108 protein-coding genes and 1 riboswitch (2 of these 109 cut by a window edge) are annotated in these 115,343 nt (G+C 46.0%); of the genes, 27 read left to right on the top strand and 81 right to left on the bottom strand.

The window, feature by feature from the left end:
* From kduI to BLS69_RS28145, 18 genes are all read right to left on the bottom strand, one after another.
* Nucleotides 1-669, bottom strand: the 5' portion of a protein-coding gene (gene kduI / locus BLS69_RS28230; RefSeq protein WP_091038526.1) for a 5-dehydro-4-deoxy-D-glucuronate isomerase. 171 nt of this gene lie to the left of the window's left edge; the window shows 669 of its 840 coding nt (coding positions 1-669); its start codon is at nt 667-669; the stop codon falls past the left edge of the window.
* A 397-nt stretch (nt 670-1,066) separates the two neighbouring features.
* Entirely contained in the window at nt 1,067-2,050 is a 984-nt protein-coding gene (locus BLS69_RS28225; protein ID WP_091038525.1) for a zinc-dependent alcohol dehydrogenase family protein, read from the bottom strand.
* 222 nt (nt 2,051-2,272) lie between these two features.
* Nucleotides 2,273-2,602 (bottom strand): cytochrome o ubiquinol oxidase subunit IV, encoded by a 330-nt coding sequence (cyoD, locus tag BLS69_RS28220; protein WP_091019256.1) that lies wholly within the window; start codon nt 2,600-2,602, stop codon nt 2,273-2,275.
* Nucleotides 2,603-3,223 carry a cytochrome o ubiquinol oxidase subunit III gene (cyoC, locus tag BLS69_RS28215; protein WP_091038523.1) on the bottom strand — a complete coding sequence of 207 codons (621 nt, stop codon included), beginning with the start codon at nt 3,221-3,223 and terminating at the stop codon, nt 2,603-2,605.
* Nucleotides 3,224-5,194 carry a cbb3-type cytochrome c oxidase subunit I gene (locus BLS69_RS28210; RefSeq protein WP_091038522.1) on the bottom strand — a complete coding sequence of 657 codons (1,971 nt, stop codon included), beginning with the start codon at nt 5,192-5,194 and terminating at the stop codon, nt 3,224-3,226. It abuts the gene before it with no gap.
* Between the two features lie 21 nt (nt 5,195-5,215).
* Nucleotides 5,216-6,190 carry a ubiquinol oxidase subunit II gene (cyoA, locus tag BLS69_RS28205; RefSeq protein WP_091038520.1) on the bottom strand — a complete coding sequence of 325 codons (975 nt, stop codon included), beginning with the start codon at nt 6,188-6,190 and terminating at the stop codon, nt 5,216-5,218.
* A 318-nt stretch (nt 6,191-6,508) separates the two neighbouring features.
* Entirely contained in the window at nt 6,509-6,772 is a 264-nt protein-coding gene (locus BLS69_RS28200; protein WP_091038518.1) for a hypothetical protein, read from the bottom strand.
* Nucleotides 6,773-7,131: 359 nt separating this feature from the next.
* Nucleotides 7,132-8,493 (bottom strand): GH1 family beta-glucosidase, encoded by a 1,362-nt coding sequence (locus BLS69_RS28195; protein ID WP_091038517.1) that lies wholly within the window; start codon nt 8,491-8,493, stop codon nt 7,132-7,134.
* Between the two features lie 16 nt (nt 8,494-8,509).
* Nucleotides 8,510-10,891: a glycoside hydrolase family 95 protein gene (locus BLS69_RS28190; protein ID WP_091038515.1), complete on the bottom strand. Its 2,382-nt coding sequence runs from the start codon at nt 10,889-10,891 to the stop codon at nt 8,510-8,512.
* Between the two features lie 190 nt (nt 10,892-11,081).
* A complete protein-coding gene (locus BLS69_RS28185; protein WP_017692217.1) occupies nt 11,082-12,779 on the bottom strand; it encodes an ABC transporter substrate-binding protein in 1,698 nt (565 codons plus the stop codon).
* A gap of 321 nt (nt 12,780-13,100) precedes the next feature.
* Entirely contained in the window at nt 13,101-14,804 is a 1,704-nt protein-coding gene (locus BLS69_RS28180; protein WP_091038514.1) for an ABC transporter substrate-binding protein, read from the bottom strand.
* A 376-nt stretch (nt 14,805-15,180) separates the two neighbouring features.
* Nucleotides 15,181-16,869, bottom strand: coding sequence for an ABC transporter substrate-binding protein (locus BLS69_RS28175; RefSeq protein ID WP_091038512.1), 1,689 nt, complete (start codon nt 16,867-16,869; stop codon nt 15,181-15,183).
* A 188-nt stretch (nt 16,870-17,057) separates the two neighbouring features.
* A complete protein-coding gene (locus BLS69_RS28170; protein ID WP_036606894.1) occupies nt 17,058-17,960 on the bottom strand; it encodes a carbohydrate ABC transporter permease in 903 nt (300 codons plus the stop codon).
* 15 nt (nt 17,961-17,975) lie between these two features.
* The gene (locus BLS69_RS28165) at nt 17,976-18,959 is read right to left on the bottom strand and encodes an ABC transporter permease (RefSeq protein WP_036606891.1); all 984 of its coding nucleotides are present in this window, start codon (nt 18,957-18,959) and stop codon (nt 17,976-17,978) included.
* Nucleotides 18,960-19,237: 278 nt separating this feature from the next.
* Nucleotides 19,238-22,147, bottom strand: coding sequence for a glycoside hydrolase family 2 protein (locus BLS69_RS28160; RefSeq protein WP_176873106.1), 2,910 nt, complete (start codon nt 22,145-22,147; stop codon nt 19,238-19,240).
* A 174-nt stretch (nt 22,148-22,321) separates the two neighbouring features.
* The gene (locus BLS69_RS28155) at nt 22,322-23,920 is read right to left on the bottom strand and encodes a response regulator transcription factor (protein WP_165980417.1); all 1,599 of its coding nucleotides are present in this window, start codon (nt 23,918-23,920) and stop codon (nt 22,322-22,324) included.
* Nucleotides 23,913-25,703 carry a sensor histidine kinase gene (locus tag BLS69_RS28150; RefSeq protein ID WP_091038507.1) on the bottom strand — a complete coding sequence of 597 codons (1,791 nt, stop codon included), beginning with the start codon at nt 25,701-25,703 and terminating at the stop codon, nt 23,913-23,915. Before BLS69_RS28150 ends, BLS69_RS28155 begins: the two co-directional genes overlap by 8 nt.
* Nucleotides 25,704-25,921: 218 nt before the next feature.
* Complete coding sequence (locus BLS69_RS28145; protein WP_091038505.1) at nt 25,922-27,100, bottom strand: MFS transporter; 1,179 nt, start codon at nt 27,098-27,100, stop codon at nt 25,922-25,924.
* A 142-nt stretch (nt 27,101-27,242) separates the two neighbouring features.
* On the opposite strand from BLS69_RS28145, the gene BLS69_RS28140 reads away from it, so the two are divergent.
* On the top strand, nt 27,243-27,854 hold the full coding sequence (locus BLS69_RS28140) for a TetR/AcrR family transcriptional regulator (protein WP_091038503.1): 612 nt from the start codon (nt 27,243-27,245) through the stop codon (nt 27,852-27,854).
* A gap of 97 nt (nt 27,855-27,951) precedes the next feature.
* Here BLS69_RS28140 and BLS69_RS28135 read toward each other — a convergent pair whose 3' ends face one another.
* From BLS69_RS28135 to BLS69_RS28115, 5 genes are all read right to left on the bottom strand, one after another.
* A complete protein-coding gene (locus tag BLS69_RS28135) occupies nt 27,952-28,374 on the bottom strand; it encodes an OsmC family protein (RefSeq protein WP_036606882.1) in 423 nt (140 codons plus the stop codon).
* A 232-nt stretch (nt 28,375-28,606) separates the two neighbouring features.
* Nucleotides 28,607-29,353 carry an amino acid ABC transporter ATP-binding protein gene (locus BLS69_RS28130; RefSeq protein ID WP_091038501.1) on the bottom strand — a complete coding sequence of 249 codons (747 nt, stop codon included), beginning with the start codon at nt 29,351-29,353 and terminating at the stop codon, nt 28,607-28,609.
* A 16-nt stretch (nt 29,354-29,369) separates the two neighbouring features.
* The gene (locus tag BLS69_RS28125; RefSeq protein ID WP_017692207.1) at nt 29,370-30,014 is read right to left on the bottom strand and encodes an amino acid ABC transporter permease; all 645 of its coding nucleotides are present in this window, start codon (nt 30,012-30,014) and stop codon (nt 29,370-29,372) included.
* Nucleotides 30,015-30,046: 32 nt separating this feature from the next.
* On the bottom strand, nt 30,047-30,898 hold the full coding sequence (locus BLS69_RS28120; protein WP_091038500.1) for a substrate-binding periplasmic protein: 852 nt from the start codon (nt 30,896-30,898) through the stop codon (nt 30,047-30,049).
* 114 nt (nt 30,899-31,012) lie between these two features.
* A complete protein-coding gene (locus BLS69_RS28115; RefSeq protein ID WP_091038498.1) occupies nt 31,013-31,645 on the bottom strand; it encodes a TetR/AcrR family transcriptional regulator in 633 nt (210 codons plus the stop codon).
* 214 nt (nt 31,646-31,859) lie between these two features.
* On the opposite strand from BLS69_RS28115, the gene bacA reads away from it, so the two are divergent.
* Nucleotides 31,860-32,669 carry an undecaprenyl-diphosphate phosphatase gene (gene bacA, locus BLS69_RS28110; protein ID WP_017692204.1) on the top strand — a complete coding sequence of 270 codons (810 nt, stop codon included), beginning with the start codon at nt 31,860-31,862 and terminating at the stop codon, nt 32,667-32,669.
* Between the two features lie 269 nt (nt 32,670-32,938).
* Here bacA and BLS69_RS28105 read toward each other — a convergent pair whose 3' ends face one another.
* The 6 genes from BLS69_RS28105 to BLS69_RS28085 form a co-directional block, all read right to left on the bottom strand.
* The gene (locus BLS69_RS28105; protein ID WP_091038496.1) at nt 32,939-33,121 is read right to left on the bottom strand and encodes a hypothetical protein; all 183 of its coding nucleotides are present in this window, start codon (nt 33,119-33,121) and stop codon (nt 32,939-32,941) included.
* Nucleotides 33,122-33,344: 223 nt separating this feature from the next.
* Nucleotides 33,345-33,671, bottom strand: coding sequence for a thioredoxin family protein (locus BLS69_RS28100; RefSeq protein ID WP_017692202.1), 327 nt, complete (start codon nt 33,669-33,671; stop codon nt 33,345-33,347).
* A gap of 85 nt (nt 33,672-33,756) precedes the next feature.
* Complete coding sequence (locus BLS69_RS28095; RefSeq protein WP_091038494.1) at nt 33,757-34,665, bottom strand: aldo/keto reductase; 909 nt, start codon at nt 34,663-34,665, stop codon at nt 33,757-33,759.
* 180 nt (nt 34,666-34,845) lie between these two features.
* On the bottom strand, nt 34,846-35,016 hold the full coding sequence (locus BLS69_RS32350) for a hypothetical protein (RefSeq protein WP_176873103.1): 171 nt from the start codon (nt 35,014-35,016) through the stop codon (nt 34,846-34,848).
* A gap of 172 nt (nt 35,017-35,188) precedes the next feature.
* Nucleotides 35,189-35,932, bottom strand: a complete 744-nt coding sequence (gene gpmA, locus BLS69_RS28090) for a 2,3-diphosphoglycerate-dependent phosphoglycerate mutase (protein ID WP_091038493.1) — start codon at nt 35,930-35,932, stop codon at nt 35,189-35,191.
* A gap of 73 nt (nt 35,933-36,005) precedes the next feature.
* Nucleotides 36,006-36,578 (bottom strand): DUF420 domain-containing protein, encoded by a 573-nt coding sequence (locus BLS69_RS28085; protein ID WP_017692198.1) that lies wholly within the window; start codon nt 36,576-36,578, stop codon nt 36,006-36,008.
* Between the two features lie 376 nt (nt 36,579-36,954).
* Here BLS69_RS28085 and BLS69_RS28080 point away from each other — a divergent pair, with 376 nt between their 5' ends.
* On the top strand, nt 36,955-38,145 hold the full coding sequence (locus tag BLS69_RS28080; protein ID WP_091038491.1) for a cation:proton antiporter: 1,191 nt from the start codon (nt 36,955-36,957) through the stop codon (nt 38,143-38,145).
* A gap of 254 nt (nt 38,146-38,399) precedes the next feature.
* On the opposite strand, the gene BLS69_RS28075 is transcribed toward BLS69_RS28080, so the two are convergent.
* The 10 genes from BLS69_RS28075 to BLS69_RS28030 all read right to left on the bottom strand — a co-directional run bounded on the left by BLS69_RS28075 (nt 38,400) and on the right by BLS69_RS28030 (nt 47,449).
* Nucleotides 38,400-38,885 (bottom strand): DedA family protein, encoded by a 486-nt coding sequence (locus BLS69_RS28075; protein ID WP_062836407.1) that lies wholly within the window; start codon nt 38,883-38,885, stop codon nt 38,400-38,402.
* A 13-nt stretch (nt 38,886-38,898) separates the two neighbouring features.
* The gene (gene pssA, locus BLS69_RS28070) at nt 38,899-39,444 is read right to left on the bottom strand and encodes a CDP-diacylglycerol--serine O-phosphatidyltransferase (RefSeq protein ID WP_091038489.1); all 546 of its coding nucleotides are present in this window, start codon (nt 39,442-39,444) and stop codon (nt 38,899-38,901) included.
* Between the two features lie 21 nt (nt 39,445-39,465).
* Complete coding sequence (locus tag BLS69_RS28065; RefSeq protein WP_091038487.1) at nt 39,466-41,214, bottom strand: sensor histidine kinase; 1,749 nt, start codon at nt 41,212-41,214, stop codon at nt 39,466-39,468.
* A complete protein-coding gene (locus BLS69_RS28060) occupies nt 41,211-41,891 on the bottom strand; it encodes a response regulator transcription factor (protein ID WP_091038486.1) in 681 nt (226 codons plus the stop codon). The genes BLS69_RS28065 and BLS69_RS28060 overlap by 4 nt, the downstream gene beginning before the upstream one ends.
* A gap of 248 nt (nt 41,892-42,139) precedes the next feature.
* Nucleotides 42,140-42,952, bottom strand: a complete 813-nt coding sequence (gene thiD / locus BLS69_RS28055; protein ID WP_017692191.1) for a bifunctional hydroxymethylpyrimidine kinase/phosphomethylpyrimidine kinase — start codon at nt 42,950-42,952, stop codon at nt 42,140-42,142.
* 105 nt (nt 42,953-43,057) lie between these two features.
* On the bottom strand, nt 43,058-43,756 hold the full coding sequence (locus BLS69_RS28050) for an ABC transporter permease (protein ID WP_176873100.1): 699 nt from the start codon (nt 43,754-43,756) through the stop codon (nt 43,058-43,060).
* Complete coding sequence (locus BLS69_RS28045; RefSeq protein WP_091038484.1) at nt 43,749-44,672, bottom strand: ABC transporter ATP-binding protein; 924 nt, start codon at nt 44,670-44,672, stop codon at nt 43,749-43,751. The genes BLS69_RS28050 and BLS69_RS28045 overlap by 8 nt, the downstream gene beginning before the upstream one ends.
* 127 nt (nt 44,673-44,799) lie before the next feature.
* A complete protein-coding gene (locus BLS69_RS28040) occupies nt 44,800-45,732 on the bottom strand; it encodes a sensor histidine kinase (protein WP_091038483.1) in 933 nt (310 codons plus the stop codon).
* Nucleotides 45,729-46,394 carry a response regulator transcription factor gene (locus BLS69_RS28035; RefSeq protein WP_371129107.1) on the bottom strand — a complete coding sequence of 222 codons (666 nt, stop codon included), beginning with the start codon at nt 46,392-46,394 and terminating at the stop codon, nt 45,729-45,731. The genes BLS69_RS28040 and BLS69_RS28035 overlap by 4 nt, the downstream gene beginning before the upstream one ends.
* A gap of 203 nt (nt 46,395-46,597) precedes the next feature.
* Nucleotides 46,598-47,449 (bottom strand): DegV family protein, encoded by an 852-nt coding sequence (locus BLS69_RS28030; RefSeq protein WP_091038479.1) that lies wholly within the window; start codon nt 47,447-47,449, stop codon nt 46,598-46,600.
* 305 nt (nt 47,450-47,754) lie between these two features.
* On the opposite strand from BLS69_RS28030, the gene BLS69_RS28025 reads away from it, so the two are divergent.
* From BLS69_RS28025 to BLS69_RS28010, 4 genes are all read left to right on the top strand, one after another.
* Entirely contained in the window at nt 47,755-48,531 is a 777-nt protein-coding gene (locus tag BLS69_RS28025) for an ABC transporter permease (RefSeq protein ID WP_091038478.1), read from the top strand.
* On the top strand, nt 48,528-49,328 hold the full coding sequence (locus BLS69_RS28020; protein WP_091038476.1) for an ABC transporter permease: 801 nt from the start codon (nt 48,528-48,530) through the stop codon (nt 49,326-49,328). Before BLS69_RS28025 ends, BLS69_RS28020 begins: the two co-directional genes overlap by 4 nt.
* 23 nt (nt 49,329-49,351) lie before the next feature.
* On the top strand, nt 49,352-50,320 hold the full coding sequence (locus BLS69_RS28015; RefSeq protein WP_091038601.1) for an ABC transporter ATP-binding protein: 969 nt from the start codon (nt 49,352-49,354) through the stop codon (nt 50,318-50,320).
* A 96-nt stretch (nt 50,321-50,416) separates the two neighbouring features.
* Nucleotides 50,417-51,094: a M14 family metallopeptidase gene (locus tag BLS69_RS28010; protein WP_091038474.1), complete on the top strand. Its 678-nt coding sequence runs from the start codon at nt 50,417-50,419 to the stop codon at nt 51,092-51,094.
* 88 nt (nt 51,095-51,182) lie between these two features.
* Here the strand turns inward: BLS69_RS28010 and BLS69_RS28005 are convergent, their stop codons facing one another.
* The 12 genes from BLS69_RS28005 to BLS69_RS27955 form a co-directional block, all read right to left on the bottom strand.
* Complete coding sequence (locus BLS69_RS28005; RefSeq protein WP_091038473.1) at nt 51,183-52,238, bottom strand: serine hydrolase domain-containing protein; 1,056 nt, start codon at nt 52,236-52,238, stop codon at nt 51,183-51,185.
* Nucleotides 52,239-52,403: 165 nt separating this feature from the next.
* Nucleotides 52,404-52,805, bottom strand: coding sequence for a MerR family transcriptional regulator (locus tag BLS69_RS28000; RefSeq protein WP_017692184.1), 402 nt, complete (start codon nt 52,803-52,805; stop codon nt 52,404-52,406).
* A 26-nt stretch (nt 52,806-52,831) separates the two neighbouring features.
* Nucleotides 52,832-53,566: an alpha/beta hydrolase family protein gene (locus tag BLS69_RS32815; RefSeq protein WP_256332444.1), complete on the bottom strand. Its 735-nt coding sequence runs from the start codon at nt 53,564-53,566 to the stop codon at nt 52,832-52,834.
* Nucleotides 53,567-53,589: 23 nt separating this feature from the next.
* Nucleotides 53,590-54,324: a hypothetical protein gene (locus tag BLS69_RS32810; protein WP_256332443.1), complete on the bottom strand. Its 735-nt coding sequence runs from the start codon at nt 54,322-54,324 to the stop codon at nt 53,590-53,592.
* An 87-nt stretch (nt 54,325-54,411) separates the two neighbouring features.
* Nucleotides 54,412-55,971, bottom strand: coding sequence for a glycoside hydrolase family 32 protein (locus tag BLS69_RS27990; RefSeq protein WP_091038471.1), 1,560 nt, complete (start codon nt 55,969-55,971; stop codon nt 54,412-54,414).
* A gap of 42 nt (nt 55,972-56,013) precedes the next feature.
* Nucleotides 56,014-56,844, bottom strand: a complete 831-nt coding sequence (locus BLS69_RS27985; RefSeq protein WP_371129106.1) for a carbohydrate ABC transporter permease — start codon at nt 56,842-56,844, stop codon at nt 56,014-56,016.
* The gene (locus BLS69_RS27980) at nt 56,841-57,725 is read right to left on the bottom strand and encodes a carbohydrate ABC transporter permease (RefSeq protein ID WP_091038470.1); all 885 of its coding nucleotides are present in this window, start codon (nt 57,723-57,725) and stop codon (nt 56,841-56,843) included. Before BLS69_RS27980 ends, BLS69_RS27985 begins: the two co-directional genes overlap by 4 nt.
* A gap of 146 nt (nt 57,726-57,871) precedes the next feature.
* Nucleotides 57,872-59,197 carry an ABC transporter substrate-binding protein gene (locus tag BLS69_RS27975; RefSeq protein WP_091038468.1) on the bottom strand — a complete coding sequence of 442 codons (1,326 nt, stop codon included), beginning with the start codon at nt 59,195-59,197 and terminating at the stop codon, nt 57,872-57,874.
* A 160-nt stretch (nt 59,198-59,357) separates the two neighbouring features.
* Entirely contained in the window at nt 59,358-60,338 is a 981-nt protein-coding gene (locus tag BLS69_RS27970; protein ID WP_091038467.1) for a LacI family DNA-binding transcriptional regulator, read from the bottom strand.
* A 92-nt stretch (nt 60,339-60,430) separates the two neighbouring features.
* A complete protein-coding gene (locus tag BLS69_RS27965) occupies nt 60,431-60,874 on the bottom strand; it encodes a FixH family protein (protein ID WP_165980420.1) in 444 nt (147 codons plus the stop codon).
* 19 nt (nt 60,875-60,893) lie between these two features.
* The gene (locus BLS69_RS27960) at nt 60,894-61,343 is read right to left on the bottom strand and encodes a disulfide oxidoreductase (protein ID WP_091038463.1); all 450 of its coding nucleotides are present in this window, start codon (nt 61,341-61,343) and stop codon (nt 60,894-60,896) included.
* A gap of 127 nt (nt 61,344-61,470) precedes the next feature.
* Nucleotides 61,471-61,821: a winged helix-turn-helix transcriptional regulator gene (locus BLS69_RS27955; RefSeq protein ID WP_091038462.1), complete on the bottom strand. Its 351-nt coding sequence runs from the start codon at nt 61,819-61,821 to the stop codon at nt 61,471-61,473.
* 125 nt (nt 61,822-61,946) lie between these two features.
* Between BLS69_RS27955 and BLS69_RS27950 the strand changes: the two genes are divergently transcribed.
* A complete protein-coding gene (locus tag BLS69_RS27950) occupies nt 61,947-62,579 on the top strand; it encodes a nitroreductase family protein (protein WP_091038461.1) in 633 nt (210 codons plus the stop codon).
* Between the two features lie 62 nt (nt 62,580-62,641).
* On the opposite strand, the gene BLS69_RS27945 is transcribed toward BLS69_RS27950, so the two are convergent.
* A complete protein-coding gene (locus tag BLS69_RS27945; protein ID WP_371129105.1) occupies nt 62,642-64,270 on the bottom strand; it encodes a copper amine oxidase N-terminal domain-containing protein in 1,629 nt (542 codons plus the stop codon).
* Between the two features lie 330 nt (nt 64,271-64,600).
* Between BLS69_RS27945 and BLS69_RS27940 the strand changes: the two genes are divergently transcribed.
* Both BLS69_RS27940 and BLS69_RS27935 read left to right on the top strand, forming a co-directional pair.
* The gene (locus BLS69_RS27940) at nt 64,601-64,807 is read left to right on the top strand and encodes a hypothetical protein (protein ID WP_017692174.1); all 207 of its coding nucleotides are present in this window, start codon (nt 64,601-64,603) and stop codon (nt 64,805-64,807) included.
* A 199-nt stretch (nt 64,808-65,006) separates the two neighbouring features.
* On the top strand, nt 65,007-66,116 hold the full coding sequence (locus BLS69_RS27935; RefSeq protein ID WP_256332442.1) for a stalk domain-containing protein: 1,110 nt from the start codon (nt 65,007-65,009) through the stop codon (nt 66,114-66,116).
* A gap of 122 nt (nt 66,117-66,238) precedes the next feature.
* Here the strand turns inward: BLS69_RS27935 and BLS69_RS27930 are convergent, their stop codons facing one another.
* The 3 genes from BLS69_RS27930 to BLS69_RS27920 all read right to left on the bottom strand — a co-directional run bounded on the left by BLS69_RS27930 (nt 66,239) and on the right by BLS69_RS27920 (nt 69,789).
* Entirely contained in the window at nt 66,239-66,895 is a 657-nt protein-coding gene (locus BLS69_RS27930; RefSeq protein WP_091038458.1) for a hypothetical protein, read from the bottom strand.
* Between the two features lie 35 nt (nt 66,896-66,930).
* Complete coding sequence (locus BLS69_RS27925; RefSeq protein WP_091038456.1) at nt 66,931-67,983, bottom strand: hypothetical protein; 1,053 nt, start codon at nt 67,981-67,983, stop codon at nt 66,931-66,933.
* Nucleotides 67,984-68,073: 90 nt separating this feature from the next.
* The gene (locus tag BLS69_RS27920; RefSeq protein WP_091038455.1) at nt 68,074-69,789 is read right to left on the bottom strand and encodes a DUF6138 family protein; all 1,716 of its coding nucleotides are present in this window, start codon (nt 69,787-69,789) and stop codon (nt 68,074-68,076) included.
* A gap of 297 nt (nt 69,790-70,086) precedes the next feature.
* On the opposite strand from BLS69_RS27920, the gene BLS69_RS27915 reads away from it, so the two are divergent.
* Nucleotides 70,087-70,329 (top strand): DUF7662 domain-containing protein, encoded by a 243-nt coding sequence (locus tag BLS69_RS27915; protein WP_091038453.1) that lies wholly within the window; start codon nt 70,087-70,089, stop codon nt 70,327-70,329.
* Nucleotides 70,330-70,395: 66 nt separating this feature from the next.
* Here BLS69_RS27915 and BLS69_RS27910 read toward each other — a convergent pair whose 3' ends face one another.
* The 3 genes from BLS69_RS27910 to BLS69_RS27900 form a co-directional block, all read right to left on the bottom strand.
* The gene (locus BLS69_RS27910; protein WP_091038452.1) at nt 70,396-72,048 is read right to left on the bottom strand and encodes an extracellular solute-binding protein; all 1,653 of its coding nucleotides are present in this window, start codon (nt 72,046-72,048) and stop codon (nt 70,396-70,398) included.
* 120 nt (nt 72,049-72,168) lie between these two features.
* Nucleotides 72,169-73,761 (bottom strand): response regulator transcription factor, encoded by a 1,593-nt coding sequence (locus tag BLS69_RS27905; RefSeq protein WP_091038450.1) that lies wholly within the window; start codon nt 73,759-73,761, stop codon nt 72,169-72,171.
* Nucleotides 73,736-75,496, bottom strand: a complete 1,761-nt coding sequence (locus BLS69_RS27900) for a sensor histidine kinase (protein ID WP_091038448.1) — start codon at nt 75,494-75,496, stop codon at nt 73,736-73,738. The genes BLS69_RS27905 and BLS69_RS27900 overlap by 26 nt, the downstream gene beginning before the upstream one ends.
* A 161-nt stretch (nt 75,497-75,657) precedes the next feature.
* On the opposite strand from BLS69_RS27900, the gene BLS69_RS27895 reads away from it, so the two are divergent.
* The 3 genes from BLS69_RS27895 to BLS69_RS27885 all read left to right on the top strand — a co-directional run bounded on the left by BLS69_RS27895 (nt 75,658) and on the right by BLS69_RS27885 (nt 78,077).
* Entirely contained in the window at nt 75,658-75,936 is a 279-nt protein-coding gene (locus BLS69_RS27895) for a hypothetical protein (RefSeq protein WP_091038446.1), read from the top strand.
* 307 nt (nt 75,937-76,243) lie between these two features.
* Complete coding sequence (locus tag BLS69_RS27890) at nt 76,244-77,164, top strand: ABC transporter permease (protein WP_091038596.1); 921 nt, start codon at nt 76,244-76,246, stop codon at nt 77,162-77,164.
* A gap of 34 nt (nt 77,165-77,198) precedes the next feature.
* Nucleotides 77,199-78,077, top strand: coding sequence for a carbohydrate ABC transporter permease (locus BLS69_RS27885; protein ID WP_017692164.1), 879 nt, complete (start codon nt 77,199-77,201; stop codon nt 78,075-78,077).
* A 64-nt stretch (nt 78,078-78,141) separates the two neighbouring features.
* On the opposite strand, the gene BLS69_RS27880 is transcribed toward BLS69_RS27885, so the two are convergent.
* Nucleotides 78,142-78,330: an aspartyl-phosphate phosphatase Spo0E family protein gene (locus BLS69_RS27880; RefSeq protein ID WP_091038444.1), complete on the bottom strand. Its 189-nt coding sequence runs from the start codon at nt 78,328-78,330 to the stop codon at nt 78,142-78,144.
* Nucleotides 78,331-78,610: 280 nt separating this feature from the next.
* Nucleotides 78,611-79,321: a MarR family transcriptional regulator gene (locus tag BLS69_RS27875; RefSeq protein ID WP_091038442.1), complete on the bottom strand. Its 711-nt coding sequence runs from the start codon at nt 79,319-79,321 to the stop codon at nt 78,611-78,613.
* Between the two features lie 390 nt (nt 79,322-79,711).
* On the opposite strand from BLS69_RS27875, the gene BLS69_RS27870 reads away from it, so the two are divergent.
* Entirely contained in the window at nt 79,712-81,286 is a 1,575-nt protein-coding gene (locus BLS69_RS27870; RefSeq protein ID WP_091038440.1) for an FAD-dependent monooxygenase, read from the top strand.
* 84 nt (nt 81,287-81,370) lie between these two features.
* Here the strand turns inward: BLS69_RS27870 and BLS69_RS27865 are convergent, their stop codons facing one another.
* From BLS69_RS27865 to BLS69_RS27845, 5 genes are all read right to left on the bottom strand, one after another.
* A complete protein-coding gene (locus tag BLS69_RS27865; RefSeq protein ID WP_091038438.1) occupies nt 81,371-82,393 on the bottom strand; it encodes a hypothetical protein in 1,023 nt (340 codons plus the stop codon).
* A gap of 24 nt (nt 82,394-82,417) precedes the next feature.
* Nucleotides 82,418-83,416 (bottom strand): cysteine peptidase family C39 domain-containing protein, encoded by a 999-nt coding sequence (locus BLS69_RS27860; RefSeq protein ID WP_256332441.1) that lies wholly within the window; start codon nt 83,414-83,416, stop codon nt 82,418-82,420.
* 24 nt (nt 83,417-83,440) lie between these two features.
* The gene (locus BLS69_RS27855; protein WP_091038437.1) at nt 83,441-84,355 is read right to left on the bottom strand and encodes a helix-turn-helix transcriptional regulator; all 915 of its coding nucleotides are present in this window, start codon (nt 84,353-84,355) and stop codon (nt 83,441-83,443) included.
* Between the two features lie 83 nt (nt 84,356-84,438).
* A complete protein-coding gene (locus tag BLS69_RS32805; RefSeq protein WP_074096524.1) occupies nt 84,439-84,627 on the bottom strand; it encodes a hypothetical protein in 189 nt (62 codons plus the stop codon).
* A gap of 315 nt (nt 84,628-84,942) precedes the next feature.
* Nucleotides 84,943-85,266, bottom strand: coding sequence for an ArsR/SmtB family transcription factor (locus BLS69_RS27845; protein WP_036606795.1), 324 nt, complete (start codon nt 85,264-85,266; stop codon nt 84,943-84,945).
* Between the two features lie 208 nt (nt 85,267-85,474).
* On the opposite strand from BLS69_RS27845, the gene BLS69_RS27840 reads away from it, so the two are divergent.
* On the top strand, nt 85,475-86,854 hold the full coding sequence (locus BLS69_RS27840) for an MFS transporter (RefSeq protein WP_091038435.1): 1,380 nt from the start codon (nt 85,475-85,477) through the stop codon (nt 86,852-86,854).
* Nucleotides 86,855-87,050: 196 nt separating this feature from the next.
* On the opposite strand, the gene BLS69_RS27835 is transcribed toward BLS69_RS27840, so the two are convergent.
* The 3 genes from BLS69_RS27835 to BLS69_RS27825 form a co-directional block, all read right to left on the bottom strand.
* Nucleotides 87,051-87,500 (bottom strand): nuclear transport factor 2 family protein, encoded by a 450-nt coding sequence (locus BLS69_RS27835; protein WP_074096526.1) that lies wholly within the window; start codon nt 87,498-87,500, stop codon nt 87,051-87,053.
* Nucleotides 87,501-87,665: 165 nt separating this feature from the next.
* Nucleotides 87,666-88,073, bottom strand: a complete 408-nt coding sequence (locus BLS69_RS27830; protein WP_017692155.1) for an RrF2 family transcriptional regulator — start codon at nt 88,071-88,073, stop codon at nt 87,666-87,668.
* A gap of 106 nt (nt 88,074-88,179) precedes the next feature.
* A complete protein-coding gene (locus BLS69_RS27825) occupies nt 88,180-89,019 on the bottom strand; it encodes an AraC family transcriptional regulator (RefSeq protein WP_091038433.1) in 840 nt (279 codons plus the stop codon).
* A 118-nt stretch (nt 89,020-89,137) separates the two neighbouring features.
* On the opposite strand from BLS69_RS27825, the gene BLS69_RS27820 reads away from it, so the two are divergent.
* Complete coding sequence (locus BLS69_RS27820; protein WP_091038431.1) at nt 89,138-90,142, top strand: Gfo/Idh/MocA family protein; 1,005 nt, start codon at nt 89,138-89,140, stop codon at nt 90,140-90,142.
* Between the two features lie 20 nt (nt 90,143-90,162).
* On the top strand, nt 90,163-91,110 hold the full coding sequence (locus BLS69_RS27815) for an aldo/keto reductase (protein WP_091038430.1): 948 nt from the start codon (nt 90,163-90,165) through the stop codon (nt 91,108-91,110).
* 271 nt (nt 91,111-91,381) lie between these two features.
* On the opposite strand, the gene BLS69_RS27810 is transcribed toward BLS69_RS27815, so the two are convergent.
* The gene (locus BLS69_RS27810; RefSeq protein WP_091038428.1) at nt 91,382-92,401 is read right to left on the bottom strand and encodes a Gfo/Idh/MocA family protein; all 1,020 of its coding nucleotides are present in this window, start codon (nt 92,399-92,401) and stop codon (nt 91,382-91,384) included.
* A gap of 55 nt (nt 92,402-92,456) precedes the next feature.
* On the bottom strand, nt 92,457-93,233 hold the full coding sequence (locus BLS69_RS27805; RefSeq protein ID WP_036606781.1) for a sugar phosphate isomerase/epimerase family protein: 777 nt from the start codon (nt 93,231-93,233) through the stop codon (nt 92,457-92,459).
* A 198-nt stretch (nt 93,234-93,431) separates the two neighbouring features.
* On the opposite strand from BLS69_RS27805, the gene BLS69_RS27800 reads away from it, so the two are divergent.
* From BLS69_RS27800 to BLS69_RS27780, 5 genes are all read left to right on the top strand, one after another.
* Nucleotides 93,432-94,262, top strand: coding sequence for a helix-turn-helix domain-containing protein (locus BLS69_RS27800; protein WP_240768314.1), 831 nt, complete (start codon nt 93,432-93,434; stop codon nt 94,260-94,262).
* A 235-nt stretch (nt 94,263-94,497) separates the two neighbouring features.
* Nucleotides 94,498-95,199, top strand: coding sequence for a response regulator transcription factor (locus tag BLS69_RS27795; RefSeq protein WP_091038424.1), 702 nt, complete (start codon nt 94,498-94,500; stop codon nt 95,197-95,199).
* A 20-nt stretch (nt 95,200-95,219) separates the two neighbouring features.
* Complete coding sequence (locus BLS69_RS27790) at nt 95,220-96,662, top strand: sensor histidine kinase (protein WP_091038423.1); 1,443 nt, start codon at nt 95,220-95,222, stop codon at nt 96,660-96,662.
* Nucleotides 96,663-96,765: 103 nt separating this feature from the next.
* On the top strand, nt 96,766-97,524 hold the full coding sequence (locus BLS69_RS27785) for an ABC transporter ATP-binding protein (protein WP_091038421.1): 759 nt from the start codon (nt 96,766-96,768) through the stop codon (nt 97,522-97,524).
* Nucleotides 97,525-97,526: 2 nt separating this feature from the next.
* Nucleotides 97,527-99,929: an ABC transporter permease gene (locus BLS69_RS27780; RefSeq protein ID WP_091038420.1), complete on the top strand. Its 2,403-nt coding sequence runs from the start codon at nt 97,527-97,529 to the stop codon at nt 99,927-99,929.
* An 83-nt stretch (nt 99,930-100,012) separates the two neighbouring features.
* On the opposite strand, the gene mmuM is transcribed toward BLS69_RS27780, so the two are convergent.
* From mmuM to BLS69_RS27740, 8 genes are all read right to left on the bottom strand, one after another.
* Nucleotides 100,013-101,080, bottom strand: a complete 1,068-nt coding sequence (gene mmuM / locus BLS69_RS27775; RefSeq protein WP_091038418.1) for a homocysteine S-methyltransferase — start codon at nt 101,078-101,080, stop codon at nt 100,013-100,015.
* Nucleotides 101,058-102,470: an S-methylmethionine permease gene (gene mmuP, locus BLS69_RS27770; RefSeq protein ID WP_091038417.1), complete on the bottom strand. Its 1,413-nt coding sequence runs from the start codon at nt 102,468-102,470 to the stop codon at nt 101,058-101,060. Before mmuP ends, mmuM begins: the two co-directional genes overlap by 23 nt.
* Before the next feature lie 92 nt (nt 102,471-102,562).
* Nucleotides 102,563-102,664: riboswitch (SAM riboswitch) on the bottom strand.
* Nucleotides 102,665-102,734: 70 nt separating this feature from the next.
* A complete protein-coding gene (locus BLS69_RS27765; RefSeq protein WP_091038415.1) occupies nt 102,735-103,937 on the bottom strand; it encodes a Ger(x)C family spore germination protein in 1,203 nt (400 codons plus the stop codon).
* The gene (locus tag BLS69_RS27760) at nt 103,934-105,034 is read right to left on the bottom strand and encodes a spore germination protein (RefSeq protein WP_091038414.1); all 1,101 of its coding nucleotides are present in this window, start codon (nt 105,032-105,034) and stop codon (nt 103,934-103,936) included. The genes BLS69_RS27765 and BLS69_RS27760 overlap by 4 nt, the downstream gene beginning before the upstream one ends.
* Nucleotides 105,035-105,073: 39 nt before the next feature.
* Nucleotides 105,074-106,786, bottom strand: coding sequence for a spore germination protein (locus BLS69_RS27755; RefSeq protein WP_091038413.1), 1,713 nt, complete (start codon nt 106,784-106,786; stop codon nt 105,074-105,076).
* Nucleotides 106,787-106,935: 149 nt separating this feature from the next.
* Entirely contained in the window at nt 106,936-107,856 is a 921-nt protein-coding gene (locus tag BLS69_RS27750) for a methyl-accepting chemotaxis protein (RefSeq protein ID WP_091038411.1), read from the bottom strand.
* 538 nt (nt 107,857-108,394) lie between these two features.
* Nucleotides 108,395-108,919 (bottom strand): VOC family protein, encoded by a 525-nt coding sequence (locus BLS69_RS27745; protein ID WP_206105822.1) that lies wholly within the window; start codon nt 108,917-108,919, stop codon nt 108,395-108,397.
* A 251-nt stretch (nt 108,920-109,170) separates the two neighbouring features.
* Nucleotides 109,171-109,614 carry a VOC family protein gene (locus BLS69_RS27740; RefSeq protein WP_091038410.1) on the bottom strand — a complete coding sequence of 148 codons (444 nt, stop codon included), beginning with the start codon at nt 109,612-109,614 and terminating at the stop codon, nt 109,171-109,173.
* Between the two features lie 87 nt (nt 109,615-109,701).
* On the opposite strand from BLS69_RS27740, the gene BLS69_RS27735 reads away from it, so the two are divergent.
* Nucleotides 109,702-110,670 (top strand): helix-turn-helix transcriptional regulator, encoded by a 969-nt coding sequence (locus BLS69_RS27735; RefSeq protein WP_091038408.1) that lies wholly within the window; start codon nt 109,702-109,704, stop codon nt 110,668-110,670.
* 38 nt (nt 110,671-110,708) lie between these two features.
* On the opposite strand, the gene BLS69_RS27730 is transcribed toward BLS69_RS27735, so the two are convergent.
* Nucleotides 110,709-111,890 (bottom strand): CynX/NimT family MFS transporter, encoded by a 1,182-nt coding sequence (locus BLS69_RS27730; RefSeq protein ID WP_091038406.1) that lies wholly within the window; start codon nt 111,888-111,890, stop codon nt 110,709-110,711.
* Nucleotides 111,891-112,073: 183 nt separating this feature from the next.
* On the opposite strand from BLS69_RS27730, the gene BLS69_RS27725 reads away from it, so the two are divergent.
* Entirely contained in the window at nt 112,074-112,940 is an 867-nt protein-coding gene (locus BLS69_RS27725; RefSeq protein ID WP_249913244.1) for a LysR family transcriptional regulator, read from the top strand.
* 21 nt (nt 112,941-112,961) lie between these two features.
* The gene (locus BLS69_RS27720) at nt 112,962-113,636 is read left to right on the top strand and encodes a VOC family protein (RefSeq protein ID WP_091038404.1); all 675 of its coding nucleotides are present in this window, start codon (nt 112,962-112,964) and stop codon (nt 113,634-113,636) included.
* A 43-nt stretch (nt 113,637-113,679) separates the two neighbouring features.
* Here the strand turns inward: BLS69_RS27720 and BLS69_RS27715 are convergent, their stop codons facing one another.
* Entirely contained in the window at nt 113,680-114,045 is a 366-nt protein-coding gene (locus BLS69_RS27715) for a MerR family transcriptional regulator (protein WP_165980421.1), read from the bottom strand.
* A 129-nt stretch (nt 114,046-114,174) separates the two neighbouring features.
* On the opposite strand from BLS69_RS27715, the gene BLS69_RS27710 reads away from it, so the two are divergent.
* Nucleotides 114,175-114,825: a nitroreductase family protein gene (locus tag BLS69_RS27710; protein WP_091038400.1), complete on the top strand. Its 651-nt coding sequence runs from the start codon at nt 114,175-114,177 to the stop codon at nt 114,823-114,825.
* Nucleotides 114,826-115,192: 367 nt separating this feature from the next.
* Here BLS69_RS27710 and BLS69_RS27705 read toward each other — a convergent pair whose 3' ends face one another.
* Nucleotides 115,193-115,343: the 3' end of a non-ribosomal peptide synthetase gene (locus BLS69_RS27705; RefSeq protein WP_091038399.1), read on the bottom strand. Its footprint extends 18,863 nt past the window's final position; the window shows 151 of its 19,014 coding nt (coding positions 18,864-19,014); the start codon falls outside the window, past its right edge — the gene reads right to left on this strand; the stop codon is at nt 115,193-115,195.

Raw genomic sequence — 115,343 nt, 5'->3', positions numbered from 1 at the left:
CTCACCCATCATATGAAATACAACACCGTCTTCAGGCAAGTTCCAGTACAAGTATACTTCGGAACGGCGGTTATGGGTATGTGCAGGCATGGTGTTCCACATGTTCCCCTTGTCGAGTTCGGTAATACCCATTACCAACTGACAACTCTGAATTCCACCTTCTCCTTGGTGAATGTAACGATAGATTGTACGTTCATTGGACGTTTCGATGCTGCCCAGATGATTCGGCTGAGCTTGTTCTTGTGTTGCTTTTACTGTTGGATAGGTGTGGTGAGCCGGTGTGGATACAAAATAGAATTGGGCAGGTTGAGCCTTGTCACTGCTCGTGAACACAACTTCCTTCACACCTCTACCGATGTAGAGACATTCCTTCGCTCCAATCTCATAACCTTGTCCGTCCGCTGTCACTGTTCCGTGACCACCGACATTAATGATACCGATTTCACGGCGCTCCAGGAAAAAGTTCGTTCCGATATCCTTCAGGTCCACTTCAAGGGTAATGTCCTTACTCTCAGGTACAGCCGTTCCCACAATATAACGATCCACATGAGAATACACCGTTACCAATTCATCGGTTGCAAACAGTTGCTCCATCAAAAATTCCTCACGCAGGCGAGATGTATCATACGTTTTCACTTCATTGGGATGTGCAGCATAACGATTTTCCATTATTAATCCATTCCTTTCGTCATTTAAATTAGTTGGTATTGAGTTTGATAATGTTCATATAAGTTCATTTTAGTTCATTATGTATCTTTTGTGTACCTTTATTTTCGAAAAAATAATTTTCTGCGATAAAACATTTATGATTCTAACTGTCTTCGATCTAATACAAGACATGGTCAGTCAAAGGAGATGCAAGCTATGGATTACCAATCGTGGATCGGAGTATCTACTCCTCCCAAGAAAATGGTAGTGGAATCGGAGGTAACAGTCCAAGTACTGCAATAACGGCTGCCATAATCGCAGTAAACATTATATCTTTAATCTTCACAACAAGGCACCCAATATGAATTAGTTGTTAATTACGCATTCTTTATGTTGAGTTTTTTCTATGTCTTATGTATTACTGTAATAAGAGAACCTTCCCTTCGATACCCGATTCAGCCGCTGCAATAGCCTGGTGTACATTCGTTAGTTCATACGTCGCCCCAATGTTTGCCATGACAAGTCTCCCTGCTCTGACCAGCTCTATCACCTCATGAAATACCTGTTCCCAGCGTTCTTGCGAACAGCGTTCCACCCAATGCTTTAACCAGAAAAGTTTCACTTGAACTTGTGTTCCCCGGGTTACTTCATGCCATAAAGGTGTGATACCGGAAAGCAGTCCTACACTGATGACCGTCCCATTTGGTTTAAGGTAACTGACTAACTGTTCCCCGTCTGTCCCTCCAATACAATCCACGACTGCATCAGCACCGCACCCCTCTGTTAATTCCGTAATTCTAGCCTGTAGCAACTCGTTCGTCGTATTGATAACAGAAACTGCTCCAAGACGATACAGTTCAGCAGTATGACGATCATCTCTCGTAAGCGCAATCAACTTAAATCCATTGATTTTTGAGATCTGTGCAAAGATTCGTCCGATCGCAGATCCCCCTGCATTCACAATCAGGGTATCACCATACGTAAGCTTAAGCACCTCTGTACAGATCAACCAAGCCGTCACCGGATTAATATAGAGCTGACTGGCTGATTGATCATCGATATCATTCGGCACAATAATCGTATGTTGCTCCAAAGTCTTCACGACGTCCTGCCAAGTATTCTCACCTTTTAGCGGCAAGACACGGCGCCCCAACATTTGATTGGATACTCCCGGTCCTACTGCTTCTACTATCCCCACACCCTCAAACCCGGGAACAGCTGGTAAACGGGTACGATGCGGGTAAGCTCCTCGAACAGGAATGATATCGGAGGGATTAATAGGCCGAGCATACATCCTCACTGCTAATTCACCGGGGCCAGGGGGTATCACATCTTTTTCTTCCATACATAACACTTCACATGGTTTGCCAAAACGATAATAACGGATTACCCTAGCTTTCATTGGTACATCTCCTAAAATAATTTTGCTAAAATAGCTCTAGCTAAAATATTGAATATATTGACAGAGTGTATAACAATAGTATCAATGGTAAATTATTTCATCAATGACTTATTATGATATTTACAACTTTTTTTCATTAAAATATGCGATAACTTCTGCTTAGAAAAAAAAAGAGCCCCACAACCTTGAATTCCAAGGTCGTGAAGCTCTTCATCATATGAATTAATGTGCAACAGCATTGTTAAGCATGATCCAGATCGAACCAATTACGATGGTCATCATAATCAGTAATCCGAAAATAAGGGCCATGACATTCCAGCGTGGTTTCTCTGTTTCACGGATATGCATGAAGAAGAAGAGTTGAACCACAAACTGAAGTGCAGCTGTACCAAGAATCACAATGAGTGTACCTGTTTTGCCCATCATGTCGTTCAAAACCACCACAAGTGGAATGATTGTCAGTACGACGGACAGAATGAAGCCGATGACATAAGACTTCAGTGAGCCATGTTGTTCATGGCCGTGGGAATCATGTGAGTTGTGCTCTGCCATCTACATCACCCCCATGAGATAGACGATCGACAGGAGGAAGATCCATACGACGTCCAAGAAGTGCCAATACAAGCTGATGACGTTGATCTTACCGCGAGTAACGTCGGTAATCCCACGTTTTTTCAGTTGGAACATGAGTCCGATCATCCAGATCAGACCAAGCGATACGTGAAGTCCGTGAGTACCCACGAGGGTGAAGAATGCACCAGAAGCCGCACTCGTCGTGTAACTAAAACCTTCGTGAACCATCTCAACAAATTCGTAAACCTCCAGGGCGATAAAGCTTGCACCCAGAACAGCTGTAACAATCAGCCAGTTAATCAATTGTTTCACTTTACCCTGGTTCATTGCCAGAACGGCAAGTCCGCTCGTAAATGAACTCGTGAGCAAGATAAATGTCTCGGCGATAACGCCAGGCATTTTGATCAGTTCGGACAAAATCGGTCCGCCCGCCGAATTGTCACGCAACACAATGAAGGTTGCGAACAATACGGAGAACAAGATAACGTCGGAAATCAGGAAGAACCAGAATCCGAGAATTTTCATTTCCTGTGGATCATGGTGGCCATGGTCATGACCATGCGCATGATTCTCACCGTGCTTAGCGGCTGCTTGAGCCATCTATACCGACCCCCTTAACGACGCTTCGGTACGCTTAATTTCGTCGACCGGAATGTAATAATCCGTATCGTAAGAGAATGAACGGGCGATCATACAGATGCCTACGCCAGCAAGTCCGAGAATCGCCATCCACAGCCAACCGAATACGAAGCCGAAACCAGCAACGAACCAGAAGACAGACATGATGAACGGAATCGAAGAATTCTTCGGCATGTGAATCGGCTCAAGCGGTTGCTCAGGCGGATAGATGCCTTTGGCACGACGTTCTTTCTCTTCCCACCACTCATCAATATCATCTCCGCGCGGTGTAACAGCGAAGTTATATTCAGGAGCTGGTGAAGGAATCGACCACTCGAGCGTACGACCATCCCATGGATCGCCGGAAGCTTTAAGTGTTTTGTATTTGCGAATACCGTCTGCAATTTGTGCAACTTGGAACAAGAATCCGACACCCATCAGGAACGCCCCGATTGTGGATACGAAGTTCAATTCCCACCAGCCAGTATCCCAGCCGTATGTGCTCAGACGACGTGTCATACCCATCAGACCGACAGCGTACTGCGGCATGAAGCAGACATAGAAACCAATATTCCAAGTCCAGAATGCCCATTTGCCCAGTTTCTCTTCGAGTTGGAAACCGAACATTTTAGGCCACCAGTAATACAGACCAGCGAAGTATCCGAAGACAACGCCACCGATCAATACTTGGTGGAAGTGGGCAATCAGGAAGTAACTGTTGTGGAACTGGAAGTCAGCAGGAGCAACGGATAACAGAACGCCTGTCATACCCCCGACAATAAAGCACGGGATAAAGGCAAGTGTCCACATCATCGGAGTCGCCATGCGAATCCTTCCTCGATACATGGTAAACAGCCAGTTAAATATCTTAACCCCTGTTGGAATAGCAATCAACATCGTAGTTACGGCGAAGAATGCATTCACGTCCGCTCCTGAACCCATCGTGAAGAAGTGATGCGCCCATGTAAAGAAGGACAGGAAGCTGATAATTAACATTGCAAATACCATTGACTTGTAACCAAACAGTTTTTTCCGAGAGAAGGTACTTACAATCTCGGAGAACACACCGAATGCCGGCAAGACGACAATGTATACCTCAGGGTGACCCCACATCCAGATCAAGTTGATATACATCATTGGGTTACCGCCCAGATCAAGTGTGAAGAAATGCGCCCCGGCAAACCTGTCGAGGAATAACAATGCAAGTGTCACGGTCAAGATCGGGAAAGCAAACAAGATAATGATACAAGTGGAGAATACCGACCATGTGAACATCGGCATTTTCATCCATCTCATGCCTGGCGCACGCATTTTAATGATGGTAACCAGGAAGTTGATACCGGTAGCCAGGGAACCGATACCCGATATCTGTATACCCCATATATAGAAGTTCTGTCCGACCCCCGGACTGTGTGACAGCTCCGATAGAGGTGGATAACTCAGCCATCCCGCGTCTGGTGAACCACCGATAACGAAGGACAGGTTAAACAGCATTGCTCCCAGGAAGAATAACCAGAAGCTCAATGCATTCAGAAACGGGAAGGCAACGTCCCTTGCTCCGATCTGTAATGGCACGATAACGTTAAATAAACCAAACATAAATGGCATCGCCATGAACAAGATCATGATTGTGCCGTGAGTTGTAAAGACCTGATTATAATGTTCAGGATGTAAGAAATCCATGTTAGGCATAGCCAGCTGCAGACGCATCATCAATGCATCCACACCACCACGGAACAACATGATAATGGAAGCAATGATATACATAATACCGATCTTTTTATGATCGACGGTAGTTAACCAGTTACGCCAGAGCCAGCCCCATTTTTTGAAATAAGTCAGCACCGTTACGATAGTAATCATCGTAATACCGATGGCCACGTCTGCTCCATAGATCAGCGGGTCGCCAGTTACGAAAAACTCCGATGCAAACTCTTTAAGTCTCTCTAACATTGGGGGCCTCCTTTCGAATCTTTAGTTAGCACTCTTGTCCTCGTCTTGATTGGACTTGTCAGTTGCACTTTGAATGGCTCCAGAAGCTTCACTTGAACTTCCATGCTTACTGTGAGCACTTTGACCATCTACAACATACTTGGTCACAATATTTTGGAACAATCCTTCTGGGAAGGCAGAATAATAAGCAACATTGCTTGTTCCTGGTTCAGCCAGTGCTTTGTAACCTTCTGTAGTCAACGCCTGAGAACTCTGTTTCACTTCAGCTACCCAATTGTCGAAATCTTCGTCCGATGTAGCATTCACATCAAAACGCATTTCTCCAAAATGCTCACCTGTGAAGTTAGCGCCTGAACCCCAGTACTTGCCTTCATGATCTGCCTGCAGATACAAGGTCATCGCCATACCCGACATCGTATAAATCTGTCCTCCAAGTTGCGGAATCCAGAATGAGTTCATCGGTGAATCCGCAGTGAGTTCAAATTTCACGGGCCGGTCTGCCGGTATATTCAGCGTGTTGACCGTTGCAATCCCTTGCTCAGGATACATAAACAGCCATTTCCAGTCCAGTGAAGACACTTGGATGGTAATTGGTTCTTTCTCATGAGCCAACGGCTTCGAAGGCTCCAGATCATACGTGTAACGAATCGTTACAATTGCAAGTATTCCAATAATAATAATTGGAACCGTCCACCAGATTGCCTCCGCCTTCGTACTATGAGACCAGTTAGGCTCATAAGCAGCTTTGTTATCCGGCTTGTCGCGGTAACGCCATACGATTACGGCAGACAAAATGAGTACTGGCACAATGATGACAGCACACAAAATTGTCGAGATGACAATCAAATCTCTCTGCGAAGCGCCAATTGGCCCCTTCGGATCCAGAACAACGTACTGCCCGCCTGCCAGCATTGGCCAGACAATCAATGCAATTGTAACCAACGTCAGGACAACCGGAATGATAATCCGGATTAGCGACCTAGGTTTCTTGTTCATTTTGATCCCCTCTCCTTAAATTCGCTCATACTGAAAAATCAGTATACTACTCTCTTCCTACTAAAGATATCAGAAATGAACAACTTTTTTGTTCTTGTTAACAAATTTGTCGATTTTACACCTTAAATGTGTGAATTTTTTCTCACAAATCGCTTGCATGCTTGATATTTGTACTTCGTAATCTTTACACTTCAAGTCACAAAATAAAACCCTTTGCAGTCCCGTTGAACAGTGTCAACGAATCCGCAAAGGGCTTTATTGACTGGATTCCGGGAACTTATCCAGTCTTATTATGAACGAATTAACGCAGGATTATAATCAATCGGCGCCTTCGTCTTCCCGGCGTGTATGAACAAGGCCAATCGCTTTGGCAATAACGTAAATAAACACACTACCTACAAGGAATCCAATACCAACCATCAAGCCAAGATTACGATCATTAAAGTCGTTCAGATTGATCAGACACATGACCACTCCCGTAATTAGTGCGACCCATGCCAGAACTGTCATCGTCAAGACGGCGCGCCGCATATTTTTGTCTTTGCGCTCCAATTGGCTAACCATTGCTGTCTTCGATGCCATAGTAAACACTTCCTTTTCCCTTTTTGTAAGTGCTTTCCTTATACCAATATACCACATCAGTATGATTTTTAGTCAACAAATGTTCAAATTTTATTCGCAATTTGGACACTTTATTTTGATTTCGACCGTTGACAAAACATTTTTCAATTCACTCATACTTCTTATAACCCAAAAAACGTCTCTTCATAACAGGAACTGCACTTGACCTTATGAAACCTTTATGAACTACTCATTTCCAACGGTAAAAATGCAAAAAAGACGGCATATTGGAATACTCCAATGTTACCGTCTTTTTCAACTTCAATAAGGGAACCATATATAATGAGGACCTGCTTTACCCTTAAAACCTGCCACCCAAACTATTGGGGATTATGTTCGTTCCGTGTCTCCAACCAGTTATTCTTGATGACGTTCTGATACCAGTAATAACTCTCCTTTGGTGTTCTCACGAGTGAACGATAGTCCATGTGAACAAGACCAAAACGCATGCGGTAGCCTTCTGCCCACTCGAAATTATCCATCAGTGACCATGCCATGTACCCTTTCAGGTTAATGCCGTCATTAATGATGCGGTGAATTTGAGCCAAATGCTGTTCATAATATGAAATCCGGCGATCATCGTTGATTTTTCCGTTCTCCAGGTCATCATTGATGCAAGCACCATTCTCTGTGATATATACATCCACATTGCCGTATTTTTGCAAGTAATGCATAAATTCATACAAACCACGTGATTCCACGGGCCAGCCAATATCGGTTTTGGTGAGGCCCATATCAACTTCTTCCGATTGCAGAGCACCTGCCTCCGGATTGAAGCGATTGATCCCCATCGTGTAATAGTTAATGCCGAGCAGATCGATCGGTTGCGAGATGATCTCCATATCGCCTTCCTGAATTGGTACGGTAGCACCCGCTTCTGCAAACCAATCCACCATAAACTGCGGATATGAACCTTTGTAGATTGGATCAAGGAACCAATCGGTATTAAGCGCAATCGATCGGTCACACGCAGCTTGGTCCTCAGGAGATTTGCTGTACGGCTCAGCCCAGCATACGTTCGGAGCAATACCGATCTGTCCGGTTGTACCCAAACGACGGAAGGATTGAACGGCTTTGCCGTGAGCGACCAGCAATCCATGAGCAACATTAATTGACGTCTGCAGGTCTTTGTTTCCTGGCGCATGAATCCCGAGAAGGTTTGACAGGAACGCGATGCACCATGGTTCGTTGAATGTCAGCCAGAAGTTGATTTTGCCAGAGAATTCTTTGAAGATCACTTCGGCATATTTCACAAAAGCGTCTACAGTTCTGCGGTTGCCCCAGCCTCCGTCATCCTCCAGCGTTTGCGGAAGATCCCAGTGATACAGGGTGAGGAACGGTTCAATTCCAGCCTCGATCAATGCATCCACGAAGCGGTGGTAGAAGTCCAGACCTTCCCGATTGATCTCACCATCTCCGTCAGGAATAATACGCGGCCAGGCAATGGAGAACCGGTATGTATTAATCCCGAGTTTCTTCATCAGTTCGATGTCTTCCTCATACCGATGGTAACTATCACACGCGACATCTCCATTATCTCCGTTATATACTTTGCCAGGTGTGCGCGCAAACGTATCCCAGATGGATACCCCGCGTCCACCTTCCTGTGCCGCTCCTTCTATTTGATAGGAAGCTGTTGCTGTACCCCAGCGAAAATCTTGCGGAAATTTAAAAATGGTCATGGTTGGCTCCTCCGTCTCATGATGACACGCGGATCGTCTGTCCTGCGGTCATGGTTAAAATAATTACATAATCGCCCTGAGGCGTAAGCTCTGCCTTGGCTTGTTCGTTTCCTTCCACACGCAGCGGATAAACACTGCGAAGGGTCAGCGACTCATTTCGATCTGCCTTAATAACCGCTGACACAAGCTTGTTGTCCGTCCACGTTATTGCTACCGTATAACCACCTCTTGCACGAAGCCCTTCAACACGACCTTGAGTCCAGAGTTCAGGCAGTGCAGGCAGTAAATGTAACTCGTTCAAGTGGCTCTGCAATAACATCTCCGCGATTCCAGCCGTGCCTCCAAAATTACCATCAATTTGGAATGGTGGATGGTCATCAAACAGATTCGGATGTGTGGACCGGGCCAGCAACGTGCGCACAAACTGATGTGCCTGGCTGCTATCCATCAATCGTGCATACAGATTGATCAACCATGCACAGCTCCATCCTGTATGCCCACCACCTTGTGAGATACGACGTTCAAGTGATACCCGTGCTGCTTCTACCAATTCCGGTGTGTGTACTCGATTGATCTGCTCCCCCGGATACAGCCCATACAGGTGGGAGACGTGACGATGTCCTGGTTCAGATTCAGCAAAATCTTTAAACCACTCCAGCAATTGTCCTTCGCTTCCAATTCGGAATGGATAGAGTTTCTCCAGAGCCTCACCCCACTCGCTCGCCAATGACTCATCTAGATTCAAATGCTTCGCGGCCTCAATACAGCGGCTGAACAATTCACGAATTAACGTCATATCCATCGTTGAAGCCATGGATATACTGCGTGCCTCCCCAGCATCTGTGAGAAACTTGTTCTCAGGTGAAGTGGATGGAATCGTAACCAGATAACCATTGGGCCCTTCCACCAGCCAATCGAGACAGAACAGCGCCGCCTCTTTCATGATGGGATACGCACGTTCCTCAAGAAAACGCTGATCCCCGGTAAATTGGTAATGCTCCCATAGATGCGAGGTTAACCATACGCCACCCATCGGCCAGAAAGCCCAGCTTGCATCTCCACCTGTCGGTGTAGAGGTTCTCCAGATATCCACGTTGTGATGAGCAGTCCATCCACGAGCTCCATACAGAATCCGCGCCGTTCTTCGTCCTGTATCACTTAGATCGGTCAGCATATCAAACAGCGGCTCATGACATTCACTGAGATTGCAGACTTCTGCCGGCCAGTAATTCATCTCCGTGTTGATATTGATTGTGTAATCACTATGCCATGGCGGCTCTACCTGATGGTTCCAGATTCCCTGCAGATTGGCAGGCTGGCTGCCCGGACGCGAACTAGCCATTAACAGATATCTTCCATATTGAAAATAAAGTGCCTCCAGTCCAGGGTCTTGTTGCCCTGCCTGATAAGCCTGCAGCCGCTCATCTGTAGGTAATTCGGCGTTAGCCGATACCCCTAAATCAATAGAGACTCTGTTAAACAACGCGCTATGATCCTGAATATGTCGGTCACGAAGCGCTTCCGCGACATGTGTGGTCGCTTTGAAGATCATCTCCTTGCATTCCTCTTCCAATACAAGATGATCCTTCACAGGCAAAACATCAAAACTTTCAAAGGACGTAGCTGCTGCCAGATAAAACACAACCTGATCAGCACCCTCAATATGTAACTTGCCTTCCAGATTGGAGACCTTCACCTGATCGCCAGATGCCGTAAACGCTAGACGGAGAGCATAAGCCGTCCCCCGATCCTCTTCATAGAGGACGGATTCCGGGTGATCCCTGAAGTAATTGGACTCCACATGACTTGGGCACCGACTGAACATGGTTAGAGCATCTCCCGAAGTCTCAATGCGATAAGGATGGGGACTATCTAGCGTAACACTTACACTCACAGCGCCCTTCTGATCAGCAGTCAATGTGCAGACCATTAGATCATCCGAAGCACTGGAATACACTTCACGTACGTATTGAGTTCCTTCCAATGAGTAGGTTGTGGTTGCAATACCCGATTCCAGATCAAGCTCCCGTTCAAATGCACCATATGAAAGATCATCCAGACCCTCATGGTGCAATAGAAAATGACCCATCGGCTGGTAGGCCTCTACATCACGACCAAGCATTTCACGGTTCAACAAATCCTCAGCTTCACCATACTGTCCAGACATGATCAACTCTCGCGTCTGCTTCAAATACCGCTGACTGCTGTATTGAATCGTATCCCGTGGAAACCCTGACCATAATGTATCTTCATTGAGCTGAATTCGTTCATCTGCTGCGCCACCGTACACCATGCCTCCAAGACGGCCGTTTCCGATGGGCAATGCTTCTTCCCAGCGTTGCGCCGGTTGTCGATACCATAGACGATTGATTTTAGTTTGTTTATTGTGTTGGGACATGATTAGCTCCTGTTCCTAAATCAACTGTATATTTCTTATGACATAAAACGTTTTCGGTAAGTGCTTACAATAATAAAATTATATGTGATTTCAAAATTTGCGTCAATGCAAATCATCACATCATTCCACAAAAAAAGGACCCTATATGGGGCCCTTTCCTTGCGTAACCATGGATCACAGACAATCCATATTATTTTACGTCTTTTCCTGTCCACAGAGAGACACGTTCTTTAACCCAAACCGTAAATTGTTTCTCCATTTCAACTGCACCCGCTTTGTCCAAATCAGCCAGTAAAGCATCATAGGTTGCATCAAAGTTTGCTGGTGTAGTCAGAACAGCTTCCGGAATCCGTTTACGAATGATATCCTGCGTTTTCTGGAACGTTACCTCATAGTCTGTACCGGAAGGTACGGACATGTTATACGCTGCGCCCCAATCCTTAACTGGCAGATCTTCTTCAGCCGGATAGAACTCTTTCCAAGTCGTGATACCGTATGCTTTCAGCGTTTCTTTCTCTGCAGCTGTGTAACCAGCTACAATCTGCTCAGGGAAGTTTGTTGTGTAGTAGTTATCCGTAGAATCTTTTACACCATCACCGTATCTTGCACTAAATACGTTATACATCCCAATTCCTGTTTCCTTACTGAAATTGGAGTTGTCATTCGTTTTGCGGTCCTGAACGTCATCTGGAATCACGCGTTTACCATCTTCTACGTTGTAATGTTCACCTTCGATACCCCAGTTTCTCAGAACTTGTCCTTCATCGGAAGCAAGCCAATCCATGAATTTGATGATACGCACTGGATCTTTGGCAGAAGTTGTAATCCCGATGCCATAACCGTCAAATCCGGCTGGTTGGAACGTGTGATCCACAATCTCATCGTTAAGTGATACAGAGAAGTGAGCGTATGTCGCATCATCCTTACCCGATGATTTGAGCGCGTTCTCCGCTTCTTGATAGTTCCACTCTTGGTCAATCAGACCGAGGACACGGCCACTGGCAATTTTGGACTTGTATTGATCATCCTTTTGAACAAAGGCATCTTTGTCCAGTAGGCCTTCATTGTACATTTTATTCAACCAGCGGAAATATTCTCTTTCCTCTGGACGTTTGTAGTGCAACTTTGCTTCATACGTTTCAGGATCAATGTAATATTCACCATCATCCGGTGCACCTGTTGCCTGGAAAGCCGGGTTCGTTACCGTGATCATGATCTTCCAGTCATCTGCATTCAATGTTAATGGAATGGTTGGTTGACCATCAATGGTTGGATGTTTTTCATAATAGGCTCTGAGTACATTCTCGTAATCCTCAAGTGTCTTCACTTCAGGGTATCCGAGCTCTTTCAATACTCTTTGCTGAATTTCAAATCCACCTGTAGCGTCAAACGTAACATTATCGACACCCATATTGGTTGGAATCGTATATATCGCTTGATCTTCCAAACTGTATTTCAAACGGTTCATCTGTTCCCCATAGATTTTTTTCAAATTGGGAGCATGCTCCTCAATCAGATCCGTGAGATCCAGCATCGCGCCTGCATCCACAAGCTTAGATAAGTTACCTTTAGGGTAGATCATATCAGGAAAGTCACCACTGGCAGCCATTAGCGCAATCTTCTGGTTACCACCATCGTTTACATCATACTCTGCTTCAATGGTAACGCCAGTTTGCTCCGTAATCTTTTTACCAACAGCATCTTGCATCTTGTTCCAGGTTGGACTAGCATCCGCCCCGAAGAATGTAACTGTGATCGGTTCAGTTCCGCTGGACTCCGAAGTCTCTTTGGTTCCCGAATTCCCGCAGCCAGCTGTAACCAACATTGCACTTGCGAGCATCAACATTGCAAACGTCTTGGGTGTATTGCCTTTCATTTTGCCTCTCATTGTCTAGTTCCCCCTATTATTTATGAAGGTTTTATCTGTATAACAGGCTTTATGCCTGAGGATACCACTTTTTTTGAATGCGCTTTCGGTATCGTTCATTCCGACGTCTTTACTAAAGCTGATGTTTCGATTCTGCAAAAAGAAAGATTCTTCTTCTAACAGACGTAAAACGTTTTCGTAAATGGAATAAACCGCTTACTGAAAGTGCTTACATGATAGATTATAGGCTATCCATCTCCTCACGTCAACAATAAAAAAAGCCCTTTCTCAAGGGCTTTTTTTGCTATGAAAATCCTTAACTTTAATGCTTGGTTTTCAAGCTTATTTCACATCTTTTCCAGTCCAGAGAGCTACACGTTCTTTGATCCAAACCGTGTATTGTTTCTCCATCTCCACTGCACCCGCTTTATCGAGTTCAGCCAGAAGACCATCATATACGCTGTCGAAGTTCTCTGGTTTGGCAAGGATAGCCTCTGGAATACGTTTACGGACGATATCCTGTGTTTTCTGGAACGTTACGTTGTAATCCGTGTCAGAAGGTACAGGCATGTTGTATGCTGCGCCCCAATCTTTCAGCTTCAGATCTTCTTCGGAAGGATAGAAATCTTTCCAAGTTGTGATACCATACGCTTTCAACGTTTCCTTCTCAGCAGCAGTGTAACCAGCTTGAATCTGTTCAGGGAAGTTCGTTGTATAGTAGTTATCCGTGGCATCTTTCACACCATCACCGTATCTGGCGCTAAATATGTTATACATGCCTACGCCTGATTCTTTGGTAAAAGCAGAGTTATCATTGGTTTTGCGATCTTGTACGTCAGCCGGAATGATGCGTTTCCCATTCTCGACTTGGTAATGTTGGCCTTCAACGCCCCAGTTTCTCAGGACCTGACCTTCATCGGAAGCAAGCCAATCCATGAATTTGATAATACGTACCGGATCTTTGGCCGAAGTCGTGATTCCGATACCATAACCGTCGAATCCCGTCGGTTGGAACGTATGATCCACAATATCCTTGTTCAAGGACACGGAGAAGTGGGCATATGTTTTATCTCCACCATTAGACGATTTCAAAGCATTCTCCGCCTCACCATAGTTCCACTCCTGGTCGATTAGACCGAGTACACGGCCACTGGCAATTTTGGATTTGTATTGGTCATCCTTTTGAACAAATGTATCTTTATCAAGCAGACCCTCATTGTACATTTTGTTCAACCAACGGAAATATTCTTTTTCTTCAGGACGTTTGTAGTGTAGAACGGCTTCATACGTCTCAGGGTTGATATAATACTCACCGTCATCCGGTCCACCCGTAGCTTGGAATGCAGGGTTCGTTACCGTAATCATAATTTTCCAGTCATCTGCATTCAATGTTAACGGAATCGTCGGTTGACCATCAATCGTTGGATGTTTTTCATAATACGTTCTCAGTACGTTCTCGTAGTCCTCAAGCGTTTTTACTTCAGGGTAGCCAAGCTCTTTCAATACTCTTTGTTGAATTTCGAATCCGCCCGTAGCATCAAACGCAACGTTATCTACACCCATATTAGTCGGAATCGTGTAAATGGCTTGATCTTCCAAACTGTATTTCAGACGGTTCATCTGATCACCATAGATTTTTTTCAAATTGGGAGCATGCTCCTCAATCAGATCGGTCAGGTCCAGCATCGCGCCTGCATCCACAAGCTTAGACAAGTTGCCTTTAGGATAGATAATATCAGGGTAATCACCACTGGCAGCCATCAAAGGAATCTTTTGGTCACCACCATTATTCACATCATACTCAGCTTCAATTGTAACTCCCGTTGCCTTCGTAATCTCTTGACCGACAGCATCCTTCATGTTATTCCAGTTCGGACTCGCGTCTGCACCAAAGAATGTAAAGGTCACTGGACTGGTTGTATCTCCGGAATCAACCGGTTTCTCTGAAGCGTTAGTTCCTCCTCCACTGCCGCTGCATCCTGCTGTAATTGCAAGAGCACTGGCTAACAGAAGCATTGCGAATGTTTTTGGTGTTTTGCCCTTCATGTGTAATCCCCCTTATGGATATTAATGAAGCTGTATATTTGTATAACAGGCTGACCTGCACATACCGTGACCAGATGAAACCAATGTAATTTTCTTGTTTTTATAACATTAGAAGCGTTTTCTGAAAAATTAAAAAATGTTCTTCTTACCTTATCTCCTCTTCATTCCTGTAAGTGTTAACTTTGAGATTCAGGTGTATGCCACATGGTGTACAAGCAAATGTAAGTGCTTTCATACTTGAATAATAATCGCTCCTATATCCCTTGTCAATAGTGAATTTGTAAAATTGAAAACGTTTTTTAGAAAACGTTTTAGATAAAAAAAGAACCCAGATGTTCTGGGTTCTTTTTCTTTTTAGCTCTGAATTGCGAATCGTTTATTTAGCCTCTTCACCGCTCCACAATTGAACACGGTTTTGAACGAGTTCTGTATATTGTTTCTCCATATCCTCTGCGCCTGCTTGGTTCACTTCTGTAATCATGCCGTCATAGATCGCATCGAACTGTTCAGGAGTACTCAGAATGGCTTCCGGTATACGCTTCCGAATGATATCCTGTGTTTTCTTGAAGATGACGTTGTAGTTGGAGTCACCTGGTGTTGGCAGATTGTATGCTGCTCCCCATGGTTTGATTGGGAACTCGTCTTCACTCGGGAACAGATCTTTCCACGTCGTAGCACCGTAAGCTTTGAGTGTTTCTTTCTCTGCATCGGAATATGCTGCCACGATCTGTTCAGGGAAATTCGTAGTGTAGTAGTTATCCGTTGAATCCTTCACACCGTCTCCATAGTGACCGGACAGATTGGTGTACAGTCCAATACCCGTTTCTTTCTGGAATACGGCTGCATTATTGGTTTTCTGATCCAGAATGTCGGCAGGAATGACACGTTTGCCGTCCTTCACTTCGTACTGTTTGCCCTCAATTCCCCAGTTCATCAGCACTTGCCCTTCTTCAGAAGCCAGGTAATCGAAGAATTTGATCGTACGAACCGGGTCGGGATTCGATGTTGTAATCCCTACACCCCAACCGGATACAAAACCAGGGTCTTGGTAGGCATGATCCTTGATATCCTCGGACAGGGTTACCGGGAAGTGTGAATACGTTGCTTCATCCTTGCCCGCAGATTTCAGTGCATTTTCTGCATCGGAATAACCCCAATCCTGGTCAATGACACCCAGAACACGTCCACTTGCAATTTTGGATTTGTATTGGTCTGTTTTCTGGATGAAGCTGTCCTGATCAAGCAGTCCCTCATTGTACATATGGTTCAACCAGCGGAAGTACTCTTTTTCCTCTGGACGTTTGTAATGCAGACTTGCTTCATACGTCTCTGGATCAATGTAGTATTCACCATCATCCGGAGCTCCTGTTGCCTGGAAGGCAGGGTTCGTTACGGTAATCATGATTCTCCAATCATCCGCGTCCAGTGTTAACGGGATCGTTGGCTGACCATCAATTGTTGGGTGTTTCTCTTTGTACGCCTTCAGTACATTCTCGTAATCCTCAAGTGTACGCACTTCCGGGTATCCGAGTTCTTTCAGTACACGATGCTGAATCCCAAATCCACCACCTGCATCAAAGTACTTCTGGTCTACCGCATAATACGTCGGCAGCACATAGATACCCTGATCTTCATTACTGTATTTCAACCGGTCCATGTAATTACCATACAGCTTCTTCAGATTGGGAGCATATTGGTCGATCAGATCTGTCAGATCGAGCATTGCTCCGGCATCCACCAGTTTGCTGAGTTCTCCTTTGGGGGAGACGATATCCGGATAGTCTCCGCTCGCCGCCATTAAGGATATCTTATCTTGACCACCACTAACGGCAAACTCACCGTTAAGGGTTATCCCTGTTTTTTCCGTAAGGACTTTACCTACTTCATCCTTCATGCCATTCCAGTTCGGACTGGGGTCAACGCTGAAGAAATCAAAAGTAAGTGGAGTTGTCTCTGCGCTTGTATCCTTGAACGACGTATCACCGCCGCTTCCTCCACCGCAACCTGCGAGTAAAGACATTGCAAGCACTGGTGCCAGTGCAATCTTCATTTTGGAACTTGCCATAATGGTAATCCTCCCTGTTTCATATGTCTGTCTTATCCGGGACTTTTTTGTCCCTGTCTATAGCTTCATGAATACCACACCGCAGCCCTATACGGTGAAGCGCAGACCAAATGGCTGCGCTTCGGGTATCCTGATGCTTCATTTGTAGATGTACGGCCCGCTCTATTTGGCAGCCTGTACCCACTTGTTTAACCTTTTACTGCGCCCAGTGTCATACCGCCAACAAAGTACTTCTGAAGGAATGGATATACAATGAGGATTGGAACCGTTACAACGATCGTAATCGCCATTTTGATCGATTCCGGTGAAATCTGTGTCATTTGCTGCGCCATATCATTGGCATTTCGTCCAGCACCTGAGCCTTGCTGTGTACTTTGCAGTACTTTCATCAGCTCATATTGGAGCGTGGTCAAATGTGCCTTTGAACCATTATACAGGTACGTATCGAACCACGCATTCCATTGACCTACAGCCAGGAACAATGCGATGGTAGCAAGCACTGGTTTACACAGTGGCAAGATGATTCTGTAATAGATTGTAAAGTCATTCGCTCCGTCCAGCTTCGCGGATTCCTGCAATGAGTATGGCAGGCCATCAATGAATGAACGGATGATGAAGACGTTAAATGCACTGATCATGCCAGGCAATACATATACCCAGAATGTACCGATCAGGTTCAAGTCACGCATCAGAATGTACACCGGAATCAGACCACCGGAGAAATACATCGTGAGTGCGAGCGTTGTGGAAACAAATTTTCTAAGTCCAAAATCAGGTCTGCTCAGTGTAAAGGCGATCATGGATGAACTGATCAATCCGAGCACGGTACCTACAAGTGTACGCAGAATGGAGATCTGCAAACCTTGTAACAATCCATCATATTGGAAAATCGTTTTGTAGTTCTGTAATGTGAATTCGCGAGGCCACAAGTAAATTCCGCCACGTACTGTATCTGTCGAGTTATTGAGTGAGATGGCTAGTACGTTAAGGAATGGATAAAGTGTTACAACCAGCACCATGGTCATCGCGAGGATGTTGAATATATCGAACAGTTTATCGCCCCGAGTAGCATTGAATGCTTTGTTCGCCATAATGTCGTCCCCTCCCTACATGATGCTTTCTTTAGTGAATTTTTTGAACAAGCCGTTCGCAGTAAACAGAAGGATGATACTGACAACGGAGTTGAATATACCTATGGCTGTACCATATGAGAATCGTCCCATATTCAAACCATAATTGAGCGCATATAGATCAAGTACTTCCGAGTAGTCTGTGACCAGACTGTTGCCAAGCAAGAACTGCTTCTCGAAACCGATACTGATAAGATGTCCAATTGACATGATGAAAAGTACGGAAATCGTGGTCCGTATGCCAGGCAGCGTAATATGCCACATCTGTCTCCAGCGGTTGGCTCCATCTACACGGGAAGCTTCATACAGCTCATTGTCGATACCTGTAATCGCCGCCAGATAGATGATGGCATTCCAACCGGTTTCCTTCCACATATCTGAAGCGGTTACAATGTACCAGAACAAATTCCCCTTGGCCATGAATTGGATCGGCTGATCGATAATGTTCAGTCCTACCAATAGATCATTGATAATCCCGCCATCGGTGGAGAGCATCTTGGTGATAATCCCTGCCACAACGACCCATGATACAAAGTGAGGCAGATATGATACCGTTTGCACGGCACGTTTGAAGAACATGCCTCTCATTTCATTCAGGAGAATAGCGAAGAATATCGGCACGATAAAACCGACAACCAGTCCCATCAGGCTCATTGCAAGCGTATTTCGAAGTACCAGATAGAAACGATCATCACTGAACAGCTCTACAAAGTGTTTAAAACCAACCCACTCTTGATCACCAAATGATCTGGCAGGTTTATAATTTTGGAAAGCCATCGTCCATCCCCATAGTGGCAGATAGTTAAATACGAAAACCCAAGCTACGAATGGCAATGACATGAGATAGAGATATTTCTGCTGTTTCATTCTGTCCCAAATTCCGTTCCGCCGATTCTTTAAAGGCGGTTTGGGGTCACTGCTTCTGTTCGCGGAAGCGGATTTTTTTGTTAGCGTTTCCATCTCCGTTCCCCCTCCTCTGTTTTATAAAATAATCATACTCGATAGAGCGTTTTCAAAATACCATCTGGATTTTAGAGAAAATCATATAAAAATTAGATATAGACATATATAATCAGACATTAATTCGTTAAAATCAGTGATAAATTCTACTTTTAAATGAAATAATAGTAATATTAAGGTAAAATATTATCTAAAGTGGTAAATATCGAAAACGTTTTATAGTAATCGTTTACTTCAACTACATGTCATACAAAAAGGACCCTTTCGGGTCCCTATGATTACAATGTAAATTGAATGGTTTGCAGTTTAACGATCCCGAGTAGTTGCGCTACGGATATGGAGGTTGCTGGACGGAATTGATCTCCATTCAGATAGGTAAGTATCTCCTTAAATAAGTAGGCGGCTTCCGGACGCTTCATTACAGCCAGATTGGCAAACGGAAGTGAGGATACCAAAATCTTGCCCTTCCCTACTTTTGCCTCAAAGGCATAAGCGAGTCGTTTGGCCCGATGGAAATGGTCCACCACTTCGATCAGCGGCTCAACCCCGGGCAACGTATCCAAACATATCGCTGGTGTACCGTTCACCAAGTGATACCAATGCCAGTCCGAAGCCCCATCATGCGGGAAGGAGCCTAGTAGTGCTAGCCGATCTCTCAGATACATGCCCATCGTTGCACCAGGCTGCGTAGCAAACATCAGGTAATTCCAGAATACAGGCAGATACTTGGTCTCCACTGAATCATATAACCCTTCTGCGGTTGGCTGTAGCCAAACACTTCCCCCGTTGACCACATAATCAACGACATTGGGTGTTAACGACTGAACGATAACCAAGTCAATCTCCCGATTTTTCAACAACTGAAATCCATCGATACGATCTACGCAATCATCATGCGCTTCACCCAGGAATGGCTTCAACTCTGCCACGGTATTCCAGAACCGATTCGAACTCGGATGAGACTGATAAAAAGGAAACGACCAGCCATGCCATACATTCGCTACAGTTCTTTCCAAATCGCCTGATATCAGCTCCGCTTCGATCCGAAAAGCTGCTGCCCCTTCATGAGGAGCGGTAGCGACGATACTTCCCAGTGACATGACAGACCCACATTGGATATTTCCGGTCTTCCATTCCCCTTCATTAAGTATCACATCATTGCTTATTAACCTCCACTGAATGACCGCGTCCTCAAGCGGCTCCTTACCGTAGTGAGAGATGCGTACATCAACATGAATGGGTTCTCCGGCGAAAAATGTACGCTCCTTGCAGCTTAACAACAGCACCACATCTGTGTTGAATCGCATGAATTCATCTGGTGTTGTAATGCCTTTATCATCCCAAAATACGTCCAGAATACCCGTCGTTGCATGTCCCTGCCCTGGAAAATCACGAATGTCCAGCAGCTGTACGCCCGCAGCGTCCGGTGTTCGTCGAATCCGCTCCATCGCTTCTTTTAAGGAACGTACCAGATGTGTACCACTGACCTGTTGAAAATGCTCCAGATCCGCCATCATCCCTTTGTTTGTCAACGATTCTTCAATCGGCCGTAACCAGCTAGGGCGTAATACGCCCGTATACTTGGCTCGCTCTTGAGGACGCACATACATCGTGTATTGTGCATGCTCGTGCCCAATGACGGGATGTTCCGCAAGCCGGGTGACTGCATGATAATCCAGCGTGGTATCCGGTACAGCAGAATATGCGGATTCCAACGGGGGATGCCAGTTCAACGACTGAATATAATAATCACCTTCCCGGCCTTGCGCCGGAAGCTGTCCAAAACCTGTATTGTCCGTATATAAGCGGGTCGGGTCTGTATCCCTTGCCCTCGATACCAATGCATTGAGTTCAGGATGACCCTTCGGACCAATAAGTTCATTCCCCATGGAGAACATGACGAATGAAGGATGTCTATGCAACGATTGGAGCAACCCATCCAGTTCTTGTGTCAGATAGGACAATACTTCAGCTGGCGCAGACTGATCCGATAGTTCAAAGAAACGAGACCAATGTGGAAGTTCTGCCTGTACCAACATGCCCGCTTCATCAGCCGCCTCCCAGAAAGGCTCCGGCGCGCTCCACCCATGCAGTCGGACATGATTGAAGCCATACGATCTAGCGATTCGAAATTGCTGAAGATAATGCTCCTTGTCCCAGACGGGATAACCCGTCAGTGGAAAGATACAGCAATCGACGTACCCGCGCAGATATACTGGTGTCCCATTCAATTCAAGCTGCTTCCCGTTTGTTGCAAAGGAGCGAACACCAAATGATTGCTCCAGCCGATCCAGTTCCTGTTCACCGTTACACAGACGAATCACTGCCTTGTATAATTCAGGGGATTCGTCCGACCATCTTGCGATAGAGTTGCCTGTCCCCAGTTCCAATCGCCACTGATCTATTAAAGCGTTGCTTTCAGTTACACCTGCTGAGCTTATATCCACATGCGCTTGAACACTCAGATTCACATTACAACTAGATCGATCAAGCCATGTGCCGTCTGGATGCTGGATATCCACATGTAATTGCATTGATCTGGCTGATTCATTTGAGGGAGCGCTTACAGTACAATCAATCAGAAGGGTTCCATTTTCAACATCTGGTTGAATCCGTAATGTCTGTAATCGGCATGGGGGCAGAATATCCAGATAAACACCACCTGTGATTCCCCCCCAGGCTGTGGCCGTATGCAATGAATGAATATGGCTACCAGCCAGCGGGAGTTTCATCGTATTATCCACGCAGATCTCCACACGATTCACTTCTCCCTGCTTCACCAGAGAGGTAACATCCCACTTCTGTTGATTCACCAGACTATCCTGCTGCCCGGCATACTGTCCATTGATCCAGAGATGCGTTGTCCATCGGACTCCTTCCAATCTGAATACATAGTGGCATCCGGGATCGTCTGATGGAACATGAACATCCTGAGCATACCAGGCTGAGCCTTCATACTCGCGAACCTTGGTCCAGGTATCGAGCCTTTCATATTCAGGCTCATCTCCGTATCCTTGCTCTTCCCATGAACCGGGAATCTGAATGATCTCCCATGATGTATTTTCACACTGTGAAGGCGGTGATATCTCTTGTTCAACGAGTTCATCGGACTCCCGATCCAAACGAAACTGCCATGTTCCATTTAAGTTCAATGTATGACGTACAGCACTTGTATCAGACAAATTCATATCGTACAACCATCCCTTCATCTGGATTCTTGTAAATCCAGTCTAAGATGTGAAACATTCCGTGACCATTGCTTATCATGGGAAGTGCATGGACAATATGATGAATCTGGAATTCCTCTGCAATACCGAAAACGTTTTACATAAGAGGCAAGGGCAAGGCCCAGCACTCCTTACTTATTCCTCGTTTGTATCCGTAGCCGTTCCTTTCGACGAAGATTGGGTTCTGGCCTGTTTGTAAGCGGAAGGGGATTCCCCTACATATTTCTTGAACTTACCGTGGAAGTAGTCCACATTTGCATACCCCACTCTAGCCGCGACCTGATGGACCTTTAGTCCTTCATCCAGCAATTCCTTGGCTTTTTCCATACGAACCTTGTCCAGAAATGCATTGAAATACTCTCCAGTATGATTCTTGAACAACTTACCCAAGTAACTGCTGTTATAGTTAAACACTTCAGCAAGTACCTCTAGCTTGAGATTTTCGCCAGGGTTACGCTGGATAAATTCAATCATCTGTTTCAATACAGTATCCTTGCTTCCCCCACCCATACGTTGAATAAGTCGATTAAAATGTTCCGCTGCTATAACTTTGAGATCAGACATCGTAAATTGATGATAGACTTCATTAATCAGAACCGAATGTTCCTGCATAATGGAGTGCATATGTTGATTCGTCGCTGCAAGCTTGTTGAACGCTAGAGAGAACACCTGTGAGAAGGCCGTTTTGATGGCTTGCTCTGTTCGGTGATATGGGACCAAGCGCTCTTCCATCTCACCCAGTACCCGCATGACTGACTCACTACTGCGGATATCTAACGCATAATACAGCTTGTCCGCGAGTTCGTCCTCAACTGGCTCATGTGTTCCGTCCACAGCTTCAACTCCTGGCTTAACAACGTCTTCGCCTTCGCTACCTTCAGTCCACAACATGATACGTTTCTCCGTGAACAAAAAGCGTTCACCGAGTATACGATTCGCCTGCGTGTATGACCGGGCAATTTCAGAAGTGGAATGTACGGGTTCACCTGCAGCACCATACATGTGAACCTCCCATTCTCCAAGAAGTCCTTCCAGCTCATCATACAGATTTCTTGCAGATGACTCGGATGTGATTGTTTCCTTACTTAACAGTCCCAGACCTGAATGGAACGAGAATACAATGCCTCGTTCTTTCTGGTCAAATGCTTCAATCAGTTTGCGTTTCATAACACTTCCCCGTTGCAGGTCGGGGGCCGCATGCATCTCAAACAGTACAATCTGATAGTGAGGCCAGTGCAGTCCCAGGCTATCTTCTTCCATGCTGCCCGCACCCTCGAGACTGTCAAAGAGCAAAGCTTCGATCTGATGCTCCCTAAAGACGGTATCCTCACCAGCTTGACGTGCCATTGTCTCCCGTTCACGGGTCAGGATCGTAGCAATCCGCTCTAACTCACCAATGATCTCTTCTTCATCCACCGGTTTGAGCAGATAACCATCCACACCAAAACTGATGGCTTTCTTGGCATAATCAAAATCCGCATAACCACTCAATATCAAAAAGTGCGAATCCGGATGATTCCGGCGCACTTCTTCAATCACATCCAGCCCGGTCATACCGGGCATGCGGATATCAATAATCGTCAGATCAGGCTCCAATTCCTCAAACCGGGAGATGGCCTCACGCCCGCTGGCAGCTGTAGCAATGACCTGGAATCCGTATTTTTCCCACTCGATAATGGTTGTCAGTCCCTCACGTATGCTCGGTTCGTCATCCACCAAAAACACTTTATACATGTTGGTCCCCTCCTGCTGGCAAAGTGAAAGAAACCTCGGTTCCTTCCCCATATACACTCTTAATCTGTAATCCATATGGCTCCCCGTACGTCAATGTTAAGCGTTGATGTACATTACGCATGCCGATCCGACTCTTCTCCTGTTCCTCCGGTCCACAGATAAACTGCATCACCTCAGCCAGTCGTTCTGGCGTTATGCCTGCACCATTGTCATCCACACGGATCTGCACAATGTTCTCTACTAAACGAATACTTATATGAACACGGACTGTACCCTCTTTGTTCTCCAGACCATGGACAATCGCATTCTCAACCAAAGGTTGAATAATCAAAGGCGGAATGTACATCTTCTCCACCTCGGGATCGATATGGATCTGGAATGCAAGGCGGTCGCCGTAACGAAATTTCTGAATTTCCAAATAGGAACGTACCATTTCAAGTTCAGCCCGGAAGGTTGTTTTTCCACTGCCAATCTCCAGACTCTTGCGCATCAGCTTGCCCAACAGCCTGACGATGTTGGCAATCTCTGCTTCTCCCTTAATATGCGCTTTCATCCGAATGGACTCCAGTGCATTAAACAAGAAATGTGGATTGATCTGGCTCGCCATCATTTTCAGTTTAATCTCTTTTTGGGCGATTTCCAATTGATTGTTCTGTTCGGTCGCTTCTACCACCTGCGTCATGAGTTCATTGATACTTTTCACCATATAGTTGAACTGTCGTGACAGTTGCCCAATCTCATCATTTCCATCAATCCGCGAAGTCACGTTCAGGTCTCCTAATGCAAGCTTGTTGAGGTGTTTACTCAGCCGGAGCAATCGGTTCGAAGTGAGGAACGAGATGATATATACGAATAATAGGGCGATAACCAGCACAAGGATAATAAAAATCATGCCGATCATGCTGACGGTGTTGGCGTCTTTGACGATATTTTTGGTGGCAAAAACCGAAATCACCTTCAGGCTATTCATGCTCGATCCAGGGCCCAGCTCATCAATAACAATATTAGATGGTTCCCCCCGGAAATCACCCTCTATGGTGCCTTTTGCCTGATTCTGCAGATCAACGCCAAAATCAAGCTCATCCAGCGTTTTACCCACAAGCTCGGTATTCTTGGCTGCAACCACATACCCCTGCTCGTCCGTAATCATCGTCTCGAACTGTTCCTGACGTAACAATCCATTCAGCTCATCCTGATTGATCACAATCATCAATACGCCCTCTGTCCGATACTCGGCAAAAGGTACTTTGCGCACCAGGCTGAGCTTGTGTACAGGATTATCTTCCTTGTCCGGAATGTAGAACCACCCGATGCTGGTTGTTTTCAGTGCCTGTTGGTACCAGTAGCTCTCTTCCGTCTGCTTGTCTACCGGGATGAATTCGAGGTTGTTGATCAATGTTGGGTTAGTTGAGTAAAAACGAATGCCCGCTATCTCACGGTACAAACGCCTGTACTCCTGAAAGTCTTTGTATGCAAGATACGCTGAGGTTAACTCCACAACGCTCTTGTACCGCTTATTCACGATCTCCTTGAGATCAGCATTAAACATTAAAAGATTGGATATATCGGTTGGTACACGCAGCATGGTTGCCGTCTGGCTCTTGATCTTGTCCACATTGATGATCGTCTGTCCTATTGCATTGTCCAGAGCTTGCTGGCGAAAATAACTGGTCACAGCAAGACCAACAATCAGGACCGGAATCATGACAACCAGTACATAGGAAATGAGCAATTTATGCTTTAATTTGAGATTATTAGTGGTTCGTATCAGCCTTTTAAACATGTCTGCACCTTCCGTCATCTGTATAAGCGCTTACATATAAACAGCAGGATCAGGATGTACTGTCCTCAGAATTAATCATACCACATAACCGCCAGAATTCGGATTGTCATTGCAATGGGTAATATATTGCCAGACTACAAGCCAGCCTATCTCTAGTAGAAGAGGCCGCCATTAACATGGCGACCGGGCTTACCGAATTATTTTCTACTGACAGAAGTTTAGTGACTCCTAGATGGGCGAAATCCATATCCTTTGGCACGCCATGCAACAATCAATGCCACCAATGTTAAAGCCAAGATGGCCCAGTTAAATGACGAAGCTCCCCATTGATTCAGAAGAACACCTCCCGCCATTCCCCCAAGGGCAATAGCCAGATTCCAAACGGTTGTATTAATCGGCATGACGAGATCCACACCTTGTTCCCCAGTAGCTTGAGCAAGTGCAGTCTGTAACAGGGTAGCCGCACCGCCAAATGTCAGACCCCACAGCGCAACAGAACCAAAGACGACAACAATGTGCTCACTCCAAAGACCTAATACCAGGGAAATCAAGGCAAAGCCCGCAAGGCTCATGAGAACCAGCATACGCAACCACCGATCAATGAAAATACCTGTAATCCAGATGCCCACCAATGCCATCAGGCCAAATACAAGTAAAATGAGTCCAACCTTGGATTCCAAACCAACATCGGCGAGAAAAGGAGCAATATACGTGTATAAAATATTATGAGCCAACATCCAGGCCAAAACGACAGTTAAAATGGGTATTACACCGGGGGTGAACAGTACTTGCTTGACAGAGATACGCTTATCCGCTGACTGCCCCGGATAGTCGGGTACTTTCCAGAGCACCCAGAAAATCAGTACAAACGCCAGCAACGACATCAGCCAGAACACTGAGCGCCAGCCCATAAATGAACCAAGCAGCGTACCTGCCGGAACACCAAATGATAAGGCAATCGGCGTTCCAATCATAGCCACAGCCATGCCTCTTCCCTTGAGATGATCAGGTACCATGCGTAATGCATAACCACCAATTAGGCCCCAGGAGACACCTGCTGCAACACCGGCCAAGAAACGAGCGAATAGTGTCAGTACATAGTTTGATGAGAGGGCAGTAATGGTGTTGAAGACAAGAAAACCGATAATAGACAGAAGTAAAAGCGGACGCCGCCGCCACCCCTTTGTCAACACCGCCACAGGTATGGCAGCAACCAGCGACCCAACAGCATAAAAGGTGACAAGCTGCCCCGCCCCTGCCTCAGAGATCTGCAGCCCTTCTTTTATTTGCGGCAGCAACCCCGCAGGAAGTGTTTCGGTCATAATGGCTATGAAACCCGCCATAGCCAGGGCCAGCAACCCCAACCACGGAAAACGATGAGAAGATATATCCGACATCTGTGCAGCTCCTTTTAAGATAGTGTAAAACAAGAATCGAATTATGGATCGATCATTCCTTATATTATTCAGACCGTATCACCTTGTCAATGACTTTTGGATCGATTAGTATATAATTAAGAAAAAAGAGGGGGGAACTCTTATGGCAAGAACGGGACGTCCGCGAATTTTCGATCGGGATGAAGCCCTATTACAAGCGATGATGCTCTTTTGGGAGCAAGGTTTCGAGGCCACTTCATTACTTCAGCTTCGAGCAGCCATGGGGGATATTTCAGCAGCCAGCTTTTATGCAGCCTTTGAATCCAAAGAAGCGCTGTATAAAGAAGCAGTAGAACGCTATATGGATACGTTTGGACGTGTGACGGAAAGTTTCTCGGATCTCACGCTGTCACCCAGAGAAGCAATCGAAACAACTTTAAGAAGTACCGCAAAAATGCAAACAGACAGCACACATCCATCTGGTTGTTTAATTGTGCTGTCAGCCAGCACATGTTCTTCCAAAAACAATCATATCCGTGACATTGCCGCTGAGAAAAGAAAGCTGACTCGCAACCGCCTGCAGGATTGCATCCAGCGCGCTGTGGATGTCGGTGAAATCCCCGCTTCCACGAATGTACACATGCTGACCACCGTATTTGATACCTTTATGCAAGGCATATCTACACAAGCCCGCGACGGTGTTCCTCATGCAACGATCGATCAGGCTATCACGGAATTCATGGGCATCTGGAACCTTGTTCAACATCCAGCCTGACTTAAACCTACGAACTTTTGATAGGTTAGAAAAGCCAAAAAAAAGGCACTCCCACGATTGGAAGTGCCTTCTCAGAATAGAATCTGTATGTGTGCTATTAAGGACGAGGTGTACTTACCCCATTGAGGATCAGTTTAGGATGAATATCGGCACTCAGCGAAGCGGAGACTGCACAATATTTTTCCTCAGCCATCTGGATGGCTTTCCAGATGCGATAATCCGGAATATCCCCATCGACTTTGAAGATCAAATCAATGGATGTGAAACCTTTAGGCATCTCTTCACTGCGTGTGCCTTGCGCTTCAATCTCAATCGACTCAATTTTGTCCAGGAAAGCGTCCAGAATCATTGTGATATCGATTCCCATACAGCCGCCGAGACCAGCCAGTAACAATTCCATCGGGGTCGCACCCTTGCTGTCACCACCATAAGCAGCAGTGGCATCCATGCCAACAGCGTAGCCAGAGGGTCCTTCGGAAGTAAACGCGCGTTTGCCTTTCCATACGGTTGTTACATTCATGATGTTATCCTTCTTTCTTACAATAGTTTACGATTTGCAGAACTCCGTTCCGGGTAAGGCTCGTTCTTCCGATCGCTGTTGTCTCCAAATATTTTTGATTTATATTCACAAAGGACAATATTCGGAGACAAAGGCGAGCGCTACGCTTCTTCAGAATCGATTCCGTCCCCTTCACTCAGCAGCTTATCGCTATAATCGATCGTATCAATCAGTATAAATTGTAGTAATGTAATTAGAATTCAGTAATTTGTTGCAAGAAACGGCGGGTGCGCTCTTGCGTTGGATGTTCAAAGAACGCCTGTGGACTTGCTTCTTCCACAATCGATCCATCTGCCATAAAGACGATTTTGTTCGCCACATTACGGGCAAACTTCAATTCATGCGTCACGACCAGCATCGTCATGCCTTCCTCTGCCAGCTCCTTCATGACGGAAAGCACCTCTCCGACCAACTCAGGATCAAGAGCTGAAGTGGGCTCATCAAACAGCATCACCTCCGGCTCCATTGCAAGTGCACGTGCAATGGCGACCCGCTGCTGTTGTCCACCGGATAATCGGGATGGATACGCATCCTGCTTGTCCGACAAGCCCACCCGATCTAACAGAATCCGGCCGCGTTCAGCCGCTTCGTCACGCTTGACTTTTTTCACCGTAACGAGACCTTCCATCACATTGCCCAGCACTGTCTTGTGCGGATACAGATTGAACTGCTGGAATACCATGCCGGTCTGGCGACGAATCTCCAGTACCCGGGCACGCTGGACTCGCAACGGATCTGCGCTGTTAACCACAACACCGTTCACTTCAATCTGTCCTCCAGACAACTCTTCCAGTCCATTCAGGCAGCGCAGTAAGGTACTCTTGCCGGAGCCACTCGGTCCGAGCAATACAACAATATCTTTGGCATCGACATGAAGATCGATGTTCGTAAGTACTTCATTTTTCTGAAAACGTTTGGTAAGTCCAGTTGTTGTAATCATCGGTTCTCTCCTCCTATCAGTAAGCCCGGGCCAACCGGCGCTCCACTTGTTCCAGAATGGCCGAGAAGCCGATACTCATAATCCAGTAGATCACACCGATGGCCAGATAAAATGGCATGTTCAATGCATATTGTGATACCAGCAGCTGTGCTGAACGCAACAACTCGGTAACACCGATGGCCGCCACAAGTGATGTTTCCTTCAACATGCCAATAAAGGTGTTACCCATCGGCGGGATGGCAATACGCACAGCCTGCGGGAAGATAATCCGTCTCATTGCTTGAGCCGGGGTCATTCCCGTTGCATATGCAGCTTCTGTCTGTCCTTTTGGTACAGCCTGAATAGCTCCACGGAAGGTCTCTGAGAGAAATGCACCTGCGTTCAGACTCAGTCCCAAACAGGCAGCCGTGAGTGATCCCAAGGTCACTCCATAATCGACCAATCCGTAATAAATAACGAATAATTGCACCAGCAGCGGGGTTCCCCGCATGATGGATACATAAAACCTTGCGATCAACCTAAGCCACATCGGTCCCTTCAGACGAGCAATCGCAACAAGCACCCCGATGATGAACGCAAAAAACATAGAGATCACAGTTACATACAGCGTATAGTAAGCCCCCTTCAGAAAGAAGGGGATATTCTCAAATACCAGTTCCATGGGTCAAATCTTCCCTTCGCCTTGCAGGTTCATTATTGCGCAGGCTCTTCACCAAACCATTTTTTGAAAATGGTATTGTACGTGCCATCATCTTTCATGCCTTTGAGAGCATCATTCAGTGCTGCTACGAGTTCCGGATTGTCTTTGCGAACAGCAATACCTGCCTGGTCACTCTTAATAGCTTCACCTACAGCTTTGATATTCAATCCGTTGGCATCCACAATCGGTTTCAGAGCGTACATATTGTTAATTGTTGCGTCAATCCGCCCAGCATTCAGGTCTTTGAGTGAAGAGATGACATCGTCATAAGTTTTGATCGTGAAGTCTCCCACTTTTGGCAACACTTCATTACGCAGATATGATTCATCATTTGTACCCAGACCTACGCCAATCGTTTTTCCTTTGAAGTCTTCCAGCTTGGTAATATCGTTATTGTCTTCTTTTACAATAATTTTAACTTGGTTCGTAATATACGGATCACTGAAATCCAGTACTTTCTTACGATCATCGGTAATTGTCATTTGGCTGATAATGGCATCAAGCTTCTTCGCTTGCAGACTTGGTGTCAGACCGGAGAACTCTTGGGATACAAACTCAACCTCTACACCCAGACGCTTCGCAACTTCACGTGCGATATCGGCATCGTAGCCGTCCATTTCTTTCTTATCGTTCAGGAAGTTGTACGGTGCGTATGTGCCCATCATGCCCACTTTAATAACGCCAGCAGACTTGATCTGCTCCAGTTCATTGCTTGCCTGTGCACCATTTGTGCTTCCACCATCTGTTGCCTTACTTCCACAAGCACTAAGTACCAGCACGGTCATCAGCAGAATTGCTGTCAAAGACCAGCCTTTACGAGTTTTCGATCCATATGTTTTGTTCATTACGTTAACTTCCTCTCAGTCGTGTATTAATCTGGGTGTACATTTGGTTACTTTATTGTGACTAAACCGCAGTTGTACCCATTATTCCCTGCTATTTGTTTAATCATGTGAATCTTATGTGCCTAGCAGTCCGTAAAACTCAAAGCTTGCTGCCTCAGCTGCCAGCGATGAAGCTGTCATGGCTGAGAACTTGCTGTGCAACTCATCGGAACCGAACAACCAGCGTGATATCATGCCTTCAATCATGCTTACCAGTAGTGCTGCTCGAAGCGGTACATCCATGCCCTTAGGCAACATGCCGAGTTCGATGGCACGTTCCATATTGTGACGAAACGCCGTTTCGACAGCATTACGTGTCTCCTCGACCAGGCGTTGTACGGATTCTTCCGTCACGATACCTTTGAGCAACAGTTCCATAAAATAACGGTTCTTTGCAGCAAAAGAAAACATGTCGGTGAACAGCCTTTCCGATGCTTTCACCATATCCTCTACCGATCCGGCATCCTTGCGGTACCCTTGTCCAATCGCCTCAAGCAACTCCTCCTTGCCCGTTAAGACAATCTCCGAAGCAATGGCTTCTTTACTCTTGAAGTGCCAGTAGAACGTCCCTTGCGCCACACCAGCCTCGCGGACGATATCGGAAATTTTCGTCTGATGGTAGCCTTGGGTTGCAAAACGCTCCATCGCTATGCGTATTATTTGGTCCCGGCGTTCTTCACCGGGTTCCAAACCGTTGATTTTGGTCATTCACGTAACCCTCCCGATTGATCAGTCAGTCAGTTAAGTTATATCCTATGGGATAACTAGGTTTTTGTCAATATAGTTTTAAACAAATGGTTACAAGCATAAGTTGAAGTTGAGTGCATTTGTGATCATAATAGGTGATAGCCTTGTTCAAATGAACAGGCATGGTCAAGCAGGACAGCCTGTGCTGTCACCTGCATTTCAAGGAGGAAGAGAATTGGACATTATATCATCCATTATTATGGGCATCATCGAGGGTTTGACTGAGTTTTTGCCCGTGTCCTCTACTGGACACATGATTCTGACTGCCCACTTGCTGGGTTTATCGGAGGACAACGAGTCAGTCAAAACGTTTGAGGTGGTTGTTCAACTCGGAGCTGTACTTGCTGTTGTTGTACTGTACTGGAACAAATTCATTGATATGTTCCGCTTCACCGGAGGGAGCAGACCTTACTCCCGCCGCCTCAATCTGGGACATATCTTCCTGGCGATGGTTCCTGCCGTAGTCATCGGACTTGTATTCCGCGACTGGATCAAAGCACATTTGTTTGGTCCGGAAACAGTGCTGTACAGCCTCGTTATAGGTGGTATATTAATGATCGTGGCCGAACGCTGGAGCCGTAAGAGTGGGCGGATTACTACCCATGATGTCGATGATATTTCCTACAAACAGGCATTCGCGGTGGGTATATTTCAGATCTTGGCATTGTGGCCAGGCTTCTCTCGTTCCGGGTCAACGATCTCAGGCGGTCTCTTTGCAGGGGTAAGCCGTGTAGCCGCTGCGGAGTTCACATTCCTTGTGTCTGTGCCAATTATGATTGGTGCTACGGGATATGACCTGTACAAAAGTATCGATCACCTGAACGGCAGTGATTTCCCAATCTTTGCGATTGGATTCATCGCTGCTTTCATCGTCGCCATGCTTGCGATCAAGACGTTCCTGTCCATTTTGAAAAAATTGAGCCTGACCGTCTTTGCTGTGTATCGCTTTGTCTTGGCAGCCGTGTTCTTTATTATTTTGATGTAAGCATTACAATTCAAGTAATTAGACAGGCAAAATCAATGGCGGCCTCACATTCCCTTGGGAAGCGAGGCCGCCATATTTTATATTCTGGGCTATGTTTCTGTTGCTTCACGATTCTGTTGCTGCTTCAGAGACAGGAATATCTGTAATTAGAAGAAGTCTAACTCTTCATTACTTCCTTCTTTGCTGAGTTGGATCATCAGTGATACCGAATAGGTTTACTATGTATCATGGACATTCATATTTATGTTCACTTCTGAAAAGCAGTCTGGCTAGTACCACTCTTTTACTTGAATGTTCCGGAGTTTCTTTCGACTCTTCAATCTCTCACGCAGATTATATCTATTCTCCTTTTGTTCCTGCAGCAGTTGTTTCACTCCAATCATCAACAATCGATATCTCCGGTCATCATTGTGACTTAATTGGTGCATTTCTTCAAAAATTTCATTCTTCATACGGATCTTGTTCACTCCAAATATTCAGTTTGTTCTCACAGTATACATGGGAGCACTGAACAAATTCTAAACAAGCGTTGTTTCTCAACTTCAGTTTTTCGAATGCACATTTGAATGCACATCATGCGTGCTGGAATGAAACAGAAAAACCCCTTCCTGTCACAGGACAAGAAGGGGTCTTCTTAGCTAAGTTAATTAACCAAACTGCTGAGCCTTCGTACGCTTAAACTTTGGATTCAAGCGTCTCCAGATACTCGGAGATTTGAGCAGGTGTTTTAGCCCATTTGCTATGCAGATGTGCAATTTTCTTGCCGTTCTGGAAGACGAGCAGGCTTGGAATGCCGCGTACACCATTCTCTTCGGCAAACGGCTGGAACTTCTCTGCATCCAGGGCATAGAAGGTTTTATCCGTATGTTGATCGATAACATCCCCGATAAAACGATCCAGGTTTTTGCAATCCGGACACCAGGTTGTATCAAATTTAATGACGGTAAAACCATCAGAGTTAATTGTATCCAAATACTGTTGTTCACTTTGAATTCTTTCCATATGTCTTCTCTCCCTTATATGTTCCTTTTTTGGCTGATCTTCATTGTACCTCGTATAGTTACAATTGAAAATAGGCTTAATAGAGTTAACGATGCTGCTTGTACAGATTAGCGGGACAGAGCTCTCGTATTTCCTGAATTTCCGCAGCGGTGAGTTCAGGCGAATTCGAAGCAGCAATATTGTGCAGTAACTGTTCTCTTGAACTGGCACCAGGGACAACAGCTGCTACGGCAGGATGGGATAACGCGTAGCGAATAGCCGTCTGAGCCATACTGCGTTGGTCTGTAACAAGACGACTTAGCCCTTGCCGAATGGTATATAGTTGCTCTGGCGTATAGTCCAGATAACCTTTGTCTGCCTTGGCAGATCCGGAATCGGTAAGCACACCGCTAGCTACGGGCCCACGGGCAATTACGCTGATCCCCTTTTGTTCCAATAAAGGCAGCACTTTTTCTTCCGCTCTGCGGTCAGCAATGCTGTATTGGTTCATCACACTGACGATGGATGCCCTCTTTACATACTCCCGAATCACATTGGGACGAATGGAGGAAATTCCGTAATATCGGATAAGTCCTTCCTTCTTCAGTTCCTCAAACGCTTCGATCGTCTCTTCGATGGGGTCGTCCAAGGTCCCGCCATGCAGCTGATACAGATCGATGTAATCAGTCTGCAACCGCTTCAGACTTTCATGTACAGCCTGCTTAATGTAGGCTTTGGACGGGTCCCATGACCAGCCCTCATTGCCGGGGATACGACGATTACCTACTTTGGTTGCCACAATGACTTGGTCCCGACGCCCTTTAATAGCTTGTCCTACAATCTCTTCATTACGCCCTGCGTCGTACAGATCGGCTGTATCCAGCAGATTGACCCCATGATCCAGAGCCTCATGAACCAGGCCCACAGCGTGCTCCATTTCAGTTCCAAGTGACATACATCCCAGCCCAATCTCAGACACCATCAGTTCGGATGTACCCAGACGATTTTTCTTCATATGTGCATCTCCCTCCATACGTTCTGCAAGTATCCATTGTATCATTCTTGCTGCCAAAAATCGCATGCCTCACGGAAACAAAAGGTAGTTTTCAACTGCACAAAAAAACCTGGAACGACTTCATCTCCAGGTTTCTCATGATCATCATTTAAATTCAAGCGATAAACGAACTATCGCAATCTATTTCACTTCCACACGTGGTCTGGTTTTACTTGTTCCATTGGACGAATTGGAGCTTTTCATCATACCCGAGACAGTGCTAAACAGCTTATCTCTTGCTTGTTTGTTCCTCATCAGATAAGTCACACCTGCGCCGATAGCCGTCATGATAATTCCTCTTCTTTTAGACATGTGCTTCTCCTCCTTCAGGATAAATGTACATCGTGTCTTATTTGACAATTACCCTGTGGGAGCAAAACGAAACGAAGTACAGGCTTGATCGCAGAAAAAAAGATGACCTCCGAATTCAATTCAGCGGTCATCTTTCACTTGCTCTGTTGAGGCTTAGACGTTCACCATCCAATTAATCGGACGGCGTTGCGACATGGGTCATTTCTTCATGTTTGTAGGTCGAACCATCGGCGGTCAGATAAAAGTGTCCGATGGGATGCAAATCTTCATCCAATTCGTAGACAAGCGGAATGCCTGTCGGGATATTGAGCGCCATCACGTCTGCTTCGGACAATTGGTCCAGATGCATGACGAGTGAACGGAGCGTGTTACCATGCGCAGAGATCAGCACTCTTTTGCCAGCAGACACCATCGGTTTAATCTCCGCATTCCAGTACTCCAGTACACGCTTCGAGGTATCCATCAGGTTCTCCGTAAAAGGGATGGTACATCCGAGCCGCTTGTACTTGTCCAGATCCTGCACATATCGGTCATCGGTTTGGTCCAGTGCCGGGGGAGATACGTTAACGGATCGTCTCCATTCCTTTACTTGGTCTTCCCCATACTTCAGAGCAGTCTGCTGTTTATTCAGTCCTTGCAGCGCACCATAATGGCGTTCATTCAGCTTCCAAGTCTTCGTAATGGGAATCCACATGAGGTCCATTTCATCCAGCGCAATATCGAGTGTCCGGATAGAACGTTTCAGCACGGATGCATAGGCGTAATCAAAATCAAATCCCTGTTCCTTCATGATCTTCCCTGCTTTACGAGCTTCGGAGTAACCATCCGTCGTCAGATCCACATCTGTCCATCCGGTAAAACGATTCTCTACATTCCACATGCTCTGTCCATGGCGAATCAAAACAACTCTGTACATAAAAGTGAATCCTCCTTCCATGGAAACATTACCCGCAAGTCAAACTAATTAGCACAGTGAAACGTTCATCACATTAATAATATGGTGCCATCATCAGGTATACTACGACACCTGTAGAACTGACGTACAGCCAGATTGGCATCGTCCAACGCGCAATTTTGCGGTGTTTCTTTAATTGATTCGTCCAACCCCACACAAGTGTGAACAACGCCAATGGGACAATGAGGGCTGCCAGTATACTATGGGTAATCAGAATGAAGAAATAGATCGAACGAATGATGCCCTCGCCGCCGTATTTGGACGTCTCTGGTGAGAGGTAATGAAACGTCAGATAGGTCACGAGGAATAACAGTGTTGTTGAGAATGCAGCAAGAATAAATCGTTTGTGCAGCTTCACATTCCGCTTGATAATAGCAATAAGCGCTGCGAGCAGGAAGATGAAGGTAAAGCTGTTAAACACGGCATTAAACCGCGGCAACACCGTAATATCAAAGGTTACATCACCTTTGTAACCAATCGACGGTGCGAAGAACAATAATAAAATAATGACATTAGCGAGAATGGAAATCGTGATAATGATGCCTGCGAAATTTTTATTACTCGTCGGGGATGGAATGTTCGGCTCCCCTTTGTTATTTTTGCCCAATGCAAAATCCTCCTCATATCCTAACTTCTATGTTCTATATCATTATATCTCGCCAATTCCGGGCTGTTAAGTGACAACACTCTGAACAAAAACCGCTGCACTCCCCTATAAAATGCCCCTTTACGGCCGTTTTCAATCAATTCCAAACCGGCTCCCATTTACCCGAGTCCACATTTGTGGTATAATTAATGCAATTAATCATATACGCGTTGAAACTGGAGGAGCCTGTCACCAAGGGCCCCTCTTTGTCTTTTTGAGGCACAGAACGGCACTTTTCCAGATGCCGTTCTGTGCCTTTTTATCTGTTTAAAACGGAGAATGGATCGCCCTTGGGTTGGTTAACCTATAGACGCTATTACTGGAGGGAAGAACACCTATGGAATTTATTTTGGTTCTTGCACTTATTTTAATCTTTACCAAACTTGCTGGTGATCTATCCGTAAGATTGGGTCAACCATCGGTTCTGGGGAAACTGATTGTGGGTGTCATCCTCGGGCCTGCAATTCTCGGTTGGGTTCAGCAAAGTGATTTCGTACATTATATGGCTGAGATCGGGGTACTGTTGTTGATGTTCATCGCCGGATTGGAAACGGATCTGGAGCAGTTGAAGAAAAACTGGAAGGCGGCCTTTGCTGTGGCCGTCGGTGGTGTTATTTTACCTTTTGTCGGGGGATACGGTTCGGCCATAGCATTTGGTATGTCACAGACACACGCGCTGTTCTTTGGACTTTTATTCTGTGCTACTTCCGTCAGTATCTCAGTTCAGACGTTGAAGGATATGAATCAGCTGAGTTCACGGGAGGGTACCACCATTCTGGGTGCAGCCGTTGTGGATGATGTGCTCGTCGTGGTTCTGCTCGCCGTCATGATGAGCTTGCTCGGCACAGGTGGAGGAGACACTTCGATTTCTCTGCTTATTGGCAAGAAGCTGTTATTCTTTGTTATTATTATCGCTGCCAGCTGGTTCCTTGTTCCACGCATCATGAAGTGGATGGCACCACTGAAGGTAACGGAGACCGTTATTACTGCGGGACTGATTATTTGTTTTGGCTTCTCCTACTTTGCAGAGTGGATGGGTGTTGCTGGAATTATTGGAGCATTTGCCGCTGGTATCGCAATCTCCCAAACTAACTTCAAACATGAGGTTGAAACTAAAATCGAGCCGATTGCTTACGGAATTTTTGTCCCGGTATTCTTTGTTAGTATCGGCTTAAATGTCACCTTTGATGGTGTGGGTTCACAGATTTGGTTTATTGTCGTTATCAGTCTTATCGCCATTGTTACCAAACTTATCGGTGGTGGAGCCGGTGCACGACTGACGGGATTCAACCGTTCCTCTTCGCTGGCTATTGGGGCAGGCATGATTTCCAGAGGGGAAGTTGCCCTAATTATCGCTTCGACGGGACTTGCTTCCGGATTGCTTGATTCGGAGTACTTTACCAGCGTTGTGATCATGGTTATTGTTACTACACTGGTCACTCCGCCACTCCTCAAAATCACCTTTGCACGAAAAAAAGGGGAAAAGCAAGTTGAAAAAGGGATTGAGGAATCCTATTTGAACGGGTAAAGTATTGAAATCATTCCGTATTTAAAGCTATACTTGATCTAGAAATGTAATATATCGGTCGTGAAGCACACGCCGCTTTGATCCATTCTCCCCTTCAACGCGAAGGTTGGAAATGGTCAGAGCGGCTTTTTTTGTGTTTTTATAAAGTAATCCTTATTCGTTACTCATTCGATTTCATAGAAAAACAAAAAAAGACCACCTTACACTCAAGAGGTCTTCCATCCTTGCCTGTTGTTCCAACAGGCTGTCCCATTTTAAGTTAACACGCCAACATAAAAACCAATCGAGATAAAGACAACACACCATACAAATGCACCAATGCCCGATACGAGAACGTACCTGCCCATTGCCATCTTGCTAATACCGGAGAAACAGCACATCAGATGACGAATACCTGGAATGAAGTAACCCAGGATGATGGACCAATACCCATATTTGAGGAACCACGACTCCACCCTGCTGAATCGTTTGGCATTCACGCCGACCCACTTGCCGTATTTTTCAACCAGCGGCCTGCCCGCTTTCTTGCCAATCATGTAGCTAAGCAGCCCTCCGGTAAAAGCGCCACCGAAACTGACGGCGATGGATACGGAGTAATTCAATACCGAGATGGAGGCGAGATAACCGACAAAAGTCATCATCACCTCATCCGGAATCGGCATGCCAATAACGCCAAGAGCCAGTAGTCCGTATATTGCGAAATAACCATATTGACCAATAAATTCTTTTGCAAATTCCATACTGACTCGCTCCTTATTTCGGTTCCACAATATCCTTCTCATGTGAGGCTAGCACTTGTTTTAGAGACGGGAATCGGATTTGGCTCACCATGAGACCGGATAATACAATAATGACAAGATAAGCTACACCATGTGTGAAATAAGGACTCCAGAGTGCGAAAAAGGACATCAGACCTCCCGCAAATGTAATTGGCATCCCGACAAAACCACTGCTTGGTGTCTTCTGACAGTTATAACGGGCCAGACGCAAAGCACCGCAAACCGGAAACAATGCAGTCAGGGCCATCCCCAGCACACTCACTTCAATCATGGAATTCAAGTACAGAATCAGCACAGGGGCTGTTCCGAATGAAACTACATCCGCAAGCGAGTCCAGGGACTTGCCGAACTCACCCTCACAATGCAATTTACGAGCCGCAAATCCGTCAAACAGATCAAAGAACATCGCTACCCATATCATCATCACAGCCAGGGCAAATTCACCATGAATAGCCATAATGACTGCCAGCATGCCTGAACTCAGATTCCCCAAGGTTAAAATCGATGGTAAAGACTTCATAAGAGTTGACTCCCTTTCGTACTAGGCTTTAGGAAAAATAATATAAAAACGGACTCCATCCGGTGTATTCTCCACTCCATAACTGCACCCATGCAGATCAAGAATCTGCTTCGCAATGGCCAGACCAAGCCCGGTCCCCCCCATTTTACGATTACGTGAGCGCTCTACCCGATAGAACCTCTCCCATATATACTGCCGCTCAGCTTCAGCAATGTGCTCGCCCTTGTTTTCAATAGAAATATGGACAAAACCTTCACGCCTGCTGATCTCAATAGTTATATCGGTATGTGGTATCGCATGACGTATAGCATTCATCATGATATTGAAAATAACTTGCTCCAGCTTGCTTCGGTCACCCTCAACCGTCTGTTCTGTTGTGGATACAAGCACCACATCCAATCCTTTGTCCTTCAGTTGCGGACCCAGACGGCCGGCGATATCTTCAATCATGTCAGCCAGTGCAACAGCATCCGTATTCAATTGAACCGCTGAGGATTCCAGTCGCACCAGATCCAGCATCTCTTCAACCATCGTTTCCATTTTGATCGCCTCATCGGCAATGATCTCAATGTAACGCTCCCGTTTGCTCTCACTCACGCCATCCTTCAGCCCTTCAGAATATCCCTTAATAATGCTGATTGGTGTCTTAAGTTCATGTGATGCATCGGCAAAAAACTTGCGCTGACGCTGTTCAATCTCCTGCTTCATTTCCATATCTGTACGCATCTGCGTGTTGGCCTGCCTCAGCTCTTCCAGTGTCTGACCCAAGGTTCCCGATAAGGCATTGAGGCTGTTAGACAAACTGCCGATTTCATCATTACGCCGGATGGGTGATTTCACCGTGAAATCCAGCGTAGACATTTTCTTCGCGACATGGTTCAAGGCCAAGAGCGGCTTCGTTACAATTCGGGACAGGAGTAACGCCAGCAACAGAATCAATATAAATGCCCCTATGCCAAAATACGCATAGAACAAACGTGTTGCCTCATTCGCTTCCCTCATCTCCTGTAGAGAGGTGAGCGAGAAGATCAGTTGCTGCTCGGGTCCGGAACGATGCACTGGAGCAATGGTGATGACATTGCGAACACCGCTCCAGCTATCCATCCATTCTTCATTGAGCATTTTGCCATTCGCCAAGGCCAGTTGGTCTTCGGTGGACAACGGGAACCGGCTATCCAGTGCTTGCACCAGCAGTCCCTGCCTCTGACTCCACGTTGCCAGATTGGGAAGAACTACCTCGGTTAATACCCCGGACCATTCCTTTACCGGTTCAATTGATTCCTGAAAGCTTTCTGTTCCCCATGCGGCAGAAGTGGCATCCTGAATTTTGAATGGATAGACCATGGACTCGCTGGCCGGACCTCTCACCGTCAGTTCTTGCCCATATTTCAGATGGGATGTAATCCAGCCAGCATTCTCACTATTGATAAACAAGGACAAGGACACCTTTACGTGACTTCCATCTTCTTGAAGCAACGTAATGTGGAACGGGTCATTAACCAGTCTTCCGGTATTCGTCAGAATGACCAGATGTGACTGATTCTGACGCATGAACTTCCCGGTCTCCTTGGCTAGCTGTAAATCACTCCAGTGTCCATTGGAATATTGCTGTTCGAACTTGGACAGCTTTTTCTTCATACTGCTGACCTTTTGATGCTGATAGAAGTCGGGGAACCAGACCAACTGGGCAAAAACCGTCGTCCCATATAGAAGAACCAGACATCCTGCCATGACCAGGAAAAGCTTCATCGTTACGCCATTTCTTCTCATGCTTCTGCCTCGAAACGATATCCAGTACCAATCACCGTCCGGATACACCTGGCTTCATCACCCAATTTGCTGCGCAACTTCTTGATGTGAGTATCTACAACACGTGAGTCCCCTTCAAAATCAAATCCCCAGATCCGATTCAAAATGGCATCCCGGGACAACACAATGCCTGCATTACGTACCAAATAAAGCAAAAGATCATATTCCTTTGGTGCAAGTTCCACTTCAATTCCGTCCTTCTCCAGGCGTCTGGCCCATGGATCAAGGGTTACCTGTCCGAAGCGAATCACACCCTGCTCTCGTCCAAATGCACCTTCAACACGCTTCATTAATGTCTCTGCACGTGCAACCAGCACACGTGGACTAAACGGCTTGGTAAAGTAATCGTCTACGCCCAGCTGAAATCCATGAATTTTATCGTCATCCTCGGACCGTGCAGTCAGCATGATAATAGGTACGGTGGATTGGGATCGAATATGCCCACATAACGTCCATCCATCCATTTCAGGCATCAAAACATCCAGAATAACCAGATCCACCTCATGCAGAGCCAACAGTTCCAATGCCTGTACTCCATGTTCTGCTTCTATGACGTTCCATTGTTCTTTTATGAAATAATCGGCCACAATCTCACGAATGCGGCTTTCATCTTCCACCAGAAGCACTGTTCTGATCATGGCCGACTCTCCTTTTTAGATTTCTGATGATAACATACCTATTCCATGTGTCGTTCATGTGTCCATACGTTTTGGAATGCTCCCATGATATATACGATTAATATAAGCCAAAAGTTACTAATTTTTATAAAAATTCGCATAAAAAAGAAGCCATCAACGAGCAAGCTCCTGCTCATTGACAGCTACTTGAATGAAATCGAAGTGTGTTATCCAGAATTGATGCGCTACTGCGCGCTCCCTGGCAACACTTAACGTTGTTGCTCCAGACGGTGTGCCACATGCAGTGTCGGACCAACAAAACGGTTCAGCGGGAATCCGCCAGCAATCGCTTTGGTCACGAAGGCTTTACCTTCACGAACAGCCTCTTTCACTGAAAGACCACGAGCCAATCCTGCGGTAATCGCCGCAGACGTTGTGCAGCCCGCACCATGCGTATATCCGGAGCCGACAACATCGGCTTCAAACCATTCGTAGTTGGTTCCATCATAGAGTAGATCCATTGCTTTACCCGGGCTAATGACACCTCTGTCCTTAATCAGGACATGTTTCGAGCCATGGGCATGAATTGCTGCTGCCGCTGCTTCCATCTGTTCCTTGGAGCGAATCGGTCCACTCTTCGCCAGTTGGGATGCTTCGAACAAATTAGGTGTAACCAGATCGGCACCTGGCAACAGGAATTCGATCATCGCTTCCGTATTTTCCGGTTGCAGTACTTCATCTGTACCTTTGCAGACCATTACCGGATCGATAACGATCTGTGGCAGACCGCTGCGGCGAATATGTTTTGCTACCAGTTCAATAATATCTACAGAACCGAGCATACCTGTCTTCATGGCATCGAAACCGATGCCGTCCAGAACAGTGCGAAGCTGTGCTTCAACTACATTTAATTCAACAGGAAAGACCTGGTGATCCCATGTTTCGGGTTCCATTGCCACAACCGTAGTCAGTACGGTCATGCCATACACACCCAGCTCCTGAAAAGTTTTCAAATCAGCTTGAATACCTGCACCGCCGCTCGTGTCCGAACCAGCTATTGTTAATGTTTTTGGAATCGTCATGGTAGTTGCATTCTCCTTCGTGTCTCAGTTGACATTATCCTATCCCTTGTACGAGCGGATGTCAATGGCATCTGAAGCCATACAGAGCATGGTTTTCCGAATGATTCAGTTCACATCTTTTGTCTCCAGACGAACCATGGACATCGAAGCAATCCATATCCCTATTGCTCCAAGGGTCAGAGGGATAATAATAAGCGAATGAATGGAAACTTCCGACCCGTTGAATCCGGAGCAGACAATCGAAACTAGCAAAATGGACGAGACCATTGTCGCTGTAACAGAATGCTTACGCATACCGAAGAATAGGGGAATGAGTGCCATACACGCAGCCGATAAAGAACTGATACTGTACTTCACCAGAAGTCCCAACATATCCCGATTGCTCAGTGATTCAGGAATGAAGGAGTAGAATTGATTAACAATCAACAGCAGTGAACCCATCAACAGATCGGTAACCATAATCATCACAAATGTAAAACCAAACACGATAATCAATTTGGCCGCGATGATTTTATGACGCTGGATGGGATAGGTGAACATGACGTTCATGGTTTTATTTCGATACTCACTGATCACCAGCTTGGATAATAAAGCTCCTGCAAATATGATGAAGGTCGCTCTCACAAATGTATCGATAATTATAAAGGCGGTCTGGTAATCGGCATAGGCATAATCTTCTGCTCCCACATCCATGAATCCAATCATGATCAGGAAAAGAAGAATGGCTATACTGGCGATACCTGCACCTGCAAAATTACGTGCAAAACGGTGCTTCCGCATCTCAAGTCTGATTAGTTTAAGCAACGTCTTCATCCCCTTTCACAAGCTTCATGAAGTGTTCTTCCAGGGAGTGAGCCCGTTTGGATATCGATTCGATCTCAATGCCATGTTGGATCAGCTTGGTGTTCAGTTCCGATGGAATGATTCCCGGATCATAGATGCGTAACGTTTGGTCATTGACCAGTTTATAATTACTCAAACCCAGCTGGTGTTCAATGACATAGGTCGCTTTGCGGATATCCACCGCCTGTAACTCGATGTACTCATTTTGACTTCCACGAATGCTCTCCATCGATACTTCCTCCACCAAGCGACCGCCGCGAATGACACCAACTGTATCCGCAATCTGCTCTATCTCGCCAAGAATGTGACTGGAGACCAGCAGGGTAATGCGATACTCATTGCTAAGGCGCTTGAACAAATCACGCATCTCCCGGATCCCTACAGGGTCCAATCCGTTGATCGGTTCATCCAGAATGAGCAGTTCTGGTGTGGTTATAAGTGCACGAGCCAGTCCCAGCCTCTGCTTCATGCCCAAGGAGAAGTCCTTGACCGGTTTCTTGCCTGTATCCTTCAGCCCTACCGTTTCCATCGTATTGTTGATGATCTTTTTGTTGTGAAACCCCATGTATTCACAGTGAAGCTCCAGATTCTCGCGAGCAGACAGTCTATCGTAGAAAAAAGGATATTCAATAATGCTGCCCATTCGCTTCAGCACTTCATAAGAGGTCGGCGTAAGCTTCTCCCCAAACAGTTCTATCTCCCCTGTGGTTGGTTTGACGAGATTGGTGAGCATCTTCATGATGGTTGTTTTACCAGCACCATTCGGACCGAGGAATCCATAGATCTCACCTTGCTTAATATTCATATTGACGTTGGATACAACCTCCACCCCTTCATATACTTTGGTCACATCTATTGTTCGTGCGATATAATTCATCGTCCTTGTTCTCCTTTACGTCCCCTGTCCGGGTTCCTATATCTATATTGTAAAGAGAAAAGTCTTCTTTTTTATTAATCAAATCTTACAAAAACCTTAAGTCTGACTAGACACGCCAATGCAGGGTTTACCAAGCCTTTAAGGTAACCGAAAATACAGTCCGTTGATGTGGCACACTATGCAAGTGAATACTTCCACCCATCCGCTCAACTAGCCGTTTCGTAATGGTCAGACCCAGGCCGCTGCCTTGATAAAGTCGATTGCGGGAATCCTCCAGTGTATACATGCGTTCAAACACACGACCATGCTCGCTCTCAGGAATCCCTTTTCCCTGGTCCCAGATCTGTAGCGTCACAGGTCCACCTATCGAATGGTTAAGTGAAAGTCCCAGTACCTTACCCTCTGCTCCATATTTCATTCCATTGGTAATGAGATTATCCAGTACACGGTCCAATGCTTCTTCATTCGCTTGCACGAAGATATCACCCGCAGGTATCTCTAGCTCCACGTGCAATCCCAGATTCGTCAACATTTCATAAAAGGAAAGCATCTTCAACCGGCATAATTCGCTTATATTTACTCTACTAAGCACCAGTTCCGTATCTCCAGATTCCAGCTTCGCCAGATCAAAAAAGGAATGGATCAAACGCAGCACTTCCTGCGCTTTATCTTGTATTTTCTCCGTCATAATCTTCCGTTCCTGATCGGTCAGTGATGGACTGTGCAGCAAGGTCTCACTATATCCCAGCACAACGGTGAGCGGCGTTTTCAGATCATGCGAAATGTTGGAGAGCATATTACGCATCTCCTTCTCCTGGTTCGCATAACCGGCCTTCGCGCGGTGGGCATAGTCCAGCAGCTGGTTCATGTCTTTCAAAAGCTGACTGACTTGGTCATCACTATTGAATACAAGCAAGCGCTCAAAGGTGCCTTGATCCAAAATATCGGATATTTTCTGATGAATATAGGTCAGGTGTTGGTTTCTTTTCCGGAATTTCACCCACAATACAATGAAGGCAATGGCCAGAATACCCGTTGTGATGGCAAAAATCAGTGTCATCCCTGCTCCGCCTCCAGCTTATACCCGATGCCCCAGAGTGTCTTGATATACTGGGGAGCCGAAGGATCTACCTCCAGTTTCTCACGCAGACGACGCATATGTACGTTAATGATATTTTCGTCTCCATAATAATGATCGTTCCAGACGGAAGCGTAGATCTGAGCCTTCGTGAACACTTTGCCAGGATGGGTAACGAACAGCTTCAGGATGCCAAATTCCTTGGATGTCAGCTTGACGGGTGTACCTTCACGTTCCACCTCGTACGTCTCCATGTCAACTACGAGTCCTCCAATGTGAATACGTTGATCTTTAGCCGCTTCAGCCACAGGCGGAGTGGTATAATTGGCGCGGCGAATCGCAGCTTTGATGCGGGCAGTCAGTTCGATTAACGAGAAAGGTTTGCTCAAGTAATCATCTGCGCCGAAGCCCAGACCTAACGCTTTGTCCACCTCCCCATCCTTCGCAGACAGAATGAGCACAGGCACCAGACTGACTGCCCGAATGGTTTGCAGCACATCCATCCCACTTTTGCGGGGCAGCATCAGATCCAGAATAACCAGATCATACCCCGGTTGTGACTGGCTGAACTGACGTTCTGCCTCTAAGCCGTCATATGCATAAGTGACGTCGTAGCCCTCTTTTTCCAAGTATGGCCCGACCATCTCACTAATTGAACGATCATCTTCAACAAGCAACAAGCGGTGACTTAACACATGTTTCCCTCCCACATGAACATTTTCTTTATTACCTCACAGTTTGTTTGAATTGGCAATGACATACGAAAAAACCTGACAGGAGCAACACTTTGACATCAAGTGTGTTTCCTGCCAGGTCTATGAGTGTCTGTAAATAAATGCTGGTGCTTCTATTCTCTATATCCGTTCTCACTGTGAATCCAACACAGTCCAATGGTTCCTGCACCTGCATGGATACTCACCACAGGGATAAACGGCATGATTTCGGTCTTTAATCTAGGCAGCAGAGCTGCAATTTGTTTTTTAATTGTAATGGCTTCTTCCTGATTGTTCGCGTGCATAATGCACACATGCTTTACTTTTTCCATATCCAGCTTGAGCATATCCAGCATGCGATCTTTCGTCCGCTTGAACGTGCGAATCTTCTCATTCACAACCACTTTACCTTCTTCAAATCGAAGCAGCAGATGGATCCTAAGCAGTTGACTGATGATCAGCTGTGTGCCGGACACCCGTCCACTGCGATGAAGATGTTGAAGACTGGCCGGTATGAGGTAAAAGGACATGTTATCAATCATCTGTTCAATGTTTACTTTGATCTCGGCAGCTGAACATCCCTGCTTCTGCCATTCCAGTCCTTGCATAATCATCTCACGGTGAGGATAAGCACCTGCCTTTGAATCAATTGCGGTCACCGTCACTCCTGCAATCTCTGCAGCCTGCATAGACGTATGCAGCGTTCCGCTAAGCTCTGTAGAGCAATGAATCGTAATAATCTCATCGTACTTGTCTTTGAGCGACTCATACAGTTCAATGAATTCGCCAATGGGTGGCTGCGAACTGCTCGCACGTGAAGCCTCCGCAAGTTTCTCATAGAACATTTCAGATGTAATGTCATCGGTTTCCCGGTAACATTCCTCTCCAAATACGATGCGCAGCGGTACGATGTAGATATGATTTTGCTCCGCAAAAACGGGATCCAGTGTACTGGTACTATCGGTGACCCATGCAATTTTCTTCATGACATCCTTCTCTCTTGCCGGATTGTTCGTTCTGTATCCTCAATCGTCAGGCACAAGCCCGGCGGTTTATTTAAAATTTGAATATTTCACATTGTAAACGTTTGCGATACTACCTCTCAATTATAAATGAACGTACAGACCGTTGTCTTGTGGCGCAATCATGAACACCCCTGTTAATACCATTATTAGCTAAAAAAATGTCTTGCCTGTGAAGGAATAAATTGGTATGCTGTTTTCCTTCTCTCTTTTTCGCCTTGACTGAAGTGAACGGAAACGCCGTTCAATCCACTTATCGGAGGTGTCACATGCTTTATTTCACTCTGGCTTCCAAAGCCTACTCCCGGAATCTGCAATACCGCGGGGCACACATGGTACATAACTTGGCAAGCGCCATGTTTGGTTACATGTATGCCTGCCTCTGGATCGGCATCGGGGCCGACCATAATCTCGGAGAATACGGGACACAGGGGATGATTAGTTACATTGCGTTCACGCAATCCTCTCTCTGGATCTCGGGTTTTCTCACGAATGGATTGGGTATTCCCTTATCCGTCAGGACAGGGCAGATCGCACTGGATCTGATGAGGCCTGTTCATCTGTTCACCCACCTGATGGCACGCGAATGGGGGCAGATTGCCTACCAGTTCGTGTACAAAAGTATTCCGATCTACCTGCTCTTCTCCATTGTCTTTTCCCTACATTGGCCCTCAGACGTTTCAACACTATTTTATGCCGCACTGGGTCTTGCCGGCGCCGCATACTTGTCCATCTGCATGAACTACATTATTGGTGCCACGTCGATGTGGACCACGGAGTCCTCTTGGCTTCACTGGGGCAATCACGCGATGATGAATCTGCTGGCTGGTTTTTTCATTCCGCTGGAATGGCTACCGGACTGGCTTGAACAACTTGCCTGGATATCACCCTACCCTTTCCTGCTCTATGTACCTACCCGAATCTATCTTGATTTCGAAGATGGCTCCTTGTTATGGGGAACCTTGCTTTGGTGCGTCTTTATGACGTTGATCTGTCTTGCGATTACCCAAGTGTTACGTCGTAAAGTGGAGGTACAAGGCGGATGAAGCGAACTTCCTGGTTCAATTTATATAAAATGCTGATTCGAACAAGCATCCGCAGCCGGATGCAATACAAGTTCAATTTCATCATGGCGTCCGTACTGGCCGCTTTAATTCAGATCTCCGAGTTTCTGATGGTTGCTCTGGTGCTGCACAAATTCGGAGCCATTAAAGGCTGGTCCCTCCATGAGATCGGTTATCTCTTTGCCATCATGACGTTATCCAAAACACTGTATCGAACATTCGGAAACGAAGTTCATCATCTGGAAAAATATCTGGTTAATGGTGAGCTTGATCAACTGTTAACACGTCCCATGCCCGTATTGCTGGCACTGCTGCCGCAAAACTTCCGCATCATGGCTGGGGAAGTCCTGCAAGGCGGGTTCATTCTCTGCTGGTCATTGGCAGGCATGATGCACAGCGGACAGATTGGCTGGATAACCATTCCCTTCTCCCTGCTCATTATCCTGACGGGCGCAGTCATTCTCTTTTCCATCGGACTTGCTACTGCCACACTCGGATTCTGGACCACACGTATCGAGGAATTACAGACGATCACTGAAGATGCCGCACGAACGGCTGCCCAATATCCGCTAACGTTATATCCCAAATGGATGTCTGGCATTCTGCTAACGGTGATTCCCGTGGGATTCGTCAACTACATTCCGTCACTCTACCTGCTACGTGGTGAAGGAGGAGCGTGGATTCTTGTTGCTGTTGCTGCGGTTGCCGTACTGAGCTTGGCTGCAAGTCTGCGTTTCTGGCAATTCGGCATGACCAAATATCAAAGTACAGGTAGCTAAGGAGGCGGAAACGAATCATGAATATGATCACAGCACGGCATCTGCAAAAGGAATTCAAGACCCCTGTTATTCGCGAAGGACGTTTCTCCGGGTTACGTACGTTATTTTCACGTGAGTATGTGTCCAAGGAAGCGGTACGCGATATCAGTTTTGATATCGGCCCAGGTGAGTTTGTGGGTTACATCGGTCCGAACGGGGCCGGCAAGTCTACCACGATCAAAATGCTGACAGGTATCCTGCACCCAACCTCGGGTGAGGTAAGGCTTGACGGTATGAATCCGCATCAGGACAGGCGCAGAACCGTTGATCGACTGGGCGTTGTATTTGGACAGCGCAGTCAGCTCTGGTGGGATCTGCCCGTGAAAGATTCATATGATATTCTGGCCGAGATGTACGGCGTCCGTGCCGAGGATAAAAAGAAACGGCTGTCCCAGTTCGCCGAGCTGCTGGACCTTGAATCGTTCTGGGCCACGCCTGTCCGTAAGCTCTCACTTGGACAACGCATGCGTGCGGATCTCGCAGCTTCCATGCTGCATGATCCCGAACTGCTTTTTCTCGATGAACCAACAATTGGACTGGATGTGAACGCAAAGCGGAATATTCGTCAATTTTTACGTACATTAAATGAAGTGTTTGGCAAAACAATTTTGCTGACCACACATGACATGGACGACATTGAGCAGTTATGCAGCCGGGTCATGGTGATTAACCATGGTCAACTGACATATGACGGCACGATCTCATCACTTCGCGAAACCATCGGACTGCCTACGTTGATACGGGTAACGTTCCGAGGAGCTTTTCACATCCCGGATGTTGTGTCGTCCGCGATACACATTACAGGAGTGGAAGGGCAGATTGTCACCGTGGAAGTGAACCGGAAGGAATGGAGCACAATGGACATTCTGAAACAGTTGGAGCACTGGGGTGAGATTGAAGATGTAGAGATGAAAGAACCCGATTTCGAAGATATCATTCATCGGGTGTATTAGTCGGCCCATTTTGTGAGTAAATAGGATGAAGACCTGTTCTTACGCCGTTACATGAAAGAGGGACATGGCGTACTGTAATAACGGAGGTGAAGCGTCATGCTTGTGACCAAACATGTCCTTCTAGCATCCAGCGTACACGCTACTCCCTACTTCATCGTACGTGGCATGATGCCGGGACCCGTGATGTTCATTACATCCGGGGTTCACGGGAATGAAACGGCGAGTATGGCCGCTGCGCAAAAACTCGCAGATGATATTGCGACAGGTCGTCACGCCATTCAGCGAGGGCTGTTAATTATCGTGCCACGCGTGAACCAGCAAGCCTGCGCAAAGAAAATCAGAGGCAAGCCAGATCTGAATCGTACGTTTCCACGCCGTATGTCAGGCAAGGCCAAACATCCGCTCGCTGCGGCAGTTTTTCAGCTGGCGCGTGAACATCGGGCCGACTGGTGGCTCGATCTGCATGAAGCCAACGGCCTGTCTCAACTGAGTTCACGAGTACTTGGACAGACGTTGATCACCAATCCCGGCAGTCGGACGATTCCAGCTTGCAGAAGAGTTATCGAACGGATGAATCGGTCGATTGCCATTCGTGATCGTCATTTTAACCTCAAGCAGCATGAATTGCCTGGATCTGCCCGTACAGCGGCTTCAAGACTATTACAAGCCCGTTCCGTCACGGTGGAGACCTGTTGGAGTCTGAAACGCTCAACCCGTATCAAGTATCAGACGAAGATTGTGCACCATTTTCTGCGTGAAGCGGGTATGTCATGATCAAGACCATTAAAATAGAACGAAAAGAAACCACGAACAGAAAACGCCCGAAGTACATCCTCAGGTGCTCTCTGTTCGTGGTGTTTTTTTATCTCTGCATCATGACTTCCAGTATTTTATTACCCACAGGGTCTAGCGGCATGAGTGGATAAAGGTCTTTTTTAGTTATAAACTTGAATATTGCATCCAGATACTCATCCACAATAGAGGCTGATCCAAAACAATAATTGGACAATAGTACAACGCCTATACTCTGTTCCTTATTTATAGCCAAATAACTGGAGAAACCAAATGTGCCACCGTTATGCCAGAGAATATTCTGATCTGAGATATTATCACTAAACCAGGCGTAATGATGGGTTGAATCTCCAATCATCACAGGCATGTGACTTTGTTGTATTGCAGAGGCTGGCGGATGATCTTCATTCAGATTGGCCTGTACAAATAAACACATATCGTGAAGAGATGACTTGATCGCTCCTGCCCCTTCATGTACACCAGTATCCCAGTGAGGCATCTTTTTCCCCGTTGACGTATGTCCATCCACAAATCTGCCGTTCTGGTCTGCATTCAGCATAACAGCTGTCTCCGTCATGTTTAATGGACCTGTGATATATTTTTTCAGCAGATCGTCATATGTACTTCCTGATACTTTACATAGGATATAGCCAAGTAAGCCTACGCCGGTATTGGAATACTCAAATGAACCCATCTGATCCGTAAAGTCAGCATCCGATAAAAAAGCAAGTAAATCATCCTCCGTATAATTTGAATACGGATTGTATCGGTTTTTCTTCGAGGACAGGTTTGTGGCAACTCCGGGTAATCCAGAGGTATGCGTCGCAAGACTTTTTAAGGTAACCTTATTCAAATAATCGTTTTTACCGTTGTGTATGTACTTGCCAACTGTGTCATCCGTGGAAAGCTGCTGTTCACGTTCCAATTCTAACAGAAGGATCGATGTAAAAAGTTTGGTTACAGAGCCGATTTCAAACAATCTGTGTTCAGGAGCAGCCGCGCTCTTCTTTTTGGGATTGCCTAATGAATGATATTCGATATCTTCCTTTGTAATAACGCCAATCTCAAGATGCAGATGTTTCTTGCCCTTAATGTAATCGGATACAAAACCTTGTAAATCCCTCATAGAAAATGTTACTCCTTTTGTGGTGTGAGTTCATTATTGAAATTATTGAAATCACGTTAACCATCATTATGTATTGGCAAACTACACTATGTATTCGTTTTAAATCTCCGATTCCCTGCTCAATATCCCACGCCTGTTTTCTCCTAAACAGGAAAAGAGCCGCGATTACGGCTCTTTCTTTTGCACCCTGAACGATTGAATATAATTGTCGATATCGTCCTCTGGTGTATGCAACAGTCGTGCCAGATGAATCTGCATCTGTTCCAGGTGATCAATATGCTTCTGAATGTCAGCGATGCGTTCGCGTACAAGGGTTTTTAACGTATCCTTTTCCATGTCTTCCTGGCTGAGCAGTTGCAGGGTCTCTTGTATCTCTTTTAAGGAGTAACCTAGCAACTGGGCATCCTTAATGAACTTAATTTTGACCAGATAATCCTCGGTATACACCCGATATCCGTTGGAGGAACGACGGGGAGCAGGCAGAATTCCACTATCTTCGTAATAACGGAGGGTTGCCATACTCACACCAGTACGCTTAGCCAACGTTCCTCTTGTCATGGTTTCCATGCCTACGCCTCCACCCTTCTGCGGATTTATTGTGTTTGTTCGTTGCGTATCTTGGTATATGTGGCATCATAGGTGGCCTCGGGAAATTGTGCTGAAGATCCTTGCAGCAATGGCTGCTCTTCCCCTTTCAGATAACGGTCAAAGAATGCCAGCGCATAGGATCTTGTTATATCCACATTATGTTCTGGCGTCATGCCTCTGGCAAATAGTTTCGGTGAGATTAATGAAATATCCGTAAAGCTCTGATGGAAGAAATTCTCCACCATCAGATAATAGGTATCATTAAGACTACTCGTCATTACTCGATCCAGATCAGGCTCAAACTCAGGGTAGAACACGTTATCTTTGGCTGAAGCATTCGGATCGAAGCTTTTAGCCGTTTCGCCAGACATGATATACATAAACGGCTGTTTCAGGGCTGTCGTGGATACCGATCCCCAGAATCCGCCTTCCAGACTGAGTCCTGCACGTAAACGATCATCCTGTGCGAGTGCTTCGACTGTTGTAGCCCCGCCATAAGAATGCCCCATCATGCCTGTATGATTCAGGTCAAGCCTGCCCTCCAGCACCTGATTGGGATCATTCAGGTTCCACTGTTCAAGCGTGTCGAGTACAAAACGTGCATCTGCTGCACGAATACCTACCCCCTCCACATTATATTGATACAGTTCTTCTGACGTTGCAAATTCAGGCCCGGCTTCATAAGACACTTTACGCCCATCGGGGAAGGTAACGCGAGCTGAGGTATAAGGATGATCCATACCTACAACAATATAGCCATGGCTTACGAGTTCTTCAATGGCGTCATGCTCTGATAACGGGCCGAGCGGACACCGGGAGAGAACAGCACCACCGGATAAGAACGGCTTGCGTCTGACATGGCTGCGCCTTTAACCACATGTGTCGGAATGGTATCGAGGTAGCTGAACACCTTAGGCGGGATGCCAAATACCAGACTAATTGCTTCTCCGAGTTCAGACGGGTAAGACTCAGGAGATACCCCCTTCGCATCTTCCGGGTTTACCGGATACCACACGTTAATCATCAGTTCCCGTTTGTCCCCGCTTTCGGGAGATAACGTCTCTTCACGGGTTTCATCCACCAATTGTTGAGAAAACGTACCGATAGCAAACTTCCCCGTAGGCTCAGGCATTGTAAAAGCTGGAAAATACCAAGTGAGCAGTCCTGATCCGGCGCCGGAGACCAGAGCCAGCATCCCAACCAGCGTGAGTTGAAGCCACGAACGCCATTTCGGTTTCTGCTTCTCTGCAAATTGCCCAGTGACTCTGTTACGATACCCTTTCACTAACTTAATGATTAATACGATGAAGATTATGCCTGCAACAAGATACGTTGGCAGCAGCATCACGCGGAACGAATCCAATATGCCGTGAAGTGCCACTGCCAATATCATGGCAGCAAACATGCCTGCCACGAGCTTCCGACGCTTCGAATACATGGGTATACACACCGCTGCGGCAATCGTTACAAGTACCAATATCCATTCCATTAATTTCATTATTCAGCCTCCAATATTTCTTGATAAAAAAAGAATAAACCTTGAAGTATACTTCAAGGTCAAGGCTGTATTATAGAAAACATTTTATCAAGGAATTCGTATATCCCATTTGCAAAGTTCGGTCAACGTACACGTTCCGGACGAGAAAGCCTTAATACCTGTTGAGTTCGGCCCAGGATATATTCGCCCTGTCATTACCTGCTCTCCCTGCTGAATGAACACCTCAACGGAGCTGACATCCATAAAAATATGAAGTTCCAGTTTCCCGTCAAGCAGTTCCACTGTCGCAGCTCGTTCTCCGCCCGGCCCTTGTCCGGCCTGCTCGCGATTTAAGCATAAACGACGCTGCTCTACATCATAGGAAATCACAGTTTCTTCATCTTCACCCGTGCGCAGCTTCAACCCGAAGTGTCGTGCCTGTTCCGCTTCGAATACAGCATACAGTTCGTAACGGTCTCCACTAATTCCAAGATCAAAATCATGTTCATCATCAGTTAAATGTATACCATACTGCTCGGTGCCTTCCAACCTGTACTGTGTAAGTTCGGGAAGCGGCTGGAATATCAATCGTTGTCCCCTGCGAATGAGTTGTCTCGGCAAGGTCATCGCTCCAGCCCAGGCATGAGACTGTTGTGTCGGGATTTCCGTTTCCCACGTATCCATCCAAGCCACCATGATTCGTCGTCCCTGTGCATCCTCCATCGTCTGGGGCGCGTAAAAGTCGAAGCCACAATCCAGCGGAACGTACTGCTCGTACTTCAGCACACCTTGGTCTTCATCCAGCGTTCCCATCATATAAACGGTCGAATGCAAGTTGCGATAGTTATCTCCCTGAGCAGGCATGCGCTGCGGAGACATGATCAGCACATCTCGGCCATCCAGTGTGAACAGATCGGGACATTCCCAATTGTCACCAAGCGTCCCGTCACTCTGGGCCATAATGTTAACATAACTCCAATCCAGCAAGTCCGTTGAACGGTATAACAGAATGACACCTTTGCCCGCAGCATCATTCGAGCCAAGGACGCAATAGTACACACCGTTTCGTTCAAACACTTTTGGATCACGAAAGTCCTTGGGACTGGTATGCGCTGGGATTTGATCCAGCCGAATAACCGGATTCATCGCGCTTTTGACAAAATCAATCCCATTGTCCGAGACAGCGATATTCTGTGTCTGCAAGTAATCGTTATCCTTGTCGGGTCCAGTCACGACATGCCCCGTGTACATCAGCACCAACTTGCCATCCTGCACGATTGCACTTCCGGAGAAACACCCTCCACTGTCGTAGCTCTGATCAGGTGCCAGTGCAATAGGCAGATAAGACCACGTAACCAAATCACGGCTCACCGCATGGCCCCAGTGCATCGGCCCCCATACCGGTTCGTAGGGATAATGCTGATAGAACATATGATACATCCCACCGAAGTATATGAAGCCGTTGGGGTCATTCATCCAGCCCACCTCTGGCATCAAATGATAGGCCATTCGATAGGTTGGATCAACCTGATGTCGATGTTCCTTGATATATGCGTTGGCCCGGGCGAGTGTATAACTCTCTTTCGTTTGAGCCGAAGAACTCGTCAGTCCGGGGTCTGTCTCTTGCCTTGTGTCTATTCCCTGCTTCTCGTATCGTTCCTGATTCATATGTCCTTCACTCCTGTCTCTCTCTCTATCACCCAACTGAACTTATTTGATAGCCCCTTGCATGACCCCCTGAATAATGTACTTCTGCGCAAACAGATAAACGATCAGGACAGGCAGCAGGGTCAACACCAGACCAGCCATCAATGGACCGTAATCCACGGTGTATGTCCCATAAAAATAAAACGTGGACAGCGGCAACGTTCGCTGCTCGGATGAAGTCAGCACCAGGGAAGGCAGCAAAAAATCATTCCATATCCACAATACATTCAGCACGCTAATGGTTACGGTTGTTGGCAGTAACACCGGCAGTACGATGCGAAAAAAGGTTTGCACTCTGCCACAGCCATCCATTAGAGCCGCTTCTTCAAGCTCCAGGGGAATACTTTTGATAAAGCCATGGTAGATAAATACGGCAAGCGGACTGCCAAAGCCAATATACATGTAGATCAGCGACCACTTGTTATCCAGCAGGCTGAGCGAGCCGTATATTTTAACCAGCGGAATCATAATGGCCTGGAACGGAATAATCATCGCAGCTACCATCAGGAAAAAGAGATACTGATTCATTTTGCTTTTGTGACGAACAAAGTAATGTGCTGTCATCGCCGCAAAAAGAGCAATCAGTAATACACCTGCAATGGTAATGAGCAACGAATTGCTGAAGGCGGATACATATCCCATTTTGTCAAACGCATTGACGTAATTATCGAATTGAAAGGAGCTTGGCAAGCCCAGCGGATCGGAGGTAATTGTCTGGTTAGCCTTGAACGAATTGACGATCAGAAGTACAAAAGGAAATACAAACAAAATCATCACAACGATTAATGCAATAAACTTCATCCAGTTGAGAATGCGTGATTGTCCAGCCATCATGCCTCGACCTCCAGTTTTTTGCTGAAATAGACCTGGAGCAATGTAATGGCGGCTACAAGGATAAACAGAACAAAGGCTTCTGCCTGACCCAATCCGTAGTCACGAGCAAGAAATGCCTGCTCATAAACATGCATGGATACCATCTCTGTGCTCTTGAAGGGCCCGCCACTGGTCAGGGAGACGTTCAGATCATACACCATGAATCCCCGTTGCAGTGACAAAAAGATGCATACAATAAACGAAGGAACCATCAGTGGCAATACAATGCGCGCCAACATTTTGCGCTTACTTGCCCCATCAATGCTGGCTGCTTCCATAACATCCTTCGGCACATTCATTAGTCCTGCAATGTAGATAACCATCATATAGCCGGCATACTGCCAAACGGTCACCACAATGAGTGCCCAGAACGCTTTATCCGGGTCAGCCAGCCAGGAGGTGGAAAACAGAGTAAGGTTCATTTTTTGTCCTGCAAAAACGAGTACCTGATTAAAAATAAACTGCCAGATGAAACCAAGCACGATTCCGCCCACCAGATTCGGCAGGAAAAATCCGGCCCGAAACCAGCCCTGTGCCTTCATTCCCCGAGTTACAGCGTAAGCGAGCAGGAAGGCAACCGCATTGGTCAGCACAACGGTAATAAATACGTACTCCAGCGTCATCCCGAATGATTTCCAGAACACGGTGTCCTTGAACACACTGATATAATTATCCCAGCCAACAAAGCTTTGATCGATGGCAATGCCATCCCAGTTCGTAAACGTCAAATAAATACCATACAAAAATGGAATAATCATCACTGTAGCAAACGCAAATAATGTCGGGCCAGTAAAGATCAGGCGGGTGCGCAGACGTGTCCATAATCCTTTTTCGGTCAGCATTGTCAACCTCCACTCTATCCAAATGATTAGCCTAACGGTTATGCCGGAAACAAGTTGAACAGACCTCATGTGGAAGCTGTACATTCATCATCTCCGGCTACCGCAAGTCTCTCTCTATGTGCTGCGCAGGGCTAAGATTAATTCCTTTATTTCACATTGCTCCAGTATGCCTGAATTTCGCTGGCAAGCCCGGCACGGTCAATGACATCAGCCAAGTATTTCTGCATGGATGCACCCAGTTTGGACCAGTGATCCGCAGGAAGTGTACTCATTGATTCCTCGATTTTGCCTGCCTTGATGTATTCACTAATGGATTTGCCAAGCGGATCGGTTGGCTCCAGTGTAATGTTGCTGAATGCCGGAATAATACTGGCTTGATTCACCAGGAAATCCTGACCTTTTTCGTTATAAACAATCCAATCCAAAAATTTCTTCGCCGCTTCCTGCTGCGCTGGTGTGCTCTTTTCCTTATCCAGCAATATTCGTTTGGATACAGCAGCAGAGATTTGCGTATTACCGAAATCATCCGGATTATTGCTCACAGGTACTGGGAGGAAGCCATAATTTCCATCTGCTGTATCAAAGCTTGAAATTTGTGGCCATGCCCAGTTGCCCTGGAACCAGATGCCAACCTCACCCTTGCCAAGCACCTCAGGTCCACGCTCATAAGTTCCGGACAATGGAGAAGCCTTGTCAATATTGTAGGTTTTCATCAGATCAAATGTATCTAACAAGCCATTAAACACGGCGTTGGAAGCAAGATCCACTTGACCAGCCTTCAGATCAGTAATGAATTGATCCACCTTCGCACGGTCCGCCGACTGCCCACCATATGCAAGCCCCAGATAATGCGCACCAAGCGACCAATCCATCGGAGATACAATCAAAGGTGATTTTCCAGTAGCAGCAATCTTTTGGAACAGCTCCTCAAGCTGTGCAGTGGTCTGTACAGACTTGGGATCGAATGTCCCACCTACTGCCTGATCCAATACATTCTGGTTATAGATGAATCCATATCCTTCAATAGAGAACGGGAAGGCATAATTTTTGCCATCAAACGTTGTAGCCGCTGTGCTGTTCTCCACAGCATCCTTCATCCAAGACTCGGATGTGAGATCCAGAACACGATCCTTGAATTTCTCGACATCCCCTGTGTCCAGCATCATCATCGTTGTAGGGCTGCCGGAGGCATACAAAGCAGACGCTTTTTCAAACGGAGACTGTCCACTGCCTACAGGTACAATTTCGAGTGTGATATTTGGATTTTCGGCATGGAAGTCTTTAGCCGCTTGCTCCAGCTGATTGTTAATTTCCGACTTGGAATTGAGCATCGTGATTTTGACACTCTCACTGCTGCTCCCCTCCGAGGAGGAGTTGGACTCCGTCGCTGCTTTACTTCCACATGCCGACAATACAAGCATCATAATCAATGACAATACCAATAATTTCATCCATCTCTGTTCTCTTTTCATATTGTTATGTCCCCCGATCAATAGTTTAAAAGGAAACGCTTACAAGTCGAATTATAATGTCAAAGGTTTGACATGTCAATCGTTTGACATACCATTTTAAAAAAATATCGCGCCTTGATTTTTACATTGCAAAAGGACGAATATGAAAAAACGACCTGTATCAGGTCGTCTCTCTCTCCACGATGGTAACCGGCAAAATATGCTCCATTTCGATCTTCTCTTCCGCGAGTTGGCGCCGAATCAGATCAATCGCCAGTTTAGCCATGGCCTCCACCGGCTGCCTGATCGTTGTAATGCCAGGCACCGTATACGCTGCCGCACGACTGTCATCATAACCTATAATAGCAATATCGTCGGGTACCTTGCGCCCACCTAACACGATCTGCTTCAGCGCATGCACCGCCATCAGATCACTCGTTACAAAGAGCCCATCCACCTCGGGGTGTTGTGCAAGTAGCTTATCCACCAATTCCGTATACTGATGCTGATCAAACACATTCAGATCGGTTTCATGAATCATGACCGGTTTGACTCCATGAGCCTGCAATGTATCAACGAAACCTGTCGTCCGGCGATTGGACAGCATTTGCAATTCCAAATTACCGCAGATATGTGCCAGATTCCGTCTGTTCTTCGAGAGCAGCAATTCAGCAGCCATAACCCCTCCCTGATAGTTATCAGATGAGATAAACGGGATGTCTTCACCGATCTTACGATCAAAGGTCACGATTGGGGAATGCAGATTCATATACTCATCAACTTCCAGTGTATGACTTCCCATAATAATGCCATCCACGCGATTACCCTTAAGCATTTCCACATATTCACGCTCTTTGGAAGGGTCCATGTGGGAATTGCATAACATAATTTTAAATCCATTCTGGTAAGCATGATACTCAACATAGCTAGCCAGTTCTCCAAAAAACGGATGGGATACATCAGGAATAATCAAGCCTATAACATTGGATTGTTTACGCAGAAGAGAACGGGCAATTTCATTGGGTCGATAGTTAAGTTCGTCCATGGTTTGATACACTTTGTCCCGAGTCTTCTGACTGATATATCCCCGGTTGTTTAATACACGCGAGACGGTAGTTACAGAAACTCCTGCCCTGAGTGCAACATCATGAATAGTTGCCATAACACCCTCTTTTCCTACAACATTCTTCATACCTTTAACATTATAAACCCATTGCTAACCCTGAACCAAACCCTTGGTACCCGCCCATTGCTTCATTCCGCTACAATTCTCGCTCTCGGCATGCTATGCATAGCTCCGTGCGTAACATGGACCTGTACCACATACGTACCTGGTTCTTCAAAGGTATGCTGGATTTCATACAGCCCTTCCTCTGACTCATTGGCAGTAATAGCCCCCTGATTCTCCAGTTCGTCCGCTGTCATCATACCTTGTTCCGGAGATACAGAAGGCGGATCATCAAGCTCATTCCAGATCTGGAATTGCACATGGTCAGCCTGACTTAACGGTGCATCTCCCTGTGTAAGCTTCACCTGCAACCGTGTTGGTTTATGAAGAGAAGTCTTCTCTGGAACGTCAAGTTTCACTTTAATCATCTCTGGCATCTCGCCTGATTGTGACTGTTCCTCATAAGAGCATCCCACCGTCAGGAGGAGCAGAATTATGAAGGGCATGAACCAACGAGCTTGTCCGCTCATCACCATCTATCCTTTCTTATTAAGAAGATTTTGGTGTTTTGCCGATACCCCACAGCATCACGATGATGATCATAAAGGCGATCAGTGCCAGTAATGGAATCGTGATGAAACCAAACCAATTCAAATAGTCGGTATAACATGGAACCTTACCGCACGCGACGGCATTCCCTGTAGCCGAAAAAATACGCTGGATTGTTACATGATATAACGAAATGCCGCCACCGACGAAACTAAGTGGGAGTACGTATTTGGTGATGCCCACGTCATCCTTAAAGTAGGCAATGCCCAGCAAGATGGTTAGTGGATACATGAATATACGCTGGTACCAGCATAGATCACATGGAAGATATCCCTTAATCTCACTGAAATAGAGACTCCCCCCTGTTGCAATAACGGAAACGGCCCAAGCAACAAATAACCGGGTATCCACATTTCTCGCTGGACGCTCCGATTTTGATGATGTACTCATTCCTATGTCCCCCCTCTTCATTTTGCTTATACCAAATTATCATACCTCATTCTAGACTCCATCGGCTATTCCAGCTGTTATGTAGGTCATTACCCGATGATTATACCAAATATTTGAACTTTTGGGTTCATTCATGGTCACATTGAATATGTTCATCCTGCTCCATACCTTTGGTCCTTGCGTACGTATTGCCCCAGTCGCACATCGTGTTCAAGACCGGAACGAAGGATCTTCCGAGATCAGTTAAACTATATTCTACTTTTGGCGGGACTTCCTTGAATATTTCCCTATGAACGAGGCCATCACTCTCCAACTGTTTCAATTGGTCGGTTAAGACCTTTTGTGTAATTCCAGGTATCAATTCATAGAACTCCTTAGTTCGAACCGATTGTTGACTCAGAAAAAAAAGGATAAGACACTTCCATTTCCCGCCAGCGATATCCATGAAAATATTTATTCCGGTATTATATTTAACCAATGTGCCGTCCCTCCCCAATAGATACTTTAAAGTGGCTATCCCACCTTTTTGTGCGTTATTTTCTCATTTGTTAATGCCTACTATAATTCAAGGGAGTCCTAAATAACAACGATGGAGATGATCCCATGAGTGTACAATCCGTTTTGGAACAAAGGCGTTCCGTTCGACATTTTGATTCAAATTATACGATACAGCCAGAGACTTTGACTTCACTCATTGCTTCTGCAAGCAAGTCACCTAATGGGAATAATATTCAAGCGACCCGGTATCTTATTATTGATGACCCTGATTTACGGAGCGCATTACTACCTATAGCTTACAATCAACAACAGGTGATGGATGCTTCCGCTTTGATCGTCATGTTAGGGGATTATCGAGCATTTGAAGCGGATAATATTATCAACATTCACGAAGAAGGCTTTCAGTCGGGCTATTTTGATGCATCACTCAGAGATTATCTGGCGAATGCTGCAATACAATACTATGCAAATAAATCCGATGAAGAGCTGAAGTTGGAATTAACCCGAGATGTAAGTCTAGCATCCATGTCATTCATTCTGCTCGCCAATGAGGCTGGTTTCGAAACCATCACGATGTCAGGTTATGATTCCGCTCGATTAAAAGCAAGCTTGAGTATTTCTGATAGATACTTGGATGTCATGCTGATCGCTCTTGGTAAAGGTACGAAAAATGGACATCAAACGGTACGTCACCCCGTTCATCAAATTATGTATCGAAACACACTGACCCACTTATGATGAACAAAAAGAGCTGCCGTATGGGGCAGCTCTTTTTGTTTTAATCTTATTTTACTTTACTATTACATGGATTTGGTCAGCGTAATGGAACCATCTTTTTGTGCCCATTTCACGTCCCAGTTCAGAAGTTCAGCAATGAAGCGCAGGGGTACTTGCGTACGTCCATCTTTGTTAACAAATACCGTTGCACCCACGTTTTTCTTCACGCCGTTCACTTCCATAACGTTATTGTTCACCCAGAATTCAAGCGTATCATCGCCAGCCATTACCGTTACTTGTTGTGCCTTTTTGTCCCATTTCACCGTTGCACCAATACCTTCACTCAAGAAACGCAGTGGAATGTATGTTGTGTTTTTCCAAAGCACTGGTGTGGTGTCCATGTTGGTTGTTTTGTCGTTAATTTTCAGCATTTTGCTGTTCAGTTGCATCCACACCGTTGTCATTTCTGGCGCTGGTACAGGTGTTGCTGGCTCTTGGAATTTGTCATTGAATTGAGTCACGATGGCATTACCAAGGGCTTGACCTACACCAAACATCACTTTGAAGCCTTCACGATTTGTTGTGTAAGAAGCATCATAGTTACCTGCTGCATATTGATTCAATACGTTTTGTACTTGATTTTCATGCGTTGTCAGCGCTTGTTGTCCTGCTGCTTTTGGCAGATTGCCAGCTGTTGCTGAATCCAGGAATGTAGCGAACTCTGTTGTAAATCCATCAATACGTTTCTCTACTGCCGCACGAGCCGCAGCATCGTTGTTTTTAACAGCTTTTACATAGTCGCTTTGTGCATTAACGTGGTTCGTTACCCAAATTTTCTCGAAAGCATTGGCACCATCGTTACCGTAAACGGAAGCAATCGCTGCTTTGAAGTCAGCTGTGTTTCCAGCTTCAGCTGTAATCAGTGCGTTGGAAGCGGCTGTACGTCCATCAAATTCCTCTTGCATTTGCAGAGCCGAAAGCGCAAAGTGTTCGGAAGCCAAGTGGTTGAGTGCAGATCTCAGATCGGCTGCTTTTGTATCCGCTTTGGTATTTTCGAATTTCTCAGGCATTTGTGTAGTAATGGCTGTGGAGAGTGCCTTACTTACGTCGAACATTTCTTTGAAACCTTCACGGTAAGCCTTGTATGCATCAGCGTAATCTCCAGCTACATACTCATCGAATACTTTTTGCACGAGATCTTCATGTACTTGCAGCGCCTGTTTGGCTGCTGCTTTTGGCAACTTGCCTTCGGTAGCTGTGCTCAGGAATGTGGAGAACTCATCCACAAAACCGTTGATGTTTGCTTGTGCTTGTTTGATTCCAGCCTGGTTGCCCATTTTGGTTGCTTTCACCAGATCATCTGTGTATTTGTTATGAGCACGGAAGATGCGTTCGAATTCTTTGGCACCTGCGTCACCGTATAGGGAAGCGATTGCTGGTTGCATATCCAGTGCATTCTGGTCGAGTGCTTTGTAAGCTGCATCTGCATCTTTTGCTCCGTCATATGCTTTTGCCATTGCTGTTACTGCGAGTGCAAAATGCTCGGACAGCAGGTGGTCCAGGTTTGCTCTCAGGTCAGCCGCCGGTGTGTTCACGGATGCTTTCATCATTGTCATTGGTGTCTGTGGTGCGGAAGCTGCTCCAGCGATCCCCGGCATCAACAGTGTCAAGCTAAGTACAGGTGCGATAAACTTCTTCATTTTCATTTTCATTACGTGTTCACTCCTCGATTATGTTTTGTGTATAATTTCTTTCCTCGTCGTTGTCTTCATAGGGTGTAACGCAGGGTTCTCTATTCTGGATCACTCTGTGGGCAAAAAAAATTCGCAACCTTCAGTGAAGAAAGCTGCGAATGCCTGTTGTATCAAGGTTTTTTAATATTAAAAAATAATAAAATTATAGTGATCTTTCCGATCCAAGACTACATACATACTGTAAGACAAATACTTCATTTCCCTTATTTTCTCAAATGAATCTTACATCAAAGGTTAACTTGAAGTACAATAAAGACATATCATATTATTCGCGAAGGAGGTCCATTCATGACCTGGTTGCCTTATGTTTTAATTGTGGGTATTGCCTTATTTGGAGGTATTGCTACCATGATCATCGGAAATTCGAAAGCCAATCAGACCAGCAACCCCGAATATGACCGCCGCACAAAGCAAAACCTAAGCAAACTCTCCTATGTATATGTTGGTGCGATTGTCCTTGGGTTTGGCGGACTAATCCTCTATCTTTTTAACTAAAATGTTTCAATTCGGCAAAGAATACGTTCAAACATGCCAAGCAGCTTCAGTTTTCGTTCTACATTCTCCGTATATATACACATGTTTACAAGTTGGAGATAATTCAGAATTATTCTGGATATGTTCGGGGTTTAATATAAAGCCATAAGGGACAGCGAGCCCATTAAACAAACCAAACCCCAACTTGAAGGAGAGATATATGATGAAAAAAAACATGAAGAAATCCGTAGCAACGATGATGGTACTGGGCATGACATTAACAGGAGCAACGGGCGTATTCGCCGGAACGCAGCTGGAGAAAATCTCCGCATATCTTAACCATGGAATCAGCTTTAATGTTGATGGCGCGGCTTATTCACCAACGGATGGCAATGGCAACAAACTTGCTCCAATTACCTATAACAACTCTACTTATCTGCCCGTACGTGCACTTGCCGATGCACTGCATGTACCAGTATCCTACGACGGCAAAAAAGGACAGGTCATTATCGGCCAAGCTACCAGCAATCCAGCAGCCTTGACGAATGTAACGTATAGCGCAGCACAAAAAGAGGCCATTCAAAAGGCTTTTGCACAATTCGATGGGTTCGAGACAGCTTATGCCCCTCAGCAGATGATCGCAGGTGACACGTTCAAAAGTGTAGGTGCGGGTGGCGACGGTGTTAGCTTTATTTTTAGCCATATGAAAGTGGATGTATCTCCAAGAGATTATTCGGACGGCTATACGAGCAAAGACGTGAAACTGTCCAATGGTGTTGTCGCCAAATGGTATACACCAGATCAAACGGGCATGCTCACGTTCCGACTGGATGATCGCTACGTTACGCTTAGCTCCCCGGATCATAAGCTGAGCCAAGCTCAGTTGCAACAAGTCGCTGTCTCTGTTCAGAAGGCAACTGGCAACAACGATCAAGGGATCACTGCATTTGCAGATGTGAACTATAGCAAACAACAATTGGATAACATTCGTAAGGCATTTGCGAAGTTTGACGGTTTCACCACAGCCTATGCTCCACAACATATGGTTGCTGGAGATACGTTCAAAAGCGTAGGTGCAGGCGGTGATGGTGTAAACTTTGTTTTCAATCGTATGAATGTCACGGTATCCCCTAAAGACTACTCTTTCAGCTATGATGGCAAAACGGTAAAACTGCCTAATGGCGTATCAGCCAAATGGTACACACCGGATCAAACGGATATGCTCACATTCAAGCTGGATGATCGTTATGTAACACTCAGCTCATCAAATAACCAACTGACTCACACTCAACTGGAGCAAATGGCGGTATCTGTACAAAAAGTGAAATAAACAAAAATAAACACACATCATTTCGGTCCCACTCTATGAGTTGGGGCTGATTTGATGTGTGTTACGTATGCTCAAGCTCTGCTACAAAGACCTCTTCCTGTTCGTCTGTCTCTATCCTGCAATTAACTCTCTGCCTTGTTCATGACTTGGCGAAGCCAGTAATACCGATGCAAGTCCATGATGAAGTGAAACACGACAAAGGCCAGCATAATGTATACACACATTAGCACAACAGCCACAGTCTGTAGCGTAACAAAGGCCAGTGAAATATTGGCCAGAAGATATGCTCCGCCCGTAATCATCGTTAATGTGGCTACAGGCACACCTGTGCTTTTATCCCTTTTTTTACGCTGAGGGGGCTGCTGCAGCTTACGCAAACGAAACTTCACGTATTGGAACAAAGCAAAACCATATACCGCAAATGATCCAATAGCGTACCAAGGTGTCGTCAGACCCAATGTCCCGTAGGCAAACTTCTGTATAATCACCATAAATCCCACAGAACAAACGATGCCAAATACGCCTCGGAACAATACATAATTCAGTTGGAGTCTGCGTGGGGCAGCAATGAGGGCAATCGCCCATATATTCATAAAGGCTAGCGGTGGCACGAGAATATACGCATACAGCGATTGGAACGGGACACTGAACACGGGAATAAGCAGAAATACGTTAAGAAAAAACAGGACAAGTATGCCTGCACTCAGCCGAATACTATCTACTGCATAGATGACATAAGGTGAATCCTCATACGGATTTGAACGTTTATTGTTCGCCATTATAACTCTTCCTTGATAGATACGTTTCGTCATGACTACAATGCCAGTTCAGCCAAACGAACAACCCTGCGATAGACCATCGCATCCATCAAATCCTCCCAATCGAGTTCACTGGCATTAACGTCTCGATAATAGACCGCAGCAGCAGGCAAGAAACCAACCAGCGGCCCTGTACCACCACATATCAGGCTACCGCCGTCTCCTCCTTTGGGCATTACGTCTCCACCCGAATCCAGTGTAAGCTCATATTTGTAGGGATCCCCATTAAATTGCACCCCGAAGAAATTTGGCAGTTCCAGATCATAAGGACGATCATCCTTTTCTTCAACCTGCGAAGAGGCCGTCTCTGCCGATCCCTCCACAATCTCATCCATGCTTTCCAGACTTCCAAAGTGCTTCAATCTCATCGTATAGTCGAAGCTGTCACCCCAGGGAAATAACGTGCGACAACCGCCGCCATAGATATACTCCCATTCGTCTTCGGTCAGCAAACCAAAACCCGCCGCAGCTTCCTCCCTCACGACGTCTTCCAACTCGATTCCTTCGTTGAACCACAGGATTCGGACTCCATTCTCACTTTGGCGAATCAGACGAAATTGTTGATGCAATTCATATTCACGTATTTCCGATTGCTTAAATTGCTCCAGGGCTGACGGGAAATCAGGATCTTCCTGTGCAAATGCTTCCTCCTCGGACACTTCAATCCAGCCAAGCGAGATCAGTTCGCATTCCACGAGCATAGGCGCAATAGTAACTTCTCTCACAGGTGACATTTGACTCGCCAGAAACGAATCCACGTCCTCAACACCATACTCACTGACCGTTTCATGCAGGTCGGCTGATGTCTCTTCGTTCATACCATGCTGCCAACGATCCCAGCCGAGTGTTACTTGATCTCCAGGCACAAACACAAATCTCAGCCCATCCTCCCTAAATACACCTGTTTCCATCCGCTGACCGAATCGTTCAAATGTCTCGAGACCCTCATATACCATACCGTCTGGTAACTGACGAACGAGCTTACGCATCCAAGCCTCTTTGTCCTGAGCGTTCAACGCCTGCCACATGTCTCGTCTCAATGTTTCCATAACTCTCCCCACCTTTCCTTATACACTTTCACTTCTCTAAAATGCTTTACTGGCTCGCACAGTACAATCTTATTTGTCTTGTGTACATCTTCATTTCCCTGCGGCTTGCAACAGTTCCAGCAATAATTCCTTCCGTCTTCCCTCCGCTTTGCGAGCGAGCGTTGTGAGCTTCTCCACCTTGCCAAAGATCGGATAGAGTACACGTTCCGCTTCATAATGCTCAAGTTCTTGAATCTGCCTAACCAACAGTTCGAGTATCTCCTCATTCTCCAGCTCGGACTGAATCTTCAGCTTCAGACTGTCCGTCGAACGACGCAAACTGGTGATTAACGCAGGTATGGATTGAGCCGTTACACCCTGTTTTTCCACAAATGCCGCAATGAACTTATCCTGAATCAACTGATGCTCATCATCCACTTCGCCCATGTAATATTCAACCAGCGGGAAATACCGCTCATCCACGAGCCCCAGCCCAAAAGTTGCATAACTGCCCGGCATACAGCTTTTCTCTCCCTCGGTATCCTCATAAAACTCAAATTCCTGGATAGCCTCACGTGCATACTCTTCCAGGAGTGGATGCAACTCCGGGTATTCCAGTGCATTCGCAAAGAATCGGTGGGTATCCGACTTCGCGAGTCCCTTGATCGGCAAATACTGCTTTACGGCAGATTTCAGCTTGATCTTATAACCTTTTGGAAATCCCTGTTTCAATAAATGAATGATAAAGGTAAGTGCCTGTTGATAGGCACCCGCCTCCTCCTTACGAATGTGAATGGTCATCAGAGCAAATACATCATTTGCTTTGCATTCTACTTCTTCCGTTTTCACATGAATATCGTCCTTCGCATACGTACCGCTACCTTCTGTCATCATACGTGCCGCACGTTTGCTACCGAGTTGTTTCGCAAGTTCCAAGAAAGTCACACCTTTGGGTTTGCTATAACTCGGCTCAAAACGTAGAAACATGACCGCCGCATATAACAGCAGATCTATTGGTTGAGTCCCAGATGTTTGCGCCTTCCCATGCTTGTCCAAATGTTGATCTGTCTGTGTTTCAATATTCGATTGAAGCGTTGCTCCGGGCTTAAGTGAATATTCATTGGTACGATAAGGCGAAGACTGAACATCATAATACTGTGGCAAAAACTGATTCTCCACCCATGCCGTCACTGCACGAGTAATCTCACCACGATGTTCCGCAAGTGCATCCGGACGCCCCTGATTCAACTCTTGAATCCGGTCATACAGCCTGATGGTCCATGCTACATCCAACTCCGGGAACAGCTTTGGATCGAGCAGATGACTCGTCAAAAAGAAGGATTCCAATGGCTTCGTTGGATATGTACCGTGTTCTAGCTTCTTGTCTACATAGGTATGAATACGCTCAAGGAGCAGATGTCTTTTCTCATCGTTTATCCATTCCAATAAAGTCAGTTGCAGCTTGCCTTCGGTTGTTGGAAATTTCCCGCGGAAAGTGAAGCGGTAGTCAATCAACGGAGTATCTGCCAGCTTGTCCAATCTTCCCTGAACAACCTCTACAAGCTTAGGCCCAATCTCGTTACGTACCTGTTCCTCGGTAAAGGCTCCTGCCTGCTTTGATTTCACATCATCATCCAAACCCAGATCCAGGCTGTCTACCGTGGTCCGTCCAGGTTTGTAATCCAGCACAATATCATTAACAATACCCATTTGCAGCGTGGTTCGCTTCACAACACTTTCCAAGTCATCCCGCTTTTCCTGTTCATCAAACCATTCATGAATCGTGGTTATCATCTCTTCCATCGCCTGATCATAAAGTGTACTCATCTAATCTCCTGCCTTCCCATGCATCTTATGATGTTCATCAACCACACTTGAACCTCTATGAATCCCGGATCAATCCGGGCATCTATGTTATAAATACGTATTGATGTTCGTATATTACCTACTATTTTACTCTCTCAAGTACAATCGGAACAATAAGGCTTACGCACGGTTGCTTGCTAGTAAGAGAGATCTACGGATTCCTTTTTTTTCATATCTATGTATGCTCTCGGTATGCCCTCGCTATCGTCATCCCCAAGTTGTATAATCATTGTATTCCTTTTCAGGAGGTCCGACTAAATGAGCTACAGCAAATACTTCCCCTTGGAAAACTATTTGAATCAAGTTTCGATCACCCTTACATACGCAGAGCTTGAGGAGATTCTCGGATTTACGTTACCCCCTACAGCGTATAATCGCGAACAATGGTGGGTGAATAATTCCATGAATCATACACAGGCACTATCCTGGTTAAATGCCGGATGGAAGGTTGAGAATGTGGTTTTAGGAAAAAACGTTACTTTTGTCCGCTGTGAGTCATAAAACGTTTGTGATACATAAAAAGCAGGGTAGACTGATGAATTCATCAGTTCTTCCCTGCTTTGATTATTAATTGACTGTCTTATACCACTCGTTCACTTCGGTGGTAATATCATCCCCGCCCATGGATTTCCACTTCGTCACAAACGCATCAAATTCCTCAATGCCCACCTGACCATAGATGATCTTGCTGAACGTATCCTTCTCCAGCTTGTCGATCGCGTCCTTTTTCATTTTCATCGTCTCGGTTGGTGCTCCCGTGAACTTGTTCTTGATGGCATTATCTTTATTCGCAACGACCACCTCAGCGGCTACAAACACTTCCGGTTTGTTGGCAATCTTCGTATTTTTCTCAAAAGGAGTCTCCGGCTCTTTGCCCTTCGCAAGTTCCGCCAGCGTCTCCATCATCAGATTCGGAATCCGTGCACCATCATACGTAATTGTATATTTGAGTGGTGATACGCCATCCTTCACTTCAGCTTCACCAACCACTTTGCCGTCCACAATATCATAGTCATATCCTTGCGCAAAGCCATGTTCGAACTCGCTGCCCACTTCCGGATTGGCAAAGTTGTCGAACAGATAATTTTGATACGTGAAGAAAATTTCCGGGTTCGCCATGTCTTTGTTAATCAGCACCACCCCGTTGCTTGCACCAGAACCATGTTGATGGCTCTCGCCTGTTTTTCCTGTAGGTAAGGCAATGGCCTTATACGTGGCACCGTCCACATTTTTCTTCACATCATCAATCGGCCAGTTTGGCATCCAGTGCGGCCCTACGATAATGCCAGCTTTACCTGCGGTGAACAGTTCTGCTGCCTTGATCTCGTCATAGACGCCTGCTTCTTTCGGCAGGTAACCTTTGGATAACCAATCTTTCATCGTTGCAAGGCCTTCCTTCACACCTGGCTGGATGGAGCCATATTGCAGTGTTCCGTCTCCGGCATCATTCCACTGTCCAGGCATCGTGTTGTACATGCCGAAGATCCAGCCCGATTCCGTCATCCACGTATTGAGCGCATTCTTCATGCCGACAGTGAGACCATACGTATCTTTCTTGCCGTTCCCATCCGGGTCTTGATTTGTAAAAGCATCCATGACCGTAACCAGCTCATCCATGGTTTTTGGTTCTTCCAGTCCCAATTTCTTCAGCCAGTCTTCCCGAATGAACATGACCGAATCGCCATTGTACGCATAATCAAAGATTGGAATGCCATAACGCCCGCCCTCATACATGTATGGATACCATTCTTCCGGTGCGGATTCGGATGCCTGTTTCCATGTGTCCGAAGCATACTTGTCAAACAGTTCGCCTGCATTGGCAAACTTGCCGGACTCAATTAATTCCCTTACCAGATTGTAGTCTCCCCGAATGGATACGATATCCGGCAGTTCTTCGTTAGCGGACAGCGACAAGCGCAATTTCGTGTAAAATGCATCATTGGTCACCGATACAGCCCACGGTGTGGTCAGATCGATGCCAAGTCGTTCCTTGGCCCATTTGGTATGCACATTGTTCTGTGCCGTTTCCCCATTCTTGAACTTCGTGTCATCATTCCAGGCCCGCAAATAACTCATCTGTACCGCCGGTTCATACTTCCCATCTTGCAGAGCAAGTGGTGCAGCGGCTTCCTTCGTTGGTTCTTCCTTGGCCCCCGAACTACATGCCGTTACGGCAACCATCGTGATTGCGAGCAATGCCGTCATCATTTTTCTATACATGAACTAACCCCTCCTCAGGTAACTTGGATACCCTTATGTGCCAAATGCACCTTACATGAAAAGGATAGTGCAGCCAGGGAGGCAAACATATATCACAATTTCAATGTTCATATTGATTTGTTAACCGTTCCGAAAATCCTGCGGGGTCAGTCCATAATGTTTACGGAACACCTGAATGAAATAAGGCGTGTTATTGTACCCCACTTCCTGACCGACTTCATAGATCTTCATCGCCGTATGCTTCAGCAAATGAACCGCACGTTCCATTCTGGAACGGATAATATAATCACTAATGCCTTCACCTGTGGATTGTTTGTACATTTTCGACAGATATACGGGGTGCAAATGCACCTCTCCAGCAATGACCTGCAACGATAGATCCTCGCCTAGATGATGGTCAATCCATTGCTGCACCTGCCGAATCAGCGATGATCCGGCATCCTGTCCCGCATCGCTTGTGCTCTCTTCCCACTGCTGCATCACACTTCTGGTCCACGTTTCCAGACTGCGCAGTGAGATGCCATAACCGTCTTTAAGCAACTGCTGGTACTGCTCACCAAGCACTTCGGTTAACTGCCTTCCTTCCCGATGAGCCATATAGGAGAATGCCGCCGCCAAATAATGAAAAGCCACATACACATGCTCCGGGAACACACTGTTCGACAGTTCGGCAAAGATCTGATCAATCTTGCGGTGTGCATCCTCCATGCGCCCGGCTTCCAGCAACGCCGTTAGACCCGGCGGTTCATACAGTGCTGCAAGTGACTTCAACGTGGCCCCATTGGTTCCCGCAGCCGCATTCAGATGTAATCCTTTGCCCGCCTCGGCCTGCTTGCGAAGTGCACTGACGGCTTGATGATATAGCTGCGGCACCTGATCTGGAAAACGCCCCATACGACTAACGGATAGGGAAATGGTCGCGTTCAGATACTGCCTCACACTGTGGATCAACCGCTCTCCAAGTCGGCCCATTAACATTTCAGGTTCGGCCTGAGTTTGTTTGGGACTGGCCATGAAGACCAGATCATCATAGGCATCATCCGTATGGCAGAGATGATAGGTACTGCCGTAGATCTCTTCCACTACATTCGAGATGGCGTACTTCATCAATCGAAACGCTTTATGTGTAGGTTGATGGTCATCATACCGGATGAGCAGCAGTTGCATTTTATCTTGTGGACGGAACCCGATCTCCAGTTGCTCCAGCTTCCCTTCGAGTTCAGCATCCGCAAATTTATGCCCTAACAGTACATCCTTCATCAGCTCCGCCCGCTTCTCAGGCAGATGTTCCCTTACCGAATACATGGCCCGCTGATGCAGCAATTGTTTCTCACCCTCCAGGCGAATCTGCACTGCAGCCTGCTGCACGGATTCGATCAGTTCCTCATCCCGGACCGGTTTGAGCAGATAACTAACCGTCCCATGTTTGAGCGCCTGCTTCGCATAATCGAAGGAGGCATGCCCCGATAAAATAATACATTTCGTCTGTTCCCACTTTTGCCTGATGTGACTGACCAGATCCAGACCGGACAGACCCGGCATGCGGATATCCGTGATAATAATATGGACCTGATGTGATGCCATATGCTCCAGGGCTTCTTTGACTGAATAGGCTTTGAATACCTGACCAATCCCGTGTTCTCTCCACGGTATCGAGACAGCGATCGACTCCACTGCCGAATGTTCATCATCCACGACCATCAGATTCATCATACATTTGTTCCTCCTCAAACCATCGAATTTCTACACTAAGTCCACCATAGGGAATCGCTCCAAAATGAAGACCAGACGACAGCCCATATCGCGTAACGAGACGCTGGTGCACATTCCACGTGCCTGTTCCAATCTCCTCGCCCATCGGTTCATTAATCTCCCGTTCCAATTCCGCAATCTCTTCCGCTGTCAGTGTGACACCGTCATTGTCTACAAACAGGCTATATCTTGTATATTTTCGTCCCTCAATATGTTCGGATACCGCCATCCCCGTTACGACGACATGCCCACTGCCTTCCATCGGTTCGATGCCGTGGATCACTGCATTCTCTACGATCGGTTGAATGAGAAGCCGTGGAATGTGGAGCTGCATCAGTTGCTGCGGTACGGCGATCTCGTAGGTCAGCCGGTTGGTCCGCATCTGTTGAATGGACAGATAATGGTCCAGTAACCGGATCTCTTCTTCCACTGTAGTCATGTCATTCTCGCCCCGCGTAATGTAGCGATAGTAGTCTCCCAGACTTAGCGACATGGCAATAACCGCTTCGCGGTTGCCGAGCTGGGTCATATTTTTGATATAAAACAGGCAGTTGTACAGGAAATGCGGATTGATCTGTGATTGCAGATGTTTCAGTGTGGCTTCCCGTGAGCGGATACGTTCCTCGTATACCTTCTCAATCAATTCCTGAATCTGCTCTGCCATATGGTTAAAGCTTTGGGTGAGATACGCGAATTCATCACGGGAGTGATCGACTGGAATCCGAGTGGACAACTGGCCTTTGCGAATCTGTTGCAGCCCTCTCATCAAACGATGGATGGGCACCTGGACTTTTCGATACAAAAGCAGTGCAGCCCCGATACTCAGCACGAGCAGTAACAGAATGGAGGTAATAAACATATTTCGGCTCTTGTCCATCGGGGTTAACAAATCATCCAATACCACCGGGTTCACGTATACCGCTTGCAGTTGTTTGGAGTGCACGTAACTGACCAAATATTGTTTGTCACCCACCTCCAGCTGATGATTACCTTCCCTCTCCGGTCCGTCAAAGGGGATATCTCGCATAATCGCTTCGACCAGTTCGCGGTCTGCCGTACGGTTCAGCAACGGATCATTGCCCGGTACTAACAAGAAAGGATCTCCTCCCTGCGTTTCTTTAAAATCATCCAACATGGCAACCACGTTCATCGGGTCAAAATTAATCTCCATCACGGTTCGCACACCTGTGTTCACCGGTTTTTCATTCCACTCATAGTTATCTGTGAAAAAGTAGGTGAAACTCCCCTGCTCCAGCTGCCATTGTCCAGGTTGCGGAAACGTCAACATTTTCTCATCGTAGACTGTCCGGCTGGACATGGTGGATAACACCAGTTCCGCTTGTGGCAGGACAATGGTAATATCGTTCTTCCAGCGGCTGGTGGACTGGTACAATGATAATTTGTCGAGAATATCCAGATAGATGCTGTTTTTCTCATATTGGCTGGTGGAGTCCGTCATGTAACGGTAATGCAGGATACTCGGATCTCGCAGCAATGTGAGGCCATACAGCGAGAGCTGCTCGATATTTTTATCCACCTGGGAGCTGAAATAATTGAACTGGTTCAGACTCGACTGTTGTTTCTCTTCAACGACCATATCCACATTTGCCTGATTCGCGTATGTATAGAGCAGCAGAATGGGTACCAGCAGGCAGATTAAAAGAATGACCGTCTTCGCAAATACTGTGAATTTCATCGTTTCACCCTGTTCCTGAATTTGAAGTCCTTCTACACCGAAGTCCTATTTTATATTGAAAACCCTTACATTTCTATATGATTTTATATTCGCCTGCTTTCCTGCAACTTGTAATCCCCTTATACTGGGAGTGAATCAACATTTCGTGAGGGGGCTCTGTGATGCAACTGACAGAACAAGGCATTTTGCACATTGAAGAAGACGATATCTCCAGCTTGTATTGTTACCGGGATCAGGATGGCATGGCCTTTGATGCTTCATTATTGTTTGAATTACAGCTTCAGGGATTAACGTTGCCACAAGGTAGCGTACGAGCGATTCAGTTTGATTTTGAGGCAGAGGAATCCCCCCTCTATGAAGAACGGGAACGTTTAGTGGCCGAGGTGCAGTCAGCGGTTCGTACCGTTGATGCGCAGTATGATGGCTCGATTGTGAAATAATATAGGCACGTTCAGCATGAAGGGCATATCGGAAGCAAAATAACATATGGCAGGAGCACAACCTGAAGACAGGGGCATTGGACTTTACAGTCGGATGCTCTTTTTTGCTGTTTCCATCAACAAGTTAATATTTCAACATCCGCATTGAAATGTTGTTCTATAGTCCGCCCTTTTCCGTTGCTATAATTCAGTTGCTCCACTCTGTGCAGAGGCTAACTCGCCTCATGTTGTCGGGGTTGGACGAGATAAAGGAGGGACCCTGATGGCTATGGAACAACCGTTAACAACCAATACGCCGGTGCGAAAAATGACACCCCATCCACGCAAACGTACCCGCTGGAATTTCAAACGCACGTGGCCGCTGCATCTGATGCTGCTGCCTGCTGTACTGCTCACATTGCTGTTCGCCTATGTGCCCATGGGCGGCATTATCATTGCTTTTCAAGACTTCAAACCGTGGCTGGGGTTCACTGGCTCCAAATGGGTCGGCTGGGACAACTTCCAATTCATGTTCGAATATCCCGACAGCGTTCAGGTCATCTGGAACACGGTGCTAATTGCTTCGATGAAAATTGTAGCCGGACTTGTGGCCCCCGTTGTGTTCGCCATTTTGCTAAACGAGGTTCGGAACTCTACGTTCAAACGTTTCTCACAGACCTTGGTGTATCTGCCCCATTTCCTGTCCTGGGTTGTCCTGGGCGGCATTCTGCTCGATATGTTATCACCGGAAGGTGGGCTGGTAAACCAGGTGTTAGCCGCGGCTGGCGTTGAACCGATCTTCTTTCTGGGAGATGGAGACTGGTTCCGTGTAACGGTGGTTGTCAGTGATGTGTGGAAGGAATTTGGATTCGGGACAATTGTATTTCTGGCAGCACTTGCGGGCATTAACCCGGCATTGTACGAGGCTTCAGAGGTGGATGGGGCAACACGACTCAGACAGACACTACATATTACCCTGCCTGCACTTGTGCCGATGATTATCGTGGTAGGTACGTTATCGCTGGGCAATATCCTGAATGCAGGCTTTGACCAGATCTTCAACCTGTACAATCCGCTGGTATATGAGAAAGGTGATATTATCGATACCTTTGTCTACCGGATGGGAATTCTGAATGGCAAAATGAGCTTTGCGACTGCCGTTGGGTTATTCAAATCATTTGTCGCGATGTTCCTGGTCATCTCTGCGTACCGGATGGCATACAAAATCGCCAATTACCGTATTTTCTAAAAGAGTTAGCATAACGCATTAAGGAGGAATCAAGGTGTATCACAAAACAACCGGGTACCGTATATTCAATGGCTTTAACCTGATATTCATCGCGGCCGTTTCGATCCTGTGCATCCTGCCGCTGGTCCATATTCTGGCGGTTTCCTTCAGTGGTAAAGCGGCAGCATCCGCCAATCTGGTAACACTGTGGCCGATTGATTTTACGGTGGACGCCTATACCAAAACATTTGGTAACAGTAACTTTCTGAGTGCACTCTGGATTTCAGTCCAGCGTACTGTTCTGGGAACACTGCTCAGTATGACACTTGTCTTCCTGACGGCTTATCCGTTATCCAAGGAAAGTCTGCATTTCAAGGGACGCTCGTTATATGCGTGGTTTTTCATCTTCACGATGCTATTCAGCGGGGGATTGATTCCATCCTATATTTTGATCCAGAAGCTTGGACTGATTAATACGATGTGGGCTCTCATTTTGCCAGGCGCGGTGGCTGTCTGGAACCTGATTCTCATGATGAACTTTTTCCGAAACGTGCCAAAAGAGCTGGAAGAAGCCGCATTCATTGATGGAGCCAACCATATCACAACTCTGTTCAAAATCTATCTGCCTGTTTCCATGCCCGCCATTGCGACGATTTCTTTATTCACGATGGTAGGTCAATGGAATTCCTGGTTCGACGGGCTGATCTATATGAATGATGCTTCCAAATATCCACTCGCCACGTTAATGCAGACCATAATCGTACAGCAAGATTTCTCCAACATGAACGTGGATGCAACGCAGCTCCAGAACATGTCTCAACGTACGGTGAACGCGGCTCAGATCTTTATCGGCGCTCTGCCGATTCTGCTCGTATATCCGTTCTTGCAGCGTTTCTTCGTAAAGGGAATTGTGCTCGGGGCGGTAAAAGAGTAAGGCAAACACACGGAATCCCTTCTTGGAATTCTTCTTCATTTTATAAGTGCATTCTATACGTTCATTATTTCAGTTGATTCGAATTCGTTCTTCCGCGAGTTGCGTTGTTATATTCATTAATTAACTCATCCAGCACCATGGATTGGCGAATAACCTCCGGATGCCACAGTTCCGCATATTGATCAGCAATCTGGTAGAGCCTTTGCCGTGCATGTTCGATACATTCCTGAATGGTTTCCGGATTATGTACCATACTCCCGCCCCCTGTTGTCCTTGAATATCATCATCCAAAAAAGACCATCTAATATAATATTCGGAACAAGAGGGGATTTGGATTACCCCAAAATTAAAATTTTGGTTATTTTTTCTTGTAAAAGTTATGATTAGCGTGGATCACATGAGTTGATGTGCATATATGTTCAAAGCAAATAAACCGGATCGGCTGCAGCCTGTCCGGTTTTATAGCGCTTATTTATTGCAGAACAACTTCGTATGCCGAGATGAATATGAGCAGGCTCAACAGCTTACTTACGTTAATCCTCATATTTCGTAAAGAAAACATCCTCAAGAACGGCCTTGGCCTTCTTCAGATCACGGGTATTCAGTGTATGAAGCATCCCCATAATTTCATTCATTTCCTCGTTAACGGTTAACTCCCCTGTGGTCTCATTAAGTTCTGAGTCTTCTTCAGGATAAGCCCCCCCATCACCAGAAACGATGGATGGCCCATCTTTTTCCGAATTGAACCAGGACGCCTGTGCCGTATCACGGAGAGCATGCGCTAAGAACTGCAATTCATCTTCGGTATATCGCTGCAAAAAACGATTTGCGCCAAGATCAATTTGTTGATGCATGGCTTGATGTAAACGATAGATGTCTTGACCCTGTTCTGTCATGCGAAACAATACTTCTTTTTTATTATCCGGCAGGTATTCAGGCAAAATGATATTTTTCTGTACCAGCCTCTTGGTGATTTTGGAAACCGTGCCTTTGGAAAAGCCAAATTGCTTTGAAATGGTTATCCCATTTACAGGTTCAAGTGTTCCGATAGCATCCAGCACATGTAACATCGTAACCGTCATTTCTTCGATTAACTCTTGAACTTCCGGATCAGGGCTGTGCTTAAGCAGCCATTCCTTCTCTTCGTCATCTTCCGCTTGGAATTTAATCTGTATGTCTTTCACAGCTTCCAGCACTTCATCAATCAGGTGCTCTTTATTGTGATAGTTTGATGGCTTGATCATCCTTTTTCCTCCAACACTAATGAACTTCATCCCAGTATATCAAGGACAGGTTCATAATTAAAGTTTCCAGGAAACAATATTGACAAAAGAATAGAATTTAAATTATTATTGTTGCAAGGAAACTTATTGTTTCTGAGAAACAATAAGTTGAACTAATCATTTACACGATAACGAAGAGGACAGAAAAAACCTGAAAAAGCGAAGCTAAAAACTTTCTGCAAGAAAGCTACTTCGGAAGCATACGCTTCTTCTTTATCACCAGATTTCCCCTTGAGAAAGGGAATCGAAAAAATCCGGGGATAACAGCGATTGGAAGGTTGTTCTGTCATCGTAGTGCCTGTGTAAATAATCTTTAGTTCAATTTATATAATTCAGAGAGGAACATTACAAATGACAGATATACGATTCAAGCCATCGCAAGAGAAGCAACAACCGGATGTGAGTCCATCAAGGGAAGATTACGATATCGACGTATTGGTTGCAGGTGCTGGCCCGACCGGATCTACATTAGCAGCAGATCTGTTGCGCCGCGGCCTTCGTGTCCGGCTGGTCGATAAGGCTCCCCATGCCTTTAAGGGTTCTCGTGCCAAGGGGGTACAGCCGCGTACCCAGGAGGTTTTTGAAGATCTAGGCGTGCTGAGTGATGCTCACACAGAGGGAAGTTCTTACCCGCTCGCAGGTATCCATCTAGGTCCGATCACTGTGCCGTGGCGCATGCAGCAGCGAAATAAACCTACACCAGATCTGCCCTATCCGAATATTCTTCTGCTGGCTCAACACCGCACGGATGCCATCCTGCACCGCCTACTCGAACGTCAGGGGCTGAATATTGGATTTAACAACGCGGTAGATACTTTTGAACAGGATGACGCTGGGGTGACGGTGACGCTCTCTTCAGGGGAAAAGATTCGCAGCAGATATCTGGTGGGGGCAGACGGGGGTTCCAGCACCGTTCGTAAAGGTACAGGTATTCGATTTGTTGGAGAGACCAACGAATCAGATCGTATGCTCATCATTGATGGTACAATCGATGGCTTGTCTCGCAATCGTTGGCATATGTGGCCCCGCACAAAAGGTAAATTTGTAGGAGCATGCCCATTGCCACACTCCGACCAGTTTCAGGTCATGATCAGGTTGGGAGCAGACGAGAACCCAGATCTGGACGAGGCTGTACTTGCCGCTCAGTTCTACAAGCTCACTGGTTTACGACTCTACGACATTACCTGGAGTTCCGTATTCCGTCCCAACGTGCGACTTGCTGAGCATTATCGGTCGGGCCGTGTCTTCCTTGCAGGCGACGCAGCCCACGTCCATACCCCAGCCGGTGCGCAAGGGCTCAATACCGGTGTACAGGACGCTTACAACCTCGGCTGGAAGATAGGTCAGGTCATTGCTGGCGCACCCGATCGCCTGCTTGACACCTATGAAGCTGAACGTCAACCTGTTGCCGCACGCGTTCTTGGGAAATCCAGCGAGTTGTACGCAAAGCTCGATAATAAACGTCTCGCCAGTCTCAAACGTGGTGACGAAGAACGACAGCTCGCACTATCGTATCATGGTGGTCCACTTAGCTCTGAGCATGCATCAGCGACCAAGTCACTTCAGGTCGGAGATCGAGCACCTGATGCTCCATGCATCGGCCCAGGCGGTGTAAGACGACTGTTTGAGATCCTTCGTGGACCACAATTCACATTGCTTGCCTTTGGAGCCAATACCGCTCATATTCTCCCAGAGTTGATCTGGCCAACCAGCGGTGCCGAATTGCACAGATACATCGTTAGTACCGGCAATGAAGCCGAACAGAATGTTATCAACGATACCACCAAAAAACTGACCGAAATCTATGGCATTCACAGCGACACGCTGGTACTGATTCGACCCGATGGTTACATCGGCAGCATCATCAAGGGCGACTGGCAGGCGGAATTTGAGAATGCGGTCAGCATGGTTACCCCGCCAAGTTAAGTGAGAAATATTTAAACTGCGCTTCTAGCATCAAATGGAACTTCGACCCGGGGGGTATCACATCAGATAAACTACTTGTTATATTTATCTTAATCCAACATCCTTAAAACGATTGCCTATCGTCTCTGGAAAGGCAAGTTTAATGGCATCAATGGCACGTTGTTCCGTAGCCCCTGCCTTCCATATAAGCTCAATTACCCTTTGCACACATTCCGGTTCTCTCGAATCCCAAGAGATGGAGTTGTCTATTTCCTCAATGATCATTGTATACAGGTTTGCGAGTAGCTCATACTCGTTTATGACCTGGTCCATTTGAATGGACAGATGCTTAAGTCCTGCAACATAAGAGGCAATATCCAACCTTGATTCGGCATAATAGCAAAGTACAGTTGCCGCTTGTTCAGCGTCATATGTTCCTGACTGCAAAGCAGCAGCAATAGCGGCATACGCAGCCGCCCCACAGGCATAATCTTGGGGCGGCAGCATATAGTCATGGGTTTCCCATTTGTAGACGGCCTGTATTAACGATTCCTTGCAGACTTCCCATAGATCTATAGGTGCACAGGCTTCCATCACCTGATAGTACCAGTAGGGTGTACTGTCCCTCCCAAACGAATCATAGGGCAGACGAATGATTTCATTACCTTTACTTTCACAGATGAACAGCACACGTTCCACCTCATCATATCCAGTAACAATGACAAATTGATCGTGCCAAAGAATCGCACCTACGCCCCGGTCAATGGAAGCTTTGATATCCAGCAGAGCCTGCTTCTGATAGAGCGGAAAAGTCGGTTCAAATGAAAAGCCCGCTGCCTGGCTCGCCGTCACGCCAATGAAGTCGGCTGCGACAAAGTTCTCTGCCATCCAGTTGTATGCGGAGATTGACTCTGCCGTCAGACACCGATCCACCACTAGTCTGAATGCACTTGCTGTCATACCTGCAATCATGTGGTGTGGGAAAACCGTCCACTGTTTATGTAATAAAATGCGATACAACGCATCTGTATACGCGCTCATACCGCTCCATGATCTATATTCATCAGCAAAATTCACAGCTTGCGGGGATTGAATCCAGTCCTGCAATACTACTTTTGTCGCCATCATCCTTCACTCCCTTCCTCTCTCATCCTATCGCGCGGAATGTGCTCCCCACCGTGGTATAGTGGACCTTTTACGGTCAGGATACTTCCGGGATATCACTCGAAAATAATCAATAGCCTGCTCTTCCAATGCTTTCGCCTTCACTAGTACCTGTGCTAGATCTTCTGTCGTATCTGATCGCAAGACACGTCTATTTTCCTGCTGAACTATATATCCTTTCATTTGGTCAATTAACGTTCCAAGCTTTTCATAACATGCACAAGCCTGGTCCAGTTCGTTCCATATCCCTCGAACACCCTGCAAATACATTCTTATTTCGGTTCGCGAATGGCAGAAGGATTCCAAAATATAACCTGCACCGGATTCATCGAAATCCCCACTCCGCAGGGCCTCCACCCACACATCATATGCCTTTTTACCTGAGGCAATATTCTGATCAGGTAACAGACGATAGGGAATATCCCAATCCTCAATCGCCAGTCGCAGGGATTCCAGCAGCATCTGCTGTTCAGGAATGCGGACCTGATCACCAAACACCTGACAATACCAAAATCCGGTAAAGTTTAAGCCGAAATTGTCATACAACAGAATCTGCGGTTCCTTGCTCCATCCGTCTTGCACATAAAAGATGCGGTCACTGTCATCATATCCATGAATAACACCGAACTCAGGAATCCAGTAAATCACACCAGTGCCTTCATCAATACTCCGTCTCACCCAATTCACTGCATCCTGCTGGTAATAACCAAACGTGGAATGACGTGTACGTCCCCCATCCAAAATCGTGAATATCCCCAGGTTATCGACTCCGGGACGATGTGCCTCCCCCCATTGTCCATACGCTGTAACCGACATGGGAAGTAGTCTGCGATGTATCGACAGCTTGAAAGCCATGCCCGTATATCCGGCAAGTACAACCTTGGAACCTTGAAACTGGCCTGTATGGGTGAGTATCGCATGCAGACTATCCACGTACGATTTGGACTCCCGCTTCATAATGAGGTTATCTAAAATATTCTCAGCCAAGGACGGATCTTCTCCTCTCTTGCTTTATTCCATCTTACTTTGTATCGCGAGCCTGTTAATTAATCCTTCTGCGCTTTGCTGAAGCTTGCGTCTAAGCCACCCAGGAGACAAAAGTTCCTCCCATTCGCTAATAAACAAATGCTGCAAGAAAGCGTCCGTGTCATAAAATTCAATTGAATAAATCTGATCTTGCCTAGCCTGGATACGATACCCTTGCCATAGGTCCATTTGCTGCAATTCCTTCAAGCGAATCTCAGCTACAAACGGTTTACGCACAGGCAGTGGTTCTTCCCATCCACCTAGGAGATCATCTGACCTGTACTCAAATCTCTCATCCAAGATCGATACATGAACAATGCCTTCCAAGCGAATTGCCACTTGTTGTACAGGGTCTGCTTCATAACCCACCACGTAATCGGCGTTATACTGGGATATCATCTTTAATGGACACAAGGAAAACTGCCGTTCTCCATCGTGATCCCTATAATGAATATGTACTCTGCGCAAGTCAGTTATGGCATGGGACAATAATTCAAAGAATTGCAGTTGCTTCGGTTGCGCCGAAAATACCGGAAGCTCGCTACTTCCCATCTGTTGTTCCTCCAACGTAAAACGCTCCAGCAAATGCGCTACACGTTTCACCGCGTCTGCTTGATCATAATCGTAATGTCGATATCGATGCGCCAGATATTTCAGCACACGCTGCTCTTCTTCGGTCATATACAAATGGGGCAATCGAAAAGTCTGATCCTCATAACAATAGCCCCGATATTTTGCCATATACACCAAAGGGGCTCGCAGGGAACTTGCCATATATTCAATATCACGCTGAGCCTGACGACGGGAGATTTCAAACTCACGGGCAAGCCAGCTGCTATTCGGAAAACGTCCACCCCGAATCTGTTCGTCAAACCAGTGAATCCGATGCATGTTACTCATCTTCCCGCCCCCATCTCATCCATTCCTAATATATTCGATTATATCAAAAGACATGGCCCGTTCCGAAGAACAGGCCAGTTATGTTATACATGTGCCTTATCCACTCTGGATTGCACGGCTTTGAAGCATTTCTTGCATACTTTCAGACTTGTACCGTCTGTTTTTGTTTGCGTATACAACAATTTAATTCGGGTACTGCTACACACCGGGCATGTTCCCCGGCCTCTGGAAGGAAGACTCCACAAGACGCGTCCTCTTTTAGTTTTTGCCAATGGTTGTGAACCTCTTTTCGATATGGTTTGTGTGTTCACCGTTATTATATAGGGCATGGTACGACACAGAATGTCGCATCAGTTTTAAAGGTTGTTCAAAAAGTCCCCAATTGATCACGAAGTAGACCACGAAGCGAACTCGACATCGAATCTTGCGTTCACCTTCGGAGTCCGGTGCTCATGTAGGTTTGCCTACACTCCGCTCCTCCTCCTTCAGGTTCTCGTAACCTTCTCGGTGCTGAATCGTTAACTTTTTGAACATGCAGTATCAGAAAATAAAAATGTCCCCTCTTCGACCTGAAGAAAGGACAACATTTAGGAAGGATCTGTGCTCGACTGAGCTGCGGCCTGCAATAACGGTTGCAGGAGTCCTGGAAAGCGCGTTTCCAAATCATCGGATCGCAGGGTGAGAAAATGCTGTGTGCCCTGCACTCTGACCCGAATGACTCCCGCTTCTCGCAGGGTCCGAATGTGATGCGACATCGTTGACTTCACAACAGGTGCATGAAAATGACTGCACGGCTGCTCCCCGCTTCTCGCTGCTTCGGCAACAATCCCAAGACGGGTCGGGTCGCTTAATGCGTACAATACGGAGGAAAGTTCAATATCTGATACTTGTGGATGATGTAAAATCTTCATATTGTAGTCTCCTTTTATCAGACTATCCATTGTATTTTAACACAGATCCATGATATATTTCTAATGTTCGACACCAATCGAACTTTAATGATTTCGTTATGTAACCCCTGCTGTTAGGCACGGGATTGACATCATACTACATTTTGCAAATGTTACACACCGTTTCTGAAATGTTGCGAAATACACATCATCACTTTAGGAGGTTTTTATGAACAACACCGCAACCGCATCATCAGGGGAACGGACCGGAATACAGGAAGGTTTAATTGTAAGCTTGCTTGGTTTCACCGTTGTACTCGTTGTTATGAATACAATGATGTTTAATCTGGCCCTGCCCAAAATTGCAGCCGAATTTATGCTTACATCCGTCGCTTCCTCATGGATTGTTACAGGGTATTCCATTGTATTTGCCATTTCCTCGATTACGTTCTCACGTCTATCGGATTTCATACCTATTCGTACATTATTCACGACCGGGCTTACGTTACTTGGTGCGGCATCCGTTCTCGGGTTCTTCAGTAATCATTTCATCATTTTGCTCATTGCACGTCTGATCCAGGCTGCGGGTGCTGCATCAGTTCCGGGGCTCGCCATTGTGCTGATTACCCGGTACATTCCACATGATCGCCGGGGTAAATCGATGGCTGTCATCATGTCCGCCAGTTCACTGGGTCTTGGACTTGGTCCCGTCATCGGCGGAAGTATTACCCAGTTCCTGGGATGGCATGATCTGTTTATCGTTACGGGGTTAACGTTATTCTTGATTCCTGTATTCTTCAAACTGCTTCCGCGGGAAACACCGCAAAAAGGTTCATTTGACCTGCTGGGTGCCGTGCTTCTTGCCATCGGTACTACGGGTGTACTGTTATTCCTGACTTCCCGTCAGTGGTACACGCTTGTTATCGGTGTTGCAGCACTGCTTCTGTTCTGGCTCCGAATTCGGCGCGCGGCAGATCCATTTGTTCAACCTGCTTTGTTCAAAGACAAAAAATATATGATGCTCAGCTCGCTGGGGATTGTATCGTACATCAATAACTTCTCAACGTTGTTCCTGCTGCCGCAAATTTTGGCACATCTATATGGACTGACCCCTGCTCAATCCGGGCTAGTCATCTTCCCGGGTGCAGTCGTGTCCATGCTGCTGTCCAACCGGATCGGCCGCATGATTGACCGACATGGCAATACGTTGCTGTTGAAATTTGCACCATGGTTGCTACTTGCTGCTGCCGGATTGTTCGCCTTATTTGCAGACAATAACATATACGCCATCATGGCCGTGTATGTCCTGCTCAGCGTTGGCTTCTCTTCCCTAACCACCAGCGTGTCCAATGAATTGTCTGGCAATCTGACCATGGATCAGGTGGGCGCAGGTATGGGACTGTTCCAACTTAGTCAGTTCTTCAGCGGTGCCTTCAGCGTTGCTGTCACTGGTGTAGCGTTAACTGCGATGCAAAACATGCCGCTATCCTCGGCGTACACCAATATTTTCTGGGGTATGACCGTAGTTGCACTGGCATCCGTTATTTTCTCTCAGGTGTATCTGAGAATGCAGTCACGGAAAGTTACGGAAACAAGTAACCGGATCTAACATCTCATTTAAGCAAAAGAAGTCAGGAAGGGACCCTCGGGTTCTGAACCTGGCTTTTTTCTATCCCATTTTTCTGTGCATGTGTCAGCTGCCCTCTCCCACAAACACAAAACAGCCCCAAGAATGCGTTCATCACGCTCCTCGGGGCTATTATTTTACGGTTGATCAAATTCTATATTCTTCTACACTGATTATACTATTCAAACAGGTCCAAACGAAGACGTTTCAGACTTGTATGTTTGATGTACCACTGGCCGTCGATTTTGACAAAAGTCTCGTGGTAGTGCCCAAATCCGTGGAAGGATTTGTTCTCATTGCCCTCCGGGAACGTGACCCAATCTTCCATTGGGGAGATGACCTTTGCTTCGTTCTCAGATACAAATTCAACTTCGGCGCTATGAACATGATGCACAGTTACGGCAACATCCACAAGATCACGGAATACTTGTACGATCGTATCACGGCCTGTTAATACCGGAATTGGATTGCCCTCTGTGCTGAAATCGGCCACTGCATCCGGAGCAAACACATCACCCAAGGTATCCCACTGCTTCGTATCAATATAGCGGCAATAACGCGCCTTGGTGTTCCGAATGTTTTCAAGCGCGAGCAATTGTTCCAGTCCTGTGATCGTTGATTGGCTCATGTGTTGTCCCTCCAGAGATGTAAAATGTGATGTAAGATTAGGATCATGTATGTATGCATACTATACCTTCCTTATTGTACCATTCGCCTTCTATTAGGTACAACGATACAAAAAAATCTTTCCTTACCTCTCGCGAGGTTGGGGAAAGATCACTTCTAGTGCAAGTTACAGGGAATGTGCACCCTTCATCTGGGAAGCCAGTTCTGACATTTTTTTATTGTTCAAAAAACTTTCCATCTCTTCTTCCGCCTGCACCATCACCTGCTGGATCAAACAGCCTGCGTTATGATTCTGGGAACATTCGAACAGGGACGCCTGACCTTCAATCGCATGAATGATCTCCAGGAAAGAAGGGTCCGGATTTTTACGACTAAGTCGGTAACCACCATTGGCACCAGAAGTAGATTCAATCATGCCCGCCTTAACCAATTTGGTCAAAATTTTGGACAGGTAGGTTGGTGATACCTTCTGCAATTCTGCAAGTTGGTGTACACTAACCAGCTGCTCAGGAGCAGTGCTTACAAGATGAAGCATCGTATGCAAAGCATAATTTGTCGCTTTTGAATATTTCATGAGGGCACCTCATTATACACGGATTTAATTTATCCATAATAGACTTGATTGAGTTCTCTGTCAAACCACTACATTTCAAACACTGGCAACATCGAAAGGATACGGGTTAATTGTGATACAATCCGCGGTAATCCGTAGGTGTCATCCCCTCATGGGCCATGAACTGGCGGTTAAAATAACTGGCATTGGGATACCCCGCTTCCTCCGCAATCTGTCCAATGTTGGCCGCAGGCCGTTCCAGTAACCATTGCTTCGCCATCTGTAGTCGTGAACGAGTGATAAATTCCATAGGCGTCATCTCCACAGCACTCTTGAACATTTTGCAAAAGTAATACGAACTCACACCTGCGAGATCCGCCCAGTCCTGTAACAGGAAAGGTTGACAGGCCTCTTGCTGCATCTGTGGAAGAAGTGCAAGAACCCGACTCTCCGCCTTACTTGTGGTACGTGTACTCTTTAAAGGTACTGCATGCTGCACGAACTCCGCGAGTACGGCATAGGTCAATGTAGATAGCTGAGCCGGACGCAGCATCGTGTTCTGTTCCGCTTCAGTCAGCAAGGCCAGATGAGCCTCTTCCCAAGAGCTGCGTTGCCGCAGTGTCCATAATAGATTGCGATGTAACCCCCGCTCGATCATATAATCATGTAGACGTTCACCGTAAAAATGAACCCATCGTACATCCCACGGATCATCTTCACTACTATAATAATGCTGTCGCTGCTGCGGGAAATATAGAACCGCCTGACCTGCGCGAAGCTCATGCACCACCCCGTCCACTTCCACGTACCCTTTGCCCGCAGCGACGTAGTGAATATTAAAGTTGTTCAGTGCTCCTGCCTCCCGCAACACGGAATGCTGGACGTGGTCCATATAATGTCCAACGGACTCGGGATAACAAAAATATGGAATATCCTGCAGGGTAAGCAATACGGTTTGTCTCATCATAGCCGGTTCTCCTTGATCAACAATATTGTGTTAACTAACCTCAATATATTATCATTTTAATTCATTGATCTATTCTTTATAATCACAATATACATTCATACACAGGAGGATACAACACATGAATTCAGTTCAAAAATTGCGTTGGGGCATTCTTGGTAGCGCTAGCATTGCTGTGGAATCCGTCATTCCAGGCCTGCAGCAATCCGAGTTGAATGAAGTAACCGCGATTGCTAGTCGAGACGAAGATAAAGCCAAGCAAACGGCTGAACAACTTGGGATCGACAAGGCTTATGGCAGTTATGAAGCTTTGCTCGCTGATGATTCCATTGATGCCGTATATATCCCACTGCCGAATCATCTTCATCGGGAATGGACGATCCGGGCTGCTGAAGCAGGCAAACATATTTTGTGCGAAAAACCACTGGCTCTGACAGAGCAGGAAGCTCAGGAGATGGTTCAAGCTTGTGCAGATGCAGGTGTGCATCTCGCGGAAGCATTCATGTACCGCCATCATCCAAGATATGAGCAGATCAGGGATATCATTGCCAGTGGTGAGATCGGTGAGATCCGTGGTATTCACAGCACATTTTCATTTAATAACTCCAATGCATCCGGCAATGTCCGCTTTCGGAAAGAGTGGGGTGGCGGTGCACTGTATGATATCGGATGTTATTCCATCAGCGTAGCACGTCTGCTGCTTGGTCAAGAACCAAGTGCAGTTACCGTGATTGGCATGTTCTCCCCACAACATGATCAAGTCGATATGATGGCTTCCGGACTGCTGGAATTCGATAATCACGTTGGCGTGACGTTTGACAGCAGCATGTGGGCAGCCTTCCGCAACACGCTGGAGGTATTGGGATCCGACGGGATTATAGAAGTCCCTTCCGCATTTATCAGCGGACAGGACCGCAGTTCCAACTTCTATGTAACGGCTGGTGGTGAACGCAGAGAGATTGAAGTCCCGCAAGTGAACCACTACTCATTGCAGGGAGATGATATGGCACGTGCTGTACTTCAGGGCAAGGATCTGCGCTTCGCCCCTTCCGATGCAGTAGCTAATATGAAAGTACTGGAAGCTTGCCTTCGTTCAGCGGAAGAACGTACACGAATTACACTATAATTGAGAGGATGAACTGACTTATGGAATATATCGAAATTGCTGGTGCAGGTAAACGTGTCTCCAGATTGATTAAAGGAACCGATTATTTCGTGCATAATGCCTACGATAAAGCAGCTACGAACATGGATGCTTTTCTGTCGATTGGCGGTAACACCGTAGATACAGCACATATCTATTGTGGTGGACAGAGTGAAGAAGTCCTTGGTCGTTACATGAAAGAACGTGGTAACCGCGACCAGATCGTCATTCTCACCAAAGGCGCGCATCATGACCAGAATGGACCACGTGTGAACGCTGATGCCATCCGCAGTGACTTGATGGAAAGTCTGGAGCGTCTTCAGACAGATCACGTAGAGATGTATGCCCTGCACCGGGATGATCCCAATACCCCTGTCAGTGTCATTCTTGAAGCATTAAACGAACATATTGAATCCGGTAAAATCGGCGCAATTGGCGCCTCCAACTGGACTTGGCAGCGACTCGAGGAAGCCAATGCGTACGCTGCGGCAAACGGCTTGAAGGGCTTCACATTCAGCAGTCCAAATCTCAGTCTCGCCAAAGCAAACGAACCTTTCTGGGAAGGTTGTGTGTCAGCAGATGCAGAGACGCTGGCATGGCATGACCAAACCAAGCTGCCCTTGCTATCCTGGTCCTCTCAAGCGCGTGGTTTCTTCACTGGACGATTCACACCTGAAGTTCGGGATAACGAAGACCTGGTGCGTGTATTCTACAGTGATGGCAACTGGGAACGGTTGCGCCGGGCTGAACAATTGGCTAATTCGAAGAAAACATCACCTATTCAGATTGCACTCGCTTATGTATTGAATCAAACGTTCCCAACCTGTGCCCTGATCGGTGCCCAGAATCAGGCGGAGCTGCTGTCCTGTGACGAAGGTTCCCGCATCACGCTGACTCCTGCTGAAATAACATGGCTGGATCTGGGCAGTGATGTACCGGCTGGCATCTAAAGAAAGTTAATCATTATATCATTAATTTTAATGACTCTAAGGGGCTGATATTACGCGGTAGCGCATAATATCAGCCTTTTCTGTTATGCAAAAGCGATCCACTATTGTAAACCCTATTGCACAATTACCGTATCCCTGTTCACGTTCCCCCCCACTTGCCCGGGAACAAATAAAGAAGGACTTACCCCAGAACACTTCTCTGAAGATAAGTCCCTTATATCATAGATTAAGCCATATAGAATGTTAGAAATTGCACTGTCATTCGTATGGATTACAGTTTAACGATCTGACCTGTTTTCTCGGATTCGAATGCTGCCAAGATCACTTGCAGGGAACGCAACCCCTCTTCTCCGGAAATCGCTGGAGGGGTTTGAGTTACAATTGACTCTACAAATGCGTCAATTACACCACTCGGCACTTGTTTCTCGTTGGTAGCCATGGCACCAACTTTGTACGTCTCAACTGTGCCATTGGTCAGTTCAACGATAACTTCATCGCCTTCAACTGTTCCGATCTTCATGACACCATTCTCGCACCACAGAACAGTACTGTTGTCTCCAGCTCTGTATTGTGTCCAGCTCGCTACCAGCGTTCCGATCGCTCCGCTCTTCATGCGCAGCAAACAAGTTGCGTTATCGTCAACCTGAGTACCTTCCTTGTGCAGTGTGCTGATAAAACCAGCCACTTCAGATACTTCATCATTCAGCAAGTAACGGATAAAGTCTGATTTGTGCACGCCCAGGTCACCCATAGCGCCCATAATAGCTTCTTCTTTACGGAAGAACCAACTTTCAGCTCCGTCCACACTCCATCCTTCCGGACCTGGGTGACCGAATGATGTACGGAAATTCAGAACTTTTCCAAGTCTGCCGGAGTCGAGAATTTCTTTTGCTTTTACGTGAGGAGGCATCAAGCGCTGGTTGTGTCCAACCATCAGATACACGCCATTTTTCTTGGCAGCTTCGATCATTTGCTCGCCTTCTTCAGTGGATACTGCCATTGGTTTCTCAACCAATACATGCTTGCCTGCATTTGCAGCAGCAATCGCCATTGGGGCATGCAGATAGTTCGGTGTACACACACTAACGGCATCCACCGTTTCGTTTGCAAGCAATTCCTCGTAATTGGAATACGCTTTACCGCCGTAAGTCTCGGCCATCTTCTCCGCACGCTCCACAATCGGATCGGCAAAAGCGACAAGTTCTACGTTCTCATTGGCAGCGTACTCTGGAATATGTCTGCGCTCGGCAATGGCTCCACAGCCGAATACAGCAACTTTAATTTTACTCATGTACATAAGTCTCCTTTGACAAATAGATTAGCATTTTTCATGGTTCGATGGCCCATTAGAATTGGTTCAGGTAGTTTTCTTTCAACCAGTTGTAGCTGTTGGATACGCTCTCAAGCGGAGGGTTCTGACATACGTCTTGTTCCACGATCAGCCATTCTACACCTGCATTCGTAGCGCCTTCAATAACAGCTGGCAGGTCAACCGAACCTTGTCCCAATTCCAGTGTTTTCATCTGGCCCTGTTCGTCTTTGCTGAAGTCCTTCAGATGAAGCAGCGGCAAGCGACCCGCATATTTATTAATATACTCGATCGGATTTTGTCCCGCAAATTGTACCCAACATACGTCCATTTCCACTTTTACCGCTTCCGGTGATGTTTGAGCGAACATGGCATCAAAGGCATTGGCATCGCCAACCTGGCCGTGGAATTCAAAGTCATGGTTATGGTATCCGAAGATCAATCCTTGTTTCGCTGCTTCAGCTCCATATTGTTGTAACTCAGCGAATAGCTTGGTCCAACCTTCTGCATTCTCAGGACGATCTTCTGGCATCAGGTAAGGGCAAATGATATATTGTGCACCAATTGTTTTCAGGTAATCGATTTGTTTTTGCAAGTCTTCGCGCATCGCATGTAGTGAAACGTGGCTGCTGAATCCTTTCAGTCCAAGTTCATCTAGTAGCGCTTTCATTTCCTCAGCTGGAATATCACCATATCCGGCAAACTCCACACCTTCATATCCAAGGGCCGCTACCTTACGCAACGTACCACGAAAATCTGCTGCAGTTTCATCACGGAGTGTAAACAATTGCAAACCAATATTAAGTTTTTTCATGTAGGATACACCTCTGTTCTCAAATTTGCTTTCATTGCTCTATCTGGTATCATCCTAACGCAAAACAGGCTAGAATGAACATATACAATATAGTCAGAACATGAACTATCTGATCAAATTTTATTTCCATCATTTTGCATCTATTGAATGTAGCCCATTTGAATGCATGCAGGATGTACATATTGGGGGATTTTATCTTTGGATACGTTAGAGACATCTGTACTGATCTGTGACTACTCATACCACTATAAGGCGTTCACACATAATATGAAGGGCGAGTTGCAAACCTATCTGTTCCGTTTGCAGACCGAAGGCTCGTGCAAAGTGTATGTACAGGATAAAGAATTCAGGATGACTAGCGGGGATTTACTGCTGCTCAAACCTGGCGATGACTATCATCTTGTGGTCGATGAACCACATAAGGAAGGACGCTTGTCCAGCGGAGATTATTATCTGTTCTGCGAGGGCAGCTGGATCGAGAACTGGTGGAAACGGCAGCATCGATCTACCGTGAGCCGAATTGGACTTGATGATAAACTCATCAGCCTGTGGAGAAATATGTTACTTGAGAAACGTCGCGGACCTCTTGAGGAAAATGCGGAGCTAAAGGATGCGTTACTGCGCGGATTATGTCTGTATATCGACCGGGCAATTAAAGAAAATATTCAGACCGATCGGGCAGTGTCCTCTGCGCTGAAGTTAAAACGGTTTATAGAGGAGCATGCCACGTTTACGTTCAAGCTTGAGGAAGCGGCACGTTATGCAGGGCTCAGTCTGTCACGTGCAGTCCGTTTATTCAAGGAGCACTACAATCAGACCATGATTCAATATGCGATTGAGATCCGTCTGAATGCAGCGCTGGAACGAATGAAATACAGTGAAATGACACTGGAGCATATTGCCGAATCCTGCGGTTTTGCGAGCTACTCCTATTTCCACCGGGTATTCCGGGCGCACTTCGGTGTGTCTCCGGCGGAGTATCTCAAATCCAGACAGCATGAGCCTATCGATGATCTGGAGCATGTATGATATTCAGCATCAGAAACCCGTGACCTTAAAGAGGTTCATGGGTTATTTTGATACGGTAAACTGTAATCAGCTTTTAGTGCGAATAGAAGTCAGACCATTTTTATAAGAATGAAGTTCAATTCAATATTTTTTTATGTGACTCCCACAGAACAAGACTGTACAATTATAGAGACAGTCATTTTACAAATTCATACATATATATTCGATTAACATCTATCATACTGGAGCGATACATATGTTAAACCACCAGCGCAAAGTCCTCATCATCGAGGATGAATCAGATATTTCGCGCATTCTGCGAGATTATTTAACCAAAAATCAATATGAAGTCGCCGTGGCAGCCACTGGACAAGATGGACTTCAGATTATAGAGCTTATTCAACCAGACTACATCATTCTGGATATTATGCTTCCGGACATGGACGGGATCGAGGTCTGTCGAGAGATCAGAAGGCGCAACAATATCCCCATCCTCATTCTAAGTGCCAGAGGCAGTGATACCGATAAGGTACTTGGTCTTGGTTTTGGAGCAGACGATTATATGACCAAGCCCTTCTCGCTGAGCGAACTGTTAGCACGAATTAATGCCCACTTCAGGCGTTATGACAGCATGACATTCGTTGGAGACAGAACAGATCTGCTGCATCTTGGAAACCTTGTGATTGATAAAAAAGCCTATAAAGTTACATTAAACGGATCGGAAGTTTCTCTGTCTGCCAAGGAATTCGAATTACTTCATTATCTGGCAAGCCATAAGAATCAGGTGTTCTCCAAAGCCCAGTTGCTTGACGCCATCTGGGGATATGCAACCTACGGCGATGAAAATACCGTAACCGTATACATTCGCAGACTGCGTGAAAAAATCGAGGCAGATGCCTCGCATCCGACCGTTCTGAAGACGGTATGGGGTGTCGGTTACAAATTCAATTACGAATAAGTGAGATTGGAGGCTCCCACATGTCATTGAACAGCTGGTCCAAACGCTGGTTGTTAACAACACTTGGCCTTCTCATTATTATCGTTTCAAGTATCCTTGCACTGTCGATGATGCTGTTACAAGATCGAAATTCAGGCGAATCCAATCTGTCCCTGAATCAGGTTCGACTCAAGGTCAATCCGATCTTACTCGCTTTGGAGCAAAATCATCAGCATCTTAATGAACAAAATATTCGTGAAGACATACGTTCCACCGCCAGAGAGACCGGAGTTCCGCTTACCTATCTAAACTTAGATGGAAAAGTCATTCTGTCCTCCGACCCCACCTCTGAAGGAACGCAAGTTAATCTGCGTACAGCTCTTCATTATGATCTGCATCATGCCACGCAGGCCGCGGACGGTAACGATACGCTTGATATTGCGTTTCCCGTGATGGACGGACCGATGGGAAGTCAGATCGGCAATGCCATCTTTTCCATCCCCCAAGCCATGGTTACGGTTCATCAATCGATGACTTTTCCGGTTATATTGATTAGCGCACTCATGCTCCTGTCACTGATTCTGAGCTTATTTCTATTCTGGATGAAACGAAAACTGGACAAACACCTGCTCTCTCCCATCCATCAATTGAAGCAACATGCGGAATCCATGCTTAAAGGCAATTATGAAGAAAAAATTCAGTACAACCGGAACGATGAATTGCTCGAAGTATATGCCATGTTTGATCTAATGCGCACGGAGATTAAACATATGAGCGAGCAGCGTATTCAGCAGGAACAAGCACAAAAAGAACTCATCACCAATATATCTCATGACATTAAAACACCAATTACCACGATAAAAGCATACATAGAAGCTATTGAGGAAGGACTATGCAACGATCAGGAGACGCTGATGGAATATATGGGAGTCATGCGGACCCATACGGATAAAACGGCCCGCCTTGTGGAGGATCTGCTGGTTCATGCACTTCAGGAATTGGGGCAAATTTCGGTGGAAACCCGTGAGATGTACAGTGGGCCTATACTGGAGACGATGTTGAAACCTATTGAACATGTTGTCCTAACAAAGGGGCTTATCTATAAAGGACCCAACTTCATCCCCAATGTGTTAATCGCTATCGACCCCACTCGAATTGAACAGGTGATCTCCAATCTTGCCGCCAATGCCCTCAAGCATACAGCTCCAGGAGACACGATACGTATAGATATGGAACTGGAATCCGGACACTTGAAAGTGACGATTGCCGATTCGGGTCAGGGAATACGTGTACAGGACATGCCGTTTGTTTTCCAGCGTTACTTCAGAGGCCAGACGAGTCATGCAGAACAACATGTTCAGGAAGGTACAGGGCTGGGTCTCTCCATCTGCCAAAGCATTATTGAAGCACACGGAGGTCATATTTCCTTTACTAGTAAAGAAGGGCAAGGTACTACCTTCCGGTTCTATCTGCCGATCTGCTGAGCCCACACTCCACAGCTGTAATACTTTATTCATAATTTGATAAGGCTTCCTCAACATCCCTCCTCTAGAATGAACCCTATACTGCACTCGGGAGTGATTCGACTTGTCCAAAAAAGTGATTATCCGTGCACAGAATCTGTGCAAAACGTACAACAGCGGAAGTGAACAATATCATGCCATCCGTAATGTTGATCTCGACATCTATGAAGGAGAATTCACGGTCATCATGGGTAACTCTGGCTCTGGCAAATCAACCCTCTTATATCTGCTAAGCGGACTGGACCAGATCACAGCAGGTGAGGTCTATTTTCGCGACCAGCGGATTGACGCTTACAGTGAACGAGAAATGTCTAACTTCCGCACCCGCCGGATCGGTTATATCTATCAGAGCATCAATCTGGTCCCAGACCTTTCCATCAAAGAGAACATTGCTTTACCGGGATATATTGCAGGAAACAAAACGAAGGATATCCAATCCCGCGCTGCTGAGCTGATGAATGCCATGGATATCGATGAACAGCGTAACCGCCTACCCTCCCAAACTTCCGGAGGACAGCAGCAGCGAGCTGCCATTGCACGGGCTTTGATCAATTCACCGGATATCATTTTTGCGGATGAACCGACCGGAAGCCTGAACATGGAACACGGCACAGCTGTTCTCGATATCCTTACGGACCTCAACCGGAAAGGACAGTCCGTTGTTATGGTGACGCATGATATCAAGGCCGCCTGTCGGGCAGATCGCCTGATCTACATTTTGGACGGCAAGATTGGCGGAATCCTTGAGTTTGACACCTATGACGAACATCAAATTCAGGATCGTGAAGCGATTATCTTCGCTTTGGTTACGGGGAAGGAATAACGATGGCTGTCATGTTTAAACTTAGCTTGTCGTATCTGAGTAGGAACAAAATACAAAATGCGTTGATTGCGCTGCTCCTGCTACTCTCGACACTTCTTGTATCTACAGCTATTGTCATTCTGGCGAACACAGGCAATCAGTTTTATGAAATGCATACCCGAACCCATGGATCTCATCAGATCCTGACGTTTGAAAAAGGGCTCAATGACCCTGACGCTGTGCACAACTGGTGGGCTTCTCAGGATGGAGCTCAGGTGTCCCCTTTGCTAACGTATCGTACATTGTCAGGCATCATTTTGAATGAAACTCACATCCCTAACATCTACCTGTACATGTTTAATACGCCTCCGCCGCCATGGGGTGTGGATGAACTAATTTTCTCAAGCGGGACGCCCAACACAGTTCCCGAACAAGGCTCCGTCTGGATTCCAACGTCCATGGCAAATACCTATCATATTTCGGTAGGTGATACCATTGGCTTCAAAACCGGCTCAAGTACGCTGAATCTGAATGTATCGGGCATTGTAATCGATGTACCATACGGGGCACCATTCTCCAATACAGCACGGGTCTGGATGAATCCTACCGATTATCAACATGATCTCGCTACACTTGCTGGCAACGAGAATCGTATGATGGGCATCCATTTTAACGATTACAGCATGAATTCGGTGTATTGGGAACGATACAATCGTGAGACAGGTATTCCGTTTCTAGAATCCAAAATGGAGTTCGAGGCCATTGCCTCTTTTTATCTGATCATCAATCAGGTTATTGGATTTATCATGATATTCATGGGTGTTGTCATGCTCTCTATCGCCATGATGACCATCGGGTTTACGATTGCGGATGCCATCCTGGCCAATTACAGAACGATAGGAATCCTCAAATCACTAGGTCTGACTTCCCGAAAAACGATAGGCACCTATGTTATTCAATATGCATTGTTATCCATCATAGCCATTATCCCCGGACTTGCACTCAGTATATGGATATCCAAATGGATCATTAATATTTCTGTATCCTCTCTTCGAGTGGGGAATCAGAACCTTCCAGTCCAAGGATTGGATGCGGCCATACTGGCCGGCGTACTACTATTTGCTCTAGTGATTCTGTTCACTGTGTTATATGCCAAAAAGGCACGCAACATACAGCCCGTGCAGGCTATTCGTTATGGTATGTCGGAGATAGATCACAGCCGGATGGCTGGCAAAATGAATTCGCCATTGGCGCACTGGATCGGGTTCACACGACTGCCTGTGACCGCCGTGCTTGGATTCCGACATGTGTTCAAAAACACCAAAAGCTCTGTTCTAACACTCCTGCTAACCACCATGGCTTCCTCCGTACTTGTTCTGGGTTATGTTCTGCTGACCAGTATAACCGGAATTGAACAGACAGCAGCTAAATGGGGGTATGACAATGCCAATATCGCAGCAGTAGTCGTGAACAAAGGTAACTTTCCAAAGATTGAATTGAAACAAACGTTAGAAGAGGATTCAAGGATTAACAATGCAGGCTGGCAAGGGAACACAACGGGTGTAATTAGCCTGGAGTCTTCGGCAACAGTGAAGGGCCAATCCATCAGTCTCAACTTGAGTGTACTGGACGGGAGTTATCAGGAACTTGGGTTCGAAACGTTAAAAGGGGTTAACCCACAACATGCGAATGAAATTGCCATTGGTGTAAGTGTAGCCAAAACATCAAATAAAGATCTCGGTGATCTTATCGATATCTATATTGAAGGAGAAAAGCGTACCTTCCTCATTACAGGCATCTATCAGGCGATCGCCAACATGTCTGTCTCAGGCAGAATCACCATTGATGCCATGAGAAGTGTGAACCCGGGTTATAGTGAATTCGATGTTATCTTCATCAATGTGAACGATACGGCACAAGCGGATAAGGTTGCCTCGGAATTAAATGAGCAATTTAAAGATTTTGCTTCGGTAGTTACTCAGAAGACATTGCTTGATTCGGTTTACGCGGAAGCTGCTAACATCCTCATCTACCCGATGAGCCTGATTGGATTGCTGTTTATCATTGTGACATTCATCATTATTTTCAGTACCTGTAGAATCAATATCCGTAAAGAAAGCAGAACGTACGGGATATACAAATCGCTGGGAATGACATCTCGCCAAATCCGGTTGTCGCTCACCATGGGAATGTTCATACTGTCCTCCGTGGGAGCCATACTGGGTATTTTCGTCGGCGTATATCTGCTGCCTCTTCTACTCGAAATGGTCCTTTCCGGTTATGGTATCGTACAACTTCCACTGATCCTGCATTGGGGTGGAATGGTACTGTTCACCTGTCTAAGCATCATTGCAGCCAGTCTTGGCTCATGGTTCTCTTCGCAAATCATTCGGGAAGCATCCCCACGTATGCTGGTTATCGAATAATGTAATAAGGATGCCTTAACACAATAAAACAAGCCCTTCCATACCTCTATAGGAGGTGGAAGGGCTTGTTTTATTCATATGAACTATTTCCGCCACTTCTTCGCAAGTGCACCAATCTGATGTGGCGTAGTACGGCAACAGCCACCAATAATTTTTGCGCCCGCAGCAACCCACTGCTCCGAAGCATCACTCATACTGCCACATGTACCCTGTCCGCTCCACGTCTTCGTTGCTGCATCATATACTTCTCCCGAGTTCGGATACACAATAACAGGTTTATCGCTGGTACGGCTCAAAATACCCACTGCTTCCGTCACCACTTCCATGGGAGCACAATTCAGGCCAATCGCTGCAATCTGCGGCTCGGAGCCAAACGTCTGTGCACATACCTCAAACAGTGTGCCCTCACTGATGCTTGTCCCGTCTTTTAAAGAAAAAGATAACCAAGCATACGCATGAGGGAACTCCTTCAGTACATCAACCAGCACCTGTGCTTCCTGCAGGGAAGGAATCGTCTCAAACGCCAGAATATCAGCACCCGCTTCAATCAGCGCCGCCATACGTGGACGGTGAAATGCGGCAAGCGTCTCATCCGACACGCCGTAATGTCCCACATACTCTGAACCATCCGCCAGATAGGCGCCGTACGGTCCAACGGACCCGGCAATAATTGGACGTGGACGAAGACTGTCTTCTTCGCGATCCCCTGTACGATCTGTTATATGCTCCTCATTCTCCACGGTCTCGGAACGTACCGAAGGAACTCCTATAAGCCGACCTGTCGAGCTTTCTCTCCCTACTAAACCGTCCTGCACTTCTGCCCACACGTCATCTCTCGCCTGTGCAGCCAGTTCCACCGTCTTGCGGATCAGCTCCAGTGCTGCCTGTTCATCAATCCCTCTCTTGCGGAAACCATCCACCGTCGCCTGATAACTGGATGTAATCGCACAGTCGGCTCCTGCTCGAAAATAATCTGCATGGACCTGAACAATAACATCCGGATTCTCAAGCAACACACGAGCAGACCATAGTGGATCATCGAGATCACATCCATGCTGTTCAAGTTCCGTTGCCAGCGCTCCATCCAGAATCATGACCGGATGTTCACGCAGGATCTGTTCTATGGGGTTAGTCTGTTGTGCTTGCGTCATGTACTTGTCCTCTTTTCTTATTCACACGTTCTGTCAGATAATAAGCAGCGTAACATACTGCGATAAACGGAACCCCACAATACAGCGCAATTCGCTGTGTCGGGTCAAAGGCAATACCTATGCATGAAGCCAGGCATAATATAAATGAAACAATTGGTACCACCGGATACAGTGGTGTGCGGTAGACCAGATCTTTGACCGCATGTCCTTCCCGGATATATTGTCTGCGGAACATGTATTGGGAGGCACTGATGCTCATCCATACCGCAACGACAGCCAGACCTGAGATGGAGACCAGAGTAATATACACGGTACCTGGTGCAATGATGCTGGACAGCAAAGCTAGTGCACCACCCACCATACTGATCAGAAGTGCATTCAGCGGTACCCCGCGTTTGGTCAGTTTAGCAAACCACGGAGAGATTGTTTTTTTATCAGCCAGAGACCAGAGCATCCGTGAAGATGCATATAGGCCCGAATTGGCAGCAGAGAGAATCGCCGTTAGAATAACAAAGTTCATAATGTCTGCTGCATAGGGTACTCCCACCCGCTCCATTACCGCTACAAACGGACTTTCCAGTACACTGGCATCCGACATGGGCAGCAAGGCCGACAAGATAACAATCGTTCCGATGAAGAAAATAACCAAACGCCACAGCGTTGTATGAATAGCCTTTGGTATCGTCTTTTCCGGATTCTCCGTCTCACCGGCGGCAATGCCGATTAACTCGGTGCCTGAGAAGGCAAAGTTTACAGCAAGCATAGTCATCAATATCGCTGTAGCCCCATGAGGGAACCACCCGGATGCGGTAATATTTGATAGAAATGGAGCCGGTTCAGAATCCGCCATGGGAATGATACCAAACATGGCTGCGCCACCGATAATAATGAAGATTACGATAGTCACTACTTTTACAGATGAGAACCAGAACTCGGATTCCGCAAATAATTTCACTGTTAAAGCGTTGAACAGAAAGATCATCAGTGCAAAGAGCGCACTCCATATCCATACGTTGACCGATGGGAACCAGCGCTGCATCAGCAATCCGGCGGCTGTGAATTCGGAGCCAAGCGCAACAGTCCAGGTTAACCAGTATAACCAAGCCACCGTGTAGCCTGTTGCCGGTCCGATATATTTGGCTGCATAACTATGAAATGCTCCCGTCTCTGGCATATGAACAGACAGTTCACCAAGACAGAGCATCACCAGATATACAACAATGGCTCCGATCAGATAGGACAGAATGGTTCCCAGTGGTCCCGCTTGCTGAATGGTGTACCCTGAGCTGAGGAATAATCCCGTTCCAATGACTCCTCCTAGAGAGAGCATGACCACATGCCGTGCCTGCATTTTCCGCTGAAAATGCCCTTTGTCGTTGTTGTTCTCCATACCTGCTGCTCCCCTACTTCTTCATCCAGAAAAAACAAAAAAGACCCACTCTGCCTAAAGAGTGCGCCGTTACTGACAAATAAAAACAAACGCTCCTATCTATCAGGCTTTCACCCGCTGGAATTAGCACAGTATCCTTCAGATCTGTTGCTGAGGTTTCTAAGGGCCAGTCCCTCCACCTCTCTGGATAAGAAAATGATTTTTTATAAATATAGCGATCTATCATGAATGTGTCAACATTTAAATAATAAATGGCACACCTCGCTATTCGGTGGAAGACCCCGGATTGGTGATGGTGGTCTTTACCTCATACGTGATCGGCACGGTGCTAAAAATTTTATCCCAATCGTCTTTGACTTTTTTCCATGTTTTGGGTTCTTTGATACGCAAGCTATCCCGAAAATCCGCAACATCTACTTTATAGGTATGCTGAAGTTTGTATAACACCTGTCGAATCTGTTGTTCGGCCAGTTCAGCAAATTCTTTTTCCAATTCTCTGAGATAAGCACCTTTTTCCTCTTCCTCGGGAGCACGCCAATCCTCCATCAACCAACCTTCGGATTCAGTCTTCACATGGAATGAAATATCATCGCCAACCACTTTTGGAATTATTTTTGTTTTTTTCTTTTTCATTTCATATACCACGGTGAATCCCGCTTTATTGTATGTCTTCAAGATGCCTCCTTTTTCTTTAGGTCTGATCCACGATAGCCCTTCTAGATCCGTTTGGCTGAGTTCCCCGATGAATTTGGTCGTTTTCCCATCAAAGATACTGGCACCGGAGAATTTGTCCTCTCCATTGGAGTTCAGTACATTTTGGAGCAAGAAGCTGGAACCAGATTGCATTTGTGCATCTAATTTGGAGAGTAGAACGGGGTCCAGGATTTTATTGGACAAGTACGAATTACCGGTAATGCCTGTCAGATAAAATGCTGGAATCCGGGAAGGATCATCTGAAGTCAGTACATCAACAGCGCGATGATGGCTAATCAACACCAGACAGTTAGGGCGAATATCGTTATCCCGAAGTACAAAATCCAGCAGCTGATCCAGACCATACTTTTTGGCAATATCCTTGGACACAACGATGACCTTCAGATGATGTCCGATGAGCGGGTGATCTCGCCTCAGTGCAAACTGACGAAAGATTTGCAGCAAGGAATCTCCGGTAAGCTGTTCATTGGAATAGGACGTTTTACCAGAAGAAGGCGAACCGGATTGTTGGCTCTTTTGACTGCTGGAATTACCGGGAGCAATCTGTACCGTGGCCGTCAAATTGTTCTGCTTGGAATACGCTCCTCCCTGATTAGCGATGTCTTTCTCAAATTCCGTCTCTTTGCCGATATCGATCCCAAGACCGACGTAGACACTTAGATCCTCTATCTCCCGACTGCTCCAACATCCGGATATCGTTAAGAGAATGCATAATACAGTGGCTAAGCGTAACAACATACGGAATGTAATCATGCATGCTTGCCTCCTTTTTTGCGAATCAGACTTAACAACAGTAGTATCAGAGGTAAAATGCCAAATAAAAATACGGACACATTGCCCAGCATATCTCCTAGTTTGAAGGTATCATCCACGGTTTTGGGCATCATTGCTGTCAGATAAATGAACGGAAGCAGGCCGTACATGATGCCTTTGATTTTTTTGGAACGAAACAAGTCACGAATACCCACCGAAGCGCAGTAATGTGTAATAGCTGTAGTCGAAAAGATTTGCATAATCCAGATGACCAGCAATAAGGATTCAAAACGCTCGAATATCAGACCCTGAATTTCGAAGCTCCTTACCAAATCCAACGTTGGCCAGGTTCGAGTTTTGATGCCATCGAGCGATAAACTGCCTATAACCATCACGACCGTGATCAAGTAGATAATAGTGGATATGAGTATCCCCCAGGTCATCGCTTTATTGCTCTTTTTCGGATTTTTCATATAGGCAGTCATGATTAACATCACCTCATAGCCTGTATAAGATAATAGTGAAGGCTTCAACCCATGGAAAACGGGCATAAGCCCATCACCGAGCACGGGTCTCAAATTGCCTATCTCGAATAGCTGATTACTAAGCAAAATTTCAATCACAAATATAATAATCGTAATCGGAAGGATGATCTCAAACACGCGTACGATAACGCCAAGCCCGCCTGAGATCATATATACACCGATCCACATGAAGACCATCACAATTGCCCAGGTGGGGGTGCGTTCGAGTAGATACATCCCGGTTACTTCAGCCATAACTCTGATTTCGAATGCGGCAATCACTATGAAATACATAATCATAGACAATCCCAGTATGTAAGCAATCCAGCTGCCCGTAATCTCACGAGTGAACTGGAAGACGGTTTTCTCCGGAAATCTGCGACACAGTGTAACCAGAATTATTCCGACACCTATGATAATGAATCCAGATAGGATAATGGAAATCCAGACATCCGGTGTTCCGACAGCTTTGCTAGTCGTTCGAGGCAACGTCAATATCCCGGCACCAAGCATGTAATTGACAATAATTACAACGGCCTGTGTCGTGGTTAGCTTTCCTTGGGAGCCATTCACTTTAGTTCACCTCCAGACCTTCAGTAGATGGAATTCCATTTATTTTTTCCGATCATCATCTATCGGATTAGTCATCTTGGGACGCATTCTCATCATATTTAGCGGTGCACGGATAACAAAATCCTTCCATTCATTCATGTGATAAGGTACCGCTGGTGCAACATAAGGTACGCCAAAGCTTGAGAGTCGTGCCAGATGTGTACACACAAGCAGAAAGAACATAACCACGCCAAACAATCCAAGTACGGCTGCGCTGAACATAGCGGCAAATCGCAGAATTCTTAGCGTTAATCCCGCACTATAGACCGGAATCGTAAAGGAAGAGATGGCTGTTACCGCAACGACAATGACCAGGAATTGGCTTATTATTCCCGCTTGCACCGCTGCTTGGCCAATAATCAGACCTCCTACGATACCCATCGCTGGCGCAATTGGTTTAGGCAGCCGTATCCCTGCCTCCCTCAGAATCTCAATCGAAAGTTCCATGATCAGTACTTCAATGATCGAAGGAAATGGCACGCCTGTCCGCGTTTCAATAATCGTCAATACCAGCTTCGTTGGAATAAGACCCGGATGGAACGAAATAAACGAGATATAGAGCGCAGGAGCAAGCAATGCCAGCATCGCGGCCATAAAACGTAGCACTCGCAAAAATGTTCCGGGAATCCAGCGTTCATAATAGTCCTCGGGAGACTGAAGCAACATGCTAAAGGTCACTGGTACGATTAATACAAACGGCGTTCCATCCAACAAAATTGCCACTCGACCTTCCAGAAGGGCACCCATCACCCGGTCCGGTCTTTCCGTATTCAGTACCTGTTGAAAAGGACTCAGGGTACTGTCTTCGATGAGTTGTTCCACATAACCTGATTCCAACATCGAATCCATATCCATCTCTTCAATTCGCTTGCATACTTCAGCCACGAGATTGGGATCGGCAATATCCTGAATATAGGCTATCGCCAAATCTTTTTTGATCCGTGAACCCACTTCATACTTCTTAATAAACAGGCTCTGATCACTTCCATAACGACGCAAAATGCCTGTATTATCGCTTAATTGCTCTGTAAAACCAATACGTGGCCCACGAAGCAGCCCCTCTGACAGGGGTTCATTTACACCACGTGTTTTGATCTTATGAGCTCCAATTAATAAAGCACCCGGCAAACCATCAACCAGCAGTGCATTTTTCCCAAACAACACACCAACTGCGAGTTCTTGGAGGGACTTCGTCTCCTCAACCAGACTGACAGGAAGTAATTGATCTTGCAGATATGCCGACAGTAAGTGTGCGTTGTCTGGATGAAGGAAACCCTCCTGCTTAAGTAGAGGAACACCTTCGAACATCAACGGTGTAATCAAGTGATCATCAACTAAGTCCTGATCTACCAAGCCTTCGGTATAGATCACCGCAGCCCGTGTATTCGTTCCCCTAATAATAAATTCCCGAATATGCACGTCTGCATTGAGACCAAAGCTTTCTTTCACACTCGTCAGATTTATGCTGTACTTTTCGGTTAATTTAATATTGGCATAGTGGCCTGTTTCGGTCCCTTCACCCTGCCCTTTGGCTGCTGGCGAGATATCCTTCGAGGATACGGACGATTGCTTCGAGCGAGAGAAGCTTCCGCGCTTAATGGCAGCATTGATCCAGCGTGTGCTCAATGTAATACCAATTGGAATGATGAAGACCAAGAATGCCTGAATCCATATGGACCAATCCGGCACGTAGGATACAATTGTTGACCACATGTTCCCACCCCAACATTTCTCTGCATGACAAAGCTGCAGGTATTCCCAAGTATTGTGTCCCCGTTTGATCACAATAATTCCCGTTTTTTTGTGTACTAAACGACAAAAAAAAGCGGTTCCTGTATTAGGAACCACTATTTGCTCTATAATTATACGATTCTGGTCACATGCTCCGCTTTGGCATCCAACAAGTGAGCTGAAGCAGCAATTGCTGTAAAATCATTCAATGCGATCTCAATCTGCTTCTGGCTCTGCTCCACATATTCTTCTACTTTTTTGGTACCGCCTGTGATATTACCAATCTCCTTCGTTATTCCGGTAACGCTATCACGAATCTCATTAATCGAACTCTCCACCATTGCGGATAGTTTCTTAACTTCCTTGGCCACGATATCGAATCCTCGTCCAAATTCTCCTGCATGTGCAGCCTCAATGGCAGCATTCAACGCGAGCAGTTGCGTCTGAGACGAAATCTCGCGTATCGTTCGTACCACGCCCTGAATCGATCCGGCCTGTTCTTGCAAATGAGTCAGCGTTGCACGGTTAGTAGCCGACACCTCTGAGATATAGGAGATACTGGACATTAACTCCTGACTGCGTTCAATGCCTACATCTGCCTGCCCATTTAGTTCGTGAGACATCGTTTTCAGCTCATTCACTACGACCGAAATGTTGTTCTGACGGTTGGTAATGTTGGTGGCGATTTTGGAGACACCCAGTATCTTCTGATTCGTCTCATCGTACACCGGCATATACGTCGCCTCAAGCCATACGGAATTCCCCTTTGCATCCTTGCGTTCAACCTTGTCCTGGAAGCTGACCCCATTAAAGATGCTATTCCAAAAAGCATCATAGTCCGGGGTATTTGCAAATTGACCGAAGCATAGTTGCTGATGCTTCATGCCATACATCTCATCTACCGTATATCCCATCGTCTGGGCAAAGACTTCATTCACGTAGGTTACCCGGCGATCCAGATCGAATCGAATGATAGCAAGACTTTTCTCCATCGCCTTGATGACCATTGCATCGGTGACAACATCTTTCTTTTCCATATCTAATATAGACACTTGATAACCCCCACAGTTCATTCCATAATAGACAGCTTTAACTAGCAAAAAACGATCATAACAACATATGTATCCATCAGCTTCTAGATGGCTCTACTATTGATACCCGATTTACAGCATTTTGGATCACCTGTTGTTATTTATTTTTTCAAAAGAAAATCTGCTCCACCTCATCCGCTGACAATGGCTTGCTGTAGTAGTATCCCTGCACTTTATTGCAAACCTGTTCAGTCAAAATATATAGTTGTTCCTTCGTTTCAATGTTTCTTCAATATCCTGGATAAAAGGCTTCCATCAACATACTTTCGGAGCATGTTCATCGTCCAGAAAAGAGACGTTATTAACTATCTTATCCGTAAAATATCTCTGTATCTACTTGTACGTATCGTAACATAAGGCAAAGAGGTATACACTTCAGTATTTGTAACGTATTTGTAACATAATTTCTGTTTTTTTAGTAACCGTTTAGCCCCTATATACAAGAAAAACAGAACGATTTGTCGTGCATCGTCCTGTTTCTTATCCAGTCTCATCTTTATTATTTTTTTCGTGGTGTCCAGCGCTTCGCTTCACTGTGATTCGGATACTGAATGCCCGCAGGATAGGAGATCAGCTCGATCAGCATCCCCCAAGGTGTCCTTCCATACACAAACTGATTGCCTTCTCCGCCTTCAATATAACCGGTCAACGCCCCAGGCTCTGTTAGCAACACCCCGCCCGCTTCCTTGAAGTGTCGTGCAGCTTCTTGCATATCGTCCACGTACAACGCCATATGCTGCAATCCGTAATCCGATGCCCTAACTGGCTCTGATTGCGCTGTATTCGCGTACTGAAATAACTCTATACTGGCACTCTCCCCGAGCGATAACATCCGAATATGAATAACCTTTGCTCCTGAACGCAGTCCTAATTTACGCTCTGCCTCAGGTCCTTCCTGTGGGGGATCATCCGGCGTTATATGGTCATAGGCAAGTTGAGCTCCAAACGCCTGTTGTAGAAATAGTGTCGCCTGCTCCATATCCGGTACAGTTATTCCAATATGGTCGATTCCTCTCGTAATCATGTTATCCCTTCTTTCCTTTATCCATTGAACTTGCTTGTACACAGCGACATCCGTACCTATATGATTTACACGAAAAGAGGTCCGCTATAACCATCGAGCTGTCTCACTTATTCTGATGGTTGTGCAAACAACCTTGTATAGAAACCGAAGAAAGAAGAGCACATGATATCCATGGCTCTTCTTTCTTCGATGTTTTTAAGTTAGTTACAGGTTTACATACCGAGTGCTTAACCGGGGGCCTGAAATTCATTTTAAAAATCGTGCACAGTTACACACAGCTGAATCGCAATGCCAAATGGGTCCCGTACAATGCCATAACCTGGGCTGAATTCATTTTGCTCGTAAGGTACCAGTACCTTCACGCCCTCATGATGCATCAGAGAATGATACAGTTGATCGATTGTATTTTTATCCTTGGATTGAATACATAGTGAAGTGCTGTTCCCCAGCTGCCATGCTCTCTCCGTGTCCATTGCTTCTTCCGCAATCATGACTTTGTTGACCCCAATCTCCAGCACCGAATGTGTAATATACTCATCTTGACCGGCAGGGTACTCGAAACCTGGGTTCATCTCCTTCATCTCTTTATAACTTTTCTTGAATATCACCTTAGCGCCCAGAAACTCCTCATAAAAAGCAATGGCTGCCGCCGCATCCCCGTTCATCGACAAAAATGGTATCACTTCAAAATTCATTATATTGCCTCCTTGTTCCTATTGGATTACACTTATCACTATAACAACAAAAGGTGCCAATCCATGGCACCATTAAGAGGGTTTGATATGAAAAAATCAGAACGTATGAACCAGATGCTGCGCTTCATTAATCAAAAACAACAGTTCACTCTGCAAGATCTCATGCAGGAGTTCCAGATCTCCAAACGAACCGCGTTAAGAGATATCACTTCATTGGAAGAGTTAGGTGCGCCCATCTATGTCGAATATGGACGCTACGGCGGATATCGACTGCTGCAACAGATGCAGCTGCCTCCCATTTCGTTTAATACGGGTGAGCTTCATGCCCTTTATTTTGCGATGCAGGCTCTCCGCAGCTTCTCCAGCTTACCCTTTCAAGTCTCTTTCCGTACCATTCATGAGAAATTTATGAGCGCGTTATCCGACAAGCAACGACAGGATATTGAAAACATCCAACACCGGGTTTACTTCCAACATACCGAGCAGATCCGCGACAGTGCACATTTGGAGTTTCTGTTGATGGCTGCTGTTCAGAATATAGTGATCCAGATTACGTACGCTAATCAGCGTAGATCCTCTGATCAAAGGCCATCTTCTGCAAACACCAATATCCGCACCATTCAACCCATCACACTCTATGCCAGGAAAGGCTATTGGTATTGTCAGGCCTATGATCTGCATAAACAAGCTTATCGTGTATTCCGCTGCGACCGCATCATTTCAGCCGAAACAACAGAGATTGAACCTTTAACTCATGTAAAGGAACTCTATTCACAGGATGCCCAATCTCTATGGAAACCATCGGAACAAGCAATTCCATTCAAATGCCTGATTGATGAAGCCGGGATGGAGCTATTCCAGCAAGAACATTTCCCATCTATGCAGATCATCGAGAAGATGGGATACATGTATCTTGTCGGTTCGTATGAACCTCACGAGCTTGATTTCATAGTGAGATACCTTGCGGGCTATGGTAAATCGATTAAGATTATAGAGCCCGTCATCTTACAGAAAGCATTAAGGCAGTACTATCTGGACTTGTTGGATCATGTATAAAGATCATATTTCTATATCCATTTTACTTCACATGCCTTTTAGCTCTGCTCCTGGCTAACTTTTAAGCTTTTTTTATTGCCAATAGCCAATTGAACGATAATCTGCAACACAATGATGATAGCCAAACCATAAAATGCTTGCACAAAGCTGCCTGTTAGATCGCGGAGCCAACCAATCGCCAGCGGCCCAAGTGCTCCAAGAATGTAGCCACCAGATTGAGTCATAGCCGACCAGCTGCTAGCTTCCTGAGCATTGTTTGTCTCATCAATCGGCAACATAAGTGCAATCGGGAACAGTCCACCTGCACCAATCCCGAGCGGAATCGCCGCGAGCCACGGACTGACAGAGAGATTCAGCATCAGGACACCTATTAACTCCAACATCGCACATCCAACAAGCCAGAAGACACGTTTTTGGTATCGGTGTACAAGCATGGGAATGAATAACGTTGAGGGCAGTGATATCAATGTAAATAACGTTTGGATGTTGCCAGCAGTCTCTTGGCTATATCCATGGCTTTGAATGGCTGGCGCAAGCCAGGCGGTTAATGAATAGAAGATCGCGGCCATCAGTCCGAAGAACAGTGTCAGCACCCATGCACGCCTGTTCTTCACCGGAAGTGTTGCATGAATGACAGACGAAGTTTGTCCGGATTGTCGCTCTGTACGCGCAGACCAAGCTAATTTTAACCAGATCGGCAATGCAATGGCTGCAAGTAATGCCCATGTAGCCAAAGAACCTTTCCAAGATCCACCTAGCGTATGCTGGAGCGGAACCGATAATCCCACACTAATGCTGGCCCCCATCACCATCGCTGTAGAGTAGATGCCGACCATGGCTGCCACTCGGTTAGGGAAATACTGCTTAATGAAGCTGGACAACAGCGGCCCTGCCAATGCAATCCCTACACCTGACAGAAAAGAAGTGAACATCATCAACGGAGTTGCGCCTACGAACAATCGTAATCCCGTACCTATCCCAATAAGGATTAAAGCCAGCACAATGGCACCTTCGTTCCCCCACCTTCTACTTAGTCTTACAGAGAATGGAGCGAATATGCCCATACATAATACCGGTAACGTAGTTAACAGACTGGCAGTCATGCCACTCAAACCCAGATCATTCTGTATGGTACTCATCAGAGGAGAAATGGAAGTAATCGGTGGTCTTAAGTTCAGTGAAGCAAGAATAAGCGCCAATACAATATAAAAAAGTTTCATTATGGATCACCTCATGGTAGTAGTATCGTTGCCTTCACCAAAGATCCCAATTGTTAATGACAAGATCTTCGGGTGGTGCACGATTAAGTATAGGATCATCAGAATGATTGAACAATACTATTGTTTCTATTAAAATGATTACTAAAACCAATGATTAGAGGTGAATTTATGGAGATTCGTCAAATGGAAAACTTTATTACAGTGTGTGAGGAGCTTCATTTTACACGGGCAGCTGAGAAACTTGGCATATCTCAACCTACGTTGAGTCAACAAATACGTGGGTTAGAGGATGAACTTGGTGTTCCTTTGTTTGACCGTGTCGGCAAAAAAATTGTGATGACCCAGGCAGGCACTCTGTTTCTGGAGCACTGTGTACAGATGATCCGGCATTTACAGAATACCCAAGATGCGTTGGCTGAATTTCGCAATGATCAGCGGGGACGATTGGTTATTGGTGTTCTTCCATCCGATTTGGATTACCGTATCACTCCGCTGCTCGTTGATTTTCATGCTCGATTCCCCAAGGTGCAATTGAAGGTTATCTCTTCGATCTATGTCGTAAATCAAGTGTTGGAAAATGAAGTCGACATCGGCATCGAGATCACGTCTGCCCCTGATAGGCGGCTTGTGCGCATTCCTTTGTGCAGTGAAGAATATGTACTCGTCGTTTCCGAGAATCATGATTGGGCTGAACGAAGCACAATTGAAATTCAGGAGCTACGTGATATCCAAACGGTGATGTTCCCCGAAGGATTTACGGGCAGAGAATTGGTCGATGGCTATTGCCGTAAATATGGATTCACCCTAAATACCATCATGGAGACCAGTTCGGCAACCTCCATCATTAGCTTGGTCAAAGCCAACGTCGGAGGAACACTGCTGCCTTATCCTCTGATCAAAGCCATGAATGAGCCCACGCTACGTTGCATCCGAATTACAGACGATCCGCCATACCGACACTTTGAGATTATCCATCGCTCCGACCGTTACCTGACGCAATCGGCCAAGGCATTTATTGAGAAAACAATCGAGTATTTCAATCAAAGGTGAGATTAAAAGGAGGATATTGAAATGATAATAAGAGAAGTTGGTTTGTTGACACATCAAATTGATGCCATAAAGGAGTTTTACGGTACACTACTGGAATTGGAGCTTGTGGAGGATAATGCAACATGCGTTTCATTTCGTGCGGGGAACTCGGTACTATCTTTCAAGAAGGCGGCAGAACAAGAGAAGCCCTACTATCATGTAGCATTTACGATTCCAACGAATAAACTTGCTGATGCGAAAAGGTGGGCTCAAGACCGTAACATTACGTTGCTCTCCAAAGATGGACAGGATGAATATTATTTCCCCTACTGGGATGCAACAGCCTTCTATTTCTATGATCCAAGCGGCAACTTGATGGAATTTATCGCTCACCATTCACTCGATAATGCAGTTGATGAAGCTTTCGAAGCGAAGCATCTGTTATGTATTAGTGAAATCGGTCTACCTGTCGATGATGTTCCTGAGACAATGAACACATTGAATGAGCATTATCAACTTGAACCATTTGCCGGGGACGGTAAACAATTCTCCCCCACCGGTGATGCAGAAGGCATGTTTATTGTCATTGATAAACAGATGCCCTGGTTCCCAGACGGGCGTATGCCTGGTGTATTTGCTACAGAGGTGAAGGTGGAAACTGGGCAGCCCGGTAATCTGCGTATACAGGACGATATGTACTCGATTGAATCGATATGATGTAAGAACGTACTGAATGAAAACCTCAAGAGGGACTTCCGGCTTAATACTTACCAAAACCTTCCTCACACGTGATATCCGATTTAAGAATTTCGTACAGATTTTGTTTGGAATTCTCTAATTGTTTTTGTGTTTCTTCAATTTCTGATATTTTCGCTTGGATAATGCTTGCTTGATCATTACTTGAAAACCCATGTTTAGAGATCATAGATTGGATCTCATGGATCGTAAAACCAACAGCTAAACATTGTTTGACCACGTCCAGATGCTGAATAATGCTCTGCGCATATATTCGATAGTTATTATGATCTCTCAGCATATGTTCATCCGGGATAATACCTATTTTCTCGTAGTAACGAATCGTGGATATCGGAAGGTTTACATGGTTCGCTACTTCACTAATCTTCATATGGATTTCCCCCGTTTCTTCTTCTTGCTATAAAGTATACTTCATAGTTTACAATCCTCATAGTGAGACAGATGGAGATATAATTTATACCCTACTCTCACCAATATAGATATGAGGAGAGATTTCAATATGAACACAATTACCGGTCAATTCAACAAAACAAATGATTTTGATAACATCGTCTTGGAGCGCCATTCCGTTAAAGTCTACGACCCTGAAGTGAAAATCAGTCGCGAGGAGATGACCGAAATACTGGCGAAAGCTTCCCGTGCCCCTTCGGCCATTAACATGCAACCTTGGCGTTTTCTTGTTATCGACAGTGCTGAAGGCAAAGAGAAGCTTGCACCACTGGCCTCTTTTAACCAGACACAGGCACTAACGTCTTCCGCTGTCATTGCCGTGTTTTACGATGCCTACAACGTTGAATACATGGAAGAGATTTTCAGCAAATCAGTGGAACTTGGATACATGCCACAAGACATCATGGATATGCAGATGCAGCAGGTACAACCTTATTATGCGAACATAAACGCATCCGAACTGCGTGACATGAACCTCATTGACTCAGGCCTCATATCCATGCAACTCATGCTCGTTGCCCGTGCTCATGGCTATGATACGAACCCTATGGCTGGTTATGACAAAGGTCAGATCGCCGAAGCGTTCGGCCTGGATAAAGAACGGTTCCAGCCCGTGATGTTGATCTCCATAGGTAAAGCAGCAAAAGATGGCTATCCTTCCTATCGTCTCCCGGTTGAAACGATTACAACTTGGGCGTAACCAACAGCTACTCTCAAGACTAAAATGATTATGGATGATGCTATAGTAAATACTAAGTCTGAAAAATAGATGAAAATCACTGTGAATCCCATAATACCAGAGTACTCATCCTATATCAGTTAAAGGCTTTCATTATAATAGCCTCATACTGATTTGGACATAGGAACATTAATTATACGTTCATAAACAAAGGGTCCTGATGACAACTGTCATCAGGACCCTTTGTTACATAACTTAAATACTTTTGTCAGGTGATAAAAAAGTCGTGAAACCCACCACAAATTTCCATTACCGCTTTTTCTCAATATACCGAATGTCGCATATAACGTGCTTAAATGATCCATCTTCACCCAAGCCGGATAAAGGATTAGAAAATAATATCAATAGCCTCTAGCTCATCTTGCTCCTGTTCGGATTGGTCGTTCAGGGAAATATCCTTGAGCAGCACCGAAGGCTGTTCGCCAATTTGGGTGATGATCACGAGCAGGTCCTGAGCGAAATTGTCGATCAGATTGCGC

The organism is Paenibacillus sp. CF095, assembly GCF_900101225.1.
In the GTDB taxonomy this organism is placed as follows: domain Bacteria; phylum Bacillota; class Bacilli; order Paenibacillales; family Paenibacillaceae; genus Paenibacillus.
Note: the sequence above shows the minus strand (reverse complement) of the source record. Positions and strands in the feature narration are given on the sequence as shown.

What these genes read in the sequence shown, in the direction of transcription:
- cyoC (WP_091038523.1), bottom strand. Translation starts at nt 3,223, where the DNA reads ATGGCTCAAGCAGCCGCTAAGCACGGTGAGAATCATGCGCATGGTCAT.
- BLS69_RS28195 (WP_091038517.1), bottom strand. Translation starts at nt 8,493, where the DNA reads ATGACCATTTTTAAATTTCCGCAAGATTTTCGCTGGGGTACAGCAACA.
- BLS69_RS28125 (WP_017692207.1), bottom strand. Translation starts at nt 30,014, where the DNA reads ATGGAACTGGTATTTGAGAATATCCCCTTCTTTCTGAAGGGGGCTTAC.
- BLS69_RS28015 (WP_091038601.1), top strand. Translation starts at nt 49,352, where the DNA reads ATGATCACAGCACGGCATCTGCAAAAGGAATTCAAGACCCCTGTTATT.
- BLS69_RS27975 (WP_091038468.1), bottom strand. Translation starts at nt 59,197, where the DNA reads ATGAAAAGAGAACAGAGATGGATGAAATTATTGGTATTGTCATTGATT.
- BLS69_RS27920 (WP_091038455.1), bottom strand. Translation starts at nt 69,789, where the DNA reads ATGAGTACACTTTATGATCAGGCGATGGAAGAGATGATAACCACGATT.
- BLS69_RS28000 (WP_017692184.1), bottom strand. Translation starts at nt 52,805, where the DNA reads ATGGAAACCATGACAAGAGGAACGTTGGCTAAGCGTACTGGTGTGAGT.
- BLS69_RS27780 (WP_091038420.1), top strand. Translation starts at nt 97,527, where the DNA reads ATGGCTGTCATGTTTAAACTTAGCTTGTCGTATCTGAGTAGGAACAAA.
- BLS69_RS28145 (WP_091038505.1), bottom strand. Translation starts at nt 27,100, where the DNA reads ATGTCGGATATATCTTCTCATCGTTTTCCGTGGTTGGGGTTGCTGGCC.
- BLS69_RS28030 (WP_091038479.1), bottom strand. Translation starts at nt 47,449, where the DNA reads ATGAAGAAAATTGCATGGGTCACCGATAGTACCAGTACACTGGATCCC.
- BLS69_RS28185 (WP_017692217.1), bottom strand. Translation starts at nt 12,779, where the DNA reads ATGAGAGGCAAAATGAAAGGCAATACACCCAAGACGTTTGCAATGTTG.
- BLS69_RS27830 (WP_017692155.1), bottom strand. Translation starts at nt 88,073, where the DNA reads ATGAAATATTCAAAAGCGACAAATTATGCTTTGCATACGATGCTTCAT.
- pssA (WP_091038489.1), bottom strand. Translation starts at nt 39,444, where the DNA reads ATGAAGTCTTTACCATCGATTTTAACCTTGGGGAATCTGAGTTCAGGC.
- BLS69_RS28100 (WP_017692202.1), bottom strand. Translation starts at nt 33,671, where the DNA reads ATGGAAAGAATTCAAAGTGAACAACAGTATTTGGATACAATTAACTCT.
- BLS69_RS27980 (WP_091038470.1), bottom strand. Translation starts at nt 57,725, where the DNA reads ATGCTGACCGAAAAAGGATTATGGACACGTCTGCGCACCCGCCTGATC.
- BLS69_RS27950 (WP_091038461.1), top strand. Translation starts at nt 61,947, where the DNA reads ATGAGTGTACAATCCGTTTTGGAACAAAGGCGTTCCGTTCGACATTTT.
- BLS69_RS27930 (WP_091038458.1), bottom strand. Translation starts at nt 66,895, where the DNA reads ATGGCGAACAATAAACGTTCAAATCCGTATGAGGATTCACCTTATGTC.
- BLS69_RS28140 (WP_091038503.1), top strand. Translation starts at nt 27,243, where the DNA reads ATGGCAAGAACGGGACGTCCGCGAATTTTCGATCGGGATGAAGCCCTA.
- BLS69_RS27755 (WP_091038413.1), bottom strand. Translation starts at nt 106,786, where the DNA reads ATGTGGTCAACAATTGTATCCTACGTGCCGGATTGGTCCATATGGATT.
- BLS69_RS27710 (WP_091038400.1), top strand. Translation starts at nt 114,175, where the DNA reads ATGAACACAATTACCGGTCAATTCAACAAAACAAATGATTTTGATAAC.
- BLS69_RS27835 (WP_074096526.1), bottom strand. Translation starts at nt 87,500, where the DNA reads ATGAGCCAATCAACGATCACAGGACTGGAACAATTGCTCGCGCTTGAA.
- BLS69_RS28170 (WP_036606894.1), bottom strand. Translation starts at nt 17,960, where the DNA reads ATGGCGAACAAAGCATTCAATGCTACTCGGGGCGATAAACTGTTCGAT.
- BLS69_RS27815 (WP_091038430.1), top strand. Translation starts at nt 90,163, where the DNA reads ATGGAATATATCGAAATTGCTGGTGCAGGTAAACGTGTCTCCAGATTG.
- BLS69_RS27905 (WP_091038450.1), bottom strand. Translation starts at nt 73,761, where the DNA reads ATGATGAATCTGATGGTCGTGGATGATGAACATTCGGCAGTGGAGTCG.
- BLS69_RS28210 (WP_091038522.1), bottom strand. Translation starts at nt 5,194, where the DNA reads ATGTTAGAGAGACTTAAAGAGTTTGCATCGGAGTTTTTCGTAACTGGC.
- BLS69_RS27765 (WP_091038415.1), bottom strand. Translation starts at nt 103,937, where the DNA reads ATGATTACATTCCGTATGTTGTTACGCTTAGCCACTGTATTATGCATT.
- BLS69_RS32815 (WP_256332444.1), bottom strand. Translation starts at nt 53,566, where the DNA reads ATGGATCATCCTTATACCTCAGCTCGCGTTACCTTCCCCGATGGGCGT.
- BLS69_RS28165 (WP_036606891.1), bottom strand. Translation starts at nt 18,959, where the DNA reads ATGGAAACGCTAACAAAAAAATCCGCTTCCGCGAACAGAAGCAGTGAC.
- BLS69_RS27960 (WP_091038463.1), bottom strand. Translation starts at nt 61,343, where the DNA reads ATGAGTACATCATCAAAATCGGAGCGTCCAGCGAGAAATGTGGATACC.
- BLS69_RS28025 (WP_091038478.1), top strand. Translation starts at nt 47,755, where the DNA reads ATGCTTTATTTCACTCTGGCTTCCAAAGCCTACTCCCGGAATCTGCAA.
- BLS69_RS27790 (WP_091038423.1), top strand. Translation starts at nt 95,220, where the DNA reads ATGTCATTGAACAGCTGGTCCAAACGCTGGTTGTTAACAACACTTGGC.
- BLS69_RS28040 (WP_091038483.1), bottom strand. Translation starts at nt 45,732, where the DNA reads ATGACACTGATTTTTGCCATCACAACGGGTATTCTGGCCATTGCCTTC.
- BLS69_RS27840 (WP_091038435.1), top strand. Translation starts at nt 85,475, where the DNA reads ATGAACAACACCGCAACCGCATCATCAGGGGAACGGACCGGAATACAG.
- BLS69_RS27935 (WP_256332442.1), top strand. Translation starts at nt 65,007, where the DNA reads ATGATGAAAAAAAACATGAAGAAATCCGTAGCAACGATGATGGTACTG.
- thiD (WP_017692191.1), bottom strand. Translation starts at nt 42,952, where the DNA reads ATGACGATTCCAAAAACATTAACAATAGCTGGTTCGGACACGAGCGGC.
- BLS69_RS27890 (WP_091038596.1), top strand. Translation starts at nt 76,244, where the DNA reads ATGACACCCCATCCACGCAAACGTACCCGCTGGAATTTCAAACGCACG.
- cyoA (WP_091038520.1), bottom strand. Translation starts at nt 6,190, where the DNA reads ATGAACAAGAAACCTAGGTCGCTAATCCGGATTATCATTCCGGTTGTC.
- BLS69_RS27855 (WP_091038437.1), bottom strand. Translation starts at nt 84,355, where the DNA reads ATGAGTAACATGCATCGGATTCACTGGTTTGACGAACAGATTCGGGGT.
- BLS69_RS28020 (WP_091038476.1), top strand. Translation starts at nt 48,528, where the DNA reads ATGAAGCGAACTTCCTGGTTCAATTTATATAAAATGCTGATTCGAACA.
- BLS69_RS27810 (WP_091038428.1), bottom strand. Translation starts at nt 92,401, where the DNA reads ATGAGTAAAATTAAAGTTGCTGTATTCGGCTGTGGAGCCATTGCCGAG.
- BLS69_RS27715 (WP_165980421.1), bottom strand. Translation starts at nt 114,045, where the DNA reads ATGAAGATTAGTGAAGTAGCGAACCATGTAAACCTTCCGATATCCACG.
- BLS69_RS27970 (WP_091038467.1), bottom strand. Translation starts at nt 60,338, where the DNA reads ATGGCAACTATTCATGATGTTGCACTCAGGGCAGGAGTTTCTGTAACT.
- BLS69_RS28075 (WP_062836407.1), bottom strand. Translation starts at nt 38,885, where the DNA reads ATGGAATTTGCAAAAGAATTTATTGGTCAATATGGTTATTTCGCAATA.
- BLS69_RS28160 (WP_176873106.1), bottom strand. Translation starts at nt 22,147, where the DNA reads ATGAATTTGTCTGATACAAGTGCTGTACGTCATACATTGAACTTAAAT.
- BLS69_RS28045 (WP_091038484.1), bottom strand. Translation starts at nt 44,672, where the DNA reads ATGAATTATATCGCACGAACAATAGATGTGACCAAAGTATATGAAGGG.
- BLS69_RS27880 (WP_091038444.1), bottom strand. Translation starts at nt 78,330, where the DNA reads ATGGTACATAATCCGGAAACCATTCAGGAATGTATCGAACATGCACGG.
- BLS69_RS27820 (WP_091038431.1), top strand. Translation starts at nt 89,138, where the DNA reads ATGAATTCAGTTCAAAAATTGCGTTGGGGCATTCTTGGTAGCGCTAGC.
- BLS69_RS28115 (WP_091038498.1), bottom strand. Translation starts at nt 31,645, where the DNA reads ATGACCAAAATCAACGGTTTGGAACCCGGTGAAGAACGCCGGGACCAA.
- BLS69_RS27805 (WP_036606781.1), bottom strand. Translation starts at nt 93,233, where the DNA reads ATGAAAAAACTTAATATTGGTTTGCAATTGTTTACACTCCGTGATGAA.
- BLS69_RS28120 (WP_091038500.1), bottom strand. Translation starts at nt 30,898, where the DNA reads ATGAACAAAACATATGGATCGAAAACTCGTAAAGGCTGGTCTTTGACA.
- BLS69_RS28035 (WP_371129107.1), bottom strand. Translation starts at nt 46,394, where the DNA reads ATGGTCGGGCCATACTTGGAAAAAGAGGGCTACGACGTCACTTATGCA.
- BLS69_RS27965 (WP_165980420.1), bottom strand. Translation starts at nt 60,874, where the DNA reads ATGAGCGGACAAGCTCGTTGGTTCATGCCCTTCATAATTCTGCTCCTC.
- BLS69_RS27845 (WP_036606795.1), bottom strand. Translation starts at nt 85,266, where the DNA reads ATGAAGATTTTACATCATCCACAAGTATCAGATATTGAACTTTCCTCC.
- BLS69_RS27985 (WP_371129106.1), bottom strand. Translation starts at nt 56,844, where the DNA reads ATGATGGCTGGACAATCACGCATTCTCAACTGGATGAAGTTTATTGCA.
- BLS69_RS27825 (WP_091038433.1), bottom strand. Translation starts at nt 89,019, where the DNA reads ATGATGAGACAAACCGTATTGCTTACCCTGCAGGATATTCCATATTTT.
- BLS69_RS28190 (WP_091038515.1), bottom strand. Translation starts at nt 10,891, where the DNA reads ATGTCCCAACACAATAAACAAACTAAAATCAATCGTCTATGGTATCGA.
- BLS69_RS27740 (WP_091038410.1), bottom strand. Translation starts at nt 109,614, where the DNA reads ATGAATTTTGAAGTGATACCATTTTTGTCGATGAACGGGGATGCGGCG.
- BLS69_RS27925 (WP_091038456.1), bottom strand. Translation starts at nt 67,983, where the DNA reads ATGGAAACATTGAGACGAGACATGTGGCAGGCGTTGAACGCTCAGGAC.
- BLS69_RS27900 (WP_091038448.1), bottom strand. Translation starts at nt 75,496, where the DNA reads ATGAAATTCACAGTATTTGCGAAGACGGTCATTCTTTTAATCTGCCTG.
- cyoD (WP_091019256.1), bottom strand. Translation starts at nt 2,602, where the DNA reads ATGGCAGAGCACAACTCACATGATTCCCACGGCCATGAACAACATGGC.
- gpmA (WP_091038493.1), bottom strand. Translation starts at nt 35,932, where the DNA reads ATGTACAGAGTTGTTTTGATTCGCCATGGACAGAGCATGTGGAATGTA.
- BLS69_RS27870 (WP_091038440.1), top strand. Translation starts at nt 79,712, where the DNA reads ATGACAGATATACGATTCAAGCCATCGCAAGAGAAGCAACAACCGGAT.
- BLS69_RS27875 (WP_091038442.1), bottom strand. Translation starts at nt 79,321, where the DNA reads ATGATCAAGCCATCAAACTATCACAATAAAGAGCACCTGATTGATGAA.
- BLS69_RS28225 (WP_091038525.1), bottom strand. Translation starts at nt 2,050, where the DNA reads ATGAAAGCTAGGGTAATCCGTTATTATCGTTTTGGCAAACCATGTGAA.
- BLS69_RS32810 (WP_256332443.1), bottom strand. Translation starts at nt 54,324, where the DNA reads ATGAAATTAATGGAATGGATATTGGTACTTGTAACGATTGCCGCAGCG.
- BLS69_RS27730 (WP_091038406.1), bottom strand. Translation starts at nt 111,890, where the DNA reads ATGAAACTTTTTTATATTGTATTGGCGCTTATTCTTGCTTCACTGAAC.
- BLS69_RS27990 (WP_091038471.1), bottom strand. Translation starts at nt 55,971, where the DNA reads ATGAATCAGGAACGATACGAGAAGCAGGGAATAGACACAAGGCAAGAG.
- mmuP (WP_091038417.1), bottom strand. Translation starts at nt 102,470, where the DNA reads ATGGAGAACAACAACGACAAAGGGCATTTTCAGCGGAAAATGCAGGCA.
- BLS69_RS27895 (WP_091038446.1), top strand. Translation starts at nt 75,658, where the DNA reads ATGCAACTGACAGAACAAGGCATTTTGCACATTGAAGAAGACGATATC.
- BLS69_RS28155 (WP_165980417.1), bottom strand. Translation starts at nt 23,920, where the DNA reads ATGTATAAAGTGTTTTTGGTGGATGACGAACCGAGCATACGTGAGGGA.
- BLS69_RS27945 (WP_371129105.1), bottom strand. Translation starts at nt 64,270, where the DNA reads ATGAAAATGAAAATGAAGAAGTTTATCGCACCTGTACTTAGCTTGACA.
- BLS69_RS27720 (WP_091038404.1), top strand. Translation starts at nt 112,962, where the DNA reads ATGATAATAAGAGAAGTTGGTTTGTTGACACATCAAATTGATGCCATA.
- BLS69_RS27910 (WP_091038452.1), bottom strand. Translation starts at nt 72,048, where the DNA reads ATGTATAGAAAAATGATGACGGCATTGCTCGCAATCACGATGGTTGCC.
- BLS69_RS27915 (WP_091038453.1), top strand. Translation starts at nt 70,087, where the DNA reads ATGAGCTACAGCAAATACTTCCCCTTGGAAAACTATTTGAATCAAGTT.
- mmuM (WP_091038418.1), bottom strand. Translation starts at nt 101,080, where the DNA reads ATGACGCAAGCACAACAGACTAACCCCATAGAACAGATCCTGCGTGAA.
- BLS69_RS28180 (WP_091038514.1), bottom strand. Translation starts at nt 14,804, where the DNA reads ATGAAGGGCAAAACACCAAAAACATTCGCAATGCTTCTGTTAGCCAGT.
- BLS69_RS28060 (WP_091038486.1), bottom strand. Translation starts at nt 41,891, where the DNA reads ATGATCAGAACAGTGCTTCTGGTGGAAGATGAAAGCCGCATTCGTGAG.
- BLS69_RS28150 (WP_091038507.1), bottom strand. Translation starts at nt 25,703, where the DNA reads ATGTTTAAAAGGCTGATACGAACCACTAATAATCTCAAATTAAAGCAT.
- BLS69_RS27745 (WP_206105822.1), bottom strand. Translation starts at nt 108,919, where the DNA reads ATGATTACGAGAGGAATCGACCATATTGGAATAACTGTACCGGATATG.
- BLS69_RS28105 (WP_091038496.1), bottom strand. Translation starts at nt 33,121, where the DNA reads ATGAAGAATGAAATTTTTGAAGAAATGCACCAATTAAGTCACAATGAT.
- BLS69_RS28130 (WP_091038501.1), bottom strand. Translation starts at nt 29,353, where the DNA reads ATGATTACAACAACTGGACTTACCAAACGTTTTCAGAAAAATGAAGTA.
- BLS69_RS28005 (WP_091038473.1), bottom strand. Translation starts at nt 52,238, where the DNA reads ATGAGGGATTTACAAGGTTTTGTATCCGATTACATTAAGGGCAAGAAA.
- BLS69_RS28010 (WP_091038474.1), top strand. Translation starts at nt 50,417, where the DNA reads ATGCTTGTGACCAAACATGTCCTTCTAGCATCCAGCGTACACGCTACT.
- BLS69_RS27725 (WP_249913244.1), top strand. Translation starts at nt 112,074, where the DNA reads ATGGAAAACTTTATTACAGTGTGTGAGGAGCTTCATTTTACACGGGCA.
- BLS69_RS27795 (WP_091038424.1), top strand. Translation starts at nt 94,498, where the DNA reads ATGTTAAACCACCAGCGCAAAGTCCTCATCATCGAGGATGAATCAGAT.
- BLS69_RS27865 (WP_091038438.1), bottom strand. Translation starts at nt 82,393, where the DNA reads ATGATGGCGACAAAAGTAGTATTGCAGGACTGGATTCAATCCCCGCAA.
- BLS69_RS28095 (WP_091038494.1), bottom strand. Translation starts at nt 34,665, where the DNA reads ATGAAGAAAAATCGTCTGGGTACATCCGAACTGATGGTGTCTGAGATT.
- BLS69_RS28175 (WP_091038512.1), bottom strand. Translation starts at nt 16,869, where the DNA reads ATGGCAAGTTCCAAAATGAAGATTGCACTGGCACCAGTGCTTGCAATG.
- BLS69_RS32350 (WP_176873103.1), bottom strand. Translation starts at nt 35,016, where the DNA reads ATGTCTAAAAGAAGAGGAATTATCATGACGGCTATCGGCGCAGGTGTG.
- BLS69_RS28135 (WP_036606882.1), bottom strand. Translation starts at nt 28,374, where the DNA reads ATGAATGTAACAACCGTATGGAAAGGCAAACGCGCGTTTACTTCCGAA.
- BLS69_RS27940 (WP_017692174.1), top strand. Translation starts at nt 64,601, where the DNA reads ATGACCTGGTTGCCTTATGTTTTAATTGTGGGTATTGCCTTATTTGGA.
- BLS69_RS27735 (WP_091038408.1), top strand. Translation starts at nt 109,702, where the DNA reads ATGAAAAAATCAGAACGTATGAACCAGATGCTGCGCTTCATTAATCAA.
- BLS69_RS28065 (WP_091038487.1), bottom strand. Translation starts at nt 41,214, where the DNA reads ATGAGAAGAAATGGCGTAACGATGAAGCTTTTCCTGGTCATGGCAGGA.
- BLS69_RS28080 (WP_091038491.1), top strand. Translation starts at nt 36,955, where the DNA reads ATGGAATTTATTTTGGTTCTTGCACTTATTTTAATCTTTACCAAACTT.
- BLS69_RS28200 (WP_091038518.1), bottom strand. Translation starts at nt 6,772, where the DNA reads ATGGCATCGAAGACAGCAATGGTTAGCCAATTGGAGCGCAAAGACAAA.